We start from the raw sequence: 115,343 nt of genomic DNA, 5'->3' as shown, positions 1-115,343 counted from the left end.
GCTCGCCAGCGGCCCCAGCAGCCGCCACAACGCCAGCGCGTTCGTCAGCTGGGTTGTGCGCCGCCGCCACGCGCACGACATCAACCTGCCCGCACGATCGAGCACCACGCACCGGCGAGTCCTGCCGCAACGCGATCAACGCTGGCAACTCGCGCGGCGGCTGCTCCACGACAACGACCTCCACGCGGTCGATCGGGTCGCCGGGCTCCTCGTGCTCCTGCACGCCCAACCCGTCAGCCGCATCGCCGGCCTCACCGTAGAGCACGTCGAGGCCACCGCCGACGGCACTCACCTGCGCCTGGGCAGCACACCCATCCGGCTCCCGCCGCCCCTGGACCACCTGGTGGCCGAGCTCCTCGATCGCCGTGCCGGGCACACTGCCGTGGGCCGCACTGCAGCGAACCGCTGGCTGTTCCCCGGCGCCGCACCAGGCCAGCCGCTCAGCGCGCAACAACTCGGCGCGCGGCTACGACGCCTCGGCGTCCCCGCCCGCGTGAGCCGCAACACCACCCTCATGGACCTCGCCGGGCAGCTACCCGCCGCAGTGCTCAGCCAACTCCTCGGCCTGCACCTCCAGACCGCGACGAACTGGACCCAGGACGCCGGCAACACCCGACCGCGCTATGCCGCAGCCGTCACGACCCGCACCGCACCAGAGCGACACTCGTCCCGACCAGACCCGCGGTGAACCCGAGTGAAGTCCCGGCCGGAGCCATGAGTCAGCAGCAGTCGGCCACCGCAGCCGCCGGCACGCACCTGCGCGGTGGCCCCGGCCCCGCCGCAGCACGCGCTACCTGACCGGACCGATCGCAGCCCCCGAGCCGTCGCGCACATCAGGGCAGAACAGCAAAAATTTCCGCAGCATGACGTAAGGCTGCGAAGGCTGCTGGACAGTTCTAAGTGTGAGACGAGAACCATCCATGGGAACGCCGGATCATGAGGGACGCGCGTTCACCGCGATGTGGGAGCAGTACGCGCCGAGAATCATGGCCTACGCTCTTCGCCATGTCGACCCCGACATTGCTCAGGAGGTGCTGTCGGAGACCTTCCTGGTCGCCTGGCGGCGTCTAGCTGACGTGCCCGGCCAGCCGTTGCCCTGGCTGCTTGTCGTCGCCCGGAACACCATCGCCAACCACCGCCGCTCCGGCTACCGCCGAGCTGCATTGCAGAAGGAACTAGAGCGACTCGAACGCATCGCCGAGCCGGCCTCCGCAGCTGAAGTAACCGCTGTGCAACGCGCCGAGGTCCTGGCCGTACTTGCGACCTTGAGCCCCGCCGAGCGCGAGGCGCTGCTGCTCATCGCTTGGGACGGGCTCACGCCGACTCAGGCCGCACGCGTCGCCGGCTGCACGACCGCAGCGTTCCACCTGCGGCTTTTCCGAGCGCGCCGGCGGCTGCGTGCCGCAACCGCCCCCGATGACCAGCCCGTCGGACACACCACCCCATCCACCCAACCCGCAAGGGAATCGGCATGACCACGTCCCGCGATCCGCTCGTAACCCTCACCGCGCTTCGTCCGCATGCCGCCGTCGACCAAGCCATGCTTGCGGTCAGCCGTACTGCCACCTACGGAGCAGTCACCGCCACGACGCGCTCGGCGACCGAGGCGACGTCAAGGCGGCGTCGGGCGCCACGTGTGGTCGCAATAGCGCTTCTCGCGGGTCTGGGGGTCGCGGCCGGGATGGGAGCCGCCGGTGCCACCGGACTGCTGCCCGACGCCTTCATCCGCAACTACGCCAGCTGGAGGCAGGACACCGGCGTCGACCCGGCCACGGCGACCCGCGTCGCCGCCGCACCAGGCCCCGACGGGACCATCTTCACCATTTGGACCGCGAAGGGCCCCAACGGAACAGTTTGCATCGCTCCGTTGTTCGAGACAGCAAACAGCGCGAAGTCCCCGCAGCCGTCGGCGTTCCACGAAAACGGCAGCACCTGCCAGCCGCCCGAACGGCACGAGTCCTTCGGCGCCAGCAGCGGGATCAACGCCGACGACAAGAACCACACGTACAACGTCTCCGCGGGCGACACCGCGCGCGCTGAACTCCGCCTGCACGACGGCACCGTGCTGCCGGCCATCCGCGTCGAAGGCAACTACCTCGGCTGGTACCCGACCGCCCACGGCCAGACGGCACCCGTCCTCACGGCCTACGACATCGCCGGCAATGTCGTCGCTAGGCTGCAGCTCAAGTACCTGCCGTAGTCCAGCAGCATGTCCCGCGCGGCCCCCATGCAGGCGCTGACGAGCGGCCCTCAACTCGGACGCGCCACGTGGTCAATGCCGAGTCGGTGGTGATGGATCGTTACGACGGCCGACCCGTTCCTGTGAGTCTCGCTGAGTCCACTGGTCGGCTCGCGGAGGTTGACGGGTCGGATCTACACCCGGTCGTCCCGTCGTCCGTCTGCACGACGCTGTGCAGGTTTGTCTGTACCTACCAGTGCACATCGGCCCGTACGCCGACAGCTGCGGCATTGCGCACCTTCTGATATCCGACTCTCCCAATAAGCTGCGGGGAGGACTGTTCGATGCGCGACGGGTTGGCGGTCATCGCGGCTGTCCCGGGGCGGGCCAGGTGACGGCGATCGTGGTGTGGCGGCGGGTTACGAGCAGCTGGGGTCTACCGGATTCCGGCAGATGCGTGCCGGTGGGATGCACGGTGACGTTCGGGCCGGGGCCGTGCCGGTGGTGATGTTCCCAGACCTCGGTGAGATCGAGCATGTCGGCGGTCAGGGTGTCGGCGTCGGGTCCGAAGCCGTGGGCGCCGAACTGCCAGGTGGTGTCGTCGAGTTTGCGCATCGCGAGGTAGGCGAAGCTGCCGGCGGTGAGCAGGGTCGGGCAGACGAACCGGTCTTGCGGGTCGACCAGGCCCGCGGGCGTGCGCTCGCGGTCTACGGCGAGCGTGCCGAAGGGCCGGGGCTGGCTGGCCAGCCACAGGTGCAGCGACTCGAACGAAGACCCGTCACTGATGGCGATGGTGACCGGCGACCAGGTGTCGAGCCGGCGCGTGTGTAGCGCCGCGGCGAGTGCGTCCCGGCTCACCTCGGTGCTGATGTCGTCCAGGTTCACGGCGATGTCGTCGCCGCGCAGGGCCAGGCGACGGGTGGGATGGCGTCCGTCGCCCTGCATGGGCACGAACCCGCACTGCAGTGCGGCGGTGGCGAGAAGATGGTCCTCGTGGCGTCGCAGGGTGAGGCACCGGGTCATGCCGCGTATCCGCAGCGGCACGATGAGCACACCGGCCGGGGCGAGCTGGTCGAGCCAGGCCGGTGCAACATCCGGTGTCTCCACGGTGACGATGATGGCGTCATACGGGGCGCCGGGCTGGTGTCCGTACTCGCCGTCGCCGTGTACGACCGTCACCTGTCGGTAGCCGGCACGGTCCAAGCCGGTGCGGGCGCGGTCGGTGACGTCGGCGTCGATGTCGACGGTGACGACCGTGCCGTCGGGGCCGACGACGTCGGCGATCAGCGCGGCGTTGTAGCCGCCGGAGCCGATTTCAAGAACGCGGGCGCCGGGGCGCAGCCCGGCCTGTTCCAGCATGTACGCCTGCAGCCACGGCGCGGAGATCGAACTCGTCGCACGTCCGTCCGGGCCGCGTCTGGTGATGACCACATCATCGGCGTATGCGGCGTCGACGCTGACGCCGCCGGTGGCGAACAGATGTCGAGGCACCCGGCGAAACGCCGTCTCCACCGCCGGCGAGGTGATCCTCCGGTCGGCGAGGAGCCGGTCGGCGAGCCGGGCACGGGCCTCATCGGCGGAGCTGGTGTCGAGCGCGGAACCAACCACGGTCTGACCTCCTGTAGGTAGGCATCAGGGGGATGTGAAGGCGCGGACCGACAATATTGGGCGCATGCGACAAAACATGCCGGGCATGGAGTCGCTCTTGGAAGGCGCCGGCCCCTGCACCGTCGCCCTACCGGGAAGGTTGGCTGCCAACACGAGCCTTGCCGTCGCGCAGGATGTGAAGTCGGTAGGAATTTCGGCATTCCGTGCATGGCCCAGAATTTCGATAGCGCTCCTGCAAGGTGTGCGTCATGTTGGCAGTGTTCTCGGAAAAGGACTCAACGGTTGGCTTGGTTGTTGCGTATCACGGTTTCGGCGAGGTTGAGTGCCGACGAGAGGGTGCGGTGGGCGGTTTTCGGGAGTTGTCCAATGCCGAGGCCGCTTGCGCTGATCATCTGTCTGAGTATTCGGTGGTTTTCGGGGTCAACGGCTGGGTGGTTGAGGAGATCACGCGCCGCTTTGGCGTCCTGTTCCTGGATTACCTCTGCGGCTAGACGATCGATCGGGCCGGCTGCGGCGGTCGTGGGAAGGTTAGGGGCGAGATCGAGGGCGGTGAGGATTAGCCGGGTGCGAAATACCGAGAGTCCGGAGCCTGGCGCCAACTTTGATGCTCGGCCGATTAATTCCAAGTGGTCGGCTCGACTTCGATCACCGGCGATGGCTGCGCTCCAGATGTAGAGCAGATCGCGTACCAGTTCCTCCCACGGTTGCTCGATCGTGGTCCGGTCGAGGACGGCGGTAGCTGCGGAGATGTTGCTGCCGACGAGGTGGGCCACGACCGCGACCTGTCGCCCGTCGTGCAGAGCGGCCCCGATTCCGTCGAAGCGTTGGACATGCGCCAGGGCGTCGGTCCACTGGCCGGTGACGGTGAGGGCGCGGGTTCCATCGGCAAGCAGGACGTTGCGGAGCCAGTTGCTGATCTGTTGGCGTTCCTCGGCCTCCTCGGGGAGCTGTCGAGGCTGTATCTCCAATCGACCAATGACGATGGGGGCGCTGTTGATGACCGCATCGTGGAGGCCGGTGAGCAGCAGGTACGCGCGTTCTCCGTCGCCGGCGCGAATGTGCAGGCGGGCGAGATTGACGACTGGTTCGAGAGCAAATCGGGCGGTGTATCCGTTTAGGGGGGCGCGGTCGAGGTAGAGGTTCGCGTGACGGTGACACCAGAGTTCGGCGAGTTTTGCGTCGGCGCAGTCGGAGGCGACCAGTGCGGCTCCGTTGAACACCATGGATGCCTTCTCCGGCTCGTGTTCGCGGTGGGCGGCCTCGGCGAGCCCGGCGAGGCGGGCGACCCGTGCGTCGAGCGGTTTGGCCGGCGGGCGTTTGCGGGCGACGAGGGGGAATCGGGTGGCCATGGTGGGCGCGAGGGACAGAGGCATGGGTGTCCTCATCTGCTGCGGAAGGGCCGTGCCGTGGGCGACGAGGGGGAACAGATGGCAGCGGTGGTGCTCCGGATGCCGGCCGCGCCCCCTTCGGATGCCGGGGCGGGGCAGCGCCCCGGCATTCCGGTCAGAAGGAGAGGGCAAAGACCGTGTCGGGCCAGCTGATGTCGCCGGTCCGGACCGGGCGGGTTCCGGCACGGTGAGCGGTGACGGTGGGCTGGTTGGGGCGGCCCGCCTCGTCCCACTGGCCGAGTAGGTCCGTCAGTTCCACAGCGAGATTGTCGGCGTCCGGCCCGTAGGCGATGGCGCCGATTTCGAGGCGGCGGTCGCCGGTCTCTCGGAAGGCGAGGTAGGCGATCGTGCTGCCGTGGTAGATGGCGGCTCCGGCCCAGCGGTAGGCGGGGGCAACCAGCCCGCTGGCGCGGGCGGTGTCACCGACGCGGAGGCGGCCGAACGGTGTGCTGGTGTGGATGAGGAGCCACAGGTCGAGGTGGCCGATGGCGTCGTCGTCGGTGACTTGGATGCCGGTCCAGCGCTCGTACCTGGGGTGACTGAGGGCGCGGGCGAGGGCGGCGCGGTCGGGCTTGTCGCCGGCGTCGAGTTTGAGGACCACGTCACTGTCGAGGCGTACGTGCTGGTCGGTGTGCTCGGCCGTGCCGCGCAGGGGCACGAATCCGCAGACCAGCGGCGTCGTGGTGCTGACCAGCGTCGTGGGGCCGGTGCGGTCGAAGGCGAAGCACCGGGTCAGGCCGCTCTCGTGCACGCGCAGGGGCAGGACGATGCGGCCGTGCTCGGCGAGCTGGTCCCACCAGGCTGCGGTGATGTCCCACGCTCCGGCGGTGATGATGGCACGGTCGTACGGGGCGGATTCGGGGTGGCCGAGGGCTCCGTCGCCGCAGATCACCTCGACGGTGTGGTAGCCGGCGCGATCGAGGCCGGCGCGGGCGCCGTCGGCGAGGTCCTGGTCGAGTTCGATCGTGGTGACCGTGCCGCCGGGGTTGGTCAGTTCGGCGAGGAGGGCGGCGTTGATGCCGGTGGCCGCGCCGAGCTCCAAGACGTGGTCGCCGGGTTGCGGGTCGAGTTGTTCGAGCATGTCCGCGACGAGGCTGGGGCTCGATGCCGACGACAGCGCGGCGCCGTTGGGGTCGCGTTTGGTGACGATCTGGCGGCGGGTGTAGACGGTCTCCAGGTCGACGCCGGGAAGGAACTGTTCGCGGGGCACCGTCCGGAATGCCTGCTCGACAGGGGCGGAACGGATGTGGCCTCGCTGCTTGAGGATGGTGACGAGTTGTTCGCGCAGCGCGGCTGCGTGGGAGCCTTCAGACCCATTTTGGGAGGTTTTCACTGCTTTTACCCTACTGTCGGTGATCCCGGCGCAGCGGTCGCCGGGTGAGATGTCGGACGCGTGGAAGGTGACGTGCACGGCGGCCGTGGCCAGGAGCCAGGTATCGGTGGCCGAGATGCCGAGCCGGTTGAACAGGAACAGGACGTGGTGGGTCAGCACGCCGCGCAGGTCGCGGGTCAGTGTTCCGTGCCGGTCGAGGAACCGGAGGTCTCGGCCGGTCTGCTCGTGAGCCTCTGGCCATGACGGATTGACGCTCAACGGGCTGCGCGGCGTGTCGTCGCCGGCGGTGACCAGACGCTGCACAGCGGCGATCAGCCCGGGGCTCGGCGTGGGCGCGTGGGTTTGGTGCCGGCGGGTGACGATGTGCCGCCAGACATCGCCTTGTTCGGAGAATTCCAGTCCGGCGGCGCGCATGAGGCGGGTGGCGAGCAGCACACCAAGCTCTCGGCGGTGGTCGCCGCCGTCGGCGAGGTGGCCGAGGACGTGGCGGCTGTCGGCGTGGAAGAAGGTGTGAGCGATCGTCATCGCCTGGTCGCCGCCGAAGGCGTACGCCTCGGGCCCGTAGATCGGCTCGGCGACATCGCGGATGCGGTCATCGGCGGTGATGTCGGCGAGCAGAGCGTAGACCAGAGCGAGCCGGCTACCGGGCAGCAGCCGCAGTCGCCACGTCTCGGCCTTGCGGATGAACCAGAATGCGGCGATCGCACCGTCGTCCTCGGCGACGGTGAGCGCCGGGGCAAGCCGGGTTGCGGCGTACTCCTCAGCTGTCCGCCAGCTCGTGAAGGTCAGGTTGACCTGGCGCCACCGACTGACCGGCCCTGCGCCCGACGGTCGCTCGGCGTCGGGTTCGGGATCGAGGTCCATGACGTGCTCCTCGTCTAGGTGATCAGCAGGCTCGTGGACCAATGGATATCGGTGCCGGTCGCGAAGGTGTGCAGGGCGAGGGCGATGCCGGCCGGGCCAGAGATCAAACCGGATGGCGCGGGAGTCGCGTTGTTGGCGTGCTGGACCAGCAGGCGCATCAGGTAGGGCACGGTGGCGGGCAGGCGGGTATCGCGGGCGTCAGCGGCGGCGTACCAGAGCGTGGCGGCAACCCCCGCCCAGCCATGACACAACGATGGATCGATGATCCGGCCGAGCTGGACGGGATCGGTCAGGCAGCGGAACAGCGCGTCTTCTGCCGCCTTCTGCCGGCCGGGGTCGCCGAGGGCGATCCCGGCGAGCTGCCCGGCGCGGGCGATCCCCGGAGTGCCGTAGCACCAGGACGGCCGCGCCGGTTCGCTCACGGCGAGCTGCCCGGCCTGCAACTCCGCCATGGTGATCTTCTCCGGCCACCACGGGCCGGCCGGGCTCGTCTGCTGCCACCTGTCCAGCCACGAGCAGATCCGGCCGATCGCCTCGGTCTGTCCCGGCACCCGAATGTCCTGACGCAGGGTCAGCGCCAGCAGGGCCAGAGGGCCGGTGATGCCGTGCGCCATGCCGACGTTGGCATGTCCGCTCCGCTCAGTTCCGTCGTCGTGTGGGTCCGCGCTCCACCAACCGGGCGCGAGCCGGCCGGCGGCGTCGTCGGCGTCGACCGGCTCGGTGAGCCGCACCAGGTACGCCAGTACTCGGCGCAGCAGGTCACCGTCCGGGAAACGGCGTACCAGGTGAGCGCCCAGGCCGGTCAGCCCGCGGACGAGGTCGAACTCCGACAGCGCAGGCCGGGCGCCGGCCGCGAGGCGTGCCTCGGCAGCGGCCAACCGACGCTCGGCCAGGTCCGCGACGGCGTGATCCAGGGCGTCCAGGGCAGCCGGTTGGGCGTGCGGCATGGCCGTGGTCAATGCGTGGGTGACAGCGGGCGCACCGAACCACAGGCCCGCTCCGGTGCCGTTGTTCAGCGTTTCCGCGCTCGCGCGGCGCAGCCAGGCGCGGACCGGTTCCCACCCCCCGTGCCCCGTCTGAGCGCGCACCCCGTGCAGGATCGCCACGCCGGCGGCCCCTTTGGACAACGATTGGCCGTACCAACGCGTGCTCCGCGGCCCGTAGTCGACACCGCTGGGCTGCGCGGGTGGCTGGAGCAGGGTGTCGGTGATGCAGGAGGCCATCGTCTCGGCCGCTCGGAGCAGCGGCGTGGCGAGCAGTGTGACAGTCATCGGCCAGCTCCTGCGGTGCGAGCACGGCGACGGACCGCCGCCAGCGCGATGTGGCGGGCAAGCCGATACGTGACCTGCTCGGCAGCATCGTCCGGACCATGCGCGCGAACGAAGTGCAGATGCACCAGCGACGTGAGCACCTGCGCGGGAGTCAGCGGGCTGCCGGAGGAGGACAGCGCAGCGGCGTACCGGGAGGCGGCCCGCGATCGTTCCTGCCATGCACGCTGAACCAGCTCCGGCACGGACGTCGGATCGACGGTGACCGCCTGCCGCAGGATGCCTCGGTCGATCGGTGCTCGGCCGGGGTGTGCCGGCCGGGCGACAAGCCACTCGCACCCGTCGTCGCGACTGCCGAGCAGCGCGGCGGCCAGGTCGAGCATGCTCGCGGCGGTCAGCGCCCGCTGGTCGAGCGGAGAGTCGTCCTTCGCCGCCATCTGAGCCACGGCGGCGCGGGAGTCCGCAGCGAACAACTCCTCGGCGGCGGACATGGCCCGGCCGTCGCCGTACCTGCCGGTCTCGGGTCGGTAGCTGTCGAGGCGCAGATCACCCGTGAGTCCCTGCCGCCGCAGTGCGACTGCCCACCGGCCCACTCTGACCGCCGCGTCGCCGTAGTCGTCGGTGTGCAGCCGAAGCCGCACGTGCGAGTACGGACGGCGCAGCCGGACAAACCACCACATCGGAGGCTCGGGCCAGTCGGCGAACAGCGCCGGCAGCCCTCGCCACAACACGAACTCCACCATCGACGGCTCAACAGCGAGAGATCCGGACAACAAGCCGCTCGACCCGGGCAGAACCGGGCCTGCGGGCACCGGAGGCGGCCACGAGCCCCGGGCCGCGACCGCGGCCGGCGCCGCAGCCGGAGCCGCGGTGGAGGCGACCGGTACGACGATCTCGTGCGCGCGGCCGGACAGCCACCCGAAGTCCTTCGGCTCCGCCGCCTCAACGATCGTGACCGCCGCGTCGCTGGTGGCGTCCAGGTGGGCGCGTAACAGCGACCGGTCCATGGCCTGATCGAGGTCGAGCCGCAGCCGCTGGTCGCCGCTGCCGACCTGCACCCACCTCGGCAGCCGCAGCCTCTCCCGCAGCGCCGCCCACGCCGCCGACCATTCCCCGTCGCTCGCGTCGGCGCCGGGCAGCCGCGCCGGGTCGATCCGCCACCGCGCCGCAGACAGGACAACCCGGCCGTACCGCACGGCGGGCCGAAACGGCAGACAGGACGCCGCGCCCCAATCGAACGGCTTGAGCCGGGCGTCCAAAGCCCGCGGCAGCTCGACAAGGAACCGAGCGAGCAGCGGCATGGTGTGCACGGCGCCGGCGTGCGCCACGGTCGGCTCGACCACCCGCCGCCGCGACATCGACACCAGGACCAACCTGTCGGCACCAGCCGCCACGCCGAGGTCATCGAGGCCAACCACATCCCCGGCAACCGGGCGGTGCTCGGCCATGCTCACCAGCCACGGAAGGATCTGCGGGGACCGGAGTACATTCTGGGCGTGCAGCCTGCTCGGGGGGAAGCTCACCTGTGCCGGCATGGCCCCTTCCACGGCGACCGGAAGGCGCGCGACCTTCCCGCGCATCAACTCCCGCTCGGCATATGGCAGCACGTCGAGGAAGCGTCCGCTCGTCGCCATCGCCGACCGGCCCATACCCGTCACCGCGACCAGGAACTGGCCTTCCTCCAGTGCGCGCAACGACACCGCACGCACCTCCGCCGACACGTCGACATGCGGACTGACACTGTCCTCGTCGTGATCTGGGCCAGCGAGCGCCCGCACGGCCGCATCATCGAGGACCACCTCACGGATGCCGTCGAGCACCGCCTGCTGCGCCAACACCAACAAGCGCTCATCCCGGCCGGACAGCGGCGTCGCCCGGTCGGCACCGTCGAAGTGCTCCGGGTAGCCCAGACCGGCCACCGGATCGACCACCTCGGCAAGCGGCACCAACGCTGCCATCCCGTACCGATCGACAAAACGAGCATGGTAAGCGCGCCACTCCGGACGCCCTACTGGATGTGGCGTCAGCCGCAGCAGAACCTCCACCGATGCGACGACCTCCGCGGTGACCTGATGCGGCACGACGACTTCATCCGCGAGCCGAAGATCCACCGCCAACGGCTGGGTACCTACCGCCATCTCCCGCATCTGAGCGGCCAGCCCTCGAAGATCTATCGCCTGGCCTGCGGTGGCACCGAGGCGACGCTGCAGCGCCTGAAGCTGCTCAACCGTCTGCCCGACGTAGCCGATGTCGGGGGCTGCGTCGAGTTGGTCCAGGAGGTGCTTGATCGGGTCGGTGCAGGTAGACGGCGGCTTAAGGGACGAAATCAATACACCCTGCTCGACCAGGCCGGCGACCAGAGCCTCGACCGAGGCACGCGGGAACTCCCGATAGCCGACAGCGATCTTCTCGACGAGCTCGGTCCACCGCACCGGCTCGGCACTCAGTGACATCGCCAGCCGCACCGCCTCGGTACGCCTTACCGAAGAAACCCCGTCGACGGGCACGGAGGCGTGGGGCCGACACTGCACGACGATCCGAAGCCCCGACACCCGCGCGAGGTTGTTGGCCTGGACGAACAGCCCGTTGCGCACGTTCGGGTCGGTCTCAAGACGCGCGATTAACGACGCAAGCCATTCTGCGTCCGGCCGCACACAAATCGCTGACTGCTCCAACGGCGTCACTGCGGCTACCGCGTCGAGGCGTAGTGGCGCGACTCCCGAGAACAACCCGAACGGCGTAGCTCGACCGCGCGCGCGGACCAGGTACCGCGCCAATGCCAACGCCGTCCGCCACGCCTGGCGGGCGTCGAACCTCGCGCCAGCGAGAGTCGCCTCGACACGGTCGGCGAAGTCGGGACTTGCTACCCAGACCGCTTCCGCGACGCCTACCTGACGCCAGGTCGCTCGAAGCCAAGATTCGACACCGGCAGGATCATGCCGTTGCGGCCAGGGCACTTCACGATCCGGCGAGACGTGAGCCGCGATGCGAATGGTGGCGGCATCAACTATACGAAACATGCCGCCCTCCAGTCGTCGAGTCTTCTTGCCGCGGACCTGCCTCGTGGTGCCGGCTCCAGCGGGCGGCTGGGGACCACCCACCGGAACCGGCCGGTACGTCGAACTAGCAGTCGCTGCCCTTCACGGTGTCGCAGCCGTCGTCCGTGTCGGCCAGCAACGCGGCAGCGACCGGGCCCTCCGTGACGATCTCCACGTCGAGCTGGAACGGGTCACCGCTGACGGCGAGCAGGTTCTCCATGACTGATCCCTCCAACGAGACTTCGGGGTGGATAGGCAGGCAGACCTCGCGGCCACCAGCCCGTCGGCTACTTCGCGCTTCCTCCGCAGCCGGGATCGGGTAGCGGGAGCTGCCGCTGCCGGCCGAGCAGCGACACTTGTCTTCCGTGACCTCCACGACGGCTCCGAAGCGGCTGGCTGCCGCCCCAAGCCTTACCAGCTACACATGACACGATCGCTCATGGTTAACAGTGCGGGAATACCGACTTGCGGTCCGACTTCGCGCCCCCTCGCGGCGCGACAGTGTGAAGGCTGGATGATCGAGACAACCGGTGGCATAGTCGGCAGGGCTCAGCAGGCTGGGTAAGGGGAAGTCGTGCCTCGTCATCCGGACACCATGATCAGTCCGAACACCGTGCTCAGCGAAGCCCGGCATCGGCTGTCCTCACCTGTGCGGCCCGGCCAACGCATGTCCCGTAGCGAATTGGCCGATGCGGTCAACGCGGCGCTCGATCGGATCTACCCCAGCCGCGACGTCACCGCCCAATACGTCGACTCCCGCTGGATCGGCAAGCTCGAACGCGGCGAGCATCGTTGGCCCAGCGAAGCGCGGCGGAAAGCTCTGCGTCAGGTGCTCGGTGCTCTCACCGATGCAGACCTCGATCTCTACAGCCCTCGACGCAGCGACGGCGTAGAAGCTCAAGGGCCGGTGGTCGAGCCTCAGCCGGGTAGTTGGGACGAGGCCATCTACCTCCTGCGCGAGCAGTGGCATCTGTTGGTACAGAACGACAAGATGTTCGGTCCCGAGTACACACTGATGGGTGTCAAGAGGCAACTGGCCACAATCGAGGACACCCTGTCCAGGGTGCCCGAAGCACTTCGGCCCGCCGTCATCCGCCTCGCCGCTCAGTACGCCGAATCCGCAGCATGGCTCCACCAATCTCTCAACGACCACGCCGCCGGCCACCGCCGAACACGACAGGCACTCGCCTGGGCGGACGAGATCGCGGACTCGACGATGACCGCTTGGGCCACGTACCGCAGCAGTCAACAATGGTTGTCATCGGGGTGCGCCGCCCGAGCCGTTGAGCAGGCAGAGGCCGCGCTGCTGCACGACCCGAAGCTCCCTCGTCCAATGCGTGCAGCGCTGCGCGTGCAGCACGCGCACGCCCTCGCTGCGACGGGTGAGCACCAATCGGCCATGCGTCTGCTGGACGCCGCGCACCGCTGGGCAGCGGACCGTTGCCTGGGAAAGCCGGAAGGCGAGCACGGCTCCTACTGCACCAGCGGATATATCGAAGTACACCGCGGGGCATGCCTTCGGCTGGCACACAAGCCCCAGGATGCGATCGAGGTACTCGACCAAGCCCTTCCGGCGATTCCGCGCCGGCACCGCCAGGACTTCGCATCAGCCTTGCTGATCAAGGCGAGGGCTCATGCCGCAGCACACCAACCGGATCAGGCAGCGGCAGCGGCACACCAAGCGCTGCCCATCGCGCGCCGGGCAGGATCACGACGGGTCTTGCATCAGCTCGCGCAACTCGGCGCCGCAGTCAGCGGGCACCAGCAGCTGCCAGAGGTCCACGCTTTCCTCCATGATCTCCAGGAGGTCACCTGATGGCATCCAACGTCGAACTCGCGGCGATGCGCCAAGCGATCATTCTGTCGTCGCTGGGTCTGGGAACCACAAGCCCCAACCCGCCCGTCGGCTGCGTCATCCTCGACCGCCACGGCGCGACCGTCGGCGCGGGCTACCACCGACGCAAAGGAGAGGCACACGCCGAGGTCAACGCGCTAAGCGCAGCAGGCCCTGCCGCGCGAGGCGGCATCGCTGTCGTCACGCTCGAACCCTGCAACCACGTCGGCGTCACTCCAGCCTGCCGTCAGGAACTCATCGACGCCGGCATCGCGCGAGTCGTCATCAGCCTCATCGACCCGACTTCCCGAGGCGAGGGCGGCGCCGCGGTACTCACCGCCCACGGCATCGACGTCGAAACCAACGTGCTCCCCGACGAGACACTTACCGTCCTCGGTCCCTGGCTCACCGCCACCCGCCGACGCCGCCCTTACCTGACCTGGGCCTACGCTCTCGAGGGCCAGGACAGCCAAATCAGCTGTGAGCAACTAACCGCGGAGTTGCGCAGCGGGACGGATGTAGTTCTGGGCGAGAAGACGATCGAAGAAGGCACCCCGGGCGGACACACCCCTCAACACTTCACCCTGCCAGGGGAGCCGAGCGACGATCTCCAACGGTGGCTTTCGGCCTGCTACGCCACCGGCTCGCGCACGGCCATCGTCACTGGCGGGCGTCATGCCGGTGTACTACGAGACAACCTCAACTGCGTTGACGAGCTCGTGGTTGCTGTCGAAAAGGCACCACCGGGATGCGGTCTCGCGGCAGTCACCGCAGACCTCGCGTACGCGGGCTTCGAGTTGGCCGATATCTCCCTCGGAAGTCCGGGCGTGCGTGTTCGCCTCCGCCGACAGCGGCCGTCTTCCGCCTGAGCCGGCTGCTCGGGCCGCCGATGTGATGGAAGCCCCTCGCCGGCCGCCGTGAGCAGCGTGTTGGGCGTGATGATGGTGTCCAGGTTGCGGGCCATCCTGTGCCTCCCTCCGAAGCCCGGTCCGGGAGCGCTAGTCGAGATGCAGTTGTGGCACGTCGTAGAGGGTGCTGTTGGGTAGTCGACGCATGGCGGGTGAGGCCACCTCGATAATGAGCATTTCGGTAAGGAATTGAACGGTGGCATCCAGCAGATGGCTGGTGTGAGCGTTAGCGCTGTATTCCTTGAGTCCGGCGGTGATGTGGATGTGGGGGAGGATCTTCTGGTCAGTGTCGTCCCAGGCGATGGTTCCGCCACCGAGTGCTTCGACGTTGGTGAGGTCGACGTGGGTCCAGACGGGGGCGTCGGGATTGTCGAGGCGTTGACAGGTGCCGACGATCTTGGCGGTGGACAAGCCGGCGATGAACATCGGGATGTAGCCCTGCTTGATGTCGTGGGCGCGGCAGGCTTCGGCGAGGGCGGTGAAGAAGTCGTCACTGTGGTCGAAAACCACACTGATCATTCGTCCTGGGGTCAGATTGTGGCTACGCATGCGCTGCTGGGACCTTCGCTCGATCGCCAGTCCAGGATGTGACACCGCCGTGCCAGATGTCGCCACCGGGAATCCAGGTCATGGCGATCGGGCGCCTCTCGTTCATAGCAAGCCCGGGCAGCGCGATGTACTCCGGGGCAATCGGTAGCGCGGCGTGGATTCCGGCGGGTTCCACCAACACCATGGCAGACAGTAGCAGCATTCTTTCAGACGTCGATGGCGCGGCCACAATCAGTCCGCCGCAGTTTGCGACTCGGTCAAGTCGAGAATCATCGAATCGTATACGGGGGCGTCGTCGAAGGGCTGAAGTTCGCCGAGCCTTTGCCACCCCCAACTGCGGTATGCGGCCTGGGCGGCAACATTGTCGGGCAGTACGAGTAGCGTTGCTCGCTCCTCGCTGGCCTCCTCGATGAGGGAATTATGCAGCTGTCGTGCGATCCCGCGACGTCGCCATCTCTTACGCACCATGATTTCGTTGAGGGCGAAGGTCCTGGTGCCGGTTTCAACGAGTGCTTTGGCGTCCACGTCGGATCGCAGCCCTTGCCACCACCGCGTCTCCGCGGGCAATGTGTACCCCAAGGCGTATCCGATCAGCGTTCCGTCGACCTCGCCGGCAACAGCCCGGAACCCATCCCTTGCCGCGTAGGCTCTTAGTCGGCTCCAGTACCTCTCTGACGAGAAGAACGGATCATTTAGCTGTTCCGCGTATACCTCTTCATAAACCTCGATCAGCTCATCCCGGTATTCGTGGAAGGAATCTTGTTTCAGCTTTCGGATTCGCACGGCAATAATCTGCTCGTCCATCTCCATGATCACGTCTTTCGGTATCGGGCGAGAAATGAGTCAACCTCGGCAACGCCCCGGTGGGCTGCGAAAAGGTGTGACACCTCAGCCATTTCTGTGGAGACTCGCCAGCTTTCCACTTCCCCAACCATGTCGTCCAGTGCGGCTTTCGCTGCGTAGGCCGCACCCTCCGGTTCACCCTGCAGGAGGCGTGCATGGGCGAGCCGAACGCGGTACAACGCTCGGTTCCGGGCGTAACCGTCGCGGTAGCCGCTGACAGCTGCGTCGAGTAACTTCTCCGCGCGGGCCGGTCGGCTGAGTGTCAGTTCGCATGTGCCGTGGAGTCCATCGATCTCGGTGTGGCTCAGGAAGGAGCACCATTCTGCGGCCGGCTTCTCGCTGTCGCGGTCGACGATCCTCCGTGCGTTCGTGATGGCAGTTTCGGAGGCGCGCGCATCGCCCGTCAGCGACGACGCGACGGCCAGACGCAGCCAGGGGATGGAGGCCAAGCGCGGATGCTGATTGATCGTCGGTACCTGCGCGGCGGATGAGGCGAAGCGGAGGGCCTCTCGCGGTCGGTTGAGCGAGTTGGCCTGACCTGCCAGGTAGGTAAGGGCTGCCGTTTCGACCTCTGGATCCTGCGCCTGTCGCGCCAGGATCAGCGCTTCGGTGAAGCGTGTCCGTGCCACGGCGTGCTCGCCCGCGTCCAGGGCGAGCCATCCGGTGCACATCTCCAGACGGGCGGTGACCTTGAGGAGCCGGCTCTCGGTTGGATGGGAGTAGGAGCCCTGTTCCAGCATCGAGTAGCCGTCACGGGTTTTGACTGCGGCGGCCTGCCACAGGCTGCCGCCGCCGATCTGATAGTCAAGGCTGTACAGATGTCTCACACTGTGTTCCAACGGTGCCACGTCGCTGATACCGATCTTGCGTGCCCTGCCGTTGGTGCGGTCTGGTAGGCGCTGTTCGGCGCCTGCGAGAGCGGCCATCACACCTAACGCCACCACGGTCCTTCGCCTCACATCACCGGACGTTACGCCGTGCGGCTGCGCTAGCGGCTCGGCAGTCTCATTGGTGAGCGAAGGGGTGTTCGGGACCTCGCGGGCGTGGTCGGCAGAAGCCGGTGCACTGGTGCGCCGTGGGCTGTAGAGGCCGAGATCGGTGTCACGTGCGGCGCCGAGGACGAGTCGTAGCGCGGCACGCCGTTCTTCGCTGGGCCATCGGTGTTCTCCGCGTTCCAGCTTGCCGATCCACCGGTGGTCGACACATTGGGCGGTGATGTCGCGGTCTGGGTAGAGCTGATCCAGGGCGGTGTTCACGGCGTCGGCCAGCTCGGTCCGGGACATGCGCTGTCCGGGGCGCCGCGGTGACGGCAAGCCGGCCCGTCTTTCGGCGAGCTGCGCGTTCGGCGTGATCAGCGTGTCCGGATGACGAGGCACCGACACCCTCCCGTGGACCCAACCGGACTCAAGTAGACGTGCGAACTCACCGGGCGTCCTCAGTCGAGGCCGTCAGCATCGCTCGGCCGGCTGCTGCCATCGTGGCGTCAGGATCACGCAGAGTCAAGGCGGTCCTGAGTGGCGTCGCCGAGATCGGAAGGCCGATCTCGGCCGCCGAGGCGCGTGACGCAGCGTCGCGAGTTGCTCGGGTTCCGCTACTGCTCCCTCGCGGTCGGGAACGGGAATCCTCCATCGCGGACCGCCTGCGTAAAAGTGCGCCATTGCTCGGGGGCGAATCGCAGTAACGGTCCGGCGCTGTTCTTGGAGTCTCGTACCAGGATCGATTTGTGGGTGTCGGCGACTTCGACGCAGTTGCCGTCGTCGCTGTGGCTCGATTTGCGCCAGATGAGCGGGGTGCTCGGCCGAGTGGTCATACTGGGGCTCCTTCGGTAGGTGTCAGGCTCTCCGCCGCGGCGCGGAGGAGACGGATACTTGAGTCGGGATGAAAGGCTGCCGCCTTGAGCCGGCCGTGCAGGCTGACATAGGGGTCCAGCTCGTCCGGATCGGTGTGAATCATGTCGCGGGTCAGGGTGTCGACCGCGACAGCCCGTGAGCCCTGCGGGTCGCGATAGCGGTAGATCGAGTACGCCGACCGGGGCGCGCTGTGACCTGTGATCGACGTGTCGGACGGCAGCACCTGGACGACCACGGATGACGGGTGATTCGCACATACGGCGATGACGTGTCGAAGCTGCTCCGCGACGACGACGGGGTCAGCGGCGCGCCGCCGGATCGCACCCTCGTCGATGACGGCTTCGTAGCGCGGCCCGCCGGCGGCGAGCACCAGGCTTTGCCGGCGGGCGCGGGCGGCGACCGCGGTAGCGGAGTCGAACCTGTCGCTATGGCGGGCCGGTTCGCTGCGTAGCCGCGCAGCGGCGTAGGCGGGTGTCTGGAGCAGGCCGGGGATCAGTGAAATGGCGAATTCGGTGATCGTTCTGGTGCCGCTTTCCAGATCCGCGTAGATGGCCTGCCGGGTTCCCATCCGTTCTGCGTCGGCCATCCACCACCCGCGCGCCCAACCGTCGGCGGCGGCGTCCATAATCGCGGCCCGTCGATTCACGCCTACTGTGAGGTAGTCGCAGATTCCGCTGACGAGATCGATGTCAGGGCCGAGATGCCCGTTCTCCAGCGCGCTGATCTGTTGCCTCGGAAACCCTAGCGCACGGGCGATCGACTCGCTTGTTACGTCATGTTCCTCCCGCAGTCGGCGGATTTCACGTCCGAGCCATTGTCGGCGGACATACGGACTAGGGCGATTCACCGGCAGCCTCCAGGGACTACGCAAGCCCGGTCGACGGTGCAGACGGCCGGGGCGCGCTCACTGTAGCCCCACCATCGCTCCGTGGACTCTGGGCCAAGGGGCCGGTCCGCCACTGTTTGTGCAGGCCAGGTGCTGGTCGGACCGTAGGTCGGTATGCCAAGTCGGACCGAAGGTAGGTATTCCCAGCGTTTACCTCTGCTGGGCATGATCTCCGTGAATGACTAATGGTTCAGCTTGAGCGTTCCACTGCCGATCGGTATTGACGATCACTCAGACAGGTGGTGCCGCTGTGTTGCCATCGGCGATTGCCGTCCTGGTCAGTCTGGCTATCGGCTGGCTAGCCGGGATGGCCACCTATCGGGCGTCTCGACGGTGGTGCGGCCGGTGCGGTGGTTCTCTTCGCTGCGCCGCCTGTGAAACGGCCTCTGACGGCGGCCAGCCGATTCATGAAAGACAGCAGCACGTTGGATTACCAGCAGAACCAGGGCAGAGGTGACGGAGTTGGAAAGCGCTGCGAAACGAGGCATCGCCGCGAGGGCGCATCCGTTGGCGGAACTTCCCGTTCGGTCTATGGCAGCACTGATTGTCCTGCCGACCGTACGTGACGGCGGAGTTGCCTCAGTAGCCGGCACCTCGGGCGCCGCGTCGACGTCGGGCCGGCTACTGAGGTGCGCACCTCGCCCGGTCTGCGGCGACGGCGTCCGCAGGCGCACGTGATCCCGGGCGTGTTGCCGACGCCGCGTACCAGCCCGGAGTCTTCGCCCCGACCGATCCGATGGTGATCCGGGCGCAGGTCGCGGGCGGCATGCGAAGTCTGCGGGCCGTGTCGGTCATCCCTCCCCCTTCCGCAGCTCCTCACACTGGAAAAGGAGAACGTCGATGAGCATCAGCGCTGCCACTCCCGGTAGTCCCCAGCTCTTGGTCGCTCTGGATGGCGTGACCCGGCAGACCCCGGCTGCCGCCGGAAGGCTGCGAGCTGAGGGGCCGTCATGACGGTGGCAGCGGCCCGACACAACGTGCCCGCGAAGGCGGTCGACATGGACGCTCCGCTGACGATGCGAGGTTCGCAGTCCGTTCCCAACCGGACGGTCGGACGTGGCGATTCTGCTCGTCGGCTGCTCGGGTTGCAGGTGCCAGGTGAGGCGGTGGTGTGCGCGACCGGCGACGACGTTCCTGTGCTGGCCGCGCTGTTGGCTCACGATCTGTGGGCTGGATCTTTGGGTGCGTGGCTGGTGCCTGACGCGGCCGTGCGCGCTAGGGCTCTGCATCGGTATGCCGAGTTCGTGCTGATATATGGGGTGCGGCACGGCCGGGTCGACACGACGGAGGATCGTGCCGCGGTCGCGGTGTGGTTCTCGCGGCCGGATCCGCCGCCGCTGGCCGGTGCGGGGTGGGTGGGTGAGCTGCGCGGGCTACTCGGCCCGTTCGCGGCGCGGTTCGCGGTGCTGCACGCGGTGGCGCCGCGTACGCCGCATCACTACCTGGCGCAGTTCGCGGCCGGGCCTGGGCAGGGCGCGGCGGGGGCGTTGCTGGCGGGCTGTCACCGGGTTGTGGATGCCGAAGGGCTGCCGGCGTACACGCAGGTGTGCGGCAGCGAACCTCGCGAGAGCTTGTTTAGCCAGCTCGGCTACCTGCCGCGGTCACCGATGCTGTTGGAGTCCGGTGGCCCGGTGCTGTGGCGGATGCACCGGCCGGGCCGTGGTGGCGTGCGGCGTGACGGCCTGCCCCGGCGTGTGCGGCTGCACCAGGCCGCGGCGCCTTCTGCCGGCGCAGGGCCGTCGGCGGTACCGCCGCTTCTCGGTCGGGTCGACACGACCTGACAGCCGTTTCGGCACCTGGATACACGGCTGCTGGCCGCCGGCCGGCGGGGCGTTTGCATACGCCTTTCCCCTCGATGCAAGGAGGCATTCCTCATGCTGGCTGCTACGACCCGTTGCCCGATGCGGCAACGACGGCCGAATGCCGGCCGGTGGCTGTTGGCGTGGCTCGTTGCTGCGCCCGCCGGTGCCGCCGCCGTCACGGACGCGGGAGCTGTGACGTCGCGCGAGTTCGTCTGGGGGTACGCGATCAGGCGGGAGTGGCCGGACGGTGCTCACGACTTGTTCGGGTTCACCCCGGACGCCCGCGTCGCGCGGCGGCGGCTCGACCGGGACCAGGGTTACTGGCGTCGCGGCCCGGTACGGCCGGCGGCGGTGTCTGTCGTGGCCGTCAACGCCGCCGACGTGAGCGGGCATCCGGTGGGCGGCTGCCGCCGGTCGGGCTGCCCGGACGTGGTGGATCGGGGGCAGCGGTGAGGTCAGCGCACATGCAGGTGGCGCTCGCGCGGCGGACGTTGACGCCGACGGGGCTGTGGGTGTTCGGGGCGGCGGCGTCGGCGCCGATGGTGGTGCTCGCCGGAGGCATCGTCGCCACGTACGCGACTACGCAAGTGACGGCGTTGCCGCTGGTGTTCGTGCTCGTCGCCGGGGTGGTGGCGTTGCTGGCCGTCGGGTACACGGCGATGGCCCGCCAGCTCGGGCACCCGGCGGCCTACTACGGCATCCTCGCCAACAGCCTGGGGCGTGGCTGGGGCGTCGCCGCCGGCCTGGTCGCCCTGGTTGCTTACAACGCGATTCAGATCAGCCTGTACGGCTTGCTCGGTGCCACGTTGGCCGGGCAGCTGGGCGGTGTGTGGTGGGTGTGGGCGGGCATCGCCGTGGCGGTGGTCGGGGCGTTCGGTGTTCGGGCGATCGTGCTGTCCACCCGGGTGCTGGTGGCCGTGCTGGCGGTGTCGCTGCTGATCGTCGCCGCGTTCGTCCTCGCCGGTGTGAGCCAGCCGGCCGGCGGTGACCTGTCGTGGGCGGGCTTCGACGCCTCGGGGCTGGCGGTCGGCGGTGTCGGCGGCGCGGTGGCGTTCAGTGTGGCGGCGTTGATGGGTGTGGACGCCCCGGGTTCGATGGTCGAGGAGGCCGTGGACCGCCGGTCGGTGGGCCGGGCCACGATCGGCGCGGTGCTCGTCCTCGGCGGTGTGTACGCGCTCGCGGCGTGGGCGATGGGCGTAGCCGTCGGTCCCGACGCCGTGGGTGAGGTGGCCGCCGACCCGGCGGCGGGGTTGCCGTTCTCGGTCCTGGAACGTCTCGGCGGCTGGTGGGTTGCGTTGGCGGAGCTGGTCCTGATCCTCGCGATCGTCACCTCGAAGCTCGTCTTCCACAACGTCGCGGCCCGGTACGTGTTCGCCCTGGCGCGCGAAGGCGTCCTGCCCGCCGGGCTCGCGCGCACCGCTAGCACGACCCGGGTCAGCGCACCGCGCGGCGGCTCATTGACGCAGACCGGCATCGCCTCGGTGGTGGTGATCGCGTTCGCGGTGGCCGGCGCTGACCCGATCGCGGTGATGTTCACCTGGCTCTCGACGCTGGGCGCGATGGGCCTGCTGAGCCTGCTGCTGGCCGCATCGGTGGCGGCGATGACCGCACCGGCGAGCGTGCGCCGCCCGAGGCCAGGAGTGTGGGAGTGGCGACTCGCTCCCGCGCTGGGCGTCCTGGGCGGGCTGGTGCTGCTTGCTCTGATGGTCGGCAACGTCGGCTCCCTACTCGGTGCCGCGCCGGGATCGCTGTACCCGTTCCTGCTGCCGACGATCCTCGCCGCCACCGCCGTCCTCGGCGGGGTGTGGGCGGGACATCTGCGGCGGTCCCGTCCGGACATCTACGCCGGTATCGGCCGTGGAACCCCGAGCACCCACGCCGTCCCCGACGCGATCAGCGTCTCCATCTGACAAGGGGCGACGATGATGACCCACGCGGCCATACCGCCTCCAGGCAGGCACTACAACGGCGAGCACGCCGAGGCCGGACGGCGACCGGAACACCCGCAGACCGCACCGCCCGCCGCTTCGATGGAACACCCGCCGTACCGGCCGGCGCCCGCCGCTCACCCGCCGGGGACCGGCTACGGGACAGCGCGTACGCCAGCCGATTACCCGCGAACGCCGGAGTCCGTGGTCCACCCGCTCCAGCCTCCGTCCGCGCAGCCTGTGCCGCCGGCCGGGTCGGCCTGGGCGTACGAGCAGGCGCCCGGTGATGACAGGGTGCCGCCGGAGGTCCGCCGCTGGGCCGATCTGCGTAAGCAGGTCGCGTACCGGTGCAAGCGGATCAACACCGGTCACATGGTCGAGGCCGATCAACGGTTCGGTGGGCGTGAGGCGCTCGGCCCGCACGGGGTGGTGTTGTTCTTCGTCGCCGACGCGCCGGGCGAGCCGCACGGCTACCGGCTGCACACCGCCTACCGGCTGTGGCTGGCCTCACCGGATTCCGACGACCTCCCGAGGTTGCTGGCGGACCTCGACGGCGTCGCCCGGGACAACATTGCCCGCGCCGCCTCGGCCGGGCGGCGGTGGCATCCCCTCGGCCCCGAGGGCTCGATGGTCAACGGCGGGGACATGAGCCTGCCGGAGCACGCGGCCTACGTCGGTGCCGGGATCAGCACCCTCGACTCCGACCAGGGCCGCTGGTACCAGCTCGCCCACACCCTGCGGGATCTGCCTGCCACCGGGCACCGCTTGTCGGTCTTCGACCTCAAAGGCCAGGCGTACGTGCTGCTGACTGACGGCACCGCCATGCACATCGACCGCGACCCGCACGCGCCCCTGGGCGTCGACGGCATCCGCTGCAACCGCACCCTCGACCCGGACCGCGTCACCTACTACAACCGGCACGAGAACCTCACCGAGGACGGCGACGACGCCACCCGAGCGGTGTGGCGAAACCTCAGCGTCCTGCACCACACCCTCACCGCGCACCTGCACGGGCCGCTGGCATGACCGACACCCTGAGACTGGCCGCCGCCGCGGATCTGAGCCGCGCGCCGATCGACATCACGGCCGTTCTTGACAACCTCGTGCGCGAAGCCGACGCCACGGCGGCGACGAGCATCGGGTTCCCCGGCGCTGTGGACCTCGACCACACGGAGGTCATGACCCGCCTCGGCGGCAGGCTGTGGAACAACATCGGCGACCCCGCCGACGAGGGCGGAATCGCGCACACCCGGGCGATGGAACGCGCGGTCATCACCTGGACGGCCGACCTGCTCGCCATGCCCGCCCACGACCGGTGGGGCTACGTCACCACGGGCGGCACGGAAGGCACCCTGTCCGCCCTGCACGCCGCGCACCGGCGGAAACCGACGGCACGGATCTACTACTCGGCCGCCGCCCACTACTCCGTGGCCAAGGTGGTGCGTCTGCTCGGCGCGCACGGCATCCTGGTCCACGCGCGCCCCGATGGGGAGATGGACTACGCGCACCTCGCCGAGCAGCTGCACAGGCGGCGCCGCTTCCCGGCGATCGTCGTCGCGACCGCCGGCACCACCATGACCGAGGCGGTCGATGACACCAGCCGCATCCGCGACCTCCTCGACGCACACCACGCGGGCGGGCATCTGCACGTCGACGCGGCCCTGTCCGGCATCCCCCTGGCTCTCGACGGACGGCTGTCCCTCGATGACGCCAGCGGCATCGGCAGCGTCGCGATCAGCGGCCACAAGTTCTTCGGCACACCGACGCCGTGCGGCATCGTGCTCATCCGCGACCACCTACGCCCCGCCGGTTCCCGGGTGGCCTACACCGCCACGGCGGACACCACCATCACCGGCTCCCGCTGTGGCCTGTCGGCTGCGCTGTTGTGGCATGCCATCGCCGTTCACGGACGGGAGGGGCACCGGTGGCGGGCCAGCGAGGCCCGCCGGCTGGCTGTCTACACCGTCGAGCGGCTCAACGCTGTCGGCTGGCCCGCCTGGCGGCACCCGCACGCCTTCACCGTCGTCCTGCCCACCCCACCCGAGCACGTACGCCGAAAGTGGCTCCTGGCCACCGACGGCGACACCAGCCACCTCATCTGCATGCCCGGCATCACCTCGGGCGTGATCGACGCCTTCATCACGGACCTGGCCGCCGCCGCTCGCGGCCGGAAGGCACCACGGCCTCGCCCACCCGCCGACGACGCCGGCCTGATGGCCACCACCTACTGATCGAGGAGACCTGATGGCAACCGGCTTCATGACCCACACCTTGTTCTTCTGGCACGACACCGGTACCGCCGCCGGGATGGTGGTCGCCGATCCGGTGGCGGGCGTCCAGCCCGACGGGCACGTCGAGAGCGGCGCAACCAAGCGCCGCTGTTTCGAACTGCTGGACGTCACCGGCCTGCTGGGCCGGATGACGTGGGTCGAGGCGCGGTCTGCCACCGTCAGTGAGCTGCTGCGGGTGCACACCGACGAGCACGTGCGCCGGGTGCGCGACGCGAGCGCGCAGGTGCGGGGCGGTGACGCCGGGGACGGTTTCTCCCCGGTGGGTCGGGGCAGCTACGACATCGCCCGGCTGGCCGCCGGCGGCGTCCTCGAACTCGTCACCGCCGTCGCGTCGGGTGTCGTCAGCAACGGGTACGCGCTGGTCCGGCCGCCCGGCCATCACGCCACCGCCGGCACCGGTATGGGCTTCTGCACGTTCAACAACGTGGCCCTCGCCGCGCGGCACGCCCAGGCCGAGCTGGGACTGAACCGGATCGCGATCGTCGACATCGACGCGCACCACGGCAACGGCACGCAGTCCATCTTCTACGACGACCCGAACGTGCTGGCCGTCTCCCTGCACGAGGCGAACTGTTTCCCGCCCGACTCCGGCTGGGTGGAAGAGAACGGCGCCGGCCCGGGCGAGGGGTACACCCTCAACATTCCGCTGCCCAAGGGCAGCGGTCACGCCGCCTACCTCTACGCCATGAACACGGTGGTGCTTCCCGCGCTGGACCGGTTCCAGCCAGAGCTGATCCTCGTCGCGACGGGCTTCGACGGCGCCTACTGGGATCCGCTGTCGTGTCAGGCGTTGATCGCGGACTCGTACCGGCAGATGGCCCGGCTGCTGACCGGGGCGGCCGAGCGGCTGTGCGGCGGCCGGCTCGTCGCGGTCCACGAGGGCGGCTACAGCCGCTGGTACACGCCGTGGTGCCTGGTCGGGTTCGTCGAGGGCCTGACCGGGGCCAACGGTGACCTCACCGACCCCTACGCCGGCATCGCCGCCGGCTACGGAGCCGAACCGATGCTGCCCCACGAGCAGGCCGTCATCGACCAGACCGCCCGCCTGATGCCGCGCATCACCGCGACCGTCCCGGCCAGCTGACCAACACCCATGATCCCGACCCACGCCCTACGCCGCTGGTCGGAACCGCCGACCGCAGGCGAGCCCTTCGCGGCCTCGCCGCCGTACCTGGAGCCGCGCCGCGAAGCCGCTCGGACCATCCACTCAGAGCACACCTGCATCACCGAGGGCGCCGCAACGCTGGAGGGAAGACGATGACAATCACACACGCCGCGGGGATGTCCGCATCGCTGCGGGAACTGCTCGACCCGACCATCACTCACCAGATCAACCGGCTCGACCTCAACCCCGGCTCGCGGGTGTTGGAGATCGGCGCCGGGACCGGCCACGTCACCGCCTACCTCGCCCGCGCCGTCGGGCCGCTCGGTCGTGTCGTCGCGGTCGACGACGACACCACCCACCTCAACCCGACCGCCGTGGTAGACGTCTACCAGCGTGACGTGGCCGCCGACCCCGCCGAGCTGCCCGGCGACGCGGAGTCGGTCGACCTGGCGGTCGCCCGCTGGCCGCACCACCGGCTGGCCGACCCGGCCGGGCTGATCGACCAGATGCTCACGCGGCTGCGCCCGGGCGGCTGGCTCGTCCTCGCCGACGTCACCGACACCCGCCCGCGCGTGTACTGCGCCGCCGAACCCGGCGACGAAGACCTGATCAACGCGGTGGTGCGGCGGCTCTACGACGCGACCCTCGACGCGGGCAGCACCGGCCGGTGGCCGGCCGACGTCGAAGGGCTGCTCCACGGCAGAGGCATGGACTCGGTGTGTCTGACCGCCGCGTCGGAGACGTGGACCGGCGGCGGACCCGGCTGCGGTGTCCTCGCCGGCATCGCCGCCCACGCCCAGCCCACCCTCCACGCCCTCGGCGTCGATGCCGAGAGCGTGGACCGCTTCCAGACGCTGATGGGCGACCCCCGGGTCGCGCTGCGCTCGGTCGAGCGCCGCGGCCTGCACGCCCGCAAACCCGGCTGACCGCCCCTGGTTGTGCCGCTGGGGGATCGGCAACCTCCAGCGTCACGTCCGGCGACCCCAACCATGTGGTCACCGGACGGCGGTGACGGACCAACGCGCCCGAGCCCGTCACCGCCAGGACGACCACGCCGGGATGAGGGGCCCGGCCGGTCGGCCAGGCCGGCGGCAGAACCAACGGTCTGCCGCCGGCCACCCCCGACATCGAGCAAGCACGGCACCGGGCGTGGTGATGCCGCCAGCATCACCTCACCCGCAGCTCCACTGTCGTTCTCGCCGCGCGGCGACGACGGTGGCATTTCATCGCGTCAGGGAGCGTCCTCATGACCGCACGCCTTCTCACCGTCGCTCGGACACCAGCGTTCATCGCCGACGTGATCGCGCAGGTCACCGCCGGACACGACCGTCCCGGAACCGGTCGCCTCGCCGCGGTCGTCAACCAGGTCGCCCGCGAACACGGGCTGCCCGCCACCACCGTCCGGGCGTGGCTGACCGAGGCACGGTACTCACCGCAGGCGCCCCTGCCCTACGGCCTGTTGCACTGCGGCCTGTGCAGCGCACCGCTCGCGACCATCACCCGCGGCCACGAGCCGCCGGTGTTCCTGTGCACCCCACCGTGCGGGCGGAACCCGATCGCCGCCGACGGGGTGTCACGCGCGGTGGCCGCGATCGTCCTGCGACGCGCGCCCCGGCTTGTTCCCCCAGGCTCGGCCGCCGACGCCGCCTCCTACGCCCGAGCGGTGATCCTGCGCATCAACGTCGGCGCCACCCTCAACGATCTGCGCGTCACCTGGCGCAGCGCCCCACCGCGCACGCACATCGCTCAACGCCTGCACGCCGCACGCCGCCACACCCACCACCGCAACCACCGACAAGCAGTACGCCTGCTACGCGGCGCTCTGCACCACATCGACCCGCTGCGGCACCGGCCCACCACCGACCTGATCACCGCCCGCGCCGCCGCCCTGCTCGCCGACACCTCCCTCGCCGCCCGCGCCCTCGGCGCCCGCGAGTGGGCCGCGTTCGCCCACCGCAGCCTGCGCGGCCTGCACGGCGACCCCACCCACCCCGAGGTCCGCGACGCCCTCGCGGTCCTCGCCGCCGCCACCACCGCCGCCGGTGACCACACCGGCGCGACCCGCCTCTACAGCGACCTGATCCGCTACCACAGCCAGGCCGAAGGACCAGCCGCGCTGCCCACCCTCACCGCCCAGGCGCACCTCTGCGCTGCCCTGCACGCCACCGGCCAGGTCGAACAGGCCGCCTCCCTGCTGCGCTGCACCGCCGCCGCGCTGGGTTCCACGCACCACCACGACCCGGCCACCGCACGGCTGGCCAAGCAGCTCGCGGCGATGCGCGACACCGCCCGCCCGACGATGCCGGCCTGGACGATCGCGCGCAGCTCCCACGGCTGCCGATCCGATCACCGCGAACCGCCGCCGCGGCCTTAGAAGGACAGCGCCGGCGGCGGGCCCGGATCAGGCACCCGGGCACTCGCACAGGGTGCGCCGTTCGCCGAACCGTCACCGGACAAGGGGGGCCGGGCATGCCCTACGGGCCACTGACCGTCAACCGCCGCCGCCGCATCATCGTCGCCCTGCTGCGTCACCCGGGCAGGTCTTGGACCGTGCGCGAGCTGGCCGACGCCGTGCCAGGCGTTCCCGCGGGCGCGGTCCGCGACACCGTCAACCAGTTCCTCGCCGAGAGGATCCTGCGGCAGGTGCCCGGTCGCCGTGCGTTGACCGCCGTGCTCACCGAGCCGGGACAGGGGCTGCTCACACGGCTTGTCCCGCAGTCGGCCGAGACTGCACGGGGCCCGCCTCCCGCGAGCCATTCCGGCAGTTACCCGGGGACCGTCAGAACAGGCATCGGAACTCATTCTCATCCCTGAGCACAGGGATCACGCATCCCTACCGCCTCGGTCGTCCCGACCCGTCAACACCGCACCGCGGTGGTGTCCCCACCGTGGGGTTACCGGGCCTCGGCCGGCTGGGCTGTAGTGATGGCCGCCACTGCAACCGGGCCGCGCGGACACCGGGCCACCAATCACGGCGCCGCGCGATCCGCGATCCGAAGGAGTACCAGCATGCTCACCTCACCTGCGCCGCTCGACCTGACCGAGGGATCCGGGAACGGGTCCGGCGGCAACCAGGCCGCGGCGTTCGCTCTGGATGTCACGGTCGTCGAGCAGGGCGACCTCGGCGGGCTCGTCCAGCTGACCGACGACGGGTGCGGCAGCACCTGCACGGCCTGCACCACCGGCTGACCCTGTCCGCTGCAATCCGGTGCCGGCCAGCGATCCCCGTGTCGCTGGCCGGCACCCCAGTCGGTCAACCTGGAGGCTCACGTGCGGATGTCACTGTCGTCCACAGCGTTCGACGTGGCGGGTCCTGTCCTGGTCAGGGCGTGCGCTCACCCGCAGTTGCCGCTGCCGCCATGGCCAGCGAGCGGACCGGCGGGCAACGACGTGGCGGCCGGGCAGGCATGGCTGCGTCGGGTGTGGTCGACGCCAGCTGTCGCTGAGGCCATCAGCCACGCCAGCCCCGCTCTGGCGGAGGCGGTCCGCGTCTGCTGCGGCCCCGAGTTCCATGACGGCCGGAAGGTACGGCGCACGATGCTGGCGGTGCTGCGGTACGTGCTGCGGATGACCGGCCGGCCGCCGATCGAGGCGATGGTGTCGACCCTGGTGGCCCGCCGGGCGTTGATCACCAACCTGCACGCGCCGTCCACGAACCTGGACGCTCTCGGCCACCTTCTCCGGGCCCTCGATGATGCCGCCGGCATCACCGGCGACAGGTCACCGGCCGTGGCGATCGTCGACGACGGGCGGGCGGGTGATGCCGCCGGCATCAGCCCGACCGACGACAGCGACGACGGCGGCCTTGCCAGCCTGATCGGGCGGCTGCGCGCGGTCGCCGCGCTGCTGCGCGAACACAACGACGCTGCGGCAGCCGGGCAGCCGGCGCTCCGCGACCGCCTCACCGCGGCGATGCGCCGGACACAGGCATACGCGGGCCATCCCGTCGCGCTTGACCTGCGTTTGGACGCCGAGTTCGTGCTGCCGACGTCCGTGGCCGCCGAGGTGCGGCGCGCGGCGGTGGTCTTCGCGCGGCTGAGCGAGTACCCCTACGGCACGGCCGCGTGGCGGGACTACCACCGGATGTTCTACGAGCGCTACGGCATCGGGTCGCTGGTGCCGCTGCTGGAGGTCGTCGACCCGGACAGTGGTATCGGGTTTCCCGCCGGCTATCCGGGAACGCTGGTGGAGCCGCCGCCGGCGAAGCTGAAGCCGCGCGACGAGCTGCTGCTGGCGCTGGTGCAGGACGCGGTGCTCGACGGCCGGGACGAGATCGTGCTCGACGAGGCGCTGATCGACCGGCTCGACGCCGGCCCACGCCCACCGCGGCTGCCGTCGCACCTGGAGATGGCGGTGCGGGTCAACGCCGCCAGCCCGCAGGGTCTACGCCAGGGCCGCTACACCCTGGAAGCGGTGCAGATCTCGCGTAACGTCGGCGGGTTGACCGGCCGGTTCCTGCCCGTGCTGGAACCCGAGCACGCGGCCGGGCACCTGGCGGCGCTGGCCTCGCTGCCCGCCTGCGATGCGGACACCGCGCTGGTGCAGGTGTCCTTCCCGCCGCTGGATCCGGCGACCGCCCATGTGACCCGGGCGCCGCAGGCCCTGCCGATGGTGCTCAGCCTCGCCGAGCACCGGCCGGCGGCCGAGAAGGTGCTGACGGTGCGCGACGTCGCGGTCGGGTGTGACGGGCGGCGGCTGTTCCTGGCCGTGCCCCGGCTGGGCCGGCGGATCGAGGTGAGCGCCCTGCACGCGCTGAACCTGCGTACCCACACGCCGGGGCTGGCCCGGTTCCTGATCGAGCTGGCCCGGGCGCAGTGCGCGCAGGTCACCGGGATCCGCTGGGGTGCGGCGGCGACGCTGCCGTACCGGCCGCGGCTGCGCTACGGCCGCGTGATCCTGGCGCCGGCCGCCTGGCGGCTCACCGCAGGCGAGCTGCCCGACCCGCACGGTACGGGCGCGGCGTGGGATGCCGGGCTGGCGTCGTGGCGGCAGCGGCGACGGATGCCCGGCCAGGTCCGGCTCGTCGTGGACGACAAGCGGCTGTTCCTGGACCTCACCGAGCCCGGCCCTCGGGCGGTGCTGCGCCGGCACCTGGAGGTGGCGGGCCACGCGGTGCTCACCGAGGTCGTGGACCCGGCGGGAACAGGATGGTGCGGCGGCCGGCCCCACGAGGTCATCATCCCGCTGCGCGCCGCCGCACCGCCGCCGTGGCCCCGGCTTCCCGCTCCCACCGTGGCGCGGCTGATCGGCCGTGATCACGGCGACGTGCCCGGCATCTCCACGACCGTGTACGCGCAGCTGTTCGGTGACCTGCGCCGCCAAGACGTGATCCTCACCGAGCACCTCCCGCGGCTGCTGGCCGGCTTCGGCACCGAGCCGCCCTGGTGGTTCCTGCGCTACCGCGACGCGGACCGTTTCGACCCGCACCTGCGCCTGCGGATCCGCCTGTCCCACCCCGACGCCTTCGGCGACACGGCGGCCCGGATCAGCAGGTGGGCGGCGGCGCTGCACCGCGACGGGCTGCTCCGCGAGATCCGCTACCCGACCTCCTACCCGGAACCCGGCCGGTGGGGCGCCGGGCCGGTGCTGCGCGCGGCCGAGCAGGTGTTCACCGCCGACTCCCGCGCCGTGCCCGCCCAGCTGCACCAACCGGACCGGCCGCACCGCCAGGCACTGATCGCCGCTTACACCATCGCCATCGCCATCGCCTACCTCGGCGGCACCACGGCCGGCATGCGGTGGCTGATCGAGCGTCTGCCCGCCGCCGCCCCGACCGAGCCGACGCCCCGGCCGGTCTACCGCGAGGCCGTGCGCCTGAGCAATCCGGACGGCGACTGGGCGGCGCTGCGCGCCACCCCCGCCGGCCCGGCGATCATCAGCGCCTGGGCGGCCCGGAACACCGCCCTCGCCAACTGGCGGCGGCTGCTCACCGGCGGCGGCCCGGACACCGACGGCGTCGACCCCGACGACGCACTACGACACGTCCTGCACGGGCACTACATCCGCGCCCACGGCGTCGACTTCAACGACGAACCGGTCTGCCAGCACCTGGCCCGCGCCGCCGCCCTCGCCTGGTCGGCCCGACACCGCACGCAGCGGCCATGACCGGCACCAACCGACCCCGCCAGCCCGGCAGATGCCCCACAGCCGGTCCGTCGACTACTGACCTCATGACCCCGCAACCGCGTCTTCACGGCGACGAGCGGCTGCCGGAGATCATCGCGGACGGCGGCCCGGTGACAGGAGAAACAGCCAAGGCCAGCGACCACCCGATTCTGCACGTCGCCGACACGGTGGCCCGGGAACTGGCCGATCCCGCCGTCGCGCCCACCCTGGCAGGCGGGCGGGCGTGGTGGCCGCACCACCTGGCCCACGGCGCGCCCGGGATCGTGCTGCTGCACGCCGAACTCGCCGCCGTCGGCGTGGCACCGTGGAGCCGCGTACACGACTGGCTCACCTACGCCGCCGGCCACACCGTGACGTCCGGGGCGGACAGCCACCTCAACTACGGCGCCCCCGCCCTCGCGGTGGCCATGGCCACCGTCGCCGAGCAGATTCCCGGCGCCTACCAGGCGAGCCTGAACGTCCTGGACGCCACGATCGCCGGCGACACGCTGCGCCGCACCGCCGCCATCACCGGCCGGCTGGAACCCGGCCGACGGCCCCTGCTGGCCGACTTCGACGTGGTCCGCGCGGCCTTTGTCGGCCAGCTCGCCCCCGCCGGGCGGATGGTGGTGCCGCTGCGGCTGCGCGGCGCCACGTCGCGCTCCATCGCCTTCACCCGCACTCCCGACGGCCTCACCAGCGTCGACAGTCAACTCGCCGTGTTCATGCCCCTGCGCGGCAGCCTCGACGACGCCCGCCGCATCGTCGCGATCAACGAGCAGCAGGACGTCGCCCTGGTCGTCAACAAGGACCAGACCGTCGACGGCGCCCTGCTCGCCGGCGTCCTCGACACCCCCGCGCACACCCAGTGGACCGGCGTGATCTTCCCGCCGATGGTGCCGTACGAGTGGATCGAGCTGTGGCTCGCGCTGCGCCTACCTAACTCGAACCTGCGGATGACCACCGACCGCGCCGCGATCGACCGAGGCCAGGTCACCCCCATGCACCCGCAGTGGGGCGCCATGGCCACCGTCGAAGGCCCCAGCCTCGCCTACCTCACCCTGCGCCCCGCCGAACCCGTCGACGGGCAGAAGCGCTACGAGATCGGCCTCATCGGCCACGGCCCCGACGGCATCGCCCTGGCCGACATCACGGCCGAGGAAGCCGCACGGTGGGACCGCGAGTACCGCTCCCGCAGCGTGCGCTTCGAAATCCCGATCGGACGCGCCGGCGAGCACGCCCCCGACAAGGGACGCTTCGTCATCGACCGCCCGCACCACCCGTCACCGTCATCTGGGAATAGGGCCATGCTCGCCGGGACGACAGCACACCGCTTCCCCCTCGTCGCCCGGTCACGGCCGCTGTGCACCGCCCTGCCCGCGAGGATCGGCGCCCTGGCCGACCTCGCGGCCAGGGCACAGCACGACAACGACCTGACCGCCGCCGCCCGCGTCTACAACCAGGCCGCCCTCATCGCCTCCGACTGCGGCCAAACCGACCTCGCCCGCCAGTGGTGCCACCGCCACGCCCAAGCATGGCTCGACCGCCCAGACCTGACCACCACCCCCGGCCGCCACGTCATCGAATCCCTGGTCAACCTCGCCCGCCTGCACATCCGAGCCGGCGAACACGACGACGGCCTCACACTCCTCACCGAGCTCTACCACGCCATCGCCCACCGAACCGACACCACCATCGACGGCATCCCTCTCCCCGCCGCCGCGCTCACCCCCACCGAAGAAGCCCACCGCGACCTCACCCAATGGCTCTGGAGCGTCCACCTGGCAGACGGCACCCGCGCGCTGACCAGCGCCGGCCGCTGGGACGACGCCGAAGAACACCTCCAGCACCACCACGGCATCGGCAACCGGATGCTCGACGGACGCCAAGCCGCCATCATCGCCCGCATCCACCGCGGGCAACACGCCGCCGCCCAACAGATGATCGACACGACCCAACCCGGCGAGCCCTGGGAAGCCGCCGTGGCGGCCTGCCTCACCACAATGTCCCACCCAGACGGACCGGCACGCACCGAGGACGTCGACCTGATGACGGCGCGCTATCAGAAGGTGAGCAGGGATCCTTCGCTGGTCGTGTTCCGCACTCGCCTCGCCCTGTCCATCGTCGAACTAGTACGGCAGCCGCCGTTTGGGATCATGGTTGAAGTTCGAGGTTGAGCCGGCGTGTGTAGTGGGCTCGTCGGGCTCGGGCTTGATGCCGTCGTCGCCAGCCTGACCAGTGCAAACGATGGGCGAGGTCGGTGATCGGGCGGATGAGGCAGGCGTTGATCAGGCGGCGGACCTCGTTGACGGTCAGCGTGATCAGTCCCGTGTCGGTGGGCTCGTCGTGGGTGGCGTCAGCGGCGCTGATTGTCAGCACGGCGAGGGCGGCCAGGGCGAGGGTGGTGAATCGGTGCCAGGAGTCCCAGCGGCGGACCTGGTGCTGGTCCAGGCCGACCTGGCTCTTGGCGGCCTGGAAGCTCTCCTCGATGCTCCAGCGGATTCCGGCGACCCGCACGAGCTGGACGAGGGTGGCCGGTCTCGGGGTCCAGCAGCGGTAGAAGGCCAGCTCACCGGTGGTGATGTTGCGGCGGATCAGCAGGCTGTGCCGGCCGCCGTCGTCGGGGTCAGCGTCGGTGCACACGTCATCGAGCCAGGCCCAGTCGTAGAAACGCGGCCCCTTGGATCCGGCGCCGGCTGAGCGGCGCTGCCACGCCGAGGCGGGCAGGTCAGCGGCGATCCGGTCGGCGCGGATGCGGGTCTTGCTGCCGTCGATCGGCACCAGGTGGCTGCGGGACACCGCAAGGACGTAACCGATCTCGTGTTCGCGCAGGCCAGCGCGGAAGGCGGCGCTGTTGCCGTAAGCCTCGTCCGCAGCCACCCACCCGGCCGGCACCCCGGCGTCAAGGGCTGCGGTGATCATGTCGGCGGCCAACTCCGACTTGGTGGCGAACTCGATGTCCTCGGGCACCCCGGCAGCAGCACACCGGTCGCGGTCGTCGGTCCACGACGCTGGCAGATACACCCGCCGGTCGATCAGGGTGTGCCCGTCGGCGCCGGCGTAGCCCAGGAACACCCCGACCTGACTGTTCTCGATCCGCCCTGCCGTGCCGGTGTACTGGCGCTGCACCCCGACCGTGTGGATGCCCTTCTTCAGATCGCCGGTCTCGTCGACGGCCAGGACCGCGTCCGGACCGCCGAACCGGCCGGCGATCATCTGCCGCAGGTCGTCGCGGACGGCGTCGGCGTCCCACACCGCCCGGTACAACAACCGCTGCATCGCATCCGGCCCGGCGTGCCCGGCCTGCTCGGCCAACTGCCAACACGTCTTGACCTCAAGGTCAGCCAGCAGCCCGGTCACGAACTGTCCGGCCGCCCGGCGCGGTTCCACCCGCCCGAACCGGCCCGCGAAGCAGCCCAGCACCTCGGCCAGCACCCGCTCCCACCGTGCAACAGCTAGGCTGTGGCACGCGGCCACCGCAAGATCTGAAGTTATGTCCACAACGTACAGACGATCACGCGGTGGCCGCCCCGCGTCCACCCCAGGTCACCAGCAGAATCTCAAACGGCGGCTGCCGTACTAGCCGACGGCGCTTCCAGCCCCAGCCTGGAGCGCATCGCACGCCTCGCTGTCGAGACAGCGGTCACGGCCGCAGACGGGTACGCCGCACGGGACATCCTGACGTCCTCGGCGTTCCCAGAACCCGAAGCACAGCAAACGTTGCTCGACGTGCTGACCGCGAGCGGACTCGGCCGCCCTCTGCCACCACCGCTGCTGGGACGCCTCACGGCCGCGCTCAGTCAATGTGATGCGGTGGTCTCTCGGTTGCCGTGCTCGCCGGCCGGGACCCTCGCTCCGGCGCCGGCAGCGACGACGCCCGGCCCGCCCGGGGCACTGCGTTGAACACAGCGGCGGTGACACCCGCTGCCCGGGCGGATGACCGCAGCGGTTCCGTCGGACTGTCGTGCCATGATGCCGCTCACCTCAAGGCAAGGAGCAGCGCGGTGGCCACGGTTACGGTTCGGGACGAGACAGCGACGGGCAGGGCGATCGATCAGTGGCCGTTGGCAGGCCTGCCCGAGCGCATCTCCGCGCGGGAGCTGGTCCGGTTGCGCGTGCGCGAGGAGGTGGCGCGGTTCAACGCCGACCAGGCCGACCTCTTCCGGGGTCTGGTGCAGCCGACCAACGCGGAGGCGACGTTGAACGGCTATCGGGTCGGTCGGGGACGGCGGCTGGACTGGGAGCGTCAGGCGGACGCGGCGTGTGCCGCCTTCGCCCGCAACGGCTTCGTACTGCTGGTGGGTGACCGACAGGTCGAGGATCTCGACGAGGAGATCGACCTGCTCGCGGACCCCGAGGTGGCCTTCGTGCGACTCGTCCCCCTGGTAGGTGGCTGAGATGGGTGACTGGACGCGCCTGCTTCCCGCGCTGAGCGCCCCGGATCGCCGGCGGGTGGAAACCGGAATCGCCGAAGCCGACGCCCACGTTCGGCCGCTGCTCCGGACCACGGACACCTACTTCTGGGCGACGTCGGTGACCCGCACGCCGGAATGGGCGGCCACCAAGGCGTGGCCGGGTGAGCTTCGCCGCCGAGCCGCGCTCGCCGTGCACCTCGAGGCGACCACCAGCTCGATCCCGTCCGCGCTGAACGACGTCCTGCGGAGCCTAGCCGACGGCGTGCACGACTGGACCCGGGCGGATCTCCTATGGAGTCTGGAGGTTGCCGGCCAGGGGCACGGCTACGACAACGGCGCCCACCTGGAGTTGCCGGCGATGATCGCCGTGCGTCTGACTACCGCGGACCTGGCGGATCTGGCGCCGGCGCTCTCGGCCCTGTTCGACGAAATCGCCGAGGACTACTTCATGGCAGCCGGGCCACGTCGGCGGGTCGCCATGCTGATTGGAGAGGCGGTCGACCGTGCCACCGGTCGCCGAGTGCCGTCGTGGTTGCTGCACCACGGCGACGAGTTCGGTCCCCTCGTGCGCGCCGGCCTGGGTGACGTCCTCGCCGCGCCGGGCGTGCCCGAGCTGCTGGCGCACTGCGCCTCGCTCGACAAGCCGGCGGCGCCGGCGAAGTGGCTGCGCGTCCTCGACGAACGGCTCACGACCGCGACCGATGGACAGGAAACCGTCCGCGCGGTCCTGGAGGCGTTCGCCGCCCACCGTCACTCTGTGCACGAGGACTCGGACCGCCTCCTGCGTGGCCTGGTGTGGGCGCTGTCGCGAGAGTCGGACGAGGCGGCAACGGACCTGCTGGCCCGGGTCACCGCCACCGCCTCGGCCGCGCCCCGCCAGGCGTCCGGTTTCCCCCATGCCCAGCGCACCGCGATCGCGGCCGTGCAGCTGCTCGCCGGGCGCGACGGTGAGGCACCGGTGCGGACCCTGGCACGGCTCGCGGCGAGGGTGAAGAACAAGGCGGTGCGCGCCCGGGTGCAGTCCGCGCTGGCGCGCCTCGGCGCGTCGCGGGGGTGGTCGCTCAGCGAGGTGATGGAGCTCGCCGTCGACGACCACGGGCTCGACTCCACCGGCAGCCGACTGACCGAGGTCGGCCCGTACGAGGCGACGGTGCGGGTCGTGGGCGAGAAGGCGCGTCTGACCTTCACTCGCGGCGGCACCGGGCTCAAGGGCGTGCCGGCCGTGCTCAAGGAGACGCACGCCGACGAGCTGAAGCAGCTACGTGACATGGTGAAGGGCATCAGCGCGACGCTGACCGCCGAGCGGCAGCGGGTGGAGGCGCTGCTGTCCGAGGACCGCGTCTGGGCGTACCCGGACTGGGTGTCCCGCTTCCTCGACCACCCGATAACCGGGACGTACGGGCGGCGGCTGCTCTGGGAGACCAGCACCGACGGACGCGACTGGTCGGCGGGCCTGCCCCACACCGACGGCGACGGGTGGACGATCGTCGGTCTCGACGGGCGACCGGCGCGTGGTGAGCGGGTCCGGCTGTGGCATCCCATCCACGCGGCGGTGGACGAGACCCTCGCCTGGCGGGAACGGGTGCTCGCCACCGGCCTGACGCAGCCGTTCAAGCAGGCCTTCCGTGAGGTCTACCTGCTCACGCTGGCCGAGGAGCGGACCGGCTCCTACTCCAACCGGTTCGCCGCGCACATCCTGCGCTACCGCCAGGCGAACGCGCTCATGCGCGCCCGCGGCTGGCAGGCCGGCTACCTCGGCACGTGGGACGGAGGGTACGACAGCGAAGCCACCAAGCTCTTCGGCGGTGGTGCGTGGCGGGCGTCCTTCCACCACCAACTCGTCGACACCGACGACCCGCGCGACTACGACGTCCACCACTGCTCGACCGACCAGGTGCGCTTCGCCCGATCCGACGGCGCGACCTGGCAACCCGCGCCGGTCGCGGACGTACCGCCGCTGGTGTTCACCGAGGCGATGCGGGACGTGGACCTGTTCGTCGGCGTCACCTCGATCGCCACCGACCCGCAGTGGGCCGACCGCGGCGAGGACCGGTTCCGGGACTACTGGCACCGCACCGCGGTCGGCGCGCTGAACCCGTCGGCGCAGGTACGTCGCGACGCCCTGGCCCGGCTGCTCCCCCGCATGGCCATCGCCGACCGGGTCACCCTCACGGACCGATACCTGCACGTACGCGGGAACCTGCGCGGCTACCGCATCCACCTCGGCTCGGGCAACATCATGATGGAGCCCCACGACGTCTACCTGTGCATCGTCCCCGCACGCGGCGGCACCGGACGGCTACACCTGCCGTTCGAGGACGACCCGATGTTGTCGACGATCCTGTCCAAGGCGATCATGCTTGCCGCCGACGACACGATCACCGACCCCACCGTGCTGCGGCAGTTCGCCGCATGACGGGCTGGGCGCGACTGCACGTCAGCTACTGCCAGTACGAGGTGACCACCGTGCCCGGCGTGACCGGCCTGGGCATCCACACCATCGGTGACACCCTCCTTCAGGTGGGCGGGCCGAGTCGGCTCACCGGCTTCTGCGGGATCCACACGGGTCCGATCGAGGCACGTCTCCGGGTGCTGCCGGAGCCCTCGACGCAGATCGACGCCGGTTGGGATGCGATCAGTGAGGCGACCCTGTGGAGCCCCAGCGGCCGTTTGTCGGTCATCGGCCTGATGGGTGGCGTCGCGGAGGCCCTCGTCGACGTCGCCGTCCCGCGCGGGCTGATCCGGGTACGGGTGCACGCCCGTCACCGCCTGCACGAGACGGTGCGCACCGACGACGACCCGCCCGAGCAACACGAGCTGCACGTCTGGGCGGCGCGCGAGGAGACACCGTGGCGCACCGTGCTGGCCGGCCCCGAGCGTCGCGGCTGGGAGCAGAAACCGGAGAAGGCCGCCGAGTGGGCGATGCTGTCCCTCGTACCCCGCCCGTCCACCCGGCCGGCGATCCCGCCGCCGCTGCCGCCCGACCCCTACGAGGACGACACGGGTCTCGCCCGGGTTACCGTGGTGCGCCACCGGCCCGCACCGGTCGGCCTGCCGGTGAGCGTGCTGCCCGTCGGTGATCTGCAGGTGCACCTGGAACGGATCGACGCAGAAACCCTCCGGTGGTCATGGGACACGGCCGACGCACCGATCTTTCCCGAACCGCTGACCACCCTGCCGGACGACGAGCCCACCACGGTACGGCTGACGACCGGCCCCGACGGCGTGACGCTGCGGCACGAGGGAGTGCGGGGCCGGCACGCCGCCGCCCTCGGCCTGATCTGGGACCACCTGCTCGACGGCACCGGGACGTACCCGTGGATCGAGACCCTGCGGGAGCGGGCCGCCGAAGCGACCGCACGGACGGAGGAGCTCCGCCGGTTCCGGGCCGAACAGGAAGCCAAGCGGTGGGGAGGTCCTCCACCGCCGGATCGTGTCCGCGAACTGCGCGGCCAGGCCCAGCCCTTGGCGCGCCTCGACCGTCGGCTGCTCGACCGGATCGACGCGCCGCCCGTTACCCCCCCCCCGAGCGCCAGCGGGAGGTGGCCTGCTGGGCAACCCGCCGCGCGATTCGAAGGTAACGTTTGAGCAACGACGCCTACGTGCGCGACTGCTACCGTCTGCAGAGTGCCCAACGGCCTGACCGAACCAGTCCCGTTCCGTACCCTCTTGCACACCGTCAGCTACTCCGAGCACCAGCCGCAGCATCCCATCGGACTCCTCGCTGTCGACAACGAGGAGGAGTGGGTCGCCACCTGGAATACGCCGTCGATTGTTCGAACAGAGGTCCGCTGGGGACAGGAACTAGTCTTGGTTGCGGCGCTGGGCGAGCGCCCGTCGAGCGGCTTCGAGGTGACCATCAATCAGGTCGACCTGTGCGGCACGGAGCTGCGAGTGCACGTACAGGAATGCCAGCCTGGCGGTGCGGTGCTCGACATCATCACCTGTCCGATACACGCGGTCGTGGTTCCGCACCTCGACGTCGTCGAGTCCATGACGCTTATCCAGCACGTCTTCACCTCATCGGACTAGCTGTTGTCCCGGTGAGGGACTGCGCGTAGGGCGTTGCCGGTCGGCGTGCCGACGCAGCATATGCGGACCGGTGTGCCCGGTCGAGGGCGATGCTGCGGCGGCTGGTCGCGGACTTGGGCGGGCCTTCGTGGACGTCGTATCCGGCGGTGGTGCGTTGCCGCACGATGGAAGGCTGACGGGCCTGGAGGTCGATCTCGGTCCAGCGCAGGCCTGCGGCTTCGCCGCGGCGCAGGCCGCGCAGGGCGATCAGCCACCACAGGGCGAATAGGTTGTCATCGCGGACGTAGTCGAGGAACGCGGCGAGCCTGACCGGTGTCCAGACCGCGACGGACACCCGCTCGCCGATGGCTTCCCACTCGGCGACCCTGTTCTCGGTCTACAACCGCGCCAAGGGACGCTCCTAAGGGGTAGTTCCACCCGCCGGGCCGGGTTGTACGCGATGAAGCCCTCCCGGACGGCGGTGTCGAGCGCAGCCCGCTGCGTGATCCGTAGTTCCGGACCTGCCCCGTCCGGGTTGTCTGTCGGCGCGTTTGGTGAATGGCACGGAATCGATCGAGGGGTGGCCGCGTGTTCGGTGGTCCACCCCTCGATCGTCTGGCCGCGCCCGGTCTCACCGGGCGTGCCGGGTCCGAAGTTCAGTTAGAAGATGAGGTCGAATGCTGACCAGTTGGATCCGATGATGGTGTAGCTGGGTTTGAATCGGCCGGTGCCGTTGCCTTGGTAGAGGTAGAGGTCGCCGGTGGGGCTGTAGCGGCCGATGACGTCGGTGTTGCCGTCCATGTTGAAGTCGCCGACGGAGAGGATGTGGTTGAAGCTGCCCCAGTTGAAGCCGACGGTGGTGTAGCCGGGGAGGATCCGTCCGCTGCCGCTTCCTCGGTAGAGGTAGAGGTCTTTGGTGGTTTTGATGCGGGCGATGATGTCGGGGTGGCCGTCGCCGTCGAAGTCGCCGGGGGAGAAGATCTTGTCGAATGCGGCGAAGCTGGAGCTGATGACGGTGGAGCCGCTTTGGACTCGTCCGTCGCCGAGGCCTTGGTAGAGGTAGAGCTCTTTGGTGGTGCTGTGGCGGGCGATGATGTCGGCGTCTCCGTCGCTGTCGAAGTCGCCGGGGGAGAAGATGGTGTCGAAGGCGGCCATGCTGGAGGTGATGACGGTGTAGCCGGTTTTGAAGTTTCCTCTTCCGGTGCCTCGGTAGAGGTAGAGCTCCTTGGTGGGGGTGTAGCGGGCGATGACGTCGGTGGTGCCGTCGCCGTCGAAGTCGCCGGGGGAGAAGATGATGTCGAATCCTGACCAGGCGGATCCGATGGTGGTGTAGCTGGGGTTGAACATGGCTCCGTTGCCCTTGTAGAGGAAGATGTTCTTGTTCGGGCTGTAGCGGGCCATGACATCGGGGTATCCGTCGCTGTTGAAGTCGCGTTGAGGGCCGGCTGGGATGGGTTGGGCAGGGCTGACGTTGCGCGGAGCAGCTAAGGCGGGATGTTTTCTATCAAGACGCTTTGGGGGGAATTGCGCAAAGGGTGTACTTGGGAGAAACCAGGGGTGTCGTCAAGAAAAGCCTTGGTGACTGGAGCAGGCTGAACCATTCGATCGGCGAATTGGGAATCATCTTGGAGTACCTTATCCATGGATCGACCTCTTCCAACCTGGAAGTCGCTATCGTTGGCTCTTACGAGATTAGTTGGAAGGCGAGCGATATTGGCGACCTGGGTGACGCCAAGCTAGAAATAACCATTACGAACCGAATGAGCGCGGCCTCGCTCACGAGGCCGCCGGTAATCGGCTACGTAGATGGGTATGACAAGTATGGCCGCGGCGTGGGTGCTAAGATGCTCGATGAGGCGTTGCCGACTCAAAAGCAGACAATCGTCCTGCATGAGCAGATCCCAGCTAGCAATTTCCGCACCGGCCCACCGCCTCCTGTAATCTGCCGCAATGTCATCTCAGGCAACGGAGGCTGCTGATTTGGGAAGAGGCCTGATGAAGAGAAGTCGCCTGCTGGTGATGGTTGGGCTCTCCGTTGTGCTGATCGCGTGCTGCGGCACGTTCGGGCGAACCTTGTGGCCGCCGGTGAGTCATGGGGCGTTATGCGGCAAGTTCGTGTCGTCGCAGGGTGGCGAGATTCAGATCCAGAGCACCGGTGCTTTTGAGGTTACCGATGCTATATTCGGTTGGAATTCTGATGGGAGCATGGAGAAGGTGTCCGGCAGCGGGAATCTGCGTCTTGAGCGCAGCCTGACAGCCAATGCGGAGGTCGCTATGCCGATGAAGGATGCCAAAGCCACGCTAGAATTGAAGACTCAACGTAATTGGCGGGGGGATATTTCTCTGTGGCATTACGTGGATGACCCGGATAGCGGCGAGCGTGAGACGTTCCGGAGAGAATCAGAATGCTGAGTTTGTTGAGCAACGGACTCCGCGCGAAGTGTTTCCGATCTTTGGGATCCGGGATTGACCTCGATCCGTCAGAGGATTTTGATCCTTCGCCATCTGTTTCGGTTTGATCTTTTTGTCTCTCTCCTGGGGTGGAGTGCCGGGTGAGGTTCCCCCGGTTCGCCGGAGGGTTGGTTACCTGGCGCCGGTTGGCTCAGGTTGAACGATAGCTGTCTCGTCTTGTTGGGCTTGGTGGGTGTGCCAGGCGGTTTCGTACTCGTCTGGGGATCGCCAGCCGAGGTCTTTCTGGATGCGGCGGGTGTTGTACCAGCCGTATATAGGTGAAGATCGCGTTCTCTGCCTCGTCGCGGGTCCGCCAGGAGTTGCGGTAGACCAGTTCGATCTTCAGCGTTGACCAGAAGCTCTCCATGAGCGCGTTGACGCTCCTATAGCTGTCAAGTGGCGATCGCGGTCGTGCGGAGAGGGCGGAGCAAGGCCCAGATCTCGCGGGCGAGGAGTCGCTTCAGGCAGCGGATGATCTCGGCTTTGGTCTTGCCGTCGGCTGTGCGTCGGGCGACGTAGGCGCGGGTGGGTTCGTGGTGCTGCATGCGGACGATGACGGCGCGGTAGAGCGCGGCGTTGGCCTGGCGGTGACCGCCGCGGTTGAGCCTGTGTCGGTTGGTCATGCCGGAGGAGGCGGGGATCGGTGCGACTCCGCAGAGCCGGGCCCAGGCTGGTTCTGAGCGGACTCGGTCGATGTTGTCGCCGGCGACGATGAGCATCTCCGCAGCGGTGTCGGCGCCGACGCCGAACGCGGCGACCAACTGCGGCACGAGCTGACCGGTCAACTCAGTAAGCAGCGCCTCGTGGGTCTTGATCTCGTCGTTGAGCTGCTGCCACCGGCGGGCGATCGAGCGCAGGGTGTGCTTTGTCGCGGCGAGAACGCTGGTGACCGGACCGGGACGCAGGCCGGCGCACCGCTCGATCAGGGCCATCTTCGACAAGGGCTGCAACGGTTCACGCAGCTCCGGGCTGGCGGTGACCAGCACCGCTTTGAGGGTGATCATCGCGGCGGTGCGGGCCTTGACCGCGACGTCCTTGGCGACCTTGATCTGGCGGATCATCTCCACGATGCCGTCGTTGGTCTTCGGGACGCTGGTGGAGTTACCGGCCAGCACCGACCGGGCGGCGTTCTCGGCGTCGAGGGTGTCACTCTTGCCGCGCAGCCGCCGATCCCGGCGGTCGGTGCGCAGGACCTCGAGGACCCCGAGACCCCGCCGGCGGACGGCGGAGGTCAGTCCAGCTCCGTAGGAGCCGGTGCCCTCGATCGCGAAGATCAACCTCTTGGCGCCGAAGCCGGCGGCCCAGTCAAGCAGCTGCTCATAGCCGCCCCGGTCGGCGGGGAATGAGCGGGCGTCGAGGCGACCACCGATGTCGTCCAGGGCGACGGCGACGTGGACGTGCTTGTGAGTGTCGACGCCGATGACGACTCGACGTCGACGCGGGTCGGGGCTGATGCTTGACATCGCGGACTCCAGCTCAGACCAGGGCGACAGGGGTTCGTGACGCTGGCCGGCCGGGTGGACGGGACTGTGACGGGACCTGCTGCGATCAGGCTCCTATGAGGTCACTGCCCGCCCGGCCAGCACCACTGGTGCTGCACCGCCAGGCAGACGACAGATCAACAGCAAGGACACCCAAACCGCGGGGTCAGTCGTAAGCAAGAGTCAGGCCGCCTGACGGCGCCTCAAAGTCTCACAGTCGAACGAGTCGCCGACCGACCCCATTGAGGGCAGGATCCCGTTGTCGGCCAGGCGTTGCGCGAAGCGGAACGACGTGTAGTTCGACCTGCGGTCGGAGTGGTGGATCAGTTGGCCGTCGCGGACGTCGCGGGACCAGATGCCGTATTCGAGGGCGCCGAGGATCAGGTCGGTATCGCAGCGGTCGGAGCAGCGCCAGCCCACGATGCGGTTGGAGAACACATCGCGCACCGCGGCGAGCCAGAACACGCCCTGCCCGCAGGGGATGCGGGTGGCGTCGGCGACCCAGAGCCGGTTCGGGGCCGCTGCGGTGAACTGCCGGTTGACCAGGTCCGGTGCCGGTGTCGCCTTCGGGTTCGACCGGGTGGACGGGATGCGCCACTTCTTGCGCAGGAATGCGCCCTGCAGGCCAGCGGTCCACATCAACCGCTCGACCCGCTTGCGGCCCACGTGGCGGCCTTGGCGGCGCAGCATCGCGTGCACCCGCGGACTGCCATAGGTGCCGCCCGACACATCGTGGATCTCCGCGATCTCGACCGCCAGCTCCGCGTCCTCGCGCCGTCGCGGTGACGGGTTCGCTGCCTGGGCGAGCCAACCGTAGTAGGTGGAGACGGCGACGTTGAGAACCCGGAGGACGGGCTCGACCCCGAAGCGGTGTCGGGGTACAGGTTCATGTGCACAGGCGCGTACGGCTGATCAGCTGTACGCAGCTCTGCACTCCAACGAGTACCCCGACACCATGGCGGGCCGCCGCCGCCAATGCGGCCAAGCCCGGCTCCTGCCGCACCCCGAACCGCGCCGCGACCACTCCGCCACACGGGTCGGCCTCCACCACCAGACCCGGCGTGCCCGGCCACAGGGCGGCCAAGCCGACCGCAGCCGTGGACACCCGTCGCGATCGCTGGAAGCTGAATGGAGCCCGCTGACCCACGACATCCACGCCGGCACCCGCCAAGCAAATACGCAAAAGCGCTGCCCCTGCCAGCGGCCACCTATGCGTCCCGGGCGGTACCGCTGAGCCGTCGCCGCCCACTCAGGCGTTGACAGAGGCACGCATTCTCGTGACTCTCATGATCTTGTATCTGCTAGCTGCGGTCGGCTTCCGGCGACTGCAGGCCGTTGAGAAGCCGCGCCATCGCGTCTTCGCTGTTCATGGGTGTGCGGGTCGGGACGTATCCGCCAGGTGCTTGCTTCGCCCAGCGTTCGCCCTCGTCTGTTCGTTCGCGGTTGTGGTCGATGTCTGCGGGCCAACCCAACTTCCGCGCCGTCTTGAGCGCTTCGCGATACATAGTCGTCGCGATGCCCTTGCCGCGGCGGTCTTTACGTACGCAGATCGACCTGATCTCGCCGACTCTGGTTCCGGCTGCCGGCCCTTCGGCGTCGCGTCCACATGGCTTGTCGATGGTCCAGATCATGTGCCCGACAGGTCCAAGCGTCTCGACGTCGACGGCGATGATGGCGGCGGTGTTGTCGCGATGAACGACGGTGAGAAGTATTTGGTCGCTGCCGCGGCTGTTCTGGGTGGTGGCAGGGGCTCCCGCGAGCTTCGCGACAGGAATCTGTTCGGGCTCGGCAGTCACGCTCATCTCCAGGCCTTCGTCCGGCGGATTGCGCCGCAATGGTAACGAGTGGGACCGAGCGGGATGGCGGGCTTGTTCGGGCAGCGCGCGTTCTGGCAGTCGAACGGCGGTACGTCGTTGCGCCAGCCCCCGCGTCCACCACACGCAGCGGCCGGGAGTCGGCGACGTCGAACTGGGCGAACTCACCAACGATCCCTGCATGGGGTAGCGGGCAAAATTGCTGGACACGTCAGTCGCTTGCCCAGGATGCTCGGCGCGTGTCTGACGACGACGAGCGAGAACTGGCGCGACTGGCCGAGCGCCACCTCGCCGCTGCCCAAGCGTTCCTCGAACACTTCCGGACCGCGCCGGCGTTCATCGTGGAGCCCGAAAACGTCAGGGCTTTCAACGCCACCTATCCGCTCGTCGCGCACGCCATGAATCAGATCGCCGCCGCTCTGGTGTTGCGCGATCAAGGACTCGGGTACGCCGCCCGAGCCAATGCGCGAGTCGCTCTCGAGCACGCGCTCATCGCTCAATCCGTCGTGCACACCCAGGACGGCGAGGAACCGTTGATTGGCTCGATGGATAAGCTCCAGCGCAACATTCTGCGCGACATGCGCACTGGCGGAGCCGTGCTCTCACCCGATCTGAACGCCGAGATCGACAACCCCTGGACGAGGCCGGAGACCAAGCTTCAGGAAATCGCAGACCGGTTCGACAACGGCAGCAAGGCCATCTATGGCCTGTACCGCATACTGACCGGCGCGGTGCACGTCAGCCTCACCACGCTCACCGCGTACCTGGAGCTGGGCGCCAACGACCGGCCGCCGAAGCTTCTCAGAGCGGCAAAGCCGGACACCGATTCGGACCAGGTCCTGGCCCTCGGCTGGAGTGCCGTCCTCGCCGTGAGCGCGATTGAAAGCCTCCGCAAGGGCGACCGCTATCGCCGCTGGATCAACGCCACGGCGAAGGACCATGAGCTGGTTGCCGATCTGGGCTCTTTCGACTCGCAACCGCACCGGCAGCGCCGACGTTCGTCCTAGCTCTCGCCGCCGCTGGATGAGGGTCGTATGCTGGGAAACCCGAGCGAAGCGCGACCGGAGTAGTTACGGGCGAACCGGTTGAGGCCGGCGAGCTTGGCTTCCGCCGCGTGCAGGCTCACGGTCAGGCCTTCGACCTCGCCGAGCCATGCACAGGCCCTGAGCTAATCGCTCGACGCGGCCCGGTCGGCGGCGAAGTTGTCCTTGCCGCCGAGGTAGTAGTCGAACCTGCTGGCCGCGTTCGGCTGCTCCGGCTGCAGGCGAGCCCGAACTCCGACTGGGTCATCGCCACCATTCCTCCGCAAAACGTTCGCCGTTGGGGCTTAGCCGTCCACTATGGTTACTCGAAGTTCCGCACATGGCAGGACCAGGCTGGCGCAGGTGACCGCCGACGGGCTGGCCTCACGATGCAGCGATCCGCGGGTGAACAACGGGGCGGCTATGAGTGCAACGACGCTCACCGGGCAGGCAGCGTTCGCGCGGTTCGTGCGCGACGCGGTCGACGACGCAGCAGACCAGCACGGTTGGTCGGTGGCGGAGGTCGCCGAGCGCAGCGGCGTCAGCCGCTCCACGGTCTTTCGGTGGCTGTCCGGCGACTGGCGGCACCACCCGGAGTTGCCCAAGGTCCGCGCCTTCTGCGAGGCGCTGCACCTGCCTCTCGGCGCTGCGCTGCGCGTCCTCACCCAACCGACTCAAATCGCGGCTGGGGCGCCGGTCGCTGACCCGGTCGCGGAGGCACACATAGCCGCGATCCGCGCCCGCCTCGCCGACCCCCGAACCAGCAGCGTTGACCGGCAGCGCATCCGCGCTGGGCTGCGGCGACTCGCCCACCAGGCACCGGCGTAGGCCATCTGACGCCGGCCGTTTGACACCACTGGCCCGTCAAGCGGCGCAGCCCGGGCCCGCTCGTCGTCCGCCTGCTGCGCCCCGGCCGCGCCCTCCCGGATCTCCGGGCCGGCTACCGCGCCTCCTGCCGTCCGTGACGCTCGCCGCGATCTACAGTTTGGGCGCACCGGCTGCGCCGAGCGGCCCCGACGGCGCGCCCGCCATGGAACTTTCACGCCTACTGATCGCGCGGTCGACACAAACGGCGGTGCCGCTCGCACCGTCACCTGCCCGAGGACACCTCGCCTCGTGCCTGGCCAGCGCGACCGCCGACCTCAACGAGACTCTGGCGTGCGTTCTACAGCCCGCGCTTCCTCGGCTCGGTCGGCTCCGCACGCCAGCACGCTCACGCCACAGCCGCCCCCTGCTGCGCGGTGACTGGCTGCGATAGTGGTGGCGCGGCCGGGTAGGCCGTAGCCTGGCGACACCGCGGCAGGGTCGCATCCGGTCCCCCGTTCCGGAGGGGATCCTGCCCGGCCTGGAGTCTGCCTGCGATTACGGCGACTCGCATCGGACCAAAAGTCCCGACGGCCGGCGGGTGAGGACACGGGCTGGAAGGGCGGCGCCGACGGACGGCAAGATGGCGGCGTGACCGCCCCGACCCGGCCGCCCCTGGCCATCCTGGATGCGGTGCTCGAACGGCTGACCTACGTCAACGAGGAGACCGGCTACACGGTCGCCCGCGTCGCCACCGAGCGCGGCAGCGACCTGCTCACCGTGGTAGGCGCGCTGCTCGGCGCGCAGCCGGGCGAGACGCTACGGCTACACGGGCGCTGGTCGTCGCACCCGCGCTACGGCCGACAGTTCGAGGTCGACTCCTACACGACGGTGTTGCCGGCCACGATCCAGGGCATCCAGCGGTACCTCGGCTCCGGCCTGGTTAAGGGCATCGGGCCGGTGTTCGCCGAACGGATCGTCGCGCATTTCGGCCTGGACACCCTGCGGATCATCGAAGAGGAGCCGGCCCGGCTGGTGGAGGTGCCGGGGTTGGGCCCGAAGCGCACCGCGAAGATCACTGCGGCGTGGGAGGAGCAGAAGGCCATCAAGGAGGTCATGGTCTTCCTACAAGGTGTCGGCGTCTCCACCTCCTTGGCGGTGCGGATCTACAAGCAGTACGGCGACGCCTCCACCGACGTGGTCACCAAGGAGCCGTACCGGTTGGCCGCGGATGTGTGGGGCATCGGCTTCAAGACCGCTGACACCATCGCCCAGGCCGTCGGCATCCCTCACGACAGCCCACAACGGGTCATGGCCGGCCTGCAGTACACCCTGTCCGAGGCCACCGACAACGGCCACTGCTACCTGCCGGAACCCGACCTCGTCGCCGACGCCACCAAGATCCTCGACGTGCCCGCCGACCTCGTGGCCCGCTGCCTCGACGACCTGGTCGCCGACGAGGGCGTCGTCCGCGAGACTCTCCCCGCCGCCGACGGCCAGCCGGTGCAAGCGGTGTACCTGGTGCCGTTGCACCGCGCCGAGCAGTCCCTCGCCAACTCTCTGACCCGGCTGCTCCACGACCGGGCCGATCGGCTACCCCACTTCGCGGGCGTCGACTGGACCAAAGCCCTGACCTGGCTGAAGGCCCGCACCGGCAACGACCTCGCCCCGGAGCAGGAACAGGCTGTCCGCCTCGCGCTGACCTCGAAGGTAGCGGTCCTCACCGGCGGCCCGGGCTGCGGCAAGAGCTTCACCGTCCGCTCCATCGTCGAACTCGCCGCCGCGAAGAAGGCCAAGGTCACCCTCGTCGCCCCGACCGGCCGGGCCGCCAAACGCCTGTCCGAGCTGACCGGCCACCCCGCCGCCACCGTGCACCGGCTGCTGCAACTACGCCCGGGCGGGGACGCCTCCTACGACCGGGACAACCCTCTCGACGTCGACCTGCTCGTCGTCGACGAGGCGTCGATGCTCGATTTGATCCTGGCGAACAAGCTCGTCAAGGCTATCCCGCCGGGCGCGCACCTACTGTTGGTCGGCGACGTCGACCAGTTGCCCTCCGTTGGCGCCGGCGAGGTCCTGCGGGACCTGCTCGCCGCACCGGTCATCCCGTGGGTGCGGCTGACGCAGATCTTCCGCCAGGCCGCCCAGTCCGGCGTGGTCACCAACGCCCACCGCATCAACGCCGGCCGCCCGCCGATCCTGCAGGGCTTGCCGGACTTCTTCCTGTTCGTCTGCGACGACACCGAAGCCACCGCCGAGCTCACCGTCGATGTCGCCTGCGCCCGCGTCCCGGCCAAATTCCGGCTCGATGCGCGCCGGGACGTGCAGGTCCTCACTCCCATGCACCGCGGACCCGCTGGTGCCGGCGCGTTGAACACACTGCTACAGCAGCGGCTCACCCCGCACCGCGAGGACCAGCCCGAGCGGCGCTTGGGCGGCCGAGTGTTCCGTGTCGGCGACAAGGTCACCCAGATCCGCAACAACTACGACAAGGGCCAAGCCGGCGTCTTCAACGGCACCCTCGGCATCGTCACCGCCCTCAGCGCTGAGGAGCAGACCCTAACGGTGCGCACCGACGAGGACGAGAGCATTGACTACGACTTCGACGAACTCGACGAACTCGCCCACGCCTACGCCATGACCATCCACCGCTCCCAAGGCTCCGAGTACCCCGCCGTGGTTATCCCCCTGACCACCAGCGCCTGGATGATGCTGCAACGCAACCTGCTCTACACCGCCGTCACCCGCGCCAAACAACTCGTCGTCCTCGTCGGCTCCCGCCGCGCCCTCGCCGCCGCCGTCCGCACCGTCGGCGCCGGACGCCGCCACACCGCCCTCAACCACCGCCTCACCTGAGGCGTGCCTCGGCCTGGCGTTCCCCCCAACAGCCCCCGCTACTCCGCCTGCTGCGGCTCCTGCCGGTCATCCTCAGCACAGCACCGCAATCGCGGGCCTTGCAGGGATTAGCCGTACAGCAGGGGACGGGCGGCCAACCGGAGGGCAACCTACGGGCGGTGAATCACGCAGATGACCTTGCCGAGGACCGTCGCTGTGTCGCCAGCAATGACCGGGCAGCGCGGGTTGCGGGGGACGAGTTCGACGTGGCCGTCGCGAATCCGGTACTGCTTGACAGTGGCCTCGTCGTCGATCAGAGCGGCGACAATGTCGCCGTTGTCAGCTACCGGCTGCTGCCGGACGACGATGACATCCCCGTGGGTGATCCCGGCCTCGATCATGGAGTCGCCGCGCACGTGCAGCGCGAACAGGGTGCCCCTACCGACCAACTCGGTCGGTAGGGAGAGGATCTCCTCGACGTGCTCCTCGGCCAGGATTGGCGTGCCGGCGGCGATAGCCCCCACGAGCGGGACAGCCGTCCCACGTTGGGCTGTCGACGCAGAGGGTATGCCCTCGCCGGCCAGTGGACGAGCGTCGACCGCGCGCGGTCCGCCCGGGGCTCGGCGGAGTAGACCGTGCCTTTCCAGGGTCTTCAGGTGGTGGGCCACCGACGAGGGCGAGCCGAGCCCGACGGCAGCGCCGATCTCCCGCACGGTCGGTGGGTAGCCGTGCCGGTCGACCCACGAACGGATCACCGCGAGGATCTGTCGCTGCCGGGGCGTTAGCCAGGGCGGATCAGCAAGCGCGTCGGGGACCGTCACCTTTCGAGAATACCCACCGGTTCGATCATTTGTGCTAATCGCCTGTCGTGTCGGGTGAAGAGCTCGGTCGTTCGCTTGCTCGGCCGCGTCGACGCCCGCGTCCGTACCTCGGGTCGAAGCCGAGCAGCGCGATGCGCAGGTCGTCGACGCTGCTGTGGCGCAACCTCTCCGGCTGTGGATAGGCAAGGTTCAAACCGGCTGCGGGCGGATGGTTGAGGTAATCGGCGAAGGCACACCCTGAAGCGTGCATGCAGAAGTCGATCTGGTTGTTGCACGGCAGGCACAGCAGACCGCGTACCCGGTTGGTGAGGTGGTCGTGATCAACCGACGTGCCCGGGCGGCTGCGGCAGGCATGGCAGGAACCGCCGAGCGTACCGGCGAGGACGGCGCGTACACGACCGAGCGGTGAGCGAGGCCCTGGTATCCAGGCCACTCCGCTCGGAGCGGGCACCGCTGTCGACCCCTTATCTGGCTCGGGTCGAGGTGCTCCCCGACGAGATGCACCATCCACCGCACGTTCCGCTCTCGCCGCATCCCGTTCGCGGCATCGGAGCCTCGACGGTGGTAGCCAGAACGGCTTTCCCACCAGTGGTACCGCACCTCGTGTTGGTAGCTGCCCGCCACCTCCTGCCGGCGTCGTCTACCAGCGCGGGCGGGAACACCATCTCGGCACAAGTGGTAGCGGCCGTCAGTGCCGAGCGCCGCAGTCATGGCGACCACCGGATCCACGCCGCGGGCTTCCGACAGACACGGCCCGGATGACCGCTCCTGGACCAGGTCGTCAACGCCCTCGTAGTCCAAACCGCCAAGCGTTCGCTCGTAAGCGAAGCGCCACAGCAGCGCATCACGCCGATGCTCCGGCAAGTCCGCCAGATGCGTGACGCGCCTTGCCTGCAACACCTACACCACCTGATCAGAGCAATTGAGACCCGTCGGCCAGCCACAGACGAACGCGTCGCCCGGACTGGGCCGACAGCGTGACAGCCCGTGGGGTCGGAGGCGATGGACGGCAGGAGAACGGACTCTTTCGTCTACCGCTGATCCCCAGCGATTGTCCGGTCCTGTAGGGGCTGCCAACGCGATCGACATGGAGATTGAGCGCAGCCGAACAGCCCTACGTTGATGGCAGGATTAGCGGCCAGCGTTCGAGTGGTACTCGTCGACGACGTTCTGCGGGATGCGGCCCCGATCGGAGACGTCCTTGCCGGCCCTCTTCGCCCAATCCCGGATGGCCTTGTTCTGCTCCTTGTCGGCAGCCGCGCCCCTACCGGCGCGGGCGGCGCGCCCCTCGCCGACGGCTGCCATCCCGCGGGCGGTCCTGCCTGCGCCTACGAAGCCGCCGCGGCCAACCTTGGTGCCGTTGGCGGTGTACGGCGCGAATACCTCGCGTAGATTCTTGGCGTTGGCCACGGACAGGTCGATCTCGTAGTTGACGCCGTCGAGGGCGAACCTGACGGTTTCGTCAGCATCCCCGCCGTCGAGGTCGTCGATCAGCTTGTGAATGACTTGCTTGGCCATGTCTTCGTTCCTCTCAGCCCCGAGCGGCGCGGGGAACAACCTGCACAGTAACGCGCCGCATGCTCGGCGCCAAAGTGGAAAGCGGCAATCAACCGGGCGGCAGCAGCACGGTGCCCGAGAGGGATTAGACAATCGCTCAAATTTCAGAACGCTAATTGTCATCAACGAGTGCGTGGCCGGCCACAATGAGTCTCCATCGACCCGCCCTGCCCGCCTCGGCCGTCGAGTCCACGTCGCTTCGGCCGTGCCCGGCCACTACGTCGTGAACCCTCAGTGCGACACCTACTCACCGTGTGTCTCCGAACCCAAATCTCGCGCGAAACCGCGACAGCAACGGGCGGCCCACGCTCGATGGTGCTCAGCCCTGAGCAGTCGTTGAGTAACCTGCGCTGGCGCTCGCAGCGCCGCTTCCGGCCGCGAAAAGGTCTGGAACAGGGGCCCGGACGTTTAGCTGGGATCGCCGAAGTAGCCCTCCTCCTCGCCGAGCAGCAACGGCACATCGGAGCCTGACAAGTCCGGGCGGACGCCTCGTATACCGAACTCGGTGACGCCAGCGACTGTGCTCGAAGGCCGTGTCGACGGCGATCTCCACCACCACGGCGGGGTCTACCTGGTCGTAGCGCGTCGGTTCCGGCCGGTCGAGCTGTCCGGACCACGATGCTGGCAGCGGCTGCGGCCACGGGTGCGCGACTGCGCCGTGGCGCAGAAAGGGCGGCGGTGAGAGCAACTCGGCCAGCGCGATCCGCTGATCTCTGCTCAGCGGGTGGGAGCGGCCGGTGTACCGCAGACGCTCACGCCGGTCGATCCGACCGAGCAGCACGGTTTCCGGGTCGCTGATGCTACCGGTCACCCCACCCACGATGGCTTCGGTGACCATCCGGGTGCGGAACTTAGCCGCGTCGGCCGGGCTCGTACCGGCCGGCCAGGCGTTTGCTGACCACGCCTTGTGCACACCCGGTCAGTGACCGGCATGATCACGGCCGTGTCGATTCCTGTTTGGCGTGTGCGGTTCACGCATGCTGAGTTGCCTGTGCCGTCGTCGCCGTTGCCGGGGATGGCGCGAGTTTGTGCGGACTGGCCAGGGTGGCTGGCGCAATCTGGTGTGGAGCCTGGGACGCCTTTCTTGGTGTCGCCCTCGTTCGAGTTCGACGTGGTGCTCAACGGCTTCTTCCAGGAGCCGGCGATGCGGGCGGCGGCGGCCACGACGCAGTCGGGGTACGCGCGGAACGTGGCGGCGTTCTTGTCGTTCTTGTGGTCGGCTCGGGGTGGGCGTTCGTGGCGGGATGCTACCGAGGATGATCATGTTGCCTATCTGGTGTGGCGTCGCCGGGACGCCGACGGGCCTCGGGTGGCTGGGGCGACCTGGGACCGAGAGGTCGCGGCGGTCAACCGGTTCTATCGGTGGGCGGTGCGCCGCGGCCATGTGCAGCACAACCCGGTACCTCAAGTCTCGCGCCGACCGACCGGACTCGGTACGGGGTGGGCCAGGGCCCGGACGTTGGATGAGCAGCGGCCAGCGACATATTCGCATGATGCGGCGCGGGAGAGGGTGCAGTGGCTGCCGCCGGAGTCGTATCGGCGGTGGCGCGACGTCGGGGTGCGGGGCTTCACCTCAGAAGGGTTGCCGGGGGCAGGGTTCCGCGGCCGGTGGGCTGGGCGCAACAGCGCGTTCTGCGATCTGATGGTTCGCACTGGGTTGCGGCTGTCGGAGCAGGCGGCGTTGACGGTGTTCGACGTTCCCCTGGGCCGCGGCGCCGGGGGCTACCAGCGGTTCTGGCTTGCCGAGGCAGTCGCGAAGGGCCGGTCCGCCCGGTGGATCTACGTCCCGTCGACAGTCGCCGTCGACTTGGGTTCGTATGCAGAGTGGGACCGCGTTGAGGTGATCGAGCAGGCTCAGGCGGCCGGTCGCTACGCGCTCTGGCGACGGCCGTGGGTGGTCGAAGACCCGGAGCGGCCGGAGGCGCGGCGCACCGGGTCAGGGCAGCGGGTGAACCTCGCGCATCTGGGACTACCAGAGCGGCGGCAGGTGCTTGTCGACGGGCCGCACGGCTTGGCGCCGGCATGGTTTTGGCTGGGCGAGACGGGTCTGCCGCTGTCGGTGTCCGCCTGGAAGGCGATGTTCGCGGAGGCGAACCGGCGCTGCGCCGTGGCGGGGTTGCCGCTGCGCTGCCATGCCCACATGCTGCGCCACACGTTCGCGGTGGTGACCCTCGAGCAATTGCAGCGTGGGCACATCGCAGCCTTGGCCGAGTTGGTGCCGCAGCAGCGCGAGCACTACACCCGGATCTTCGGCGACCCACTGGACTGGGTTCGGCGTCGGCTCGGTCACCGGTCGGCGGTCACTACACAGATTTATCTGCACGCACTGGCTGAGCTGGAGATGCATACCCGGATGACGCTGGTGCCAGACAGTTGGGACACCTCGCAGGAGGCCGCAGTGCATGATGCCGGAGTGGGGGCGTGACCCGCACGGGGCGCGGCAGCACCCGACCGGGGGTGAGCGCCGCGCTGCCCAGCGATACCTACGCGCCGACGTTGGTCCACCAGACGCACGGCGGCAGCCCAACGGTCGAGTTCGAGGGCGAAGACCACCGCCGCAGGACCTTCGATTTCGCGGAATGCCCACTGCCGGGCTGGCACAGCGTCCTGGCGCAGGTGCTGGCCCAGCGGGTCGGGGCGAGCGGGCAGCTGCGGACATCGTCGTCATCGCTGGCGGCATGGAACAACCTGCGCAAGTTCCTACGATTCCTCGCCGCCCTCGCCGACCCCCCGCAGCGCCCGTCGGAGTTGACCGTCGCGCACGTCAACGCCTTCACCGCCGGCGAGACCAACCGGCTGGGCACCGTTTATGGAGCCACCACCGCGGACCACGTCTGGCGGCTGCTCCGGCTGCAGCCTGCGGCGGGCATCGTCGATGAGACGGCCATCAACGCGCTGCGGATCCGCAGCGCCGGCACTCCGACCGACAACACTCCGGGTTACAGCGACCGGGAACTGGCCTCGGTCCTTCACGCCGCCCGCGGCGATACCGTGAAGCTGCTGGCCCGGCTACATGTAAATGCTGCGGAGGAAATGCTGCAGCGGTTCCAGACCAATGCGGAACGACTGACAAACGCTGAGCGGATGGAAGGATTGCGGCTGAGCGAGATGGCCGCCCTCGGTCTTGCCGCGCCTGACGGACAGGGACGCAACGGATTCTTTCAACGGCAGCGGCTGGCCGAGCCGTTGTTCGTTACGCGCCGCGACGTTGCGGCGCTGCTGGTCCTGCTCGTCGCGGTGACCGGCCGCAACGTCGAAACGATCAAGGAGCTGCCCGCGCAACATCGACTCCTCGACGGCAACGCGGTCGAGGTCCGGCTGACCAAACGCCGCAGCGGTGACGGAAAGTGGTTCCAGACCGCGACCTGGGAGATCGGCCCACCTGGCCGGGAATTACACCATCCGGGCGGCCTCTACCTGCTGTTGCACCAGATGATGGCCCGTGGCCGCGCTCTCAGCGCCGACCCGTCGTCGTTCTGGGCGGTCTGGCGCAACCTACGCCGCGGCCGCAACGCGACCGCCAACGAGATCAGCAATCCCTTCGCTGCGGCGCTGGCCGCAGGGATCGAGGTCCGCCAGTGGGGCATCGACCACCATGGCCTACGCGGTGATGACGAGCAACCGTTAGCGGTCACCTTCAAACGGTTGCGGACCAGCGTCGAAGTCCGCCGCACGAGAACGCTCGGAGGGCACCTGCCCTCAGCGGCGCGGTCGAACACCGCGGCGGTGCTGTTCCGCAACTATCTACGGGCCGACCCGGTGGCCCGTGAGTGGGCGCAGGAGGTGACCGGCGAAGCCATCGGCGCCGCGGAACGCGCTGCCCTGGACGCCCACCGGCAGAGTCTTGCCCGCCCGAGCGCCCCCGCCGTCGCGCAGGAGCCCTCGACGCACAGGACATCCGCGGCCAGCCAGGAAGGGCCATGGTCGGACTGCAAAGACCCCGCCGAGCATCCGGCGACCGGACGGATCTGCCGGGCATCGTTTCTCGACTGCTTCCACTGCGGGAACTGCCTGATCGACCGCAGCCACCTGCCACGGCTGGTGGCGCTGCTCGCCGAGCTCGACCAGCGCCGACAGCTGATGACCGAGGAGCAGTGGTGGGCGCGCTACGGGCCTGCCTGGGCCGCGATCCGCACCGACGTCCTGCCTCGTTTCACCCCAGCCGAGGTCGCGCGCGCCCGACGAACGCCGGTCCCGCCGGCCATGCTCGACCTTACCGATGAACCGTGGGAACGCCCGTGACCTCTCCCGCCCCACTTCCCGGCAACACCCCGCACCCACCGATCCGGCAACACGAGTGGCAGGACCGGCCGGTGCTGGCCGGCCGGCCGCTGCGACCGGGCCACCGGCTGCAGGACACCTCACGGTTCGGTGAGGACGTCTGGGACCTCACGCCAGGGATCTTCCAGCAACAGCAGCGGGCGGTGGTGCTCAACTTCGCCCAGGTTCCTGCCGGCTACCGCACGCCGGTCAAGGAACTCTGTTTTGTCATGCTCAGCGACGACCTGCCGCCGAACGAGACCCGGCCGAAGATCACTTCGATTCGCCGGCACCTGGTCGACCTCAAACGCTTCACCCAATGGCTGGCCACCCAACCTGAACGGCCCGGTCGAGCACTGCATGAGCTGACCACGGACGATCTAGCGGCCTACGCCATCCACATGAGCACAGTCATCGACAGCGGCGCTACACGGGAGGTGGCTGAAGTCGCGGTGAGGCTACTCTGGCGCTTCCGCACCGTGTTACCCACCGACCGGCTCGCCCTCGATCCCCTCGACGCCGACGGGTGGGGCAACAGCAAACGGCGCCAGGCGGAGAACACGACGCCGCGGATCCCCGAGGACGTAATGGGACCATTGCTGACCTGGTGCCTGCGGTTCGTTGACGACTTCGCATCCGACATCATCGCCGCCCGCGCGCACTGGCACGAGCACCGCAACCCGCCACGACGCACGCGGCTGGCCCGCACAGCCGTCCAAGCACAGCTTCGCGCAATCCTGGACCGCTATCGAAGCTCGGGCCAGCCGTTGCCCGGCCACGCGGGGAAGATCAACTACACCGCGCTGGCCGCTGAGATCGGCTGCAGCCCACAAGCTCTCCAGCAGCCCGCGAACAAGGACCGCGTTGACGCCGCCGCGGTCCGCAACGGCGTCACCTCCTCACCGCCGCTGCCCGTCGCGATCACCGCGCAGCTCGACGGCCAACCCTGGCTGCCCTACATCGGCCGATCGACGAAGGACCCCCATGGCGCCGTGCCCCTGGCGATCCTGCTGCAGACCGCCTGCTACATCACCATCGCCTACCTGTCCGGGATGCGCGACAGCGAACTCAAGCACCTACGCCGCAACTGCGTGCACGTCCACCGCGACAGCACCGGCGCCCCCTACCGATGGACGATCACCAGCCTGGCGTTTAAAGGTGAATCCGATCCGGCAGGCGCCACCGCCAACTGGGTCATCGGCGCCGCCGCCGCACGCGCCGTCGAGGTCCTCGAACGCCTTCAGCCTGTCAGCGCTGACGCACTGTTCCGCACCGTCGCGGGCAACGTCGACGAAGCCAAGCCCAGCGGCGCCCAACACGTCGGCCGCACCAACGACCTGATCAACCAATTCGCCACCTGGATCAACACCTACTGCCACGACCACGGACGCACCGACACCATCCCAGCGATGCTCGCAGGGCAACGGCTGCAGACCAGGCAGTTCCGCCGCACCCTGGCCTGGCACATCGCCCGCCGCCCCGGCGGCGCGATCGCCGGAGCCATCCAATACCGCCACCTGAGCATCCAGATGTTCGAGGGCTACGCCGGCACCTCTGACTCTGGGTTCCGCGCCGAAGTCGAAGCCGAACAAGCCCTCGCCCGCGGCGAACATCTGCTCGCCATGACCACCGGCCACGACCACCCCGAACTGACCGGCCCTGCCGCAGCCGAAGCCAACCGCCGCATCACCCAGTTCCGAGACGCAACACAGAATGTGAACCATGCTGATCCGCTGCACGGCACCACGTTCGCGGGCTCCGTCGTCACCGACCACGCCCGCTTGAAGCGGCTCATGCAGCGCCGCGACCCGCACATCTACCCCGGCGACTACAGCACCTGCGTCTTCGACGCTGCCAAGGCCATGTGTCACCCCCAGCCGGACCTGCGCGGCACCACCCGCCCGGCCCAGGCCAGCTGCCAGCCCCTCGACTGCCGGAACACCGCGCTGACCCCCGACAACCGGGATGCGCTACAAGCCGAAGTCGGGAACATCGCAGCGGAGCTCAACCGACAACCGCTGCTGCCGCCGCTCCTGCATCATCGGCTCACCGCCCGACGCGACAGAATCGCCACGTTCCTCGCCCGCCACAATCCCGCCGAGGCCCCATGACCCAGCCATCTACGATCACCGAAGACGACGTCCGCACCGCACTGAACGAACTACGCGAGGACGCCGCCACCGGCGGCGTCCGACTCAGCGTCCTTGCCCTTTCCCGGCGCCTCGGGCTGCCCAACACCACGCTACGCCGCCGGTTCCCCACCATCTGCGCCGAACTGGCGACCGACTTAGCCGCACCAGGCCAAGCAGCACACACCGCCGGCAGCACCGCCCTGACAAGTCTGCGGCAAGAGAACGTCCGCCTCCGACGTGACAACGAAAACCTCGCCGCCAACCTCGAAGTGGCAATCGCGAACATCCAGCGGCTCACCCTGCAGGCTCATGACCTCGCAGAGGCCCTCGAACATGCCCGCGGCGTTACGCGCCTGCCCCGGCGATCTCACTAACGGCCGGCATCCCGATGGCGCGTCGCCAGCTAATCACGCTGCGATATGCGCCGCCACAGCCGTGAGGACAGGGGCGAGATCGGCAGGATCGATCGCCGCGTCCGGTCGAAACGGAAGCCGCGCGAGCCGTTCGACGCCACTGGCCCAAATGGTGCGCTCGTCGGGTGCTGGCGCATGCAGTTCAGTCTTTTCGCCGCAGCAGGGGCACGTGAAGTAAGCCATATTTTCCACCCCACCCAGCACCGGCGTCCGCACCTCACGCAGCGTGCTCAAGGCACGGCTCGTGTCCAAATGGGAGACCTCCGCCGGCGTCACCACTAGGATCGTCGTCACCCTCCCAGCGCCGGAAAGCACGCCCTGCTGCGTGAAGCTGATTCCGGGCGGCAGGTCCACCACGAGCACCTCGACATCGCCCCAGTCAGTTTCTTTGATCAGCCGGCCAAGCATGAGGTCGCTAAGGTCCGACCCGAGCGCGAGTCCCTGGTTGCCGGCCATGAGGAAGCCCGCGGACGCGACCTTGAGGCCGTCAACCTCCATCGCTTCCAACCCAGAGCCGCCTCGGCCCCCGCCCGCCCACCGCGCGAGAGTAATTGTCTTGGCCGGCACGTCGCGGCGCAGGCCGAGCATGCGCGGCACGTCGGGACCGGCGATATCAGCGTCCACCAGTCCAGCCTTGCGGCCGGATCGAGCCAGTTCGCGTCCGATCGCTACCGCAACACTGGACTTGCCAACTCCGCCTTTACCGCTGGCCACGGCGATGATCGGCAGTTGCGTCTGCCTTGGTCCGGAGAAGCTTGGTGCGTTCATGCAACGACCGTACTAAACCAATCGCCACCCGAGCGGCCGAGCGCGGCCCGATCCGTGGTCAGGTGGTCAATTGCAAACCGTGACTACAACACGCCTTCGATGCCGGCCACGGTCCAGTGCAGCTGCCAGCCCGACACCTGCCGCCAGCCCCCACCACGCCGACCGTCGGTGCCGCTCATTTCCGCCCCCCCCCACACTATCGTGGGAGAGACGTGGGCCGCCTCGGGCGGAGATCCGCGACAACGCATGCGCCAGCGAGGGGTCGCAGCACGCTCGACGCTGGCCGGGCAGGGAGGAAGAACGGGGATCACCCCGCGACGTGCAGTCCCCTCGGGTCTGCCCCTGCGGTCCGTGCTCAATCGCTGCTGGTGACAGGTGTCCGGTCCGCTCGAAGTTGGCCACTGCCTGTGCGGCTGATCTAGGGCGGGACAAGTCTGTCCGGACGGCCTCGGAAAAGACCGTCCGGACGAACCTGGCCAATTCTGTGGTGCCGCCGCTCCTGCGACCGGCGCTGCTCAGCGCGCCAGCACACGCAGGTGCCGACGCTGAATCTCACCGGCGGCGACGAGCGTGGTTTCCCCGACTTCGATCCAGTTCCGCCAATACGCGGCGCCACGGTGGTTTTCCCCCAGACAGGAGCAGGTGCACTCGTCGTGCTCGGCACGCTGGCATCGTCTGTCGCACCGCTCGGCGGTCCGGAAGTCCATCACGACGTCGACGTGGCCGAAACGGCCGGCCAGCCCGTCGATCAGGTCTTGCAGGTGGGTCCGGGCGATTGCCCACACGCCTTTGCCCTGATGTTCGGGCCGGATCAACTCACCCAGGTGGTTATGAAGCCAGCCGCGATTGCTGCCACCGTCATAGGGCATCTTTGTCAGGATGCGCCCGCTGATCGGCCGATATACACAGGGCAGGGGGTAGCCATCCGGCGGGTTGCCATCCATGCGTTGACAGTTATCACACTGCGGCATCCTGCGCCCATGAGGTTGGCCTCCGCCGCTTCGATCGGGCACCGCGCGCAGCATCCCGGCACCGCACCGGTGGCCACCTTCAAGCGGACGTGGCCACGCCGCTGGCCACCTTCAAGCGGACTGGCCAACTACGCCCGGACTGGACAACAGGCGTGCTAGCAGATCCGGCCATGATCAGGGGGTTATCCACAGGCATCGGAGTTATCCACAGCGCATGGCCCTGGCGCTAGCGAGCGGTCGGGTCGGCGGCGAACCTGAACAGGTCGACGAGGTCACCGCTCGGCTGCTGGCCACGGCCACGCGCAGGTGGAGCAGCGGGTCTGCTGCACCGATAGGTGACAGGTTCAGTCACGCGGCCTGACTGGCCGGTGGGGTCATGATGGTCTCGTACTCGATGGGGGTCAACCGGGACAGGGATCGTTGGCGTCGGCGGCGGTGGTAGGTCCGCTCGATCCAGGTCACGATCGCGGTCCTCAGCTGCTGCCGGGTCGTCCAGGTTCGGCGGTCGAGGACGTTGTTCTGCAGCAGGCCGAAGAAGGATTCCATGGCAGCGTTGTCGCCGGCGGCGCCGACCCTGCCCATCGACCCGGTCATGTTGTGCTGGTTGAGGGCGTGGACGAATTTCCGGCTTCGGAATTGGGCGGATTCAACCGGTCCTCGCAACACCTCGTCGGAGAGGTGAAGCGATGGCTTATGGGCCGGGGCAGAAACGGGTTCGGGAGTATCGGGGGCAGATACCTTCGCCGGGACGGCCGACAGTGGCGTGGCGTCAGGACCGGGTCAAGTTCTGGGCTGCGATCCGTTCCGGTGTGATGACCGAGGACGCGGCCGCGGTGGCGGGTGTGTCGTCTCCGGTGGCCTTCCGGTGGTTCCGGCACGCTGGCGGCGTGAATCCTGCGTTGCCGCCGACGGTGTCGGGCCGCTATCTGTCGTTCAGCGAACGAGAGGACATCGCCCTGGCGCGAGCGCAGGGCTTGGGCGTGCGTGCGATCGCACGCCAGCTCGGGCGGGACCCGTCGACGATCTCGCGGGAGTTACGGCGCAACGCCTCGACCCGGACCTACCGGTTGGACTACAAGGCCACGACCGCGCAGTGGCATGCGGAACGCCGAGCCCGCCGGCCGAAGACCGCGAAGCTGCTGGCCAATGACCAGCTGCGAGAGTACGTCCAGCAACGGCTTGCCGGCGCGATCCGGACCCCGGACGGTCGACCGGTCACCGGCCCGCAGGGCCCGCAGTGGAAGGGCCGCAACAAGCCCCACCGGGCCGATCGGGCATGGACAACCGGGTGGAGCCCGGAGCAGATCTCCCGCAGGCTCAGGGCCGAGTTCCCGGAGGATGAGTCCATGCGCATCAGCCACGAGGCGATCTACCAGGCGCTCTATGTCCAGAGCCGGGGCGCCCTCAAGCGAGAACTCGTCACCTGCTTGCGGACCGGCCGGGCGCTTCGTGTTCCCCGAGCCCGCGCGAAGCAACGCGCGTGGGCCCACGTCACCAGCGGCACCCTGATCAGTGAACGGCCCGCCGAAGTCGCGGACCGGGCTGTCCCTGGGCACTGGGAAGGAGATCTGATCATCGGGTTGCAGCGCTCCGCGATCGGGACACTGGTCGAGCGGACCACGAGGTTCACGCTGCTGGTCCACCTGCCTCGTGAGGCCGGCTGGGGCGTGATCCCGCGGACGAAGAACGGCCCCGCCCTCGCCGGATACGGGGCTATCACGATGAGCAAAGCCCTCGCCGAGACGATCACCCAACTACCCGAACAACTGCGCCGGTCACTGACCTGGGACCGCGGCAAAGAGCTGTCCGCGCACGCACGCTTCACGGTCGAGACCGGCGTGCCGGTGTTCTTCGCCGACCCCCACAGCCCCTGGCAACGCGGCACCAACGAGAACACCAACGGCCTGCTGCGGCAGTACTTCCCGAAAGGCACCGACCTGTCCCGATGGAGCGCCGACGAGATCAACGCCGTCGCCCACGCCCTCAACAGCCGACCCCGGAAAACCCTCGACTGGAAGACACCAGCCGAAGCCCTCGATCAACACCTACAATCGCTCCAACAAGCTGGTGTTGCGAGGACCGGTTGAATCCGCCTTGCGATCCGCGGTCGGTGTGCAGCACGCAGCCGGCCACGTCACCGCGGCGTGCTGCGGCGTTGTGCATGGCGTTGACGGCCAGGCGAGACTTCATCCGTGAGTTGATGGAGTAGCCGACGATCCGGTGGGACCACACGTCCTTGATCGCGCACAGGTAGAGCTTGCCCTCGCCGGTTCGGTGTTCGGTGATGTCGGCCAGCCACAACCGGTTCGGGCCGTGGGCGGTGAAGTCGCGGCGTACCAGATCGTCGTGCACTGGCGGACCGACCTTGCCGCCCTTGCCCCGGCGCTTGCGCTTGCTGAACGCGCTCCACCAGCCCATGTGGGAGCAGATCTTCCAGGCGGTGCGTTCGACCATCGGCTGGCCGGCAGTGCGGGCCTCGTCGGCCAGGAACCGGTAGCCGAACTCCGGGTCGTCGCGATGGGCGTCGAACAACGCGTTCGTCCGATACGCCGCCACCAGTTCGGCGTCTGTGACACGGCGGGCAAGCCACCGGTAGTAGGGCTGACGAGCGATGGTCAATACCCGGCACGTCACCGCCACGGGGACCCCGTCGGCGGCCAGCTCGCTCACGAGCGGGTAGAGCCTTTTCCCGGCAGATGCGCCTGCGACAGGTAAGCCGCGGCCCGGCGCAGGACCTCGTTCTCCTGCTCCAGCAGCTTGATCCGCTTACGGGCCTCACGCAGCTCGGCTGACTCGCCGCCGCTGACACCCGGTCTGGTTCCGGCGTCGACGTCAGCCTGGCGCATCCACTTGAACAACGTCATCGGGTGGACTCCGAAGTCCTTGGCGATCTGCTCGACCGTCACGCCCGGATCGCGGTCACGGGCCACCCGCACGACATCGTCGCGGAACTCTCGGGGATAGGGCTTGGGCACAGCGACATCCTTCCAGCTCGCCGTCAGGGCAAGCCATCTCAGATGTCACCTATCGGTGCAGCAGACCCGTTTTCATGTCCGCGCCGGCGGCGTGGGCGAGGGTGGCGGCGCCGTGGCGAAGGTCGTGCAGGCGGATCGGTGGTAGTCCGGCCCGGTCAACGAGGAGGCGGAGGCGTTGGGTGAGGTAGCCGGGGTGCAGGGGCAGTCCGTCGGGGCCGGTGAACACGTACCCGCCGTCGTGGCACACCTTCCCGGCGGCGACGCGTCGGTCGCGCCGTTCTTGTTGGCGGGTGAGGTGCTGCCGCAGCACCTGCACAGTGTGCTGGTCGAGGGCGACGGTGCGGCGGCTGGCGGTGGACTTGGGTGGTCCTTCGATGACGTCATACCCGGCGGTGGTCCGCTGCCGTACCACGGCGAGGTGCCCTTCGTGCAGGTCGACGTCGGCCCACCGTAGGCCGGCGGCCTCACCGCGGCGCAGGCCGCGCAGGGCGATCAGCCACCACAGCGGGTAGAGGGTGTCGTCGCGGACGTAGTCCAGGAACGCGGCCAGCTGCGCCGCGGTCCACACCGCGACCGTGGGCCGCGTCCCCGTGGCCTTCCACTCGGCGACCCGCGCCTCGGTCCAGACGAGGGTCTGCGGGCGGTCCCGGGCGGGCAGTTCCACCCGGCGGGCCGGATTGTCGCTGATCAGTCCCTCGCGGACGGCGGCGTTCAGGGCCGCCCGCAGGGTGGTGTGTACGTGGTGCAGGGTGCAGGCCGTCTGTAGTTGTCCGGCCCGGTTGTGGGTGACGGCGATCTGCGCGAACGCGGCGTTGAGCTGCCGTCCGGTCAGATCGCCGAGGATGAGCTGCCCGAGATGCGGGATCAGGAATGTTTCTACGTCCCGGGTGTAGTGCATCCGCGTTGTCGCGCGGATGCGGGTTCGGGTCGACAGCCAGTAACGCAGCCACCGAGCGACGGTCCACGACCGGCCCGCCTGCTCTTCCCGTGACAGCGCGAGCAACTCATCGCGCGCCTGCTGGGCCGCCTCCGGTGACGGGAAGCCACCCCGACGCACCCGCTCGACCTGACCCACAAGGTTCCGGGTGGAGCAGTGGAAGTACCAGCTCCCGTGGTTGGGCTCCGGCAGCCTAGCGCACGCTTTGCCCAGCGGCCGGCTGGTCGCCGGGTTGAGGCAACCACACCGCTTTATGACTGCACCCTGGCTATTCATGTTTCTCGTCCCTTCGTTTGGCGTAGGCAGCAGCAGCACCTTGCCGCAGAAAGAGCGGGAGATTGTAGTTATTGAGAGTGATTTGTCGGCATGTGCTAGACCTATTTGATAAGGAGGAAGTGCCTCAGGCGTGTGTTGTGGCCTCGGGGGCCAGGGCAACCGCTCACGAATCTGATTCGGGTTTCTACCTGACACGTGCGATGCCGTGCCACGCAGATGCGAATCGATCAAACAGGTTGGGATGCAGGCCTTTCAGGGCCGCGACGAGGTGTGCGGATCGGTCTGCGAGAGCGGCGGCGTGGCCGGCTCGGATGGGTGGCGGTGCCAACCGGTCGAGATTGGTGCAGCATCGGTCTAGGGCTGCGAATGTGTTCTCGATGGAGTCGACCAGGTCGGCGATCGGCTGGTGCTCGTCAGTGTCGAGGCATGAGAGATCGGCTGCGGCGAGGAGGCGTTCGAGGCCGTCGGTGCCGTCGCTCCAGAGGACTCCGTCGTCTCGCGCGGGAAGGATCTCCGGAAAGAGGGCAGGGTCGGTGTCCGCGAGAAATGTCTGGTACTTCAGCGCATACACGTAGAGATCGACCACGGTGTCGAGAGCGCTCTCGTCTGTGGTGGATGAGGCGGTGGCGGCGACGTGGGGAAGTCGGTCGACCTTGCGGGCGATGTTGGCCAGGATCGAGATCAGTTCCCCGCGACGCTTCCACGAGTTGCCGTAGGCGGCGTCCTTCTCGCGATGCAGACGGGTGACGACGTCCTTGAACTCGCGGGCGTTGGGGCCGTCTTCGCTGGGCGTGGTCTGGGCATCAGGTTCGGCCACAGTCAGGGTCTGGGTGTCGAGGTCGAGGTCAACGGTGCCGCCGCCTAGCCGGCGGAGGGCGCGCCAGGCGGTGAAGCCGGTGAGGATGGCTTTCTCCCAGTCGGCGGCGCGGTGGGCGCCGACTTCGAGGTGGGCGACCATGCCGTGGATGACGTCGAGCAGTTCGTTGTCGACGTGGTCCTTGCCGTCGAGGTACTGGTGTCGGCTGGCGTAGGAGAAGACGAGGGCCGAGATGCCCTCCTCGATGGCGATGGCGCGCCCGCCGTCCTCGGCTTCGTCGGTCTCGGGGTTGCTGCGGCGCTTGCGTTTGAGCAGGGATCGCATGACGGGGGACCAGCCGAGCACGGCGGCGTAGGCGAGATGGAAGATGTCGTGGAAGCAGTACCCGTCGGCGATGTGGGACGCGTTGGTGATCGGGTCGCCTACCGTGGCGCCGTCGAGGGTGAGGACCGAGGTCTCGCGGCCGTTCGGACCTTTGGTCAGGGTGAAGACGAACTGGGCGCGTCGAGGAAGTTGTTCGTGGTCGTCGTGGCCCGTGTCGAACGGGATGGCTTCTGCGGGGGTGTGCCGCCAGCGATCGGTGATCTTGCTGAGGTTCGCCGTGGCGATGTCGTCGAGGTCGAGCCCGAGGTGATGGGCCGCGGCGGAGACGTACCAGAGCACGTCGCCGAGCTCCTCACGCATTCGTACGCGGAACGCCGGGTCGGCCGGCCCGTCGCGCAGATGCTTCTTGTAGTGGGTCAGGACCGTGCCGGTCTCTCCCGCGAGACCGAACAGCGCAACGGCGAGAGCGTTCTGGCCGGTCTGGGGTGCCTGGACGGTCTTGATCGCCGAGCGCTGGTACGCCTTCATCTCCACGCGCGATCCCCTCCTGTCGATGGTGGAATTTCCGACATCGAGTCCGAGTATCGCACAGACGTGGTATCCTCCACCATGATGGCGGATTTTCCGACATGATCGGGGAGGGTCGTGCAGCACACAGCTAGTCCGACGGTCGAGGCGATCGTTGATGTGGTCATCCGACTGTTGGCCGAGGAGTGCGGGCAGTCCGAGGGGGATGTGCGCGACGCTCTCGAGGAGCAGGGCTGGGAGATGCCGATCGACTCGCTTCGCATCGTCGAGATCTTGGTGAAGGTGGAAGACGAGTTCGGCGTCGAGGTGCCGGCAGATGTCGACTCCGCGCGGTCAACACGGTCGGTGCGTGCGTTCGCGGAGGTCGTCCGTCTCGCCTGCGCCGTTGAGGAACGGAGCAAGTCATGAAGACGGAATCAAGGCCGGAGACAGGGCGCTCCGGCGAGTGGGGGGTCCTCGGCGAGCGTCTGAAGGACGTTCGGGAGTACCTCAACTTCACTCAACAGTGGGTGTCCGAGCAGACCGGGATACCGCGAACCGCCATCGGCGAGATCGAGCGTGGCAGTCGGCGGGTCGACAGCTTTGAGTTGAAGAAACTCGCGCGGCTGTATCGCTATCCGATCAGCTACTTTCTGGACGAGGACCTCGACGCGGTCCCCGCCGAACACGCCGTGATCGGCTTGGCCCGCCGGTTGACCAACCTCAAGCAGGAGGACCGCGATCAGGTCATGAAGTTCGCGGCGTTTCTTGAGCTGTCCTACCAGGCGGACGCGGAGGACGACGACCGAACCAACCCGGACAACCGTGGAGCCGCATCATGAACTGGTTGATGGCTCACCGAGTCGCGGGGATCGCCGCGGCCAATCTGCGCCGCCGGCTCGGGCTCTCCGAGGATGAGTACGTCGACGCCTTCGGGGCCCTCGAACTGTCGGGCCTGATGGTCATGGGCCAGGACATGCCGAACCTGTTCGGTGCATTTGTCCCACCGCAGCCAGGTCGGCACGGTGGCATCCTGCTCAACAGCAGGATGAGCGAGGCGACGATCCGTCACTCGGCCGCCCACGAACTCGGCCACGCGGAGATGGGTCACGGCAACTGCGTGGCCGAGGGCCTCGACCCTTTCGCCTCCTCGCGAGGCACGCAGTGGTCCGATGAGGAGAAGCAGGCCGAGGCGTTCGCGGCGTGGTTCCTGATGCCCATCCCCGCCGTCAAGACGGCCCTCATCCGGCTCGGCCTCGACGTGCCGCGGGAGGCCATGGACGCCTACCAGCTGTCGCTGCACCTGGGCACGTCATACCGCGGCACGGTGCGCCACCTCGGGAGTCTCCGGATGATTCCACCAGGCGTTGGCAGCGATTGGGCGGGTGTCCCGCCAGCACGGATGCGTGCCCAGCTCTGCGGTCGTCGTCGAGATCTCCCGGCTCGGGTGTGGGATCTGACTGGCCTGACGGAGGGCTGCCGTCTGCCAATCGATCGCGGCGATCGCCTCATCGTCCGCGCGCCGTGGCTCGGTTCGTCCCCGACCTTCACCGGTCCCGTCGGGGTCACGATGCGCGTCGAGCCGCAGACGGTCGCGCCGGGAGAGGGAGCAGAGTTCGACATCGTCGACGACATCGCCACTGAATCAACGCTCACACTGACATCCGACAGCGGTTCGGAACAGTGGTCAGTCACCCTGATGGCGACACCGCCATCGCGTGAGGGTCTCATCGCGAGTCGACGAGCGCCACTCATGATCGGGCCGGCCGTGAGGGCGGGGCGATGACGATCATCACCGTGCAAGCCCCGGATGTCTCCGCCGCGTGGCTGTCCGCCGCAGCGCAGCTTGACGCCCAGCCCCGCCGGGAGGCATTCCACGCGGTCGTGCACATCGACGACCCGGTGGCCGAGAACGCTGAGACCAGGACGGCGGTCGACGAGATTCTGCGGAGGGGGAATCTGCAGACCATCGAGACGGTCGCGAACACCATCTTTCCGGTAGGCATCGCCGCCTCGAGCCAGAACCATGCCGAACTCGTCGAGCGGTACCTTCGGATCCTGCCGGTCTTGCGGAGGTTTCCCAAGAACGAGCGGGGTGCCACCTACTTCAGCCGACTGATCCACTACCCCACCAAGAACGGCCCGTTCGATCAGATCGGCGCCGTCATCGACCGAGTCGGAATCGAACGCCGCACGCCAGGCCCGAGACGAGCCCGGTATGAGGTCGGCATCGCCGGCGGGGACGACTCCGAGACCAACGCCAGTCAGATCTACGTTCCTGGGACCGATAACAGCCCCATGGCGTTCCCGTGTCTGAGCCACTGTTCGTTCCAGTTCGACAAGAACGATCGGCTGCACCTACTTGCGACCTATCGCAGCCAGTACCTGCTCGAGCGCGGGTACGGCAACTACCTCGGCCTCGGTCGGCTTCTCGCCTACGTTGCCCAGCAGACAAACCTCCAGGTCGGTCAGCTCACCGTCGTGGCCGGGCTCGTCCGCTTGGAGAATCCAGTCCTGCCGGTCCGGGCCATCATCAAACAGTTCACGCCGAGCGTGTCCGTCCGGTAAGGCGTCCGGACAGTCGCGCTCACGCCGGTCGGTGAGCCATCGCAGCATCGAGGGCGTTTCGGACCGCAGGGTCGTCCAGCACCGCGAGACAATCTTCCGCGTACGTGGAGAAGCTAGTGAGCATCGCCGTCACCTGGGGGTCGACGCCGCGGGCCGCGAGGTCAGTGCTCTCGATGTGAAGGTCGCGGTAGATGCGGGCACCCAGGCTGTCCAGCGCCGTCGCGAGGGCCGTCACGGCGTGGGCGTACGGCGGGTCAGCCGGGGTCGGCAAGTTCTGCGGCATCATGCGCTCCTTGAGCAGAAAAGATAGACGTTCCGGCGGGATCTGTGGCGTCGGGCGGCGGCGTCACTGATCGAGCCGACCGTTGATGCCCCACTTCGGTGGAAACCACGCAGTCAGGGCTTCTGGTTCGAGGGCGTAGCGGTAGGACTGCTTGATCCGAGTGCGCCCGCTGATTCCGGCAACGTCGGGGTGGGCGACACGGGCATACTTGTCGACCTCGCAAAACAGGTTCTGGCAGTCGATCAGCTGCAGCCGCCGGCCACCGAGCGTGTCGAACGTCAGGCCTAGCCGCGACCAGTGCTCCTCCTGCGTGTCCGCGACGTAGCGGATGATGTCCCGCTCGATGCCGTGAGCGGCGGGCCCGAAACACTTCCGGATGCCGTCGCGCGCTCCGGGGCCGGCAACCACGAAATCCATCTCGTCGAAGCCGAGGGTGGACGTGTAGTTCAGGTCGATAAGGAGCTGATAGGCGAGAAAATCGCCGAAGGCGGGTAGTGCCCGCAAGATGCTGAAGGCCTCGCGCATGCTTTCGGCCGACTGGAGGCGCTCGGGCACACCGCTGGTCATCATCGCTTCAATGAGCCGCAGATGGTTGCGATGCTTGCGAGCCTCGCCGAACTGCGGCGGCGGGATCACATAGGCAGCCGAGTACAGTCGCTGACCCGCCGTGAAGGCCTCCGTCAGGAGCCTGTCGTAGTCGGCGAACCGGTAGTCCCGCCAAGACGGGGGTCCGAGACCGGCGCCTAGGATGCGCCAGGTCGAGATCCGGTTGAACAGCTTAAACAGGGCCGTCCGGAAGAAGACCTCTTCCCACGCCTGGTCGCCTGTGTAGATCACGTCTCGGATCAGGTACTGGCTCACGCGGTCGGCAGCGCGGTAGCAGTTCGTGAAGCGGTGCTGGCCCAGGATTGGATCGGTGGTCCACGGTGCCGGGGCCCCTCGAAGCCGCGCCAGGTAGATGCTCTGCCGCGCGACCGCAAAGCGCCAGTACGTGTCGAAAACCGCGGTCGGCTGCAGCAGGCGGCCTGCCACGATGACCTCTCGACCACCTGCTGGTGGAAGCTCTCGCTCGTGCTCGAGTACGGCCTGCCTCATATAGCTACTATATATTAAATAAACTTCTGATGGGTAGAGAGCGAGGTGACGCGTGGATCTGCTGAAAGACTCGCCACGTCGGACGACCTCAGTGCAGTGGCCCGCTGAGGTAGATGATCATCTGGATCTGCTCGTCGCGCTGGTGGCAGCTGAAGGAGTCCCGGTCAGCCGGGCCCAGCTGTTGTCGGCCCTAGTTGCCGACGCGCACCTCAACGGCGAGGCTCTTTCCCAGATCGTTCGCCGATACCTGGGTGGCCTGCAAGTTGGCGACCTGGCTGCGGCGGCCCCGCCGTCCGACGACCTGCCCGCCTCGCCACGGCGCGGCCGGCGGCGGTCAGCGGCGTGACCGTGTCCCCCTGCTTCGCGGCTGGCGGTTGGGTCGGTTCGTGCGGGCTTTCTCCTTGAGCTGCTTGCGGGTTCGGCGGGCTGCGGCGAGGACGAGGCGGGCCGACGAACCGTGGGGTTCGGATCTGCCCGTTCGGGTTGTCCGTGGGCGGGTTGGTGGATGGCAGGGAATCGGTCGAGGGGTGGCCGCGTGTTCGGCGGTCCACCCCTCGATCGTCTGGCCGTCCCCGATCTCATCGGGCGTGCCGGGTTTGAAGTTCAGTTAGAAGATGAGGTCGAATGCTGACCAGTTGGATCCGATGATGGTGTAGCTGGGTTTGAATCGGCCGGTGCCGTTGCCTTGGTAGAGGTAGAGGTCGCCGGTGGGGCTGTAGCGGCCGATGACGTCGGTGTTGCCGTCCATGTTGAAGTCGCCGACGGAGAAGATGTGGTTGAAGCTGCCCCAGTTGAAGCCGACGGTGGTGTAGCCGGAGATGATCCGTCCGCTGCCGCTTCCTCGGTAGAGGTAGAGGTCTTTGGTGGTTTTGATGCGGGCGATGATGTCGGGGTGGCCGTCGCCGTCGAAGTCGCCGGGGGAGAAGATTTTGTCGAATGCGGCGAAGCTGGAGCTGATGACGGTGGAGCCGCTTTGGACTCGTCCGTCGCCGAGGCCTTGGTAGAGGTAGAGCTCCTTGGTGGTGCTGTGGCGGGCGATGATGTCGGCGTCTCCGTCGCTGTCGAAGTCGCCGGGGGAGAAGATGGTGTCGAAGGCGGCCATGCTGGAGGTGATGACGGTGTACCCGGTTTTGAAGTTTCCTCTTCCGGTGCCTCGGTAGAGGTAGAGCTCTTTGGTGGGGGTGTAGCGGGCGATGACGTCGGTGATGCCGTCGCCGTCGAAGTCGCCGGGGGAGAAGATGATGTCGAATCCTGACCAGGCGGATCCGATGGTGGTGTAGCTGGGGTTGAACATGGCTCCGTTGCCCTTGTAGAGGAAGATGTTCTTGTTCGGGCTGTAGCGGGCCATGACATCGGGGTAGCCGTCGCTGTTGAAGTCGCGTTGAGGGCCGGCTGGGATGGGTTGGGCAGGGCTGACGTTGCTCTTCCAGGCGAGGGTTTCGCTGATCTGGCCCTGGAGGTAGCCGGTGTAGCTGGCTGTTCCGTTTTTGTGCGCGCCGATGCGGAGTGGGCCGGTGGCGTTCCATCCGTTGGGGTGGACTGCGGTGGCGACGTTGACGTCGTTGACGTAGAGGCCGAGTCGTCCGGATGTGCTCTGGTAGGAGATGGTGAGGCGGGTCCAGACGCCGATTTGGACACTGCCGGCCGCGGCTGCGGCGGTGTCCCAGGTTGCGGTGGTGGCGTCGGTGCGGGGCATGCCGACTCGCCAGCTGGCGTCGGAGGCTTCGGCCCAGAGCCTGAATCCTGCGGTGTTGACGCCGTCCTGGGAGATGACGGTGCCGCCGGTGGCGTTGGGTTTGACCCAGACGTTGAGGGTGTAGTCGGCGTTGGTGGCAACGGCCGGCCCGGCGGTGGTGAGGGTGCTGTTGGTGCCGTCGAGGGTGACGTTGGGGCTGAAGACGTCGCCGCTGTTCCACGCGGCGTTGCCCGCCCCGGTGGCGGGCAGGGTGCTGACGTCGTCGGTGGCGACGTTGCTGCCACTGACGGGTCCGCCGTCGGCGTTGTTGAAGGGCCAGGCGTGATCGGCAGTGATCAACGTTCGGTTGGTGGAGGCGGTGATGACTCCGACGTCGGTGGTGAGGCCGGTGACGAGCCATGGTGTCACCGTGCCGGACGCGTCGATGCTCCAAAGGTCCCCGGTGCCGTCGCCGTCGATGTCACCGCCCTGCAGGGTCAGGGACTTACCCGCGTTCCAGCTGCCGTTGAGCAGGTGCTGGGTGTAGTGCAGGGTGTAGGTGCCGTCGTTGTCGTAGCGCAGGTTGTTCCAGAGGTAGAGCTTGCCGGTGGTGGCCTGCCAGAGGAACAGGCTGGTGCCGGTGGGGGTCTGGGCGGAGGTGATGGTCCAGGTGTTCCAGTCGTAGCCGTCGGTCGGGGTGGCTTGGGCGGCGAGGGTGTCGACCTGCCCGTAGCCGCCGATACCGTCGAAGTTGGGGTAGTAGTTCAGGTAGTAGCCGTTGGCGTCGCCGGCGATGCCGATCAGGTCGGGGTAGGCGAGGCCGCGACCGTGGCCGGCATTGACGAGCTGTACTGGGTTGAGGCCCTGGTTGTCGATGAACGTGCCGGCGTTGATGCCGGTGTAGGTGCCGTCGAGTTGTGCCTGGATGGTGGAGCCGTCGCCATTGCCCCGCAGGATGACCGCTTCCCCGGCGTGCGTGCCGGTGGGGTAGTAGGCGAGGACGTCCTGCAAGCCTTGGCCGCCGAAGCGTCCGGACAGGATCTGCGCGCCGTTGAAGTCGGTCGGGCGTCCGGTCAGGAACACACCGTTGCCCTTGGCACCGATGTTGGTGCCGATTCGGTTGACGCCGGAGATTCCGGCCCCGGCGCCGAGCCACAGGCCTGGTGCGAGGCTGTTCTTGGCGCCGGCGGTGACCAGATCGGCGTTGCCGTCACCGGTGAAGTCACCGTCTGCGGCGAAGGCCGCCGGTGTCGAGTTGAAGGTGACCACGGCGTTGTCGCCGATGTTGCCGCCGGGGGACAGGCTGGTGACGGTCAGCGAGTTAGTGAAGCGAGTCGGGGTGATGTTGATGGTGAGACTGCCGTTGGTGGCGGGCAGGTTGCTGGGTGGGCCGGCGTTGAGCTGGTACAGGTAACCACTCGGCGTCGTTCCGGTGGTCGGCGGCGAGATGGTGATGGGAAAGGACTTGCCGATCTGGGTGCTGCCCTCGGCGGGGGTGGGCAGGTCCGGGGCGCCGGTGCGGGTGGGGTCGAACTTGAAGCTGCAGGTGCTCGACCATTCGCTGGTCTGGTTGAAGTCGGTGGCTTGGGCGCGCCAGGAGAACTGGGTGATGGCTCCGCCCGCCGAGGCGCGCAGCGTGTCGACGCTGACCTTGCGTACGGCGGTGGACCCGGAGCCGTACGTGAGCAGATTGGGGTCGGAGGTGACGAGGATGGTCCCGGGTGCGCTGGTCTTCCACAGCTCGAACCGGACGCCGAGGACCCCGCCGTTGCGGTCGGACACCGGCGCGTACAGCGTCACGTTGCCGTCGCCGATGGTGACGAGGGTGGTGCAGGAGGTGGCGGGGGAGGTGGTCAGGCCTGAGGGCTTGTTCGGCTTGTGGTTGTAGGTGATGGCCAGGGTGGGGCTGGTCTCGAGGAACTCTTTCCAGCCGAAGGTGTCGGTTTCGTCGTTGGCGCGTAGCGCGAACGTCTGGAGCTTCTTGCCTGCCGACACGTTGGCCTGGATGGTGCTCTTGACGTCGAAGGAGACGCCGTTGGCGGGGCAGGAGGAGTTGTAGCCGTAGGCGACGGTCTGGTGACTGACGACGGAGCCGAGGCTCTGCCCGCTCCAGTAGTTCCAGGTGGCGTTCGACGCCGTCAGTGTCGTGGCGGGGGCGTAGAGGTCGACCCTGCGGGCGTTGCACGAGTAGGCGTACGTTTCGGTGATCTTGAGTGTGGCGGTGTTGATGGTGGCCCCGGCCAGCACCGAGGTGGAGATCGGGAAGTTGATGAACGTGCGGGACAGGATCGACCCGGCGTTGCCGACCTGCATGCGTCCGTACGGGTCGGGTGTCTTCTTCCAGTAGTTCGTGCTCGGGTACTGCTTGGCCACCGTGGTCCAGCCGTCATTGTCCGAGCCGGACGACGACCAGGTGAACGTGGGATCGATGAACACCGGGTATACCGTTTTCGGTCCGGTGAGCAGTGTCTTGTCCGGGGTCAGGCGGATCTTGCCGCGGGTGAGGGCGGTGCGGATCCGCGCGGTCCGCGCCGTCGGTGCGGGTCCGGCGCTGGTCGAGGTGGCATGGCTGCCACCGCGTTGTCCGGCTGCGGCCGCCTTGCTGGTCGCGGACGGGGCCGCGGTGGTGGAGTCCCACATCAGCGGTGCCGGAGCGGTCAGCACGACCTGCCGGTTGCGGTCGGTGCCGGTGATGTTGCCGGCGTTGTCCGTGGACAGGGTGATGCCGGTGGTCTTCGTGCCCATGGACAGGTTGGCCAACGCCGGGTTGGCGGCTGCTTCGGGTGTGTGAACGACGAAGACCTCGGAGAACGCGCCTCGGGCGTCGGCGGTGACCTGCAGATCCACATCGGGCAGCACGTTCGCGTAGGTGGCGGTCGGGCCGGACACCGTCGGTTCGGGCAACGGCATCGGAGCCGTTAGCGACATCGACAAGCCCGAGTCGCCGATCGTGGCCAGCGGGCCGCTGCCGCCCCCGGACAGGCGCACCTGGCCGTAGCCGACGGCCGAGGACCAGGTGCCGTCGCTGTTGCGCACCAGCGTCGCGTCCAGCGGTTGCCACGTCTCGCCGACCCGCTTGCGCTGCGGCAGAGCCGAGCGGCTGACGGTGACCGTGCCGTCCGGGTTCGCGGTCACGATGTCCGTCGAGGAGGCCGCACCTGTGGCCTCGACCGGCTTGCCCGATGTACGCGCCTGCGCCACGGCTTGGTCGACCGTCAACCGCCCCGACGTCGCCGGCTGCGGTGGAGCCGGAAAGGGGGGCTCATCCGCCACCGCCGGTGTGACCGCCGCCGTCATGAGCAGGCCTGCTGCGGCCAGCACCGATATCGCGCGTGCGCGCGCGGTGCGGCCAGGAGTCGTGAGCATTCAGTCAACCGCCTTTGTTCCCCGTCGGGATCCTGTGCTTGTCGGAGGCCGACCTTAGGCGTCCTCGTGGCGGCGGGGGAACCAGTTGATCGAGGCAAATTGCGGCGTTGTCGATGGGTGATGTCCCTTTGGTCGAACCGGGAGAGCCTGATCGTTACCTTACCGTGATCTCGGGGGTTGCCGGGAAGTTGACCTTGCGTGCGAGAGTCCGTGCGGACGTCTCAGCCATGGATGTCCGGCGATTCCCCTTGACCGAGTGAGGTGGCGATGACTGTGCCGGGTCTTCAGCACGGGCAGGCACGCAGACGACTGCGCGGAGTTCTTGCTGCCTGCGTCACGATGACCTGCGTCATCGCCGGGTCGTGGGTGCCCGCCTACGCCGCCGCGCAGCAGCCGACCGCGCCGCCGAAGCCGTTCCCGGGACGCGCCGTCAAGGGCGTCAAGCCGATCCCGTCGCACTTCACCACCCCACGAAATGCCGCCAAGAGCAGCTACACGCCCACCGCGACGCGGTGGCCTGCTGCCTCCGCCGCTTCGGTGACGCTATCGGCGTCGAGCCGGGTCACCTCGACGGCAGCGCGCGCTGGGAGTGCTCCGGTGTGGGTGCGCCCGACGACCGCGCGAGGTCGGTACGCGGGGCCGCCGAAGGCGGACGTTCGGGTGCTGGACCAGACAGCGGCGCAGCGGGCGGGTGTCGCCGGCGTGCTGCTGGCCGTGTATCCGCAGGGGCAGGGATCAGGGAACACGCGTGTCGGCGTGGATTACGCCGGCTTCGCCGAGGCATACGGGGGCAACTACGGCTCCCGACTGAGGCTGGTGCGGCTGCCGGCCTGTGCGCTGACCACACCTGAGATGGCCTCTTGCCGGGCCGCCACGCCGCTGGAGTCGACCAACGATACGCAGGCGCGCACAGTGTCGGCGGAGGTCACCCTGACCGGTGCATCCTCCAGTGATCGCACGGCGGGCGCGGCGGCGCCGATGGTGTTGGCGGTGGCCGCGGCCGCGGGCACCACCGCAAACGGTGCGGGCACGTATGCGGCCAGCGACCTGAAGCCGTCCGGGTCGTGGAGCGGCGGCGGTAGCTCCGGCGCGTTCACCTACAGCTATCCGGTCACGGTGCCCCCGGCAGCCACTGGCCTGGTGCCGGATGTGGCCCTGTCGTACAACTCCAGCAGCGTCGACGGGCAGACCGCCTCCACCCAGGCCCAAGCCTCATGGGTGGGTGACGGCTGGTCCACGCCCCAGTCCTACGTCGAGCAGTCGTTCATCTCCTGCGCTGACGACCCGGAAGGCACCGCCTCCCCGAAGAAGACCAATGACCTCTGCTACGACGGCCCGATCCTCAACATGTCGCTGAACGGATCCACCTCAACCCTGGTGTGGGACGCGGGCAAGCGGGTGTGGAAGCCGATGTCCGACAACGGTGAGGTCATCACCCGCGTCATGAACTCCAACAACGGATCCGGCACCCACGACACCGACTACTGGCGCCTGACCACCCGCGACGGCACCGTCTACGAGTTCGGCCGTAACCAACTCCCGGGCTGGACGTCGGGCAAGCCCACCACGAAGTCGGTCGACACCGTGCCGGTCTACTCGCCGCACCCGTCCGGGCCGTGCTACAAGTCCGCCGGGTTCACCTCGTCGGTGTGCACCATGGCACGCCGGTGGAACCTGGACTACGTCACTGACGTCCACGGCAACGCCATGGCTTACTACTACAAGCAGGCCACCAACTTCTACGGCCGCAACCAGGGCGCGACCATGGACTCCTACGTCCGGGACAGCTACCTCGAGCGCATCGACTACGGCTTCACCGCCGGCAACGTCTACGGCACCGTCCCGAACCAGATCGTGTTCAACATCGACGACCGGTGCCTATCAGGCACCTGTAAGCCCCTAAGCGCCGCGACCAAGGCGAACTGGCCCGACGTGCCCTTCGACCTGATCTGCGCATCCGGCGTCACCTGCTCCTCCCGGAGCCCGTCGTTCTTCTCCACCGTCCGCCTCGCCTCGATCACCACCAAGCAGTACGACACCGGCAGCGCCCAGCACGTACCCGTCGACTCCTACGCCCTCACCCACACCATGCCGAAAACCGAGGACGGCACCTCACCGACCCTGTGGCTGGACTCGATCACCCGCACCGGATACGACCTCGCCGCGGGCGGGTCGACGGAATCAAAATCCCTGCCGTCGGTGTCCTTCGGCAGTATCCGCCTGCAGAACCGTGTCGCGCTCACCGACGGGTTCCCGGTGTTCAACCGGCACCGCCTTGAGAGCATCACCACCGAGACCGGCTCGGTCATCACCGTCTCCTACGAGCGGACCAAACCCTGCACCACGCCGGTCACCCTGAACCCGGCGACGAACACGACATCCTGCTACCCGGTCCGGTGGACCCCGGACGGTCTCGCCGCACCGATCCTCGACTGGTTCAACAAGTACGCCGTCACCCGCGTCAGCGCCACCGACCCGACCGGCGGATCCGGCGGCACGTTCACCAGCTACGCCTACCCCGGCGATCTGGCGTGGCACTACGACGACAACGAACTGGTCAAGGCGAAGCACCGCACCTACGGGCAGTTCCGCGGATACGGCACCGTCCAGACCTTCACCGGCGACGGGGTCAACGACCGGCGCACGAAGTCCACCACGGTCTACCACCGCGGCATGTCCCGCAACAACGGTGGCCCGGTCGTCACCCTCACCGACTCCACCGGCGGCACCCACGAGGACATCGACCAACTCGCCGGCCGACCCTTGGAGGACAGCCAGTACATCGGTGAAGGCGGCGCGGTCGACAACTCCACCATCACCGCCTACTGGGTATCCGCGTCCTCAGCCACCCGCGAACGGACCGGGCTGCCGGACCTGACCGCGAACTGGGTCGCTCCCGTACTCGAGCAGACCAGGCAGACCGTCACCTCGGGCGGATCGACCACCTGGCGGGTGAACCAGACCGACACCAGCTACGACGCAACCGTCTCCTCACCCACCTTCGGCCTGGTCAAGGCCACCTACAGCCACACCGTCCCCGCCAACACCGCATACGACCAGTGCACCACAAACAGCTACGCGCCGGTCAACACGACCAAGAACCTCGTCGGCCTGCTCAGCGACACCGAAACCGTCTCCGTGGCCTGCGCCGGCTACACCGCCGGCACACCCGCCTCCGAACCCGGCAGCCTCAACACCCTCACCGCCCCGACGACGGTCCCCCGGCCGGCCAAGGTCGTCTCCCGCACCCGCACCTTCTACGACGACACGTCCTGGTCGACCACGTTCCCGCAGACCACACCGCCCAGCAAGGGCAACGTGACCATGACCCGGCAGGCAGCCGACTACACCGGCGGCGCCTACACATGGCAGACCACCGCCCGGGCAACCTACGACGGCCACGGCCGGGCGAAGGACACCTACGACGGCAACGGCAACAAGACCACCACCACCTACACCGAGAACAGCGTCGGACTCACCACCGCAACCACCATCGCCAAGCCGCTCGGCCACAGCCAGACCACGACGATCAACCCACGCCGAGGACTGACCGTCACCACCACCGACGTCAACACCGTCGCCACCAACCAGAAGTACGACGCCCTCGGCCGGGTGACCGCCGTCTGGCTCAACTCCCGAGCCACCACCGCACCGGCGAACTACAAGTTCACCTACGACGTCTCCAAGACCGGAGTCACCGCCACCACCACCGAGCGGGCCAACGACTTCAACGGCTACCTCAAGTCGATCGTCATATACGACGCGCAACTACGCCCGCGGCAAACCCAAACCGTCACCCCGCAGGGCGGGCGGCTGATCACCGACACGTTCTACGACAGCCGCGGCTGGACGGAAGAGACCTACAACGGATGGTGGGACCCCACTACCACGCCGACGGTCGGCAATCCGGTCACCGCGCCGAAGCTTCCTTCCACGGTGCCCAGCCAAACCTTCACCACCTACGACGGCCTGGGCCGGCCCGTCATCGTGAAGCAGGCCAAGGACAACCTCGTCGTCTCCAGCACCACCACCGTCTACAACGGCGACCGCACCACCGTGGTCCCGCCCCTCGGCGGCACCGTCACCACCACCGTCACCGACCCCCTTGGCCGCAAGAGCCAACTCCTCGAGTACACCAGCCGACCGACGCTCAACACACCCGCCGACACCTTCACCGGTACCTTCACCACCACCGGCGGGACCGCCCTGACCTCGACCTACGGCTACGACGGCCACGGCAACCAGTCCACCCTCACCGACAACGCCGGCAACCCCTGGACCTCCCAGTACAACCTGCTCGGCCAGATCACCAGCAAGGACGACCCCGACGCCGGCGAGACAACCGATATGACCTACGACGGCAACGGCAACCTCACCGAATCCACCGACTCACGCAGCAAAACCGTGTCGTACACCTACGACGCGCTCAACCGCAAAACCGCAAGCTACGCCGCCGCCAAAACCGCCCAGTCGGCGAGCAACCAACTCACCGCCCTGTTCTACGACAACTCCAACAACGCCGTCACAAACATGCCCAACCCTAAGGGGCAGCTCACCACCGCCACCGCCTTCTGGAATGGCCAGCCCTACACCACCCAGGCCAAGGGCTTCAACGTATTTGGAAAGCCCACCGGGGAAACCGTCACCATCCCGCCGACCGAAGGTGGCCTCGCCGGCCCCTACATCTTCAGTTACATCTACACCACCAACAACGGACTTCCGCTCAAGACCATCTACCCAAATAAGGGTGGCCTGCCAGGCGAAACCGTCCTCTATGGCTACGACGCCTTTGACCAGGTAGATCACTTCGGTGGCCTCAACGGCTACCTCAGCGCCGTTACTCAAGACGCCTACGGCCGCATCAACAGCCAAACCCTTGGCTCCGCCCCCAACCAAGCGGCCATCACCAACACCTATGACGAGCACACCGGCCGACTCAAGCAACAACTCGTCACCCGCACACCCACCACCCCAGGCAACGTCGACCAGCAGAACTACGACTACGATCTCACCGGCAACGTCACCCGCCACACCAGCACCCGCCTCAACGGGACCGCAGCCGAAACCCAGTGCTACACCTACGACCAGCTCCGACGCCTCACCGCCGCCTGGACAGCCACCGACAACTGCACCACCAACCCCACCGCCACTAACCACGGCATGGTCGGCAACACCATCGGCGGCAACAGCGCCTACTGGACCAGCTGGACCTTCGACTCCCTTGGTAACCGTAAGGGACAGACCCAACACAGCCTGACTGGTTCTACGGATACCACTACCGACTACATCTACGACGGCAACAGCGCGGGCCAAGCCCACACCCTCACCTCTACCAATACCACTGGGGCGACGACCGCCTCTACCAGTTATCGCTACGACACCGCCGGTAATATGACCACCCGCAACTCTCGCAATGGAAACCAGACCCTCAGCTGGAACAGCGCTGGACAACTGATTTCGATCGCCAGTACCGCTGGAGACAGCTCCACTCTCTACGATGCTGCTGGCAACCTCCTAATGCAGAAGGACCCAGGGGTCGTCACGCTGTATCTGCCAAGTGGCCAGCAACACAGCCTCAACACGACCACCCAAGGTGTCACTGGTGTCCGCTACTACCCCCTGGCTGGGGGCGCCGGCGTCCGAACCGGTTCCGGCACCAGCTACACCTTCGCACTCATGGATATTCAGGGCACCCCCACGTTATACCTAAACAACACGGCCCAGGCTCCAACTTGGCGCCAGTACACCCCATACGGTGAGAGCCGCGGGGCGAATGCCAGCTACCCCGACAATCACGGCTTCCTAAATAAGCCGCTGAACAACAAAACTGGCCTTACTCGGCTCGGTGCGCGCGAATATGATTCCGCTACCGGTCGATTCATTTCTGTCGACCCTTTACAGGATCTGGCGGATCCTAAGCAGTGGAATGGCTACGCGTACGCCAATGGCAATCCAGCCACGCTCAGTGACCCGAGTGGCAAGATCCCAAGTGACTGCCTCCAATTTGACTGCCGCGGCTATGATCCTCGTCCGCTGAAATCAGGCGATGGTCGAGGCGCGGGCGGGTGCCCCCGGGGATGCGGCACAAAGAGAAACATCGACTGGGGTAACGAGACTGGCGCGTCGTCGACCAGGAAAAATAACAAGAAATCGACTACTGGAGAAGACCTGCTGCTCGCCTTCGGGTCAGGTCGTGGCGGAAACTATACGTTTACCGACGGCGACTATTTCGCGGAGCAGCTAAGGCGGGATGTTTTCTATCAAGACGCTTTGGGGGGAATTGCTCAAAGGGTGTACTTGGGAGAAACTAGGGGTGTCGTCAAGAAAAGCCTTGGTGACTGGAGCAGGATGAACCATTCGATCGGCGAATTGGGAATCATCTTGGAGTACCTTATCCATGGATCGACCCCTTCCAACCTGGAAGTCGCTATCGTTGGCTCCTACGAGATTAGTTGGAAGGCGAGCAATATCGGTAGCCTTGGTGACGCCAAGCTAGAAATAACCATTACGAACCGAATGAGCGCGGCCTCGCTCACGAGGCCGCCGGTAATCGGCTACGCAGATGGGTATGACAAGTACGGTCGCGGCGTGGGTGCTAAGATGCTCGATGAAGCGTTGCCAACTCAAAAGCAGACAATCGTCCTGCATGAGCAGATCCCAGCTAGCAATTTCCGCACCGGCCCACCGCCTCCTGTAATCTGCCGCAATGTCATCTCAGGCAACGGAGGCTGCTGATTTGGAAAGAGGCCTGATGAAGAGAAGTCGCCTGCTGGTGATGGTTGGGCTCTCCGTTGTGCTGATCGCGTGCTGCGGCACGTTCGGGCGAACCTTGTGGCCGCCGGTAAGTCACGGGGCGTTATGCGGCAAGTTCGTGTCGTCGCAGGGTGGCGAGATTCAGATCCAGAGCACCGGTGCTTTTGAGGTTACCGATGCTATATTCGGTTGGAATTCCGATGGGAGCATGGAGAAGGTGTCCGGCAGCGGGAATCTGCGTCTTGAGCGCAGCCTGACAGCCAATGCGCAGGTCGCTATGCCGATGAAGGATGCCAAAGCCACGCTAGAATTGAAGACTAAACGTAATTGGCGGGGGGATATTTCTCTGTGGCATTACGTGGATGACCCGGATAGTGGCGAGCGTGAGACGTTCCGGAGAGAATCAGAATGCTGACTTTGTTGAGGAACGGAACCCGCGCGAAGCGTTTCCGATCTGTGGGATCCGGGATTGACAGCAGGGCCTCGGAGTAGTCCTCGAAGGTCCGGTTGGTTATGGGATGCCGTGTAGGGCCAGGGTTGTAGCGGGGTTGGTGTGGGCGGCGGGCGCTGGCGGTGTTCGCCCAGCCTGCGAGGCGGATGGTGCCGCAGACGATGTCGTGCAGGGCGGCCATGACGGCGGGGTGTTGTGGGTGCGGATCTGGCTGGCGTCCTCGCCGAAGGTGACGTCGCGGATCCAGTGCGGCTCTTCTAGGTTAAGCGGGATTGAGGAGTCCGCGGTGGCGTCGGATGGTGGCGGTGCGGGTGCGGAGGCGTTGGTTGGCGGGGTTGCGGAAGCCGTAGGCGTCGCGGGCGACGGTCTTGATCACGCGGTTGGTTCCTTCGGAGCCGGCGTTGGTGATGCCGGTGGTTAGGAACGCGAGGATCTGCGGCCACCAGGTCTCGGTCGTGGTGGCGAGGCGGTGCAGTTCGGGCAGGTCAGTGGCGGCGCACCGGGTGTAGAAGAGGTGTAACTGAACCGCCCCGGGTTCTGTGGAGACCTCAGCTGTTGGCTCCAACCACCTCACGGGGCTGGGGTTGAGCGTAGAACATCGATTCGTATTCGGTGGGTGGGAGGTGGCCGGTTGCGGAGTGCAGGCGCTGGTTGTTGTACCAGTCGACCCACTCGGCGGTGGCTAGTTCGACCTGGGCGAGGCTGCGCCACGGGCGGCGGGGTTTGATCAGCTCGGTCTTGTAGAGGCCGATGGTGGACTCCATCAGCGCGTTGACGCTGCCGATGGAGGCGTCGATACCGGCGTCGAGCAGGTGGGCGGTGAACCGGAAAGACGTGTACTGACTGCCCGCGTCGCTGTGATGGACCAGGCCTGCCCCGACGGGCTGGCCGGTGCGGTCGCGGCGCCACAGCCCCATGTCCAGGGCGGCGAGGACCAGCGGGGTGCGTTTGTTCGTCGCCGCGGACCACCCCACGATCGCCCTGGAGTAGACGTCGACGACGAAGGCGACGTAGACGACGCCGGACCAGGCCGTGACGTGGGTGAAGTCCGCGACCCAGCACCTGTTCGGGCGGGCGGCGGTGAAGTCCCGGTTGAGCAGGTCAGCGGCCCGCTGATGCCCGGGATCGGCGACCGTGTTGCGGATCTTCTTGCCCCGCACTACGCCGGTCAGGCCGGCGTCGCGCATCAACCGCTCGACCGTGCACCGGGCCGTCGGATGCCCTTGGCGGCGCAGCTCATGCCAGACCTTGCGAGCTCCGTAGACGCCGTAGTTCCCCGCATGGATCTCCCGCACGAGTTCGGTCAGCTGCGCATCGCGCACCTGACGCTTCGACGGCGTACGCTTCTTTGCCGCCCAGTAACCGCTCGGGGTGATCTGCAACCCGTGCCGGCGCAGCACGCGGCAGATCGGCTCGACTCCACCAAAGCGGTCCCGATGCTCGTCGACGAAACTCACGAGCGTGTCGTAGGCCGGTCGAGCTCGGCCGCGAAGAAAGCCGACGCGGCCTTCAAGATCTCATTCGCCCGCCGCAACTCGGCGTTCTCCCGCCGCAGCCGCTTCAGCTCCGCCGACTCCTCCGACGTCACCCCCGGCCGCCGGCCGTCATCGACCTGCGCCTGCCGGACCCACTTCCGCAACGTCTCGGCCGTGCCGATCCCCAACCGGGCCGCCACCGCCGTGATCGCCGCCCAGTCCGACTCGTAGTTCGGCCGCACCTCCGCGACCATCCGCCCGCCCGCTCCCGCAACTCCTGCGGATACGGCTTCGTTCCTGCCATCTCTCGATCCTTCCCAAGCGGGGAAGTCTCTACAAGATCCGGGGCGGTTCAGTACTTACGGGGCCAGCGAAGCTCGTCAGGTCGTTGACGCGGCGATCGCGGCGGGGTTGCACGCGGTCGCCATCACCGATCACAACACCGCCGGCTGGTGTGATGCGATGGCTGAGGCTGCCCGGGGCACGCCGCTTGTGGTGCTGCCGGGCGTGGAACTCAGCACGGCCGAGGGGCATCTCCTCGCTATCTGGGACGAGGGGACCCCGGCCCAGTTCATTGAGGACGTCCTCGTCGAACTGGGAATCCTCCGCGCCGATCACGGAGATCTCCACAAAGCCTTACGCACCGGCTTCGCCGAGACCGCCAAGATCGTTGCCGCCAGGGGCGGCCTGGTGATCGCGGCGCACGCCGACCGCGAGAAGGGCCTGCTTCGGATTCCCGTCGCTGACCACGTCAACCAGACCATGCTGGACCCGGCCATCGCCGCCATTGAGATCGTCGACATCGCGGAGGCCGAAAAGATCAGGACACGGCTGGACGGCAAGCGCGACCTGGCAGTGGTCCGCAGCTCCGACACCACCGCGTCCGGCGCCAGCGCCCATGTCCTCCACGGCATCGGTAACCGCCGGACCTGGATCAAGGCATCGAGGCCCGACCTGCGCGGGTTGCGGCATGCATTGGCGGACCCGTCACTGCGGATCCGCCTCGTTGAACCTGCGATGCCCGAGCACACGGTGATCGAGTCCGTGACAGTGACCGGCGGGTTCCTCGATGGGCAGCAGTTTGAGTTCTCCGGCGACCTGAACTGCCTGCTCGGCGGAACCGGCGCGGGCAAGTCGCTGCTCATCGAGTTGGTACGGATCGCGCTCGACCAGCAGACTGACGCCGACGACTTCCCGCAGGTGCGCAAGGAGGTCGAGTCCCGGCTCAAGTACGCCCTCACCTCGGGCTCGACCGTCGAGGTCGTGCTCACCCGCGGCCAGGCACGGTGCATCGTCCGTCGCGCCTACTTCGAGGACGGATCCACACAATCGGAGTTCGTCGGTGACACCGAGCAGCTGACCGGGCTGTCCGGGCGAATCGCGATCACCGGATTCTCGCAGAGCGAGGTAATCGAGTACGCGCGGACGCCGGTCGGCCGGATGGCGCTCATCGACTCCGCCCTCGACCTGACCGAGTTTGAGATCCGCGAGACGGACGCGGTGGCCCGGCTCAACGACAACGGGCGTCTCATCAGCGGGCTCGAATCGAAGATCGCGCAGGCCAAGCAGAAGCTGCAGACTCTCCCGGACGTCGAGAAGCGGCTGGCGGAGCTGTCCGACCTGTTCGACGGCGAGACCGTCAAGATGCAGGCGAGCTGGAGCTCGGAGAAGGCACTTTTCGACACCTTGGTCGGCATACCCGAGCTGAAGGTCGCCGCCCGGACAGCCGGCGGGGACAAGTTCCGGGGCTCGGCCGCCGTCGCCGGCAACCAAGATCTCTACGAGCGAGCACAGGCGGCGTACACCCAGTTGAACGAGGCGATCGACGCGGCCAACGCACAGCTGTCCGAGGCCCTGCTGGTCGTCAACAAGGAACTCGCCGCCATCAGGCAGGAATGGCTCGATCGGTATAAGCAGTTCGACCACCAGCTCGCCGAGGCCGTAAGCCGCATCGACGTCGACAACAAAGGGCTCAGCGCGCTGCGGACCCGCCTGATCGAACTCCAGACGGAGAAGGCCAAGCTCAACACGCAGCAGACCCAGCTGAACGAGGAGTTGCTGCCCAGCCTGACCACGGCCAAGGCGTATCGGGAGGAGCTGATCTCCGAACTGCTGGACGCACGCAAGGCACGACGGCGGCGACGCGAGGAGCGGATCAAGGCGCTCAACAAGCTGATGGGGGGCATCGTCCGAATCAAGATGCTCCCTGAGAACGACGACTCGGCCTACCTGGCCGACCTGTCGGCCATCGCCAAAGGCTCCCGGCTGCGCAGCCCGATCCTTCAGCAGATCTGCCAGGAGTCCACGCCGGTCAAGCTGGTCCGCTCATTCCTCGCCGGGGACGTCGACGGCGTGTGTGCCGCCACCGGTGTCGAGCGCAAGCACATTGAGACCCTGTTCGAGCACGTGACGGAGAAAGGCACGATCGAGGACTTCTTGCAGATGCAGACCCTCGACCTGCACGACGGCCTCTCCGTCGAGTTCCGCAAGCACAGCAACGACGGCTACGTGCCGATAGAGCGGCTCGCCCACGGCCAGAAGTGCACCGCGATCCTGATCATGGCCCTCGCCGACGGCAACGAACCCCTGATCATCGACCAGCCCGAGGACGCACTCCACGCACCGTGGATCGAGGAGTACCTCGTGGCGAAGCTTCGCGACCTGCGAGGCAGCCGGCAGTACATCTTTGCCACCCGCAGCCCTGGCCTCGTCGTCTCCGCCGACGCCGAAATGATCATCACCCTCACCTCGGACGCCACGAACGGCGTCGTCGAGGCGACCGGGTCCCTCGAACGCCACGACCTCAACGTCCTGGCGTTGTACCACCTGGAAGGTGGCCCCGTGCCCTTCAAGCGCCGGACGGTCAAGCTGGCATCGTCGATGTCGTAGCTAGCGAAAGAGCTGGTCGAGGCGACCCCGAAGACCGTGCTCGAATAGTTGGCATCCCGTTAGACCATGGGCGCGAAGCCCGTGCTGGCACCATGAGCGCAGCGAGTGGAGCCGGCGGTTCTGGACATAGGCTGGTTCTCCGTTGGTTGCCCCGTGGCTGCTCGGTGGCTGCTCGGACGTCGGGGAACTGGCACGGACGTGCCGGGACTCACTCGGATTCCGGGCCTCGTCTGGCGACGAGCCGCGATCGACGAGCCCTGATGCAGAGCCTGGACCTCCTAGTACGGCAGCCGCCGTTTGGGATCATGGTTGAAGTTCGAGGTTGAGCCGGCGTGTGTAGTGGGCTCGTCGGGCTCGGGCTTGATGCCGTCGTCGCCAGCCTGACCAGTGCAAACGATGGGCGAGGTCGGTGATCGGGCGGATGAGGCAGGCGTTGATCAGGCGGCGGACCTCGTTGACGGTCAGCGTGATCAGTCCCGTGTCGGTGGGCTCGTCGTGGGTGGCGTCAGCGGCGCTGATTGTCAGCACGGCGAGGGCGGCCAGGGCGAGGGTGGTGAATCGGTGCCAGGAGTCCCAGCGGCGGACCTGGTGCTGGTCCAGGCCGACCTGGCTCTTGGCGGCCTGGAAGCTCTCCTCGATGCTCCAGCGGATTCCGGCGACCCGCACGAGCTGGACGAGGGTGGCCGGTCTCGGGGTCCAGCAGCGGTAGAAGGCCAGCTCACCGGTGGTGATGTTGCGGCGGATCAGCAGGCTGTGCCGGCCGCCGTCGTCGGGGTCAGCGTCGGTGCACACGTCATCGAGCCAGGCCCAGTCGTAGAAACGCGGCCCCTTGGATCCGGCGCCGGCTGAGCGGCGCTGCCACGCCGAGGCGGGCAGGTCAGCGGCGATCCGGTCGGCGCGGATGCGGGTCTTGCTGCCGTCGATCGGCACCAGGTGGCTGCGGGACACCGCAAGGACGTAACCGATCTCGTGTTCGCGCAGGCCAGCGCGGAAGGCGGCGCTGTTGCCGTAAGCCTCGTCCGCAGCCACCCACCCGGCCGGCACCCCGGCGTCAAGGGCTGCGGTGATCATGTCGGCGGCCAACTCCGACTTGGTGGCGAACTCGATGTCCTCGGGCACCCCGGCAGCAGCACACCGGTCGCGGTCGTCGGTCCACGACGCTGGCAGATACACCCGCCGGTCGATCAGGGTGTGCCCGTCGGCGCCGGCGTAGCCCAGGAACACCCCGACCTGACTGTTCTCGATCCGCCCTGCCGTGCCGGTGTACTGGCGCTGCACCCCGACCGTGTGGATGCCCTTCTTCAGATCGCCGGTCTCGTCGACGGCCAGGACCGCGTCCGGACCGCCGAACCGGCCGGCGATCATCTGCCGCAGGTCGTCGCGGACGGCGTCGGCGTCCCACACCGCCCGGTACAACAACCGCTGCATCGCATCCGGCCCGGCGTGCCCGGCCTGCTCGGCCAACTGCCAACACGTCTTGACCTCAAGGTCAGCCAGCAGCCCGGTCACGAACTGTCCGGCCGCCCGGCGCGGTTCCACCCGCCCGAACCGGCCCGCGAAGCAGCCCAGCACCTCGGCCAGCACCCGCTCCCACCGTGCAACAGCTAGGCTGTGGCACGCGGCCACCGCAAGATCTGAAGTTATGTCCACAACGTACAGACGATCACGCGGTGGCCGCCCCGCGTCCACCCCAGGTCACCAGCAGAATCTCAAACGGCGGCTGCCGTACTAGTACCTATGGGGACTCGCGCGGACCGGACGGGTCTGGGGCGGACGGTTGAGCGGCCCGATCAATTCCATAGACGAGCATCGGTCTACGGATCAGAAGGTTAGGGGTTCGAGTCCCTTCGGGCGCACAAATGATCAAGGCCGTGACCTGCAGGAACGGGGGTCACGGCCTTCTTCTTTCCCGGTTCACTGGTCGTCGGTTCCGTCTGGTGGGACGTTGGTGCTCTGGCGGGTCATCGAGCCGGAGGTCCTTCCGCTCTGCACGCGCCAGGGTGTCGGCCAACTCGCTTTTCAGCCGCTGGCTCAGGGTGTGCTCACCGGAAAGTACCGGCCCGGTCAGGCCTGGCCCGAGGGTTCGCGGGCGGCGTCGGGCGGTCGAGCTCCCCGGTTCATCAACCGGGTTCTGGGCGAGAAGGTGCTCCTCGCCGTCGAGGAGTTGCGTCCGGTCGCCGAGGCGTCCGGGCTGTCCCTCGCGCAGCTCGCCATCGCCTGGGTGCTGAGTAGGCCCGGAGTCGCCTCAGTCGTCATGGGGGCCACCAGGCCGGAGCAGGCCGACGACGAACACGACGCGACCGCCACGACGATCCACGGGACTGCCGTCCCGACCCACGGCCTGAAGTCACCGGGCTCACCCGGGGCGACCCTCGATCTCGATCCTTGATCACCCCGCCGGCCGTCACGGACAGCGCCGCCCGCAAGCGGACGAGGAACATCCACCGCCGCAATCCATCTGGATCGGGAAGGCGCGATCAGTGCGCGATCGCGGTCGCCTCCAGTTCCACCAGCACGTCGGGCTCGAAGAGGCGGTCGACCCCGATCAGCGACGCCGGCGGAAGCGGCCACGGCAGGCCGAGTTCCTGGACGACCGACTCGATCCCGGCCATGAACGGCCCGATCTTCTCGGGCGCCCAATCCGTGACGTAGAACGTCAGCCGGACCACGTCCTCGAACGAGGCGTCCGCGCCGGTGAGGGCGCGGCCGGTGTTGCGCAGCACCTGCGCGACCTGCCCGGCCAGATCCCCGGGCGCGACGGGGGAGCCGTCGTCCAGTCGTGCGACCTGGCCGCTGACGTGGATGTGGCGCGATCCGGTGGCGACGGCCACGTGGTGGTAGGGCGTGTTCGGCTGAAGACCGTCTGGGCTGAAGCGGGTGACAGGCATGGTTTCTCCTCCGCAGGACAACTTAGGTTTACCATTGATACCTAGTTGACGAAGGACACTTCAAGGAGACCTGGTTCCATGGGCGATACCGCCACCCCTCAAGACGGCGAGCTGCGTGTCGACGCACCGCACCGCGAGCTGCTCGACCAGGTGCTGGACAAGTGGTCGCTGAGCGTCCTCAACGAGCTGTGCGAGCGCCCGTGCCGCTTCAACGAACTACGCCGAGCGATCCCGGCGGTGACGCAGAAGTCGCTCACGGCGACCCTGCGACGACTCGAACGCAACGGCATCATCGAACGGCACGTGGTGGCGACGCGCCCGGTCGCGGTCGAGTATCGGATCACCCCGCTGGGCAAGACGCTGCGTGCGCCGATCGACGTGCTGCTCGAATGGACCGACGCCCACATGGCGCAGATCGAGCACGCCCGACGGGCGTTCGACGCCGAGCTGGAGTGACTACCGGGGCGCACCGCACGGTCCGCCCCGGCGCCGGGTGTCACTCGCAGACCGTGCCGTCGTTGTCCCGGTCGATGTACCAGTAGTACTCGGGATCCTTGCCCTGCCGGTACGGGCCGTACCCGTTGGCGTTCGCCTCCTTGCAGGTGCCGAAGCGCGGGTCGTTGCCACCGCCGCCGGAACTGCCGCCACCACCCGTGCTGCCGCCTCCGGTGCTTCCGCCGCCGGAGTCGCCGTTGCCGCCGCCCGGCTCGCAGGCCTCGCCGTCGAGGTCGCGGTCCAGCCCGGTCCGGTACCCCGGCTGGCCGCGCAGCAGCGGCGCCTTGCCGGCTGCGCGTACGGCATCGCAGTTCTTGAAGTAGACGGCGGGTTTCGTGGTCCTGCGCGGGCTCGGCTTCGACGCGGGCTTCGCGGTGGTCGGCGCGGCCGTGGTCGGTGACGGCGACGGCTCCGGCGACGCGGTGCTGACCTCGGGCGCGGGGGCCGTGGTGGCGGGCGCCGCCACGGTCGGCACTTCCTGGGCGACGGCCGGTGCCGTGTCCGGTTCGGTGGTGGGGCCGGCGGCGACGCCGATGCCGAGCAGCCCGCCGCAGCAGGTGAGGACCGCGACGCCGCTGACGAGGAGCACCTTGATCGCCGCGGGCTGGCGGCTCCACCACGACGGTCGCGGCGGCGGCGCGAACGGCATGCCGGGCTGGTGGGGCGGCGGAACCTGTCCGTGCCACTGGTTCGGGGGAGGGAGTTCGGTCACAGCGGGCAGTGTGGAGCGACGTGCCCGCACCGGAGTGTCGTTGAGCCGACAGACCGGCCCTTACCGGCGCGACAAGCGACGAAGTGGCGGGCGGCTGCCGGAATACCGGCATCGATGCCGCGGATGATCGGACCCGGCCCCGCGCCGAACGGCCGACGACGAAGGGCCGGGAGCGGGACGCCCGCCGATCAGGAAGTGAGCGGGGTGAACAGCTTGTTGGCGGACCGGCCGACCGCGCCGGTCAGCGTCGCGTCGATGCCTCCGCCGACGATCCCGCCGACGAACGGTACGGCCTTCGCGAGCGTGATCACCGCCCGCTTCGTGCCGTACTTGGCGAGCAGCATGAACCCGAGCTTCTGGTTGATCTTGCGGATCAGGTCGATGGACGTCTTCCTGATCGCCTGCTCGGTCAGCTTGACACCGATCTGGGCTCCGAGCGCGCTGAGCGTCGACTGGATGTTCGAGCCCACCGCGACGAGCGGGATCATCGCCTGCGTGTGCGGGTCGTCGAGGTCGTAGCCACGCAGGTAGGCGATGGCTCCCGCCAGGCGGACGTTGATGACGAGTGCCCCCGCGACGTTCGCCGGCAGCGTGATCGGCAGGGTGAGGAAGCCGCCCAGGCCGGTGACGAACCCGGCCGACCCGGCGGCCATCACCGACTCCTTGATGAGCCGTCCGATCACCTTGTCGACGTCCTCGGCGGGGGTGCCGCCGCGCCTGCCGAGCAGGGAGCTGTCGTACCTGTCGCCCTGCACGGCCCGCAGCCGGGACTCGGCCCAGGCCGCCGAGCCGGTCACCGGCCCGATGCCGTTGCGCACCACCTTGTTGACGGTGTTGACCAGCGCCAACGCGGTACGGCTCGTCTTCTCGTCGTCGTGGTCCCCGGGGGCGGGCTGCTCGCTGTCGAGCCGCGATTCGGCGGTGTCGTCCATGGCGAATCACTCCAGCCGTATCGATCATCGCTGTCAACACGACTGTCGTCCGTCGGTCACCGCCGTCCGTCGACAGTGGATCAGGCGTACGGCCGGGCCGTCAGCCGTCCCGCCGCCGCCAGGCGCTCGACCGCCGCCCGGTGGGGAACCGCGTGACTGGTACGACCGCCCACGCCGGTCGTGGTGACGGCGGTGAACAGCGAGTTGAGCAGCGCCTCCTCCACCGCGTCCAGCACGCCGGCGAACACCGGATCGATCGCGGCGTCCGGGATCGGTGGCTGGTCCGACGTGGTGAACGCGATCGCGTAGTCCCCGCTGGTGTTGCTGAAGGACGCACCGACCCGCGCCATCGCGAACACCGCCCGGCGGGCGAGCCGCCGGAGCTGGCGCGCGTCCAGGGGTACGTCGGTCGCCACCACGATCATGCACGAGTTGCCCGGCGGTTCGGTCCGGTCGGCGGCCGGGACCAGCTCGTCGACCGGTAGCGGCACGCCGAGCGCGGTGAGGACGCCACCGAAGTTGGACTGCACCAGCGCGCCGACCGTCCGCGTATGGTCGGTGGTTCGGACCGTGCGGGACGAGGTGCCGATGCCCGCCTTGTAGCCGAGGGCGGTGGTGCCGGCGCCGGCCCCGACACAGCCCTCGGCGGGCAGACCGCCGGTCGCCCCCGCGACAGCGGCCAGGACGTGTGCCTCGGCGATCGGACGCCGCCGGATGTCCGACAGGTGCCCGTCGTTCGTCTCACCGACCAGCGGGTTGAACGACAGCCCGTCCGGCCGGCGCTCCATCAGATGCCCGAGCAGCGCGTCCGCCGCCCGGAACACCGACAGCGTGGCGGTCAGCACGACCGGAGACTCCAGTACGCCGAGCTCGTCCACCTGGGTCGAGCCGACGAGCTTGCCGTGGCCGTTGCCGGCGTACACCGCGGCGGGCAGCGTCCACCGCCCGGCGCCGAGCTGTTCCGGCACGATCGCGGTGACGCCGGTGTGCAGGTCGGCGCCGTCGTCGATGGTGGTGTGGCCGACCAGGACGCCGGGGACGTCGGTGATGGCGTTGTGCGGCCCGGTGGGCAGCGATCCGACGACGATCCCCAGGTCGCGGGCACGCCGTCCGGGCCGGTTCAGGAGGCCGCCGCCCGGATCGCCTGCGCCATGCCGGCCGGGGAGTAGTCCTCCGGGACGCCCTCGACCAGGATGATGTCGCCCTCGATGTGCCGCGAGCGCAGCGGCGCGATCTCCTGGTAGGCGGGTGAGTCCCACCAGGCCCGCGCCTCGGCGATGCCCGGGAAACCGAGCATCACGACGGCGCCGGGCCAGGCGCCCTCCTTCACCTCGTGCGGCGTGGCGTGCACGAGGAAGCGGCCGCCGTACGGGGTGAAGGTGGCCGGAAGTCGCTCGACGTACTCGGCGATGTCCCGGTGCGGTGCGGCGTCCTGGAGGTGGGCGATGACGTACGCGGGCATGGTGTCCTTTCGGCCGTCGGGCTCCGAACGCCGATCCTGACACAGCGGTCAGCACGCTTTCTCGCCCATTTTCGTGAACTCGTCGAGCGGGACCGTCCGCAGCACCTCCCCGCTGTCGTCGAAGTCGGTGACCAGGACCGAATCCGGCCGCAGCTCGGCCAGTTCGGCGATCCGGAAGTCCACGCCCTCGGTGCGGAAGCTGTTGTCGTGGGTGGCGCCGGAGACCCGGAAGGCCGCCTGCGCTTCGACCACCGGCCCGGGCGGGAAACCCTCAAGGGGTACGAGGGCGGGCGTGGTCGCGTCGCGCGGCACGTCGTACTTCCGTCTCGGCCAGTACGGCCGCTCCGGCGTGGGCGCACCAGGCGAGGCGGACTCCGCCACGGAGGTGAGCACCACGAGGTCGGGCGGCCGGTCCGCGCACCAGGCGAGCGCCGCGTGCGGCCGGCCGTGAGCGTCCACTGTGAGGCCGGTGACGCCCTTCACCTCCGGCGTACAGGAGGTCAGCCCGGCCAGCACGACCAGGGCGGCGGCCGGTGCCGCGACGGCCCGGCGTGTCCTCGTACCCCGGAGAGCGGTCATGCTCCGACGGTGACAGCGCCGTGTCACCCCGCGATCCGCGTTCGGTTGCGGCCCGGTGACAACGTCGGGCGCTCAGGCCCCGGATGCGACGGCCGCGACGGCGGCGTGCGGCCGGTGGGCGTCGTCGTCGAGGCGCGTCAGGCGCTCGACCTCGGCGAACCCTGCCTGCCGCAGCCGCGTGGAGAACTCGTCCACCGGCCAGCGGTACGCGGTGGCGACCTTGTGGTCGAAGGCGCCCACCTCATCGCCGACGAAGATGCCGGCCACGAGCGGTCCACCCGGCACGATCGCGCGGCGGAACTCCGCCAGGACGCCGTCGAGGCCCGGTGGCGGGAGGTGGATCAGCGAGTACCAGGCGAGGATGCCGGCGACGGAGTGGTCCGGGACGTCGAGGTCGTCCACTGACCCGAGCCGGTAACGGCCGTCCGGATGCGTCGCCCGCGCGTGCGCGACGAACTCGGGAACCATGTCGATCCCGGTGGCGTCGACGCCCAGCGAGCGGAGGTGGCCGGTGAGGTGACCGGGCCCGCATCCCAGGTCGAGCACCGGGCCGGTCCGGACGGTCAGGTGGCGGCCGATGAGGGCGAGGTCGTCCGCGTGCACGTGCCCGGTGGTGCCGAACAGTTCGATGTAGAGCGTCGCGACCGCCCCGTACGCCTGCCGTACCCGTGTGTGGTCCACCCGTCGACTATAGGGCTCGGGCGCCTTGGCCGCATTTACCGGATGAATGAGATGAATGAATGGAAAAGTCGTCGCAAAGCCGCCGACCGGTGAGGAATCGATAGCTTTCCGTCACTGAAGTTTCTATCCTTGAAGAATCCCGATCGCCAGCAGCGGAAGGGGCGGCATGCCGCGCCGTTCGAGCCTCAGCTATCGAGATGCGTTACGACTGCTGGCCCCGGGCAGCGCGCGCATCACCGAGACCGACAAGGTCGTCAGCGCGGGGATCCTGGGCGCCGGCGCCCTCTCCCACGGCACGGCGCTCGCGCTGCTCGGCCCGAAGAACGCGCTCATGCAGCTCGTCCGGGACGCCACCGGAAACCAGGCCGGGCGCATCCGGGCAACCGGCGGAAAATCGTATTACGAGCTGCTGGAGGCCAGCCATACCGTGCTGGCCCTCTCCGCGTTCTTCGACGGTTTCCGCGACGAGGTCGGGCCGGGTTTCGACCGGCTGGAACTGACCGACGAGGAAAAGGTCGGCATGGTGCCGGCCGAGCGTCGCCACCACACGCTTCCGCAGGAGATCGACGGCGGCTACTTCCCGCTGCCCTCCTCCGTGCACGGCATGGACGACACCCGGCGGGACGTCGAGGCCGCCTACGTCAAGCTCTACGACGCCACCATCGCGTTCTGCGAGGGCCTCGCCGCCTGGCCGTCGGTGCGACGCGGGCTGGACCTCACCTCGATGCGCTCCCGCGTGGTGGGCCGGGCCATGTGGCACTACGAGGACCGCTTCGACCGGCTCGCCGCGGACCTCCCCGAGTTCGGGTTCCGGATGATCCGGCAGGCGATCGAGCACAACCTGATCGACAACCGGACGCTGACCACCGAGGTCTCGGCCCGGCTGGATGCGCTGGCGCAGCTCTACCGCAACCTCGCCGAGTTGTCCGGCCCGGTGGCCGCGGACCGTTCCGACCTGCTCCGCGAATCACTCGACCGGCTCACCGGCTCGCTGGGCGCGGTGTTCCGGCAGCCGCTGCTGCGGATCAAGGACGTCGACTTCCACCTGCGCCTGCCGAACGTGGACAGCGGGTTCATCAGCCCCGACTTCCGGGCCGTCGAGTACGGCAAGCACACGTCCCCGGAGCGGGAGCGCTGGTGGGAGGACCAGCCGCGCCGGGGTGACCTCGTCGGGTTCCTCTCCGAATACCTGACCGACCCGGCGAGCCTGCACCGTCCGCTGCTCCTCCTCGGTCAGCCGGGCGCCGGCAAGACGCTGCTGACCCGGGTGATCGCGGCCCGGCTGCCGGCGGACCGGTTCACCGCGATCGTGGTGCCGCTGCGCCGGATGTCCGGGGACACGTCGCCGACGGAGCAGATCGAGGCCGCGATCGAGCAGGTGATGGACGAGCGTATCCGCTGGGCGGACCTGCGCCGGGCCACCCAGCACACCACGGTCGTGGTGATCTTCGACGGGTTCGACGAACTCGTCCAGGTCACCGGCACGGCCCACTCGCAGTACATCGACCGGGTGGCCGAGTTCCAGGAGACCCAGTGGGACCTGGGCTACTCGGTCATCCCGATCATCACGTCCCGGATCCTGGTGATGGACCGCGCCAGCGTGCCCCAGGGCGCCGTGCTGGTCCGGCTGGAGGATCTGACCGACGCCCAGGTGACGGCCTGGCTGGCCGCCGTGAACGCGGCGAACGCGGACCGGCCCGGCTACCGCCGGCTGTCCGCAGGGGAACTGCTGTCACACGGCGAGCTGGCCCGCCAGCCGCTGCTGCTCACGCTGCTGGCGATCTACTACAACGAGCACTGGGCCGACCGCCGTCCCGGCGCCGCCATCTCCCGGTCCGACCTGTTCACCGGCCTGCTCACCGCGTTCATCAGGCGGCAGGTGAGCGAGAAGACGCCGATCGCGCTTCCGCCCCACGAGCGGGAGGCACGCGAGCACCAGCTCCGGCGCGACCTGGCGATCACCGCGTTCGCCATGTTCAACCGCAACCGGGAACTGGTGAACCGGGCCGCGCTCCGCCTCGACCTCGACTGCTTCGGCGCCGGGCCCGGAGACGGCTCCCGGTTCGAACTCGGCGACGTGCTCGGCCCGGAACAGCTGGTCACGGCCGCGTTCTTCGTGGTGTACGGCCCGGACGACGTGCAGGGCGAGGACGCCCGGCGCACGTACGAGTTCCTGCACACCACGATCGGCGACTTCCTGATCGCCGAGTACGTCATCGGGGCGCTGCGGAGCCTGGCCGAGCTGCGCCGGCACACCCGCAGCCCGGCCGGCTTCGGCTATCAGCTGGACACCGGCCAGTTCCGGGCGCTGCTCTCCCACCAGCCGCTGGTGAAGCGGGAGGCGGTAATCGGTTTCGCCCGCGAGCTCAGCTCCCGCCACCCGGAGGAGCGGGGTGGGATCGTGGAGACCATCGCCGGCCTGCTGGCCGAGGCCCGGCAGCGGACCGACCTGGCCGGTGTGGACGGCTACCGGCCCGCGCCGTACGACCCGGTGCGGCTGCTCGCCGCGTACACCGCCAACCTGGTCGCGCTCGCCGCGCTGGTGTCTCCGGACGGCGTACGCCACACCGACCTGATGGACGAGGCGACCTGGGTGTCCACGGTCCGGCTGTGGCGGGCGGGGCTGGACGAGAAGGGCCAGCTCGCGATGATCAGCTGGCTCGACCGGGACGCCGACGGCCGGATCGTCGCCGAGCGGCGGCGCGAAGGGCGGGGCGAGAAGGTGAACGTGGCCGCCGAGGAGGCGCGGCTGCTCGGCGACATCACCACCTACGGCCAGTTGCAGGCGGGCGCGCGGACGTGGCGCGGCCAGCAGCCGGACAGCTTCGAGGCCGGCCGCTTCCACGCCGACCTGGTCTCGCTCGCCACCCGCCGCTGGCCGGTGCCGTCCCTGCACCAGCTCATCCTGTACGACGAGCGCAGCTACCGGCGGCTGTGGGCGCGCGCCGTCGAGTCACCGGAGGCGGTGTCCAGCACGAGCGCCACGGTCCTGCTGGAATGCCTCGCCGAGGACGGCGCGCAGTTGCCCCGCGAGGTGGTGTGCGGGCTGACCCGGGTGGCGCTGAGCCGGCTGCCCGACTCGCCCACCGCGCCGCCCGAGCTGATCATCTCGTGCCCGTACCTGATCGACGAGTTCCCGGAGCTGGTCGACTCGCTCGGTACGACCGACGACCACGCGGTGCTGCACGCGCTCATCCTGCGGCACGGGCTGCACCGGCTGCCGCAGCGGTACGTGCCCCGGGTCCGCCGGGTGCTCGCCGACATCGAGGACCGGCTCGCGGAGCTGCCGCTGGAGGACGGCGTGGTGTCGGCCGAGATGGCCGAGCAGTTCGCCGCCGCGCGGGTCGACAACCGCACCGCGCTGTGGCTGCTGATGGCGCTGAGCGAGTACGCCGACCTGGCCTGGCCGAAGATCCCGCCGAGGACGATGCACGCCCTGCTCGCGCACCGGCTGCCGGACGAGTTCCTCGACGAGGCGAGCCTGTGTCGCCTGCTCCTGGACTACCTGCGGGCCCACGACCGGGCGCCGGCCGAGGTCTCGCTGGCATCAGCCCTCGACACGCTGCGCGTCCTCGCCGCGTCCGACCCGTCCGCCGACCAGACCGACCAGGCCGGCACGTCCGATCACACCGGCCCGATCCCGGCTGCCGAGGCGGTCTGACCACGCCACCCGTACCGCCACCACCCGTTCGGAGGCCCCGATTGGCACACTCGCCCCGGCACCGAGAGCACATCGTCCGGACGGGAAGGAGGAACCTGGCGGTCGACATCGCCGGGCAGGAACGCGGTTGGCCCGTGTTCCTGATGCACGGCACACCCGGCAGCCGCAACGGTCCACGACCACGGTCCATCGTGCTGCACCGGCTCGGCGTACGGCTGATCTCGTACGACCGGCCGGGTTACGGCGGTTCCAGCCGGCTGCCCGGCCGCCGGGTCGCGGACGCTGCGGCGGACGTCGCGGCCATCGCCGACGACCTGGGCCTGGACGGGTTCTCGGTGGTGGGGCGCTCCGGCGGCGGCCCGCACGCCCTGGCCTGCGCCGCGCTGCTGCCGGAGCGGGTACGGCGGACCGCCGTGCTGGTCGGTCTCGCCCCGGCCGGCGCGGCCGGGCTGGACTGGTTCGGTGGCATGACCGACGCCAACGTCCGGGACTACGGCGCCGCCGAGCACGACGTGCCGATGCTCGCCGAGCAGTTGCGGCTGCGGGCCGAGCGGACCATGGACGACCCGGGCTCGCTGCTGGCGGTGCTGGTCGAGCAGATGACCGCGGCCGACCGCCGGGTGGTGGCCGGTGTGCCGATCCGCCGTCAGCTGACCGACGCCTACGCCGAGGCGCTGCGCCAGGGGCCGCACGGCTGGATCGACGACGTGCTGGCGTTGCGCGCCGACTGGGGGATCACGCTCGCGGACATCCGGATGCCGGTCCGGCTGTGGCACGGCGCCGACGACAACTTCGCCCCGGCCAGCCACACCCGCTGGCTGGCCGAGAAGATCCCCGGCGCGCAACTGCACGTGCAGCCGCGCAGCGCGCACTTCGGCGCGGTGGAGGTGCTGCCGGAGATCCTCGCGTGGCTGGCCGACCCGGTGGAGCGGGCCGCGGTCAGATCGGATGCGGGTCGATGATGCGCCGCTGCAACCGGCTCTCCCGGACGGCCTCGACCGCCGGGTGGTTCTCACCCAGCCGGTAGGTCAGCTCGCGGGTGACCGCCTCCACCTCCGCCCGCCGGCCGTTCTCCACCCGCTCCTGCATCACCACCAGGTTCGCCCGGCAGCGCAGCGTGTTCGTGTGGTCGCGGCCGAGGATCCGGACCAGCCCGTCGTGGGCGCGCCCCAGCAGGCTCAGCGCCTCCAGGTCCGCGGCCTCCCGGCCCTCCGGCGGGTCGGGCTGTTCGGCGATGCAGATGCCCTGGTTCATCCAGCCGGAGAGCGGGTACGGGTGCCCGCTGCCGAGCACTCCGGCGAGCGCGTCGGCGGACCGGCCGGCGAGCTGCCGCGCCTCGGCGAAGTCCCCGGCGCGGCGGGCCACCATGGCGAGGTTGACCATGCAGACCAGGGTCAGCGGGTGCGCCGGGCCGAGGTTGCGCTGGTAGATGCGGTGTACCTCGGTGAGTTCCCGGCTGGCGCGCTGGAACAGGTCGACGGTGAGCAGGTTGATCGACAGGCTCAGCCGGCAGGTGAGCGTCTCCGGGTTGTCCGGCCCGAACCGCTCGTTCAGCAGCTCGTACGCGGCTTCGAGGAGCTTGCCCGCCTCGACCGCGTGCCCGGCCGCGCGCAGCGACACCGCCAGGTTCGTCTGCGTCCGCAGGGTGATCAGGTGTTCGGCCCCGGCCGTGTGCAGCAGATCCCGGTGGACGCTGCGCAGGCGGGTGACCGACTGCTCGAAGTCGCCCGCGTCGCGCATGTCGATGCCGACGTACGCGGAGGAGGCGAGCGTGTCCGGGTGGTTCTCCCCGAGGATCGCGCGGCGCCCGGCCAGCACCATCTCGTCGTTCTTGCGGGCCTCCCGGAAGTCGCCCATCAGGCGCTGGGTGCTGGCGAGGTTGTTGAGCGCGGCGAGGGTACGCGGGTGCTCCTCGGTGAAGTTCCGCTTCCACGCGTTGAACGTGATCTCGTCCAGACGCAGCGCCTCGTTGTACATGCCCATGCCGCGCAGGTCGCGGGCGAGCCCGCCGGCGGTCATCAGCGTGTGCGGGTGGTCCTCGCCGAGCAGGTCCCGCTGGGCCGTCAGCACCTCCTCGTCCAGCGCCCGGGACTCGGTGAACTGCCCGAGGAAGGCGAGGATGTTGGCGAGGTTGAACTGGAGGTGCAGCAACTGCCGGCGCAGGTCGTCGCGCGCCCGTGGGTCGGTCTCCTCCGCGAGCATCTGCTCCCAGGTCTGCGCGACCTCCTGCCCGAGCCGCCGGCCGGTCTCCAGGTCGCCGCGCAACTGGAGGTAGCGCACCCGGTCGATCATCAGGGCCCGCACCTCCACCTTGCGGCTCAGCGGCGCCTTGGACGCCTCCAGGTGCGGCCAGATGACCCGGAACCTTGGCCAGCCGTCGGGGTCGTCGACCTCGCCTTCCGGCCGGGCGGCGGCGAGCACCAGGTGGACCTGCTGGCGGGCCTCGTCGAGTTCCGCCTCCGTCATCCGGGACCGGACGGCGTGCTGGAGCAGGCGGTGCATGAGCACCAGGCCGCCCCGGCCCCGCTCACCGCCGGACGGGTTCTCGGCCCGCAGGTCGACCCGGACCAGGGCGAGCCGGTTCGCCTGCTGCACCAGTTGCTGCCGGACCAGCCGCTCCTTCGCCTGCGGGTGGAACGGCACCAGCGCCTCGGCGAACTCGTCGCTGTAGACGAGGTCGGCGGAGATCTCCGGCGCGAACACCGAGCAGAGTTGCAGCACCCGGTAGGCGGCCGGGTTGCGGGTCCGCAGGTGGTTGAGTGACAGCTCCCAGGTGGCCTCGACGGAGACGTTGCTGTTCGGCTCCATCACCGCGCCCGGCCCGAACCTGGCGATCTCGGTGAGGTAGCTGTCGACCGAGTGGCCGGTGTCGGCCAGCCAGGCCGCGGCGGCGGTGACAGCGATCGGCAGGTCACCGAGCAGGGCGGCGATCCGGTCGGCCTGGTCGACGCGCATGGTCGGCACCCGCTCGGTGAGGTGCTGGATGCTCTCCGCGCGCTTGAACACGTCGACCTGGACGGTGGTGGCCCGCTCCACCCACTGGAGGTTCCGGGACGTGATCAGGACGTGGCCCTTGCCGTCCGGCACGTACGGCAGGACGCCCTCGACCTCGTCCGCGTTGTCCATGATCAGCAGCCAGCGGAGGTCGGTGCGGCGCAGCGCCTGGAGCACCAGCCGGGCGTTCTCCCGGTTCGACTCCGACGACGGCACGCCCAGGTAGGGCGCGAGGTCACCGATGGCCGACTCGATGAACGGCACCTGGTCGGCGTCGATCCACCACACCATGTCGTACGCGGCGCGGTAGCGGTGGGCGTACTCCAGCGCGAGCTGGCTCTTGCCGATGCCGCCCATGCCCTGCAACGCCACCGGCCCGGTGCCGGAGAGCACCACCTTCGGGCTGCTGCGCAGCAGCGTCCGCAACTCGCGCAGGTCCGCCTCCCGCCCGGTGAAGCGCTTGTTCCGGCCCGGCACCTCGAACACCGTGTTGTCGCGGCCGGGGAACCGGGGACCGGTCGGCAGTTCCAGGTCGGCCGGCACCCCCTCGCGGCCGACCAGGCGCAGGATCCGCGCGGCGGCGGTCCGGGCCTCCAGGCCGGCCACCGAGACGGTGTGCGCGGCGGGCACGTTCGCCAGGCGCCGCACGTCCGCGACATACACGACGAGCGGCACCTGGTCGGGCGAGCGGTCCGGCGCGGCGAGCACCGCCTCCTCGCCGGCGTTGGACTCCGACACGATGATCAGCTCCCGGGCCGTCCGGGGCGTCTCGTCCTCGGCGAACCACGGATCGGTGACCCGGACGTCGGCCGAGACCAGCAGGTGCCCGATCCACTCCGCCCACACCCGGTCGTACGGGGCGTGCCGGAGCAGGATCTCGTTCTCCACCGAGTTGGAGGTACGGGTGAACCGGGCGTTGACCCGTTCGCGTACCGCGCTGCTCATCGGCGGCAGCGACTCCACCTCGCCCCGGGTGATCTCCCGGGCCAGCACCTCGTACGCGGACAGCAGCGAGCCGTTGACGCCGGGCTGGTCGGCGAACGTGGCGAGTAGTTCCTCGTACGCGTAGAACGCCTGGTAGGGCACCTGCATCCGGGCCCAGTACCGGTCCCGGTCGGCCTCGCTCATCCCGCTCGGCAGGCCGCTGAAGCGCTGGCGCGCCACCGCCCGCCCGGTGTCCGCCTTGACCTTCTCCGCCGGGTCGATCCGCATCGGCACGGGCAGCACCCGGATCCGCCGCGACCCGTAGCGGTGCTCGACCAGCCGCGCCACCTTCGCCGCGCCGGTGATGCCCTGCTCGCTGAGGGTGAAGCAGGTGACCAGCACGTCCGGCAGCTGGATGGTGCAGATGTCGGCGACGTCGGAGAACCCGGTCCGGCTGTCGATCAGCACGTAGTCGTAGTTGCGCTTCATGTCGGCGCGCAGCGCGTCGAAGAAGTAGCCGCCGCCCTGCCGCTCGTAGAACTCGTCCCAGTTCATCCCGGCGAGCGCGCCGGCGTAGTCGTTGTTCTGCTGGCCCGCGCCGAGGAAGTCGAGCGTCCCGTCGCCGGGGAAGTTGGACCAGTTCAGCGAGAACGAGTACTTGTGCACGCGGGCGTACTGCTCGTGCCAGCGGTCGTCGCCCTTGTCCTGCTTGGTGGTGGTCGCCCACTCGTACTCCCGGATCAGGTCGATCACCCCGCCGGTGCTCTCCAGCGCGTCCCGGTCGATGAACGGCGCGAAGAAGCGCGACAGGCCGGGGGACTCCAGGTCCCAGTCGACGGCGAGCACGCGCTTGCCGTTGGCGGCGAGGATCCAGGCGACGTTCGCCAGCGCCATCGTCCGGCCGGTGCCGCCCTTGTAGGAGTAGAAGGTGACGACCTGTCCCTCGCGTCGGGTCATGTGTCCACTCCCTCGTCGGGCGGCGGGTTCTCCCAGAGCCTGGGTTTGCTGATCGGCCGTCCCGGCGGCGGGTAGGCCGGTCTCGCCTCCAGGTAGCGGCGGCGCATCCGGTCGACCAGGCCGTGGATCCCGGCCCGCCAGTCGTCGTACGTGGTGATCGCCAGCGGGCGTGCCGCGGGCGGGAAGATCTCGATGGCCCGGTCGAGCAGCACCGCCGCGTGGGAGCGGCGGCCGGGCGCCGAGTCCTCGATGATCACCACGACGCCCACCCAGCGGTGCAGCGAGGCGACGGCCGCGCGGACGGCCTCCGCACCGTCCGGCGTCTCGACCACCCGAGGATCGATCATGAGTACGCCCGGGCAGCCCCGGAACAGCCCGGCGTCCGGCACGAAGTCGCGGACGTCGATCGGCATCCGCAGCCGCTGCACCGCGTCGGTCACGTCGTCGACGACCGGCGGCCGGTCGCGGAACGGGCGCCACCGTCCGGCGTGCGTGTCGGACCGCCCGTTGAGCCGGCCCGGGTCGGCCGGTTCCTCGGGCGCGATCACCACCGCCCGGAACGGCACCTCGCTCGTCGGGGACGACGGCAGGTCGGTCGGGCCGGTCGGCGGCTCGGCCGGTTGCAGCGGCGTCTGCTCGGCGGTCTCGACGATGTGCTGGGCGAGTCGGCCCAGCACCTCCTTGTAGGCGTGCTGGAACTTCTGGAGCCGGCAGAGCGCGCTCATGCCGTTCGCGGCGTACGCGTCCACGTCGGCGGCCATCGCCACGGCCCGGGCCTGGTCCGGCGCGTGCACGGCGGCGGGCGACGGGATCCACAGGACCGGCAGGATGTTGTCGCCGTCGGGCGGGCGGCCGGCCCGGATCAGCCGTTGCCGGAACCACTCCCGTTCCCGGCGGGAGTCGTCGCGGTTGAGGTAGTCCGGTGAGTACAACGGCACGAACACCTCGGCCTCGGCGAGCGCTGTGCGTTTTCGTTCCGTCCGGTCGTCCGGCGGCCGCACCATGAAGTCGGCGAAACCCTGCCGGCGTAACCGGTCGCCGGGCCGGCCGTCGATCGCCAGGTTGAGATCGTGGTAGAAGCGGCGGACCCAGTGGTCGCCCGGGGTGCGGTCGTTGTGCGTCGGTGGGGGGACGTAGCTGAGGAAGAAATAGGGCGGGCCCGGCAGCGCGGGCCGCTCAGAGGTCACGACGGCACGACCGTTCCACGGGAAGTGCGCCTGACCTCCAACCGTCAATGATCACGCGCTGCTCCCCGGTCGACACGATACGGCGCCTATCGATCAGGGTAGAGAGGTTGCGCTCGGGTTACCAGGCCCGCACCGTCCGATGTGGGCGTCCATCCAGGCGACGGCGGTGCGTACCGCGTCGGATATCGGCAGCAGCCGGGCCGGCGCGTCGCCGACCGTTCCGTGCCGGGTGAACGCCGCCCCGTCGAGTTCCGCGCCGATCACCGGAAAAGGGGCCGCATCCAGGTGCGGAGCCTCGAAGTCGAGCCGTTCCCGGCGGCCGTCGCGCAGCACATAGCAGCGGTACGGGCGACGCGGCGCCGGCCGGCGCAACCGGTACTCGGCGAGGTGCAGCGCGGTGCATGTCGCATAGCCGACACCGAGCAGCAGCGTCCACGCCCCGGCTGCCTCCAGGGCGGCCAGCGGGGACCGTTCTCCCAGATGGGAGTCCAGGTCGTGGATGCGCATCAGCTCCTGCGCCCGCGGCCCCCACGCGCTGAACGACGTCTGCGGGTGCCGGCTGCGGACCGCACCGGGCAGCCGGCGTACGTGCTCGGCGAACGCGCCGACCCCGAACGACGGTGTGACGGCCGGGTCGAAGCCGGGCATCCGGTCCTCGTACGCCAGACGTTCCTCGTCGGTCAGCCCGGCGGTCGCGGCGCGGTACGCGGCGCTGCTCACCGAGTTGTCGGGGGTCTGCGCCGGGACCACGACGGTGCCGGCCGGACCCACGGCCGTACGCAGCGCCCTGGCCAGGGCGCCCGCGCCGCCGTCGACCGGTCCGAGGGTGCGCAGGGAACAGTGCACGAGCACCACGTCACCGGGGCCGAGCCCGAGCGCGCGCAGGTCGGCGGCGAGCGTGCCGGCCCGGTACGCGGTCGGCGCGGCGGTCACGACGGCCACCCGGACATCGAGCGGGCGACCTGCCGGACCAGCCGCGAGCCGGCCGGGGTGAGCGCGTCCGCCCGTTGCAGCGCGCCGATCGCCTCGGCCGTCCAGTCGCGGTACCGCCGGTAGACCGCCTGCGCGCCGTCGACCTGACGGTCGGCCCGGATCCGCCAGATGCCGGCCACCGCCGCGTGCGCGTAGATGCCGTGCAGGACGGCCTCCGCGGGCCGCGGGTCGGGCCGCCAGCCGACTGTGATGTCGATCGGCCGGGTGCCGTCGACCAGGTCGCAGACGTCCAGCAGCGCGTTCATCTTGCTGTGCTGGAACTCGTGCACGAGCAGCACCGCGAGTGACCCGGCGTCGGTCTCCGTGGCCGCGACACCGCCGAACGCCTGCCGCGCGGTCGACGCCTCGCTGACACCCGCGCCGCTGCGCCGCAACGGGACCACGGCCCGCAAACCGGTACGCAGTTCCTCGGCGTGGCCCGGCACCTCGTCCCGGATCACCTGCCACGCCGCCGCGAACGTCTCGGCCCAGCGCGCGGCCCCGGCGTCGTCGAGCCGGTCACCGGCGGGCAGCCGGTGGCAGTCGCGGTGCGGGTCACCGTCCTCCAGCAGGACGCTCACGTCCGGCGCGGCGAGTACGCGGGCCGGCCACCACCTCGGCGCATCGCCGGGGGTTCCGGGCCGGATCACCGCTGTCACCTCCCCGGCGGTCACCCGCAGCGAACCCGGGCCGGTCTCGACCCGTGCGGTGCCGTCGCCCACCTCGGGCAGCAGGACGGTGCCCACCGTCGGCAGGTGCAGGCGGCCGGACCGCACCGGCACGTCGAGGCGTACCGGGGTGCCGGTGTCGAGCGCGGCGGCGACGGCGAGCGCGCTGAGGTAGTCCGGTCCCTGCCGGGCGCCGGTGCCGGTGCCGGCGAGGCAGTCGACAGCCCAGGCCCGCACGTACGGATGGGCCGCGATCCGGGCGACGGACTCCGGCGCACCGCGGTCGAGGGCGGTCAGCGCCGCCCAGCCGTCGGCTCCGGCCCCACCCGCCGGCAGCCGGTCGGCCACCTCGGCGAGAAGCGCGCGGACGATGGCGATCTGTGCCTCCACGAGCCGGCCGATGGCGACCCGGTCGCCGGTCAGGGCCGCGAGGCGGTCGATGAAGTCGTCGGGCAGGCCGGCGTCGAGCCGGACGGGTGCCGGTGGGTTCTCGTTCACGTGCACGACCAGCTCTTTCAGATCGGCGCAGTAGACACTCGGATGGTCGAAGTGCCCGGCGCCGTACCGATGGGCGAAGAGTCCGCCGCCGCACTGGTCGACCACCGGGCACCGCCGGCACTCGTCGCTGAGCCCGGCCCGGCCGGAGCGGCGGCGGGCCAGGAGCGGGCTGGCCGCCACGTCGTCGGCCGCGTGCGAGAAGACGGTCATGCCGGTGGCCGGCGCGCCGTCGTACGCGGTCTTGAGCGAGTCTGCCTGCTCCCACTCGCCGTCGGTCTCGATCACCGCCAGGTCGACCGGGTCGAGACCGAGCCACTCGGTGCCGCTGGGTCCGCCCGTAGCGGTGGACAGCAGCGAGTCGAAGAGGCGCACGGAGACCGGCCGTCCGTCGGCCCGCCAGCGGTCGTAGACGGCGCGCAGCCAGCCCGCGTACGCGGTGTCGCCGCCGGCCGGTCGCCACGGCGGGTCGTCCCAGGTGGCGTGCGGGAGCAGGAAGTCGATCCGCGGGGGCTCCTGGGCGAGCAGGGACTCGTACACCGCGATCGGGTCGTTGCGCACGTCCACGGTGCACAGCAGGCCGGAGTAGATCCGCCGGTACGCCGGGCGGCGCAGCATGGCGAGCGCGCGCAGCACCTGGTCGTAGCTGCCGGCGCCGGACCGGAAGCGCCGGTGCCGGTCGTTGGCGGCCCGGTCGCCGTCGAGCGACACGCCGACCGCGACGTCGTGGTCGGCGAGCAGGTCGCAGAGCCGCTCGGTGAGCAGGACGCCGTTGGTCTGCATGCCGAGCCGGAGCCGGGTGACCGGGGCGATGACCCGCCGGAGGCCCGCGAGCACGTCGCCCAGTCGCTCGGCGCCGAGCAGCAGCGGTTCCCCGCCGTGCAGGATGACAGTGACGTCCGGCAGGTCGTGGGCCGCGGCGTGTTCGGCGATCCGCCCGGCCGCGGCCCGGAGCACCTCCGGCGTCATCCGCACCGGGCGGCGGCGCCAGCTCTGGTCGGCGTGTTCGTAGACGTAGCAGTGGTCGCACGCCAGGTCACACCTGGCGTGCACCTTGAGGACGAACTCGGTGAGCGCCGCGCGGGCGGGCCCCGGAGGCATCGCGGATCAGATGAACGACGAGAACTTCGCCGCCGGGATGCGGGTCTGATCGAGGTGAGCCGCCATCACCCGGCGCACGATGGGGGAGATGTCCGCGGCGGACAGCCGGTCGAGCGGCTCCGCGCGGACCCTGCCCAGCGAGACCGGGGGCTCATCCTGGCGCACGGGTGCGGTTGTCATGAGTGTTCCTTAGGTTCGTGAATGCGCCGGCCGAGCACAGCGGCGACGGCCAACCTAGTGGCTTCAGGGATCCAGCGCCATCGACCCACCGGTGGGGAGAGGGTGCCTTTTGGACGGTTCGCCGGCCGGCGTCGTCGTCGCCCGGGGAGCGACCGTAAGGGATCAATTATGCGCCTTTTTGCCCATCTAGACCACGAATCGAAAGTTCAGACTTTGCCAGAAATCGTCCACCCCGATCCCCTGGTCAGCCGAGGGGCGATCTCCTGCACCTCCTCTCACGGTCCTGCCGCTTGAGGCGCCTGCCATCCATCGACTGTTACGACTTGACGAACGGCGTGTTATCGCTCACAGTCGATGGCGTAGGGCGGTGCTTTCGGCGGCTCACCGGGCGGGCGCGGATGGTCGCGTGGCAGGCCGGGTGTGGGATCAGTGCGCTTCGACTAACTGTTAGCGCTCACAACATGTCTGATCTGAGGGAGGAACATGTTTGCTTTCGGCAGGTCCCCATCGACTGTGTCGCCGCCACGACGGCGCGGATGGCTGCCGCGGGTCGTCGCCACGGGGGCGGCAGCGGTACTGGTCGGCGCCGGCGCCGTGGCGGTCGTGTCCGCGCCCGCAGCCGCCGCGAGCGTCGACACGAACGCCTGGTACGTCCTGGTCAACCGCAACAGCGGCAAGGCCCTCGACGTCTACAACCTGGCCACCAACGACGGCGCGCGGATCGTGCAGTGGTCGCGCAACAACGGCAACCAGCAGCAGTGGCAGTTCGTCGACTCCGGCGGCGGCTACTACCGGCTGAAGTCCCGGCTGTCCGGCAAGGTGCTCGACGTCTACAACTGGTCGACCGCCAACGGCGGCAGCATCGTGCAGTGGTCCGACCTCAACGGGACCAACCAGCAGTTCCGGCTGGCCGACTCCGACAGCGGCTACGTCCGGCTGATCAGCCGCCACAGCAACAAGGTGGTGGAGGTGCAGGGCGCCTCGACCGCCGACGGCGGAAGCATCGTCCAATACGACGACTGGAACGGCGCCAACCAGCAGTGGCAGCTCGTGCGCGTCGACGGTGGCGGCGGCAACCCCACCACACCGCCTCCGACCACGCCGCCGCCGGGTGGTACGTGCAATCTGCCGTCGTCGTACCGGTGGTCGTCGACGGGTGTGTTGGCACAGCCGCGGTCGGGGTGGGTGTCGTTGAAGGACTTCACCGTGGTGCCGTACAACGGGCAGCATCTGGTGTACGCGACGACGCACGACTACGGGTCGTCGTGGGGGTCGATGAACTTCGGCCTGTTCTCGAACTGGTCGCAGATGGCCTCCGCGTCGCAGAACGCGATGTCCTCGGGCACGGTGGCGCCGACGTTGTTCTACTTCGCGCCGCGTAGCATCTGGGTGCTGGCCTACCAGTGGGGACCGACCGCGTTCTCGTACCGCACCTCGACGAACCCGACGAACCCGAACGGGTGGTCGTCGGCGCAGCCGTTGTTCACCGGCAGCATCTCCGGTTCCGGTACCGGTCCGATCGACCAGACGCTGATCGCCGACGACCAGAACATGTACCTGTTCTTCGCCGGTGACAACGGCAAGATCTACCGCTCCAGCATGCCGATCGGGAACTTCCCGGGCAGCTTCGGGTCGAACTACACCACGATCATGAGCGATTCGACGAACAACCTGTTCGAGGCCGTGCAGGTCTACAAACTGCAGGGCCAGACCCGCTACCTGATGATCGTCGAGGCGATCGGCTCCCAGGGCCGCTACTTCCGGTCCTTCACCGCCACCAGCCTGGGCGGTACGTGGACCCCGCAGGCGGCCACCGAGTCCAACCCGTTCGCCGGCAAGGCCAACAGCGGCGCGACCTGGACCAACGACATCAGCCACGGCGAACTGATCCGCACCACCGCCGACCAGACCTTCACCGTCGACCCCTGCAACCTCCAACTGCTCTACCAGGGCCGCTCCCCCAACTCCGGCGGCGACTACGGCCTCCTGCCCTACCGCCCCGGACTCCTCACCCTCCAGCGCTGAGCGCGTACCCCGAGATCCGGAGAGCCCGGCCCGCGACCACGCGGGCCGGGCTCTCCGGCGTCTCGCCCGATCGTTGCCCTGGAGGCAACGATGGTGGCGCGGTCCGTCGTTGATCGGGACGCCCCGACCGGGACGAGTACGGCCTCGGCCGGGGACACGCGATGGCCCTCGTCCACGTGATCAAGAACGGGCCGGAGATCAGCGCCAAGCACGTCGGCTCCACGGGCTCCCACCGCGACGACAGCGACACGCTGTGGCTGGACGGCAGGGCCACCCGGCCGTCAACCTAGCGAGAGCCGTCTATCATTCCCGCCATGGGAGCGATCAAGCCGTGGCACCTGTCCGTCCTGGCGCTCTGCTGCCTGCTGCCGCTCATCGCGGCAGTGGTGGCGGTGGTGTGGACCCGGCGGAGTCGCCGCTGACCGTCAGCGGCCGGCGGCGAACTCCTCCACCGCCGTGCAGACCCGGCCGAGCGCCTCGGCCGAGGCCGCCAGCGGGCCGGGCACCATCATCGAGTGGTCGGCGTCGACGACCTCCACCACGTACGGGGTCAGCCGGCGCGCCACCGCACCGTCCCAGACCCGGTCGGCGGTGCCGCCGGCCAGCAGGAACGGCGCGGTGGCCCGGCCCAGCGGCTCCCGTACCGCGGGGTCGGTCAGCAGCGGCGTCAGCCAGACCGCCGGGATGCCCCGGTCGGCTGCCAGCGGCGCGGCGAAACTGCCGAGCGACTTGCCCACGAGCAGATCCACCCCGGCGTCGAGGACCGGGTCCAGCTGCTCGGCGACCCACTCCGGCGCGCTGTCGAGGCGCAGATCCCCGATCGACCGCCAGGTGACCTCGTGCACGTCGAAGCCGAGCCGGCGCAACGCCTCACCGATGTAGACGAAGAGCGGGCCCCGGGTGTCGTAGCCACGTCCCGGAGCGAGTACCGCGCGCCGATCCGCCATGGTCGCCTCCCTCTCGTTCGATCGATGCGTCACGCTAGCCGCCGCACGGGCTTCCGGTGACCCCTCGGCCTCACAGCCGCTCGGGGGTACGGATGCCGAGCAGGTCCAGGCCCTGCCGCAGGACCCGCCCGGTCAGCTCGCACAGCACGAGCCGGCTCTCCCGGACCGGCCCCTCCGCCCGCAGCACCGGGCAGCGCTCGTAGAACGCACTGAACGCGACCGCGAGCCGGTGCAGGTAGGCGGTCAGCCGGTGGAACTCCAGGCCGCCCGCCACCTCCTCGACCACCGCGGCGAAGCCGGCCAGCTCCATGGCGAGCGCCCGCTCGGCCGGCTCGGCGAGCGAGACCTCCGCGTCCGGCCGCGCCGCCGCGCCGGCCCGCCGGAAGATCGACCGGACCCGGGAGTACGCGTACTGGAGGTACGGCGCGGTGTTCCCGTCCAGCGACAGCATCCGCTCCCAGTCCAGCACGTAGTCCTTGTGCCGGTCGCCGGACAGGTCGGCGTACTTGATCGCGCCGACGCCGACCGCGCGTCCCACCTCGGCGGCCTCCGCCTCGCCCAGCTCCGGGTTGCGCTCCCGGGCCAGCGCGGTGGCCCGCCCCACCGCCTCGGTGAGCAACTCGACCAGCTTCACCGACCCGCCGGCCCGGCTGCGCAGCATCCGCCCGTCCGGGCCGAGGATCGAGCCGAACCCGACGTGCTCGGCCCGCACCGGTGCGGCCAGCCAGCCGGCCTGCGCGGCGACCGCGAACACCATCTCGAAGTGCCGCCGCTGCGGCAGCCCGACCACGTAGAGCAGCCGGGTCGCGCCGAGCGCGCCGGTCCGGTGCCGCAGCGCGGCCAGATCCGTGGCCGGGTAGCCGTACCCGCCGTCGGACTTGCGCACGATCAGCGGCAGCGGCTCCCCGTCGCGACCCACCGAACCGGGCGGGAACACGCAGTCCGCGCCGTCGCTGCGCCGCAGCAGCCCGAGCCGGTCCAGTTCCCCGACCGTCGGCGCGAGCTGGTCGTGGTAGCTGCTCTCGCCCCGGAAGTCGTCGCCGGTCAGCGTCACGTCGAGCAGGTCGTACACGGTCAGGAAGTAGCTCTCCGACTGTGTCACCAGCAGCCGCCACAGCCGCAGCGTCGCCGGGTCGCCGCCCTGCAACGCCACCACCCGCTGCCGCGCCCGCTCCCGGAACGCCTCGTCGTCGTCGAACTTCGACCGCGCCGCCTTGTAGAACCCGTCCAGGTCACCCATCGACAGCTCCTGGGCCGCCCCGGCCTCGCCCAGGTCGAGCAGGTGCTCGATCAGCATGCCGAACGGTGTGCCCCAGTCGCCGAGGTGATTCGCGCGCAGCACCCGGTGCCCCAGCCACTCCAGCGTCCGCGCCGCCGCGTCCCCGATCACCGTCGACCGCAGGTGCCCGACGTGCATCTCCTTCGCCACGTTCGGCCCCGAGTAGTCGACCACCACCGTCTCCGGCTCGGCCGCCACCGGCACGCCGAGCCGCGGGTCGGCGGCCATCGCGGACACCAGCCCGCCGAGCGCGTGCCCGGCCACCGTGAGGTTCAGGAAACCAGGCCCGGACACCTCGACCGCCGCGCAGAGGTCGGCCAGCGCCGCGCGCTCCCGTACCTCCGCGGCGATCTCCCGCGGCGGGCGGCCGAGCCGCCGGGCCAGCCCCAGTGCCGCGTCGGACTGGAAGTCCGCGTGCTGCGAACGCCGCACGGCCGGGTCCACCGGCACGCCGGCCACCGCCGCGAACGCCGGCGCCAGCCGGTCGCTGAGCAACTTTTCAAGATCCATGAGTACGCCGATCTCGCTGTGGATCCGCCGCGCGGATCACCTGACGGGAACGCGACGGCGGAGCGAGGGCGATCGATGACGACCGGCGGCTCGATCCGCCGGTCGCAGGAGGGGAAGGCTCAGCGCAGGCGGTCGCGGGACCGCCGGCGTCGCAGCGCGCCGAGCCGGACGTCGGAGGACGTCATCGGGTACGCGTGCGAGCTGGCCATGCCGCCAGCGTAACCGGCCGGTCCGGGGTCGGCGCAAGCGCGTACCCCGGACCGGCTGTGGTCAGGCCGAGGTGGCGACGGCCTTGCGGTAGCGCTCGGCCCGGCGTCGCACCTGGGTGTACGCGCTGCTCAGGCCCATCGCCCGGCGGACCTCGACGAGCGTGCGGCGCACCTGCTCGCGGGTCCGCTCGGTGCCGGTGACGATCAGTTCGTCGACCAGTCCGGGCTGCGCCTCGAAGCGGGCCCGGCGCTCCCGGATCGGGTCCAGGAACCGGTTGAGCGCCGTCGCCAGTGTCTCCTTGACCTCCAGGTCGCCGACCTGGCCGGCCCGGTAGCGGGCCTTGAACTCCGCCACCTGCGCCCGGTCCGGGTTGAAGGCGTCGTGGAACTCGAAGACCGGGTTCCCCTCCACGGTGCCGGGGACGTCGGCGCGGACCCGGTTCGGGTCGGTGTACATCCCCATCACCTTGCGGCGCACCGTCGCCGCGTCGTCGGAGAGCGCGATCGCGTTCCCCTTGCTCTTGCTCATCTTCCCGGCCCCGTCGGTGCCGACCAGCGTGGGTGTGGCCGACATGAGCATCTCGGGCACCGGGAAGACCTCGCCGTAGAGGTGGTTGAACCGCCGGGCGATCTCCCGGGTGACCTCGACGTGCGCCGCGTTGTCCTTCCCGACCGGCACGACCTGCCCCTTCACGCAGAGGATGTCGGCGGCTTGGAGGACCGGATAGCCGAGCAGGCCGTACGGCATCTCGTCCTTGCCGGCGTCCCGGGTCATCTCCTTCAGCGACGGCACCCGTTCCAGCCGGGGCACCGTGATGAGGTTCTGGAACAGCGTGTTCAGGTCACCGACCTCGGGGATCGCGGACTGGAGATAGAACGTCGCCCGTTCCGGCTCCACCCCGGCGGCGAGGATGTCGGTGACCATCTCGCGGGCGTTGTGCGCCACCTGCTCGATGTCCGCGCGGCTGTTACGCGTGGTGAGCATGTGCAGGTCGGCGATGATGAAGAAGCTCTCGTAGCGCTGGTGCAGCCGCACCCGGTTGGCGATGCTGCCCACGTAGTGGCCGAGGTGCAGCCGCCCGGTCGGGCGGTCGCCGGTGAGCATGCGTGCAGAGGACATGGTCGTACGCCTTTCGTGCCTTCGCTGGCGGGGAAACGCGACCCGGGTCGCCCAGGTCGGTGGTGCGGGCTCGTCAGAACGAGCGCCGCCATCGCCCGCCGGCGCGGAAACGGAGTCCGCCGGCACGGAGTACGTCGAGGATCTGCTCCCGGCCGTCGACAGCGTGGCCCGTTAGACCGCTACGGGCCTCCGGGAGGCAGCTGCGCGGCCGGACCATGACTCACACGGTAACCGCTCACCGAACCGCGCCGCTGCCTCCTGCCGTGCTCACTGCTGTCGATAGCTCTCCGTGTAGTAGCTGCCGACCCGCTCCCGGTACTCGGGGTGCGCGAAGTGGTCCGGGTCGAACGCCGGCGACTCCTTCACCTGCTCCCGGGTGCGGTCCACGTGCACGACGCGGTCCAGGTGGTCGACCTGCGCCACCGTGCCGGCCGGCAGCA

General features: G+C 69.0%; 91 protein-coding genes and 5 pseudogenes (2 of these 96 only partly in view). 44 read left to right on the top strand and 52 right to left on the bottom strand.

Annotated elements, in window-relative coordinates; translation table 11 throughout:
* From KSK32_RS10700 to KSK32_RS10690, 3 genes are all read left to right on the top strand, one after another.
* Nucleotides 1–688 carry the final stretch of a hypothetical protein gene (locus KSK32_RS10700; protein WP_216930840.1) on the top strand. Its footprint begins 1,760 nt before the window's first position, so 688 of the gene's 2,448 nt are visible here — the last part of the coding sequence; its start codon lies off the left edge, out of view; the stop codon is at nt 686–688.
* A 232-nt stretch (nt 689–920) separates the two neighbouring features.
* Entirely contained in the window at nt 921–1,475 is a 555-nt protein-coding gene (locus KSK32_RS10695; RefSeq protein ID WP_216930838.1) for an RNA polymerase sigma factor, read from the top strand.
* Nucleotides 1,472–2,200, top strand: coding sequence for a hypothetical protein (locus tag KSK32_RS10690; RefSeq protein ID WP_216930836.1), 729 nt, complete (start codon nt 1,472–1,474; stop codon nt 2,198–2,200). The genes KSK32_RS10695 and KSK32_RS10690 overlap by 4 nt, the downstream gene beginning before the upstream one ends.
* Before the next feature lie 342 nt (nt 2,201–2,542).
* Here the strand turns inward: KSK32_RS10690 and fxlM (KSK32_RS10685) are convergent, their stop codons facing one another.
* The 6 genes from fxlM (KSK32_RS10685) to KSK32_RS10660 all read right to left on the bottom strand — a co-directional run bounded on the left by fxlM (KSK32_RS10685) (nt 2,543) and on the right by KSK32_RS10660 (nt 11,898).
* Nucleotides 2,543–3,787, bottom strand: coding sequence for a methyltransferase, FxLD system (gene fxlM, locus KSK32_RS10685; RefSeq protein WP_216930834.1), 1,245 nt, complete (start codon nt 3,785–3,787; stop codon nt 2,543–2,545).
* Nucleotides 3,788–4,062: 275 nt separating this feature from the next.
* Nucleotides 4,063–5,160: a hypothetical protein gene (locus KSK32_RS10680; RefSeq protein WP_216930832.1), complete on the bottom strand. Its 1,098-nt coding sequence runs from the start codon at nt 5,158–5,160 to the stop codon at nt 4,063–4,065.
* Nucleotides 5,161–5,290: 130 nt separating this feature from the next.
* Nucleotides 5,291–7,372 (bottom strand): methyltransferase, FxLD system, encoded by a 2,082-nt coding sequence (fxlM, locus tag KSK32_RS10675; protein ID WP_216930830.1) that lies wholly within the window; start codon nt 7,370–7,372, stop codon nt 5,291–5,293.
* Between the two features lie 14 nt (nt 7,373–7,386).
* On the bottom strand, nt 7,387–8,643 hold the full coding sequence (locus KSK32_RS10670; RefSeq protein ID WP_216930828.1) for a lanthionine synthetase C family protein: 1,257 nt from the start codon (nt 8,641–8,643) through the stop codon (nt 7,387–7,389).
* A complete protein-coding gene (locus KSK32_RS10665) occupies nt 8,640–11,660 on the bottom strand; it encodes a lantibiotic dehydratase (RefSeq protein WP_216930827.1) in 3,021 nt (1,006 codons plus the stop codon). Before KSK32_RS10665 ends, KSK32_RS10670 begins: the two co-directional genes overlap by 4 nt.
* A 103-nt stretch (nt 11,661–11,763) precedes the next feature.
* A complete protein-coding gene (locus tag KSK32_RS10660) occupies nt 11,764–11,898 on the bottom strand; it encodes an FxLD family lanthipeptide (protein WP_013287250.1) in 135 nt (44 codons plus the stop codon).
* A 375-nt stretch (nt 11,899–12,273) separates the two neighbouring features.
* Here KSK32_RS10660 and KSK32_RS10655 point away from each other — a divergent pair, with 375 nt between their 5' ends.
* Entirely contained in the window at nt 12,274–13,494 is a 1,221-nt protein-coding gene (locus tag KSK32_RS10655; protein WP_216930825.1) for a hypothetical protein, read from the top strand.
* Entirely contained in the window at nt 13,494–14,381 is an 888-nt protein-coding gene (ribD, locus tag KSK32_RS10650; protein WP_216930824.1) for a bifunctional diaminohydroxyphosphoribosylaminopyrimidine deaminase/5-amino-6-(5-phosphoribosylamino)uracil reductase RibD, read from the top strand. Before KSK32_RS10655 ends, ribD begins: the two co-directional genes overlap by 1 nt.
* 129 nt (nt 14,382–14,510) lie before the next feature.
* Here the strand turns inward: ribD and KSK32_RS10645 are convergent, their stop codons facing one another.
* The 5 genes from KSK32_RS10645 to KSK32_RS10625 all read right to left on the bottom strand — a co-directional run bounded on the left by KSK32_RS10645 (nt 14,511) and on the right by KSK32_RS10625 (nt 18,509).
* Entirely contained in the window at nt 14,511–14,969 is a 459-nt protein-coding gene (locus KSK32_RS10645; protein ID WP_216930816.1) for a PPC domain-containing DNA-binding protein, read from the bottom strand.
* 231 nt (nt 14,970–15,200) lie between these two features.
* On the bottom strand, nt 15,201–15,779 hold the full coding sequence (locus KSK32_RS10640; RefSeq protein WP_254187008.1) for a GNAT family N-acetyltransferase: 579 nt from the start codon (nt 15,777–15,779) through the stop codon (nt 15,201–15,203).
* 2 nt (nt 15,780–15,781) lie between these two features.
* A complete protein-coding gene (locus tag KSK32_RS10635; RefSeq protein ID WP_216930814.1) occupies nt 15,782–17,188 on the bottom strand; it encodes a hypothetical protein in 1,407 nt (468 codons plus the stop codon).
* 215 nt (nt 17,189–17,403) lie between these two features.
* Nucleotides 17,404–17,622 (bottom strand): DUF397 domain-containing protein, encoded by a 219-nt coding sequence (locus KSK32_RS10630; protein WP_216930812.1) that lies wholly within the window; start codon nt 17,620–17,622, stop codon nt 17,404–17,406.
* Nucleotides 17,619–18,509, bottom strand: a complete 891-nt coding sequence (locus KSK32_RS10625; protein ID WP_216930811.1) for a helix-turn-helix transcriptional regulator — start codon at nt 18,507–18,509, stop codon at nt 17,619–17,621. The genes KSK32_RS10630 and KSK32_RS10625 overlap by 4 nt, the downstream gene beginning before the upstream one ends.
* 989 nt (nt 18,510–19,498) lie before the next feature.
* Between KSK32_RS10625 and KSK32_RS10620 the strand changes: the two genes are divergently transcribed.
* The 11 genes from KSK32_RS10620 to KSK32_RS10570 all read left to right on the top strand — a co-directional run bounded on the left by KSK32_RS10620 (nt 19,499) and on the right by KSK32_RS10570 (nt 33,956).
* Complete coding sequence (locus KSK32_RS10620) at nt 19,499–20,329, top strand: N-acetyltransferase (RefSeq protein ID WP_254187007.1); 831 nt, start codon at nt 19,499–19,501, stop codon at nt 20,327–20,329.
* A gap of 213 nt (nt 20,330–20,542) precedes the next feature.
* The gene (locus tag KSK32_RS10615) at nt 20,543–20,803 is read left to right on the top strand and encodes a hypothetical protein (RefSeq protein WP_216930809.1); all 261 of its coding nucleotides are present in this window, start codon (nt 20,543–20,545) and stop codon (nt 20,801–20,803) included.
* 11 nt (nt 20,804–20,814) lie between these two features.
* Nucleotides 20,815–22,260 (top strand): APC family permease, encoded by a 1,446-nt coding sequence (locus tag KSK32_RS10610; protein WP_216930807.1) that lies wholly within the window; start codon nt 20,815–20,817, stop codon nt 22,258–22,260.
* A gap of 312 nt (nt 22,261–22,572) precedes the next feature.
* Nucleotides 22,573–23,304 (top strand): hypothetical protein, encoded by a 732-nt coding sequence (locus tag KSK32_RS10605; protein WP_216930805.1) that lies wholly within the window; start codon nt 22,573–22,575, stop codon nt 23,302–23,304.
* Nucleotides 23,301–24,509, top strand: coding sequence for a histidine decarboxylase (locus tag KSK32_RS10600; RefSeq protein WP_216930803.1), 1,209 nt, complete (start codon nt 23,301–23,303; stop codon nt 24,507–24,509). Before KSK32_RS10605 ends, KSK32_RS10600 begins: the two co-directional genes overlap by 4 nt.
* A 13-nt stretch (nt 24,510–24,522) precedes the next feature.
* Entirely contained in the window at nt 24,523–25,653 is a 1,131-nt protein-coding gene (locus KSK32_RS10595; RefSeq protein WP_216930802.1) for a class II histone deacetylase, read from the top strand.
* Nucleotides 25,654–25,826: 173 nt separating this feature from the next.
* The gene (locus KSK32_RS10590; RefSeq protein ID WP_216930800.1) at nt 25,827–26,600 is read left to right on the top strand and encodes a class I SAM-dependent methyltransferase; all 774 of its coding nucleotides are present in this window, start codon (nt 25,827–25,829) and stop codon (nt 26,598–26,600) included.
* 320 nt (nt 26,601–26,920) lie between these two features.
* Entirely contained in the window at nt 26,921–28,048 is a 1,128-nt protein-coding gene (locus KSK32_RS10585) for a hypothetical protein (protein WP_216930798.1), read from the top strand.
* Nucleotides 28,049–28,683: 635 nt separating this feature from the next.
* A complete protein-coding gene (locus tag KSK32_RS10580; RefSeq protein WP_216930796.1) occupies nt 28,684–28,863 on the top strand; it encodes an FxLD family lanthipeptide in 180 nt (59 codons plus the stop codon).
* A gap of 87 nt (nt 28,864–28,950) precedes the next feature.
* Nucleotides 28,951–31,779, top strand: a complete 2,829-nt coding sequence (locus KSK32_RS10575; protein WP_254187778.1) for a lantibiotic dehydratase — start codon at nt 28,951–28,953, stop codon at nt 31,777–31,779.
* A 65-nt stretch (nt 31,780–31,844) separates the two neighbouring features.
* Nucleotides 31,845–33,956, top strand: a complete 2,112-nt coding sequence (locus tag KSK32_RS10570) for a hypothetical protein (RefSeq protein WP_216930792.1) — start codon at nt 31,845–31,847, stop codon at nt 33,954–33,956.
* Here KSK32_RS10570 and KSK32_RS10565 read toward each other — a convergent pair.
* On the bottom strand, nt 33,934–35,199 hold the full coding sequence (locus KSK32_RS10565) for an IS701 family transposase (RefSeq protein ID WP_216927931.1): 1,266 nt from the start codon (nt 35,197–35,199) through the stop codon (nt 33,934–33,936). The genes KSK32_RS10570 and KSK32_RS10565 overlap by 23 nt on opposite strands.
* A gap of 644 nt (nt 35,200–35,843) precedes the next feature.
* Here KSK32_RS10565 and KSK32_RS10560 point away from each other — a divergent pair.
* From KSK32_RS10560 to KSK32_RS34530, 4 genes are read left to right on the top strand one after another with little or no spacing between them, the layout of a single operon-like run.
* Nucleotides 35,844–36,176, top strand: coding sequence for a hypothetical protein (locus KSK32_RS10560; protein ID WP_254187006.1), 333 nt, complete (start codon nt 35,844–35,846; stop codon nt 36,174–36,176).
* A gap of 1 nt (nt 36,177) precedes the next feature.
* The gene (locus KSK32_RS10555; protein ID WP_216930788.1) at nt 36,178–38,610 is read left to right on the top strand and encodes a DUF4132 domain-containing protein; all 2,433 of its coding nucleotides are present in this window, start codon (nt 36,178–36,180) and stop codon (nt 38,608–38,610) included.
* Nucleotides 38,607–39,782, top strand: coding sequence for a hypothetical protein (locus KSK32_RS10550; RefSeq protein ID WP_216930786.1), 1,176 nt, complete (start codon nt 38,607–38,609; stop codon nt 39,780–39,782). The genes KSK32_RS10555 and KSK32_RS10550 overlap by 4 nt, the downstream gene beginning before the upstream one ends.
* A 39-nt stretch (nt 39,783–39,821) precedes the next feature.
* On the top strand, nt 39,822–40,226 hold the full coding sequence (locus KSK32_RS34530) for a protease complex subunit PrcB family protein (RefSeq protein ID WP_216930784.1): 405 nt from the start codon (nt 39,822–39,824) through the stop codon (nt 40,224–40,226).
* Here KSK32_RS34530 and KSK32_RS10540 read toward each other — a convergent pair.
* Both KSK32_RS10540 and KSK32_RS10535 read right to left on the bottom strand, forming a co-directional pair.
* Complete coding sequence (locus KSK32_RS10540) at nt 40,210–40,560, bottom strand: hypothetical protein (RefSeq protein WP_254187005.1); 351 nt, start codon at nt 40,558–40,560, stop codon at nt 40,210–40,212. The two genes, KSK32_RS34530 and KSK32_RS10540, sit on opposite strands and share 17 nt — an antisense overlap.
* Nucleotides 40,561–40,865: 305 nt before the next feature.
* Nucleotides 40,866–41,657 (bottom strand): VCBS repeat-containing protein, encoded by a 792-nt coding sequence (locus KSK32_RS10535; protein ID WP_289256643.1) that lies wholly within the window; start codon nt 41,655–41,657, stop codon nt 40,866–40,868.
* Between the two features lie 89 nt (nt 41,658–41,746).
* On the opposite strand from KSK32_RS10535, the gene KSK32_RS10530 reads away from it, so the two are divergent.
* Together KSK32_RS10530 and KSK32_RS10525 are read left to right on the top strand one after the other, a co-directional pair.
* Nucleotides 41,747–42,184 (top strand): hypothetical protein, encoded by a 438-nt coding sequence (locus KSK32_RS10530; protein WP_216930780.1) that lies wholly within the window; start codon nt 41,747–41,749, stop codon nt 42,182–42,184.
* Nucleotides 42,156–42,617, top strand: coding sequence for a hypothetical protein (locus KSK32_RS10525; protein ID WP_216930778.1), 462 nt, complete (start codon nt 42,156–42,158; stop codon nt 42,615–42,617). The genes KSK32_RS10530 and KSK32_RS10525 overlap by 29 nt, the downstream gene beginning before the upstream one ends.
* Before the next feature lie 190 nt (nt 42,618–42,807).
* Here KSK32_RS10525 and KSK32_RS34940 read toward each other — a convergent pair whose 3' ends face one another.
* From KSK32_RS34940 to KSK32_RS10505, 4 genes and pseudogenes are all read right to left on the bottom strand, one after another.
* Entirely contained in the window at nt 42,808–43,023 is a 216-nt protein-coding gene (locus KSK32_RS34940; RefSeq protein ID WP_216930776.1) for an IS3 family transposase, read from the bottom strand.
* A 25-nt stretch (nt 43,024–43,048) separates the two neighbouring features.
* A complete protein-coding gene (locus KSK32_RS10515; RefSeq protein WP_216930775.1) occupies nt 43,049–44,119 on the bottom strand; it encodes an IS110 family transposase in 1,071 nt (356 codons plus the stop codon).
* 201 nt (nt 44,120–44,320) lie between these two features.
* Nucleotides 44,321–45,001 (bottom strand): annotated as a pseudogene (locus tag KSK32_RS10510) (IS3 family transposase); the annotation flags it as partial.
* Between the two features lie 437 nt (nt 45,002–45,438).
* A complete protein-coding gene (locus KSK32_RS10505; protein ID WP_216930773.1) occupies nt 45,439–45,933 on the bottom strand; it encodes a GNAT family N-acetyltransferase in 495 nt (164 codons plus the stop codon).
* A gap of 257 nt (nt 45,934–46,190) precedes the next feature.
* Here KSK32_RS10505 and KSK32_RS10500 point away from each other — a divergent pair, with 257 nt between their 5' ends.
* Complete coding sequence (locus KSK32_RS10500) at nt 46,191–46,958, top strand: hypothetical protein (RefSeq protein WP_216930771.1); 768 nt, start codon at nt 46,191–46,193, stop codon at nt 46,956–46,958.
* Nucleotides 46,959–47,119: 161 nt separating this feature from the next.
* Here the strand turns inward: KSK32_RS10500 and KSK32_RS34935 are convergent, their stop codons facing one another.
* A complete protein-coding gene (locus tag KSK32_RS34935; protein ID WP_216930769.1) occupies nt 47,120–47,260 on the bottom strand; it encodes an SAM-dependent methyltransferase in 141 nt (46 codons plus the stop codon).
* Between the two features lie 76 nt (nt 47,261–47,336).
* On the opposite strand from KSK32_RS34935, the gene KSK32_RS10490 reads away from it, so the two are divergent.
* Nucleotides 47,337–47,801 carry a helix-turn-helix domain-containing protein gene (locus tag KSK32_RS10490; RefSeq protein ID WP_374226704.1) on the top strand — a complete coding sequence of 155 codons (465 nt, stop codon included), beginning with the start codon at nt 47,337–47,339 and terminating at the stop codon, nt 47,799–47,801.
* Nucleotides 47,802–48,428: 627 nt separating this feature from the next.
* The gene (locus KSK32_RS10485) at nt 48,429–50,633 is read left to right on the top strand and encodes an ATP-dependent RecD-like DNA helicase (RefSeq protein WP_216930768.1); all 2,205 of its coding nucleotides are present in this window, start codon (nt 48,429–48,431) and stop codon (nt 50,631–50,633) included.
* Between the two features lie 149 nt (nt 50,634–50,782).
* Here the strand turns inward: KSK32_RS10485 and lexA are convergent, their stop codons facing one another.
* The 3 genes from lexA to KSK32_RS10470 all read right to left on the bottom strand — a co-directional run bounded on the left by lexA (nt 50,783) and on the right by KSK32_RS10470 (nt 52,951).
* Nucleotides 50,783–51,433, bottom strand: coding sequence for a transcriptional repressor LexA (lexA, locus tag KSK32_RS10480; protein WP_216930766.1), 651 nt, complete (start codon nt 51,431–51,433; stop codon nt 50,783–50,785).
* A gap of 34 nt (nt 51,434–51,467) precedes the next feature.
* Complete coding sequence (locus KSK32_RS34930; protein ID WP_353939635.1) at nt 51,468–51,866, bottom strand: endonuclease domain-containing protein; 399 nt, start codon at nt 51,864–51,866, stop codon at nt 51,468–51,470.
* Between the two features lie 698 nt (nt 51,867–52,564).
* A complete protein-coding gene (locus tag KSK32_RS10470; RefSeq protein ID WP_216930757.1) occupies nt 52,565–52,951 on the bottom strand; it encodes an Lsr2 family protein in 387 nt (128 codons plus the stop codon).
* A 970-nt stretch (nt 52,952–53,921) separates the two neighbouring features.
* Here KSK32_RS10470 and KSK32_RS10465 point away from each other — a divergent pair.
* The 4 genes from KSK32_RS10465 to KSK32_RS10450 are packed head-to-tail and all read left to right on the top strand — an operon-like array spanning nt 53,922 to nt 59,756.
* Nucleotides 53,922–55,415: a site-specific integrase gene (locus KSK32_RS10465; RefSeq protein WP_254187774.1), complete on the top strand. Its 1,494-nt coding sequence runs from the start codon at nt 53,922–53,924 to the stop codon at nt 55,413–55,415.
* A 32-nt stretch (nt 55,416–55,447) separates the two neighbouring features.
* A complete protein-coding gene (locus KSK32_RS10460; protein ID WP_216930753.1) occupies nt 55,448–57,232 on the top strand; it encodes a hypothetical protein in 1,785 nt (594 codons plus the stop codon).
* Nucleotides 57,229–59,361 (top strand): hypothetical protein, encoded by a 2,133-nt coding sequence (locus KSK32_RS10455; RefSeq protein WP_216930751.1) that lies wholly within the window; start codon nt 57,229–57,231, stop codon nt 59,359–59,361. The genes KSK32_RS10460 and KSK32_RS10455 overlap by 4 nt, the downstream gene beginning before the upstream one ends.
* Nucleotides 59,358–59,756 carry a hypothetical protein gene (locus KSK32_RS10450; protein ID WP_216930749.1) on the top strand — a complete coding sequence of 133 codons (399 nt, stop codon included), beginning with the start codon at nt 59,358–59,360 and terminating at the stop codon, nt 59,754–59,756. The genes KSK32_RS10455 and KSK32_RS10450 overlap by 4 nt, the downstream gene beginning before the upstream one ends.
* Before the next feature lie 33 nt (nt 59,757–59,789).
* On the opposite strand, the gene KSK32_RS10445 is transcribed toward KSK32_RS10450, so the two are convergent.
* The 3 genes and pseudogenes from KSK32_RS10445 to KSK32_RS10435 form a co-directional block, all read right to left on the bottom strand.
* The gene (locus tag KSK32_RS10445; protein WP_216930747.1) at nt 59,790–60,563 is read right to left on the bottom strand and encodes an Mrp/NBP35 family ATP-binding protein; all 774 of its coding nucleotides are present in this window, start codon (nt 60,561–60,563) and stop codon (nt 59,790–59,792) included.
* A 515-nt stretch (nt 60,564–61,078) separates the two neighbouring features.
* Nucleotides 61,079–61,507 carry a hypothetical protein gene (locus KSK32_RS10440; RefSeq protein WP_254187003.1) on the bottom strand — a complete coding sequence of 143 codons (429 nt, stop codon included), beginning with the start codon at nt 61,505–61,507 and terminating at the stop codon, nt 61,079–61,081.
* Between the two features lie 375 nt (nt 61,508–61,882).
* A pseudogene (locus tag KSK32_RS10435) lies at nt 61,883–62,176 on the bottom strand (integrase core domain-containing protein); the annotation flags it as partial.
* A 44-nt stretch (nt 62,177–62,220) separates the two neighbouring features.
* Between KSK32_RS10435 and KSK32_RS10430 the strand changes: the two are divergent.
* Nucleotides 62,221–63,621 carry an IS30 family transposase gene (locus KSK32_RS10430; RefSeq protein ID WP_216927923.1) on the top strand — a complete coding sequence of 467 codons (1,401 nt, stop codon included), beginning with the start codon at nt 62,221–62,223 and terminating at the stop codon, nt 63,619–63,621.
* Here the strand turns inward: KSK32_RS10430 and KSK32_RS10425 are convergent.
* The 4 genes from KSK32_RS10425 to KSK32_RS10410 form a co-directional block, all read right to left on the bottom strand.
* Complete coding sequence (locus tag KSK32_RS10425) at nt 63,518–64,204, bottom strand: DDE-type integrase/transposase/recombinase (protein WP_216930745.1); 687 nt, start codon at nt 64,202–64,204, stop codon at nt 63,518–63,520. The genes KSK32_RS10430 and KSK32_RS10425 overlap by 104 nt on opposite strands.
* Nucleotides 64,201–64,509 (bottom strand): transposase, encoded by a 309-nt coding sequence (locus KSK32_RS10420; protein WP_216928307.1) that lies wholly within the window; start codon nt 64,507–64,509, stop codon nt 64,201–64,203. Before KSK32_RS10420 ends, KSK32_RS10425 begins: the two co-directional genes overlap by 4 nt.
* 49 nt (nt 64,510–64,558) lie before the next feature.
* Nucleotides 64,559–65,407, bottom strand: a complete 849-nt coding sequence (gene xerC / locus KSK32_RS10415; protein WP_254187002.1) for a tyrosine recombinase XerC — start codon at nt 65,405–65,407, stop codon at nt 64,559–64,561.
* Nucleotides 65,408–65,906: 499 nt separating this feature from the next.
* Complete coding sequence (locus tag KSK32_RS10410) at nt 65,907–67,391, bottom strand: nucleoside triphosphate pyrophosphohydrolase family protein (RefSeq protein ID WP_254187772.1); 1,485 nt, start codon at nt 67,389–67,391, stop codon at nt 65,907–65,909.
* A gap of 117 nt (nt 67,392–67,508) precedes the next feature.
* Between KSK32_RS10410 and KSK32_RS10405 the strand changes: the two genes are divergently transcribed.
* The 4 genes from KSK32_RS10405 to KSK32_RS10390 are packed head-to-tail and all read left to right on the top strand — an operon-like array spanning nt 67,509 to nt 69,938.
* Nucleotides 67,509–67,799, top strand: a complete 291-nt coding sequence (locus KSK32_RS10405; protein WP_216930741.1) for an acyl carrier protein — start codon at nt 67,509–67,511, stop codon at nt 67,797–67,799.
* A complete protein-coding gene (locus KSK32_RS10400) occupies nt 67,796–68,212 on the top strand; it encodes a helix-turn-helix domain-containing protein (RefSeq protein WP_216930739.1) in 417 nt (138 codons plus the stop codon). Before KSK32_RS10405 ends, KSK32_RS10400 begins: the two co-directional genes overlap by 4 nt.
* Entirely contained in the window at nt 68,209–69,156 is a 948-nt protein-coding gene (locus tag KSK32_RS10395) for an ImmA/IrrE family metallo-endopeptidase (protein ID WP_216930738.1), read from the top strand. The genes KSK32_RS10400 and KSK32_RS10395 overlap by 4 nt, the downstream gene beginning before the upstream one ends.
* Nucleotides 69,153–69,938, top strand: coding sequence for a hypothetical protein (locus tag KSK32_RS10390; RefSeq protein WP_216930736.1), 786 nt, complete (start codon nt 69,153–69,155; stop codon nt 69,936–69,938). The genes KSK32_RS10395 and KSK32_RS10390 overlap by 4 nt, the downstream gene beginning before the upstream one ends.
* A 19-nt stretch (nt 69,939–69,957) precedes the next feature.
* On the opposite strand, the gene KSK32_RS10385 is transcribed toward KSK32_RS10390, so the two are convergent.
* Together KSK32_RS10385 and KSK32_RS10380 are read right to left on the bottom strand one after the other, a co-directional pair.
* Entirely contained in the window at nt 69,958–70,224 is a 267-nt protein-coding gene (locus tag KSK32_RS10385) for a hypothetical protein (RefSeq protein ID WP_216930734.1), read from the bottom strand.
* 60 nt (nt 70,225–70,284) lie between these two features.
* Nucleotides 70,285–71,316: a nucleotide kinase domain-containing protein gene (locus KSK32_RS10380; protein WP_254187001.1), complete on the bottom strand. Its 1,032-nt coding sequence runs from the start codon at nt 71,314–71,316 to the stop codon at nt 70,285–70,287.
* Between the two features lie 52 nt (nt 71,317–71,368).
* Between KSK32_RS10380 and KSK32_RS10375 the strand changes: the two genes are divergently transcribed.
* Nucleotides 71,369–71,662 (top strand): hypothetical protein, encoded by a 294-nt coding sequence (locus KSK32_RS10375; RefSeq protein ID WP_216930733.1) that lies wholly within the window; start codon nt 71,369–71,371, stop codon nt 71,660–71,662.
* A 261-nt stretch (nt 71,663–71,923) separates the two neighbouring features.
* On the opposite strand, the gene KSK32_RS10370 is transcribed toward KSK32_RS10375, so the two are convergent.
* Nucleotides 71,924–76,210: an FG-GAP-like repeat-containing protein gene (locus KSK32_RS10370; RefSeq protein ID WP_216930731.1), complete on the bottom strand. Its 4,287-nt coding sequence runs from the start codon at nt 76,208–76,210 to the stop codon at nt 71,924–71,926.
* Nucleotides 76,211–76,624: 414 nt separating this feature from the next.
* Between KSK32_RS10370 and KSK32_RS34165 the strand changes: the two genes are divergently transcribed.
* Together KSK32_RS34165 and KSK32_RS10360 are read left to right on the top strand one after the other, a co-directional pair.
* Nucleotides 76,625–83,092, top strand: a complete 6,468-nt coding sequence (locus KSK32_RS34165) for an RHS repeat-associated core domain-containing protein (RefSeq protein ID WP_216927926.1) — start codon at nt 76,625–76,627, stop codon at nt 83,090–83,092.
* Nucleotides 83,064–83,525, top strand: coding sequence for a hypothetical protein (locus tag KSK32_RS10360; protein WP_216927925.1), 462 nt, complete (start codon nt 83,064–83,066; stop codon nt 83,523–83,525). Before KSK32_RS34165 ends, KSK32_RS10360 begins: the two co-directional genes overlap by 29 nt.
* 127 nt (nt 83,526–83,652) lie before the next feature.
* Here KSK32_RS10360 and KSK32_RS34925 read toward each other — a convergent pair.
* The 3 genes and pseudogenes from KSK32_RS34925 to KSK32_RS10350 form a co-directional block, all read right to left on the bottom strand.
* Nucleotides 83,653–83,810, bottom strand: a pseudogene (locus KSK32_RS34925) (ISAs1 family transposase); the annotation flags it as partial.
* 13 nt (nt 83,811–83,823) lie between these two features.
* Nucleotides 83,824–84,126, bottom strand: coding sequence for a transposase (locus tag KSK32_RS10355; RefSeq protein WP_254186869.1), 303 nt, complete (start codon nt 84,124–84,126; stop codon nt 83,824–83,826).
* A pseudogene (locus KSK32_RS10350) lies at nt 84,110–85,340 on the bottom strand (IS3 family transposase). Before KSK32_RS10350 ends, KSK32_RS10355 begins: the two are co-directional and overlap by 17 nt.
* Nucleotides 85,341–85,447: 107 nt before the next feature.
* On the opposite strand from KSK32_RS10350, the gene KSK32_RS10345 reads away from it, so the two are divergent.
* Nucleotides 85,448–87,925, top strand: a complete 2,478-nt coding sequence (locus KSK32_RS10345; protein ID WP_216927920.1) for a Nuclease sbcCD subunit C — start codon at nt 85,448–85,450, stop codon at nt 87,923–87,925.
* Nucleotides 87,926–88,228: 303 nt separating this feature from the next.
* On the opposite strand, the gene KSK32_RS10340 is transcribed toward KSK32_RS10345, so the two are convergent.
* Nucleotides 88,229–89,494, bottom strand: a complete 1,266-nt coding sequence (locus KSK32_RS10340) for an IS701 family transposase (RefSeq protein WP_216927931.1) — start codon at nt 89,492–89,494, stop codon at nt 88,229–88,231.
* Nucleotides 89,495–89,873: 379 nt separating this feature from the next.
* On the opposite strand from KSK32_RS10340, the gene KSK32_RS10335 reads away from it, so the two are divergent.
* Nucleotides 89,874–90,314 carry an aldo/keto reductase gene (locus KSK32_RS10335; RefSeq protein WP_289256096.1) on the top strand — a complete coding sequence of 147 codons (441 nt, stop codon included), beginning with the start codon at nt 89,874–89,876 and terminating at the stop codon, nt 90,312–90,314.
* An 88-nt stretch (nt 90,315–90,402) separates the two neighbouring features.
* On the opposite strand, the gene KSK32_RS10330 is transcribed toward KSK32_RS10335, so the two are convergent.
* Entirely contained in the window at nt 90,403–90,813 is a 411-nt protein-coding gene (locus tag KSK32_RS10330) for a RidA family protein (RefSeq protein WP_216927918.1), read from the bottom strand.
* Nucleotides 90,814–90,891: 78 nt separating this feature from the next.
* On the opposite strand from KSK32_RS10330, the gene KSK32_RS10325 reads away from it, so the two are divergent.
* The gene (locus KSK32_RS10325) at nt 90,892–91,269 is read left to right on the top strand and encodes a helix-turn-helix domain-containing protein (protein ID WP_216927917.1); all 378 of its coding nucleotides are present in this window, start codon (nt 90,892–90,894) and stop codon (nt 91,267–91,269) included.
* 40 nt (nt 91,270–91,309) lie between these two features.
* Here the strand turns inward: KSK32_RS10325 and KSK32_RS10320 are convergent, their stop codons facing one another.
* The 6 genes from KSK32_RS10320 to KSK32_RS10295 form a co-directional block, all read right to left on the bottom strand.
* Complete coding sequence (locus tag KSK32_RS10320; RefSeq protein ID WP_289256092.1) at nt 91,310–92,020, bottom strand: excalibur calcium-binding domain-containing protein; 711 nt, start codon at nt 92,018–92,020, stop codon at nt 91,310–91,312.
* A gap of 188 nt (nt 92,021–92,208) precedes the next feature.
* On the bottom strand, nt 92,209–92,952 hold the full coding sequence (locus KSK32_RS10315) for an EcsC family protein (protein WP_216927916.1): 744 nt from the start codon (nt 92,950–92,952) through the stop codon (nt 92,209–92,211).
* Between the two features lie 80 nt (nt 92,953–93,032).
* Nucleotides 93,033–94,025: a P1 family peptidase gene (locus KSK32_RS10310; RefSeq protein WP_216927929.1), complete on the bottom strand. Its 993-nt coding sequence runs from the start codon at nt 94,023–94,025 to the stop codon at nt 93,033–93,035.
* Nucleotides 94,026–94,072: 47 nt separating this feature from the next.
* A complete protein-coding gene (locus tag KSK32_RS10305; RefSeq protein ID WP_216927915.1) occupies nt 94,073–94,414 on the bottom strand; it encodes a DUF1330 domain-containing protein in 342 nt (113 codons plus the stop codon).
* 48 nt (nt 94,415–94,462) lie between these two features.
* Nucleotides 94,463–94,993 (bottom strand): hypothetical protein, encoded by a 531-nt coding sequence (locus KSK32_RS10300; protein ID WP_216927914.1) that lies wholly within the window; start codon nt 94,991–94,993, stop codon nt 94,463–94,465.
* A gap of 72 nt (nt 94,994–95,065) precedes the next feature.
* A complete protein-coding gene (locus KSK32_RS10295) occupies nt 95,066–95,674 on the bottom strand; it encodes a class I SAM-dependent methyltransferase (RefSeq protein WP_216927913.1) in 609 nt (202 codons plus the stop codon).
* Nucleotides 95,675–95,840: 166 nt separating this feature from the next.
* On the opposite strand from KSK32_RS10295, the gene KSK32_RS10290 reads away from it, so the two are divergent.
* Nucleotides 95,841–99,335: an NACHT domain-containing NTPase gene (locus KSK32_RS10290; RefSeq protein ID WP_216927912.1), complete on the top strand. Its 3,495-nt coding sequence runs from the start codon at nt 95,841–95,843 to the stop codon at nt 99,333–99,335.
* 41 nt (nt 99,336–99,376) lie between these two features.
* Nucleotides 99,377–100,297, top strand: coding sequence for an alpha/beta fold hydrolase (locus KSK32_RS10285; RefSeq protein WP_216927911.1), 921 nt, complete (start codon nt 99,377–99,379; stop codon nt 100,295–100,297).
* Here KSK32_RS10285 and fxsT read toward each other — a convergent pair.
* The 5 genes from fxsT to KSK32_RS10260 form a co-directional block, all read right to left on the bottom strand.
* Nucleotides 100,275–104,210: an FxSxx-COOH system tetratricopeptide repeat protein gene (gene fxsT, locus KSK32_RS10280; RefSeq protein ID WP_216927910.1), complete on the bottom strand. Its 3,936-nt coding sequence runs from the start codon at nt 104,208–104,210 to the stop codon at nt 100,275–100,277. The genes KSK32_RS10285 and fxsT overlap by 23 nt on opposite strands.
* Nucleotides 104,207–105,397: a TIR-like protein FxsC gene (locus KSK32_RS10275; RefSeq protein ID WP_216927909.1), complete on the bottom strand. Its 1,191-nt coding sequence runs from the start codon at nt 105,395–105,397 to the stop codon at nt 104,207–104,209. Before KSK32_RS10275 ends, fxsT begins: the two co-directional genes overlap by 4 nt.
* Nucleotides 105,398–105,490: 93 nt before the next feature.
* Complete coding sequence (locus KSK32_RS10270) at nt 105,491–106,330, bottom strand: AAC(3) family N-acetyltransferase (protein ID WP_216927928.1); 840 nt, start codon at nt 106,328–106,330, stop codon at nt 105,491–105,493.
* Nucleotides 106,327–108,633, bottom strand: a complete 2,307-nt coding sequence (locus KSK32_RS10265; protein WP_216927908.1) for an FxsB family cyclophane-forming radical SAM/SPASM peptide maturase — start codon at nt 108,631–108,633, stop codon at nt 106,327–106,329. The genes KSK32_RS10270 and KSK32_RS10265 overlap by 4 nt, the downstream gene beginning before the upstream one ends.
* 6 nt (nt 108,634–108,639) lie before the next feature.
* Nucleotides 108,640–108,813 (bottom strand): hypothetical protein, encoded by a 174-nt coding sequence (locus tag KSK32_RS10260; protein ID WP_167361554.1) that lies wholly within the window; start codon nt 108,811–108,813, stop codon nt 108,640–108,642.
* Between the two features lie 483 nt (nt 108,814–109,296).
* Here KSK32_RS10260 and KSK32_RS10255 point away from each other — a divergent pair, with 483 nt between their 5' ends.
* Both KSK32_RS10255 and KSK32_RS34160 read left to right on the top strand, forming a co-directional pair.
* Nucleotides 109,297–110,838: a non-reducing end alpha-L-arabinofuranosidase family hydrolase gene (locus tag KSK32_RS10255; protein WP_216930726.1), complete on the top strand. Its 1,542-nt coding sequence runs from the start codon at nt 109,297–109,299 to the stop codon at nt 110,836–110,838.
* Nucleotides 110,839–110,966: 128 nt separating this feature from the next.
* Nucleotides 110,967–111,128: pseudogene (locus KSK32_RS34160) on the top strand (DUF4287 domain-containing protein); the annotation flags it as partial.
* Between the two features lie 135 nt (nt 111,129–111,263).
* On the opposite strand, the gene KSK32_RS10245 reads toward KSK32_RS34160, so the two are convergent.
* The 4 genes from KSK32_RS10245 to KSK32_RS10230 form a co-directional block, all read right to left on the bottom strand.
* A complete protein-coding gene (locus KSK32_RS10245; RefSeq protein ID WP_216927907.1) occupies nt 111,264–111,785 on the bottom strand; it encodes an alpha/beta hydrolase in 522 nt (173 codons plus the stop codon).
* 70 nt (nt 111,786–111,855) lie between these two features.
* Nucleotides 111,856–113,574 (bottom strand): arginine--tRNA ligase, encoded by a 1,719-nt coding sequence (gene argS / locus KSK32_RS10240; RefSeq protein WP_216930725.1) that lies wholly within the window; start codon nt 113,572–113,574, stop codon nt 111,856–111,858.
* Between the two features lie 270 nt (nt 113,575–113,844).
* Nucleotides 113,845–114,903 carry a tryptophan--tRNA ligase gene (gene trpS, locus KSK32_RS10235; protein ID WP_216930723.1) on the bottom strand — a complete coding sequence of 353 codons (1,059 nt, stop codon included), beginning with the start codon at nt 114,901–114,903 and terminating at the stop codon, nt 113,845–113,847.
* Between the two features lie 267 nt (nt 114,904–115,170).
* On the bottom strand, nt 115,171–115,343 hold the 3' portion of the coding sequence (locus KSK32_RS10230; RefSeq protein ID WP_216930721.1) for a PRC-barrel domain-containing protein. 271 nt of this gene lie beyond the right edge of the window; the window shows 173 of its 444 coding nt (coding positions 272–444); the start codon falls outside the window, past its right edge — the gene reads right to left on this strand; the stop codon is at nt 115,171–115,173.

The organism is Micromonospora sp. WMMB482, assembly GCF_019038635.1.
GTDB classification, from domain to species: Bacteria; Actinomycetota; Actinomycetes; order Mycobacteriales; family Micromonosporaceae; genus Micromonospora; species Micromonospora marina.
Note: the sequence above shows the minus strand (reverse complement) of the source record. Positions and strands in the feature narration are given on the sequence as shown.

Bases quoted from the DNA above. Each gene is read 5' to 3' on its own strand.
- KSK32_RS10695 (WP_216930838.1), top strand. From the start codon at position 921: ATGGGAACGCCGGATCATGAGGGACGCGCGTTCACCGCGATGTGGGAG.
- KSK32_RS10690 (WP_216930836.1), top strand. From the start codon at position 1,472: ATGACCACGTCCCGCGATCCGCTCGTAACCCTCACCGCGCTTCGTCCG.
- KSK32_RS10680 (WP_216930832.1), bottom strand. From the start codon at position 5,160: ATGCCTCTGTCCCTCGCGCCCACCATGGCCACCCGATTCCCCCTCGTC.
- fxlM (WP_216930830.1), bottom strand. From the start codon at position 7,372: ATGGACCTCGATCCCGAACCCGACGCCGAGCGACCGTCGGGCGCAGGG.
- KSK32_RS10670 (WP_216930828.1), bottom strand. From the start codon at position 8,643: ATGACTGTCACACTGCTCGCCACGCCGCTGCTCCGAGCGGCCGAGACG.
- KSK32_RS10665 (WP_216930827.1), bottom strand. From the start codon at position 11,660: ATGTTTCGTATAGTTGATGCCGCCACCATTCGCATCGCGGCTCACGTC.
- KSK32_RS10660 (WP_013287250.1), bottom strand. From the start codon at position 11,898: ATGGAGAACCTGCTCGCCGTCAGCGGTGACCCGTTCCAGCTCGACGTG.
- KSK32_RS10655 (WP_216930825.1), top strand. From the start codon at position 12,274: ATGATCAGTCCGAACACCGTGCTCAGCGAAGCCCGGCATCGGCTGTCC.
- ribD (WP_216930824.1), top strand. From the start codon at position 13,494: ATGGCATCCAACGTCGAACTCGCGGCGATGCGCCAAGCGATCATTCTG.
- KSK32_RS10645 (WP_216930816.1), bottom strand. From the start codon at position 14,969: ATGCGTAGCCACAATCTGACCCCAGGACGAATGATCAGTGTGGTTTTC.
- KSK32_RS10640 (WP_254187008.1), bottom strand. From the start codon at position 15,779: ATGGAGATGGACGAGCAGATTATTGCCGTGCGAATCCGAAAGCTGAAA.
- KSK32_RS10630 (WP_216930812.1), bottom strand. From the start codon at position 17,622: ATGACCACTCGGCCGAGCACCCCGCTCATCTGGCGCAAATCGAGCCAC.
- KSK32_RS10620 (WP_254187007.1), top strand. From the start codon at position 19,499: ATGACGGTGGCAGCGGCCCGACACAACGTGCCCGCGAAGGCGGTCGAC.
- KSK32_RS10610 (WP_216930807.1), top strand. From the start codon at position 20,815: ATGCAGGTGGCGCTCGCGCGGCGGACGTTGACGCCGACGGGGCTGTGG.
- KSK32_RS10600 (WP_216930803.1), top strand. From the start codon at position 23,301: ATGACCGACACCCTGAGACTGGCCGCCGCCGCGGATCTGAGCCGCGCG.
- KSK32_RS10595 (WP_216930802.1), top strand. From the start codon at position 24,523: ATGGCAACCGGCTTCATGACCCACACCTTGTTCTTCTGGCACGACACC.
- KSK32_RS10590 (WP_216930800.1), top strand. From the start codon at position 25,827: ATGACAATCACACACGCCGCGGGGATGTCCGCATCGCTGCGGGAACTG.
- KSK32_RS10585 (WP_216930798.1), top strand. From the start codon at position 26,921: ATGACCGCACGCCTTCTCACCGTCGCTCGGACACCAGCGTTCATCGCC.
- KSK32_RS10580 (WP_216930796.1), top strand. From the start codon at position 28,684: ATGCTCACCTCACCTGCGCCGCTCGACCTGACCGAGGGATCCGGGAAC.
- KSK32_RS10575 (WP_254187778.1), top strand. From the start codon at position 28,951: ATGTCACTGTCGTCCACAGCGTTCGACGTGGCGGGTCCTGTCCTGGTC.
- KSK32_RS10570 (WP_216930792.1), top strand. From the start codon at position 31,845: ATGACCCCGCAACCGCGTCTTCACGGCGACGAGCGGCTGCCGGAGATC.
- KSK32_RS10555 (WP_216930788.1), top strand. From the start codon at position 36,178: ATGGGTGACTGGACGCGCCTGCTTCCCGCGCTGAGCGCCCCGGATCGC.
- KSK32_RS10550 (WP_216930786.1), top strand. From the start codon at position 38,607: ATGACGGGCTGGGCGCGACTGCACGTCAGCTACTGCCAGTACGAGGTG.
- KSK32_RS10525 (WP_216930778.1), top strand. From the start codon at position 42,156: ATGTCATCTCAGGCAACGGAGGCTGCTGATTTGGGAAGAGGCCTGATG.
- KSK32_RS34940 (WP_216930776.1), bottom strand. From the start codon at position 43,023: ATGGAGAGCTTCTGGTCAACGCTGAAGATCGAACTGGTCTACCGCAAC.
- KSK32_RS10515 (WP_216930775.1), bottom strand. From the start codon at position 44,119: ATGTCAAGCATCAGCCCCGACCCGCGTCGACGTCGAGTCGTCATCGGC.
- KSK32_RS10470 (WP_216930757.1), bottom strand. From the start codon at position 52,951: ATGGCCAAGCAAGTCATTCACAAGCTGATCGACGACCTCGACGGCGGG.
- KSK32_RS10465 (WP_254187774.1), top strand. From the start codon at position 53,922: ATGATCACGGCCGTGTCGATTCCTGTTTGGCGTGTGCGGTTCACGCAT.
- KSK32_RS10450 (WP_216930749.1), top strand. From the start codon at position 59,358: ATGACCCAGCCATCTACGATCACCGAAGACGACGTCCGCACCGCACTG.
- KSK32_RS10445 (WP_216930747.1), bottom strand. From the start codon at position 60,563: ATGAACGCACCAAGCTTCTCCGGACCAAGGCAGACGCAACTGCCGATC.
- KSK32_RS10440 (WP_254187003.1), bottom strand. From the start codon at position 61,507: ATGGATGGCAACCCGCCGGATGGCTACCCCCTGCCCTGTGTATATCGG.
- KSK32_RS10430 (WP_216927923.1), top strand. From the start codon at position 62,221: ATGGCTTATGGGCCGGGGCAGAAACGGGTTCGGGAGTATCGGGGGCAG.
- xerC (WP_254187002.1), bottom strand. From the start codon at position 65,407: ATGCACTACACCCGGGACGTAGAAACATTCCTGATCCCGCATCTCGGG.
- KSK32_RS10410 (WP_254187772.1), bottom strand. From the start codon at position 67,391: ATGAAGGCGTACCAGCGCTCGGCGATCAAGACCGTCCAGGCACCCCAG.
- KSK32_RS10400 (WP_216930739.1), top strand. From the start codon at position 67,796: ATGAAGACGGAATCAAGGCCGGAGACAGGGCGCTCCGGCGAGTGGGGG.
- KSK32_RS10395 (WP_216930738.1), top strand. From the start codon at position 68,209: ATGAACTGGTTGATGGCTCACCGAGTCGCGGGGATCGCCGCGGCCAAT.
- KSK32_RS10390 (WP_216930736.1), top strand. From the start codon at position 69,153: ATGACGATCATCACCGTGCAAGCCCCGGATGTCTCCGCCGCGTGGCTG.
- KSK32_RS10385 (WP_216930734.1), bottom strand. From the start codon at position 70,224: ATGATGCCGCAGAACTTGCCGACCCCGGCTGACCCGCCGTACGCCCAC.
- KSK32_RS10380 (WP_254187001.1), bottom strand. From the start codon at position 71,316: ATGAGGCAGGCCGTACTCGAGCACGAGCGAGAGCTTCCACCAGCAGGT.
- KSK32_RS34165 (WP_216927926.1), top strand. From the start codon at position 76,625: ATGACTGTGCCGGGTCTTCAGCACGGGCAGGCACGCAGACGACTGCGC.
- KSK32_RS10360 (WP_216927925.1), top strand. From the start codon at position 83,064: ATGTCATCTCAGGCAACGGAGGCTGCTGATTTGGAAAGAGGCCTGATG.
- KSK32_RS10330 (WP_216927918.1), bottom strand. From the start codon at position 90,813: ATGCCTGTCACCCGCTTCAGCCCAGACGGTCTTCAGCCGAACACGCCC.
- KSK32_RS10325 (WP_216927917.1), top strand. From the start codon at position 90,892: ATGGGCGATACCGCCACCCCTCAAGACGGCGAGCTGCGTGTCGACGCA.
- KSK32_RS10315 (WP_216927916.1), bottom strand. From the start codon at position 92,952: ATGGACGACACCGCCGAATCGCGGCTCGACAGCGAGCAGCCCGCCCCC.
- KSK32_RS10305 (WP_216927915.1), bottom strand. From the start codon at position 94,414: ATGCCCGCGTACGTCATCGCCCACCTCCAGGACGCCGCACCGCACCGG.
- KSK32_RS10300 (WP_216927914.1), bottom strand. From the start codon at position 94,993: ATGACCGCTCTCCGGGGTACGAGGACACGCCGGGCCGTCGCGGCACCG.
- KSK32_RS10290 (WP_216927912.1), top strand. From the start codon at position 95,841: ATGCCGCGCCGTTCGAGCCTCAGCTATCGAGATGCGTTACGACTGCTG.
- fxsT (WP_216927910.1), bottom strand. From the start codon at position 104,210: ATGACCCGACGCGAGGGACAGGTCGTCACCTTCTACTCCTACAAGGGC.
- KSK32_RS10265 (WP_216927908.1), bottom strand. From the start codon at position 108,633: ATGCCTCCGGGGCCCGCCCGCGCGGCGCTCACCGAGTTCGTCCTCAAG.
- KSK32_RS10260 (WP_167361554.1), bottom strand. From the start codon at position 108,813: ATGACAACCGCACCCGTGCGCCAGGATGAGCCCCCGGTCTCGCTGGGC.
- KSK32_RS10255 (WP_216930726.1), top strand. From the start codon at position 109,297: ATGTTTGCTTTCGGCAGGTCCCCATCGACTGTGTCGCCGCCACGACGG.
- KSK32_RS10245 (WP_216927907.1), bottom strand. From the start codon at position 111,785: ATGGCGGATCGGCGCGCGGTACTCGCTCCGGGACGTGGCTACGACACC.
- argS (WP_216930725.1), bottom strand. From the start codon at position 113,574: ATGGATCTTGAAAAGTTGCTCAGCGACCGGCTGGCGCCGGCGTTCGCG.
- trpS (WP_216930723.1), bottom strand. From the start codon at position 114,903: ATGTCCTCTGCACGCATGCTCACCGGCGACCGCCCGACCGGGCGGCTG.